Annotated in this window: 69 protein-coding genes; 27 read left to right on the top strand and 42 right to left on the bottom strand. The window is 34.2% G+C overall.

All coding sequences use genetic code 11. The features are described 5' to 3' along the window. Window positions 1-123 precede the first annotated feature (123 nt). Entirely contained in the window at window positions 124-1455 is a 1332-nt protein-coding gene (gene xylA, locus VB776_RS14290; protein ID WP_323697389.1) for a xylose isomerase, read from the bottom strand. A gap of 458 nt (window positions 1456-1913) precedes the next feature. Between xylA and VB776_RS14285 the strand changes: the two genes are divergently transcribed. Together VB776_RS14285 and VB776_RS14280 are read left to right on the top strand one after the other, a co-directional pair. Further along, window positions 1914-2660, top strand: a complete 747-nt coding sequence (locus VB776_RS14285; RefSeq protein WP_323697388.1) for a polyprenol monophosphomannose synthase — start codon at window positions 1914-1916, stop codon at window positions 2658-2660. Between the two features lie 14 nt (window positions 2661-2674). Further along, entirely contained in the window at window positions 2675-3238 is a 564-nt protein-coding gene (locus VB776_RS14280; RefSeq protein WP_323697387.1) for a CopD family protein, read from the top strand. A 53-nt stretch (window positions 3239-3291) separates the two neighbouring features. On the opposite strand, the gene VB776_RS14275 is transcribed toward VB776_RS14280, so the two are convergent. After that, entirely contained in the window at window positions 3292-5034 is a 1743-nt protein-coding gene (locus VB776_RS14275) for a RagB/SusD family nutrient uptake outer membrane protein (protein WP_323697386.1), read from the bottom strand. A 114-nt stretch (window positions 5035-5148) separates the two neighbouring features. Beyond that, the gene (locus VB776_RS14270) at window positions 5149-8421 is read right to left on the bottom strand and encodes a SusC/RagA family TonB-linked outer membrane protein (protein ID WP_323697385.1); all 3273 of its coding nucleotides are present in this window, start codon (window positions 8419-8421) and stop codon (window positions 5149-5151) included. 516 nt (window positions 8422-8937) lie between these two features. Between VB776_RS14270 and uvrC the strand changes: the two genes are divergently transcribed. Next, entirely contained in the window at window positions 8938-10749 is a 1812-nt protein-coding gene (gene uvrC / locus VB776_RS14265) for an excinuclease ABC subunit UvrC (RefSeq protein ID WP_323697384.1), read from the top strand. Window positions 10750-10787: 38 nt separating this feature from the next. On the opposite strand, the gene VB776_RS14260 is transcribed toward uvrC, so the two are convergent. From VB776_RS14260 to VB776_RS14250, 3 genes are all read right to left on the bottom strand, one after another. Next, the gene (locus VB776_RS14260) at window positions 10788-11804 is read right to left on the bottom strand and encodes a GntR family transcriptional regulator (RefSeq protein ID WP_323697383.1); all 1017 of its coding nucleotides are present in this window, start codon (window positions 11802-11804) and stop codon (window positions 10788-10790) included. 59 nt (window positions 11805-11863) lie between these two features. Further along, a complete protein-coding gene (locus tag VB776_RS14255; RefSeq protein WP_323697382.1) occupies window positions 11864-14185 on the bottom strand; it encodes a penicillin-binding protein 1A in 2322 nt (773 codons plus the stop codon). Window positions 14186-14413: 228 nt separating this feature from the next. Then, a complete protein-coding gene (locus tag VB776_RS14250) occupies window positions 14414-14551 on the bottom strand; it encodes a hypothetical protein (RefSeq protein ID WP_323697381.1) in 138 nt (45 codons plus the stop codon). 29 nt (window positions 14552-14580) lie between these two features. On the opposite strand from VB776_RS14250, the gene VB776_RS14245 reads away from it, so the two are divergent. Further along, the gene (locus VB776_RS14245; protein ID WP_323697380.1) at window positions 14581-15495 is read left to right on the top strand and encodes a PfkB family carbohydrate kinase; all 915 of its coding nucleotides are present in this window, start codon (window positions 14581-14583) and stop codon (window positions 15493-15495) included. A 45-nt stretch (window positions 15496-15540) separates the two neighbouring features. Here the strand turns inward: VB776_RS14245 and VB776_RS14240 are convergent, their stop codons facing one another. The 12 genes from VB776_RS14240 to VB776_RS14185 form a co-directional block, all read right to left on the bottom strand. Further along, complete coding sequence (locus VB776_RS14240; RefSeq protein WP_184137209.1) at window positions 15541-15978, bottom strand: CBS domain-containing protein; 438 nt, start codon at window positions 15976-15978, stop codon at window positions 15541-15543. Window positions 15979-16049: 71 nt separating this feature from the next. Further along, window positions 16050-17333 (bottom strand): M16 family metallopeptidase, encoded by a 1284-nt coding sequence (locus VB776_RS14235; RefSeq protein WP_323697379.1) that lies wholly within the window; start codon window positions 17331-17333, stop codon window positions 16050-16052. Between the two features lie 119 nt (window positions 17334-17452). Next, on the bottom strand, window positions 17453-18613 hold the full coding sequence (porV, locus tag VB776_RS14230; protein WP_323697378.1) for a type IX secretion system outer membrane channel protein PorV: 1161 nt from the start codon (window positions 18611-18613) through the stop codon (window positions 17453-17455). 94 nt (window positions 18614-18707) lie between these two features. Continuing rightward, window positions 18708-22124, bottom strand: a complete 3417-nt coding sequence (porU, locus tag VB776_RS14225) for a type IX secretion system sortase PorU (RefSeq protein WP_323697377.1) — start codon at window positions 22122-22124, stop codon at window positions 18708-18710. Window positions 22125-22170: 46 nt separating this feature from the next. Then, window positions 22171-22779, bottom strand: a complete 609-nt coding sequence (locus VB776_RS14220; RefSeq protein ID WP_323697376.1) for a SprT-like domain-containing protein — start codon at window positions 22777-22779, stop codon at window positions 22171-22173. A gap of 108 nt (window positions 22780-22887) precedes the next feature. Beyond that, a complete protein-coding gene (locus tag VB776_RS14215) occupies window positions 22888-23061 on the bottom strand; it encodes a PG1828 family lipoprotein (protein ID WP_184137199.1) in 174 nt (57 codons plus the stop codon). Window positions 23062-23300: 239 nt separating this feature from the next. Then, window positions 23301-23789 (bottom strand): GtrA family protein, encoded by a 489-nt coding sequence (locus tag VB776_RS14210; RefSeq protein ID WP_323697375.1) that lies wholly within the window; start codon window positions 23787-23789, stop codon window positions 23301-23303. 2 nt (window positions 23790-23791) lie between these two features. Continuing rightward, window positions 23792-25207, bottom strand: coding sequence for an NADH-quinone oxidoreductase subunit N (locus VB776_RS14205; protein ID WP_323697374.1), 1416 nt, complete (start codon window positions 25205-25207; stop codon window positions 23792-23794). 71 nt (window positions 25208-25278) lie between these two features. Further along, window positions 25279-26730 carry a complex I subunit 4 family protein gene (locus VB776_RS14200; RefSeq protein ID WP_323697373.1) on the bottom strand — a complete coding sequence of 484 codons (1452 nt, stop codon included), beginning with the start codon at window positions 26728-26730 and terminating at the stop codon, window positions 25279-25281. Between the two features lie 62 nt (window positions 26731-26792). Then, the gene (gene nuoL / locus VB776_RS14195; protein ID WP_323697372.1) at window positions 26793-28694 is read right to left on the bottom strand and encodes an NADH-quinone oxidoreductase subunit L; all 1902 of its coding nucleotides are present in this window, start codon (window positions 28692-28694) and stop codon (window positions 26793-26795) included. Window positions 28695-28749: 55 nt separating this feature from the next. Further along, the gene (gene nuoK / locus VB776_RS14190; RefSeq protein ID WP_184137192.1) at window positions 28750-29079 is read right to left on the bottom strand and encodes an NADH-quinone oxidoreductase subunit NuoK; all 330 of its coding nucleotides are present in this window, start codon (window positions 29077-29079) and stop codon (window positions 28750-28752) included. A 193-nt stretch (window positions 29080-29272) separates the two neighbouring features. Continuing rightward, window positions 29273-30088 (bottom strand): exonuclease domain-containing protein, encoded by an 816-nt coding sequence (locus VB776_RS14185; protein WP_323258640.1) that lies wholly within the window; start codon window positions 30086-30088, stop codon window positions 29273-29275. Window positions 30089-30248: 160 nt separating this feature from the next. Here VB776_RS14185 and VB776_RS14180 point away from each other — a divergent pair, with 160 nt between their 5' ends. The 5 genes from VB776_RS14180 to VB776_RS14160 all read left to right on the top strand — a co-directional run bounded on the left by VB776_RS14180 (window position 30249) and on the right by VB776_RS14160 (window position 35316). Continuing rightward, window positions 30249-31220, top strand: coding sequence for a polyprenyl synthetase family protein (locus VB776_RS14180; protein WP_323697371.1), 972 nt, complete (start codon window positions 30249-30251; stop codon window positions 31218-31220). Window positions 31221-31342: 122 nt separating this feature from the next. After that, complete coding sequence (locus VB776_RS14175; RefSeq protein ID WP_323697370.1) at window positions 31343-31963, top strand: rhomboid family intramembrane serine protease; 621 nt, start codon at window positions 31343-31345, stop codon at window positions 31961-31963. Between the two features lie 178 nt (window positions 31964-32141). After that, a complete protein-coding gene (locus VB776_RS14170) occupies window positions 32142-33293 on the top strand; it encodes a 1-deoxy-D-xylulose-5-phosphate reductoisomerase (protein WP_323697369.1) in 1152 nt (383 codons plus the stop codon). A 76-nt stretch (window positions 33294-33369) separates the two neighbouring features. Continuing rightward, window positions 33370-34758, top strand: coding sequence for an RIP metalloprotease RseP (rseP, locus tag VB776_RS14165; RefSeq protein ID WP_323697368.1), 1389 nt, complete (start codon window positions 33370-33372; stop codon window positions 34756-34758). Then, window positions 34759-35316 carry a DUF6702 family protein gene (locus tag VB776_RS14160; protein ID WP_323697367.1) on the top strand — a complete coding sequence of 186 codons (558 nt, stop codon included), beginning with the start codon at window positions 34759-34761 and terminating at the stop codon, window positions 35314-35316. On the opposite strand, the gene VB776_RS14155 is transcribed toward VB776_RS14160, so the two are convergent. The 5 genes from VB776_RS14155 to VB776_RS14135 form a co-directional block, all read right to left on the bottom strand. After that, window positions 35303-36358, bottom strand: a complete 1056-nt coding sequence (locus VB776_RS14155) for a 5-methylcytosine restriction system specificity protein McrC (protein WP_323697366.1) — start codon at window positions 36356-36358, stop codon at window positions 35303-35305. The two genes, VB776_RS14160 and VB776_RS14155, sit on opposite strands and share 14 nt — an antisense overlap. Window positions 36359-36437: 79 nt before the next feature. After that, the gene (locus tag VB776_RS14150) at window positions 36438-37766 is read right to left on the bottom strand and encodes an AAA family ATPase (protein ID WP_323697365.1); all 1329 of its coding nucleotides are present in this window, start codon (window positions 37764-37766) and stop codon (window positions 36438-36440) included. Window positions 37767-37852: 86 nt separating this feature from the next. Further along, the gene (locus VB776_RS14145; protein ID WP_184135077.1) at window positions 37853-39409 is read right to left on the bottom strand and encodes an Rne/Rng family ribonuclease; all 1557 of its coding nucleotides are present in this window, start codon (window positions 39407-39409) and stop codon (window positions 37853-37855) included. A 727-nt stretch (window positions 39410-40136) separates the two neighbouring features. Beyond that, window positions 40137-40994: a tetratricopeptide repeat protein gene (locus tag VB776_RS14140; protein WP_323697364.1), complete on the bottom strand. Its 858-nt coding sequence runs from the start codon at window positions 40992-40994 to the stop codon at window positions 40137-40139. Window positions 40995-41111: 117 nt separating this feature from the next. Further along, entirely contained in the window at window positions 41112-41396 is a 285-nt protein-coding gene (locus tag VB776_RS14135; protein WP_184135073.1) for an HU family DNA-binding protein, read from the bottom strand. Window positions 41397-41745: 349 nt separating this feature from the next. Here VB776_RS14135 and mutY point away from each other — a divergent pair, with 349 nt between their 5' ends. The 4 genes from mutY (at window position 41746) to VB776_RS14115 (ending at window position 45855) form a co-directional block, all read left to right on the top strand. Next, a complete protein-coding gene (gene mutY / locus VB776_RS14130) occupies window positions 41746-42813 on the top strand; it encodes an A/G-specific adenine glycosylase (RefSeq protein WP_323697363.1) in 1068 nt (355 codons plus the stop codon). Between the two features lie 135 nt (window positions 42814-42948). Then, window positions 42949-43419, top strand: coding sequence for a single-stranded DNA-binding protein (locus tag VB776_RS14125; protein ID WP_323697362.1), 471 nt, complete (start codon window positions 42949-42951; stop codon window positions 43417-43419). A gap of 131 nt (window positions 43420-43550) precedes the next feature. Then, window positions 43551-44930, top strand: coding sequence for a gliding motility-associated protein GldE (gene gldE / locus VB776_RS14120; protein WP_323697361.1), 1380 nt, complete (start codon window positions 43551-43553; stop codon window positions 44928-44930). A gap of 22 nt (window positions 44931-44952) precedes the next feature. Next, window positions 44953-45855: a hypothetical protein gene (locus tag VB776_RS14115; RefSeq protein ID WP_323697360.1), complete on the top strand. Its 903-nt coding sequence runs from the start codon at window positions 44953-44955 to the stop codon at window positions 45853-45855. A 228-nt stretch (window positions 45856-46083) separates the two neighbouring features. Here the strand turns inward: VB776_RS14115 and VB776_RS14110 are convergent, their stop codons facing one another. The 3 genes from VB776_RS14110 to VB776_RS14100 form a co-directional block, all read right to left on the bottom strand. Next, on the bottom strand, window positions 46084-47298 hold the full coding sequence (locus VB776_RS14110; protein WP_323697359.1) for an ATP-grasp domain-containing protein: 1215 nt from the start codon (window positions 47296-47298) through the stop codon (window positions 46084-46086). Between the two features lie 77 nt (window positions 47299-47375). Then, window positions 47376-48833: a leucyl aminopeptidase family protein gene (locus VB776_RS14105; RefSeq protein ID WP_323697358.1), complete on the bottom strand. Its 1458-nt coding sequence runs from the start codon at window positions 48831-48833 to the stop codon at window positions 47376-47378. A gap of 98 nt (window positions 48834-48931) precedes the next feature. Continuing rightward, window positions 48932-49153, bottom strand: a complete 222-nt coding sequence (locus VB776_RS14100) for a DUF2795 domain-containing protein (RefSeq protein WP_092018230.1) — start codon at window positions 49151-49153, stop codon at window positions 48932-48934. A 310-nt stretch (window positions 49154-49463) separates the two neighbouring features. Between VB776_RS14100 and VB776_RS14095 the strand changes: the two genes are divergently transcribed. The 13 genes from VB776_RS14095 to VB776_RS14035 all read left to right on the top strand — a co-directional run bounded on the left by VB776_RS14095 (window position 49464) and on the right by VB776_RS14035 (window position 62524). Further along, window positions 49464-50249, top strand: coding sequence for a copper homeostasis protein CutC (locus tag VB776_RS14095; protein WP_323697357.1), 786 nt, complete (start codon window positions 49464-49466; stop codon window positions 50247-50249). A gap of 205 nt (window positions 50250-50454) precedes the next feature. Continuing rightward, a complete protein-coding gene (locus tag VB776_RS14090; protein WP_323697356.1) occupies window positions 50455-52191 on the top strand; it encodes a tetratricopeptide repeat protein in 1737 nt (578 codons plus the stop codon). A 41-nt stretch (window positions 52192-52232) separates the two neighbouring features. After that, the gene (locus VB776_RS14085; RefSeq protein WP_323697355.1) at window positions 52233-53087 is read left to right on the top strand and encodes a DUF4292 domain-containing protein; all 855 of its coding nucleotides are present in this window, start codon (window positions 52233-52235) and stop codon (window positions 53085-53087) included. 15 nt (window positions 53088-53102) lie between these two features. Then, window positions 53103-54380 (top strand): murein hydrolase activator EnvC family protein, encoded by a 1278-nt coding sequence (locus VB776_RS14080; protein ID WP_323697354.1) that lies wholly within the window; start codon window positions 53103-53105, stop codon window positions 54378-54380. Between the two features lie 264 nt (window positions 54381-54644). Continuing rightward, window positions 54645-55334 (top strand): tetratricopeptide repeat protein, encoded by a 690-nt coding sequence (locus tag VB776_RS14075; RefSeq protein ID WP_323697353.1) that lies wholly within the window; start codon window positions 54645-54647, stop codon window positions 55332-55334. 112 nt (window positions 55335-55446) lie between these two features. Continuing rightward, the gene (ribH, locus tag VB776_RS14070) at window positions 55447-55923 is read left to right on the top strand and encodes a 6,7-dimethyl-8-ribityllumazine synthase (RefSeq protein ID WP_323697352.1); all 477 of its coding nucleotides are present in this window, start codon (window positions 55447-55449) and stop codon (window positions 55921-55923) included. A 69-nt stretch (window positions 55924-55992) separates the two neighbouring features. Next, window positions 55993-56229, top strand: coding sequence for a DUF2281 domain-containing protein (locus tag VB776_RS14065; protein ID WP_323697351.1), 237 nt, complete (start codon window positions 55993-55995; stop codon window positions 56227-56229). A gap of 5 nt (window positions 56230-56234) precedes the next feature. Further along, window positions 56235-56642, top strand: a complete 408-nt coding sequence (locus VB776_RS14060) for a type II toxin-antitoxin system VapC family toxin (protein WP_323697350.1) — start codon at window positions 56235-56237, stop codon at window positions 56640-56642. Window positions 56643-56653: 11 nt separating this feature from the next. Next, entirely contained in the window at window positions 56654-58012 is a 1359-nt protein-coding gene (locus tag VB776_RS14055; protein WP_323697349.1) for an aspartate kinase, read from the top strand. A 161-nt stretch (window positions 58013-58173) separates the two neighbouring features. Beyond that, entirely contained in the window at window positions 58174-59445 is a 1272-nt protein-coding gene (gene serS, locus VB776_RS14050; protein ID WP_323697348.1) for a serine--tRNA ligase, read from the top strand. 110 nt (window positions 59446-59555) lie between these two features. After that, window positions 59556-60275, top strand: coding sequence for a LytR/AlgR family response regulator transcription factor (locus VB776_RS14045; RefSeq protein WP_323697347.1), 720 nt, complete (start codon window positions 59556-59558; stop codon window positions 60273-60275). A 1-nt stretch (window position 60276) separates the two neighbouring features. Next, window positions 60277-61374 carry a sensor histidine kinase gene (locus tag VB776_RS14040; RefSeq protein ID WP_323697346.1) on the top strand — a complete coding sequence of 366 codons (1098 nt, stop codon included), beginning with the start codon at window positions 60277-60279 and terminating at the stop codon, window positions 61372-61374. Between the two features lie 52 nt (window positions 61375-61426). After that, a complete protein-coding gene (locus VB776_RS14035; protein ID WP_323697345.1) occupies window positions 61427-62524 on the top strand; it encodes a sensor histidine kinase in 1098 nt (365 codons plus the stop codon). A 325-nt stretch (window positions 62525-62849) separates the two neighbouring features. Here VB776_RS14035 and VB776_RS14030 read toward each other — a convergent pair whose 3' ends face one another. The 15 genes from VB776_RS14030 to VB776_RS13960 all read right to left on the bottom strand — a co-directional run bounded on the left by VB776_RS14030 (window position 62850) and on the right by VB776_RS13960 (window position 78926). Beyond that, the gene (locus VB776_RS14030; protein ID WP_323697344.1) at window positions 62850-64115 is read right to left on the bottom strand and encodes a DUF4861 domain-containing protein; all 1266 of its coding nucleotides are present in this window, start codon (window positions 64113-64115) and stop codon (window positions 62850-62852) included. A 21-nt stretch (window positions 64116-64136) separates the two neighbouring features. Continuing rightward, window positions 64137-64958: an alpha/beta hydrolase gene (locus VB776_RS14025; protein WP_323697343.1), complete on the bottom strand. Its 822-nt coding sequence runs from the start codon at window positions 64956-64958 to the stop codon at window positions 64137-64139. A gap of 104 nt (window positions 64959-65062) precedes the next feature. Continuing rightward, window positions 65063-65410, bottom strand: coding sequence for an MmcQ/YjbR family DNA-binding protein (locus VB776_RS14020; protein ID WP_323697342.1), 348 nt, complete (start codon window positions 65408-65410; stop codon window positions 65063-65065). Between the two features lie 10 nt (window positions 65411-65420). Continuing rightward, window positions 65421-67697, bottom strand: coding sequence for a heparinase II/III domain-containing protein (locus VB776_RS14015; RefSeq protein WP_323697341.1), 2277 nt, complete (start codon window positions 67695-67697; stop codon window positions 65421-65423). 172 nt (window positions 67698-67869) lie between these two features. Continuing rightward, the gene (fucP, locus tag VB776_RS14010; RefSeq protein WP_323697340.1) at window positions 67870-69093 is read right to left on the bottom strand and encodes an L-fucose:H+ symporter permease; all 1224 of its coding nucleotides are present in this window, start codon (window positions 69091-69093) and stop codon (window positions 67870-67872) included. A 9-nt stretch (window positions 69094-69102) separates the two neighbouring features. Continuing rightward, window positions 69103-69963, bottom strand: coding sequence for an ROK family protein (locus VB776_RS14005; RefSeq protein WP_323697339.1), 861 nt, complete (start codon window positions 69961-69963; stop codon window positions 69103-69105). Window positions 69964-70069: 106 nt separating this feature from the next. Next, window positions 70070-71971, bottom strand: a complete 1902-nt coding sequence (locus tag VB776_RS14000; RefSeq protein WP_323697338.1) for a glycoside hydrolase family 97 protein — start codon at window positions 71969-71971, stop codon at window positions 70070-70072. Window positions 71972-71990: 19 nt separating this feature from the next. Further along, the gene (locus tag VB776_RS13995; protein WP_323697337.1) at window positions 71991-73181 is read right to left on the bottom strand and encodes a glycoside hydrolase family 88 protein; all 1191 of its coding nucleotides are present in this window, start codon (window positions 73179-73181) and stop codon (window positions 71991-71993) included. Between the two features lie 355 nt (window positions 73182-73536). Next, window positions 73537-74562, bottom strand: coding sequence for a LacI family DNA-binding transcriptional regulator (locus VB776_RS13990; RefSeq protein ID WP_323697336.1), 1026 nt, complete (start codon window positions 74560-74562; stop codon window positions 73537-73539). 173 nt (window positions 74563-74735) lie between these two features. Beyond that, window positions 74736-76052: an oligosaccharide flippase family protein gene (locus VB776_RS13985; protein WP_323697334.1), complete on the bottom strand. Its 1317-nt coding sequence runs from the start codon at window positions 76050-76052 to the stop codon at window positions 74736-74738. Window positions 76053-76251: 199 nt separating this feature from the next. Beyond that, entirely contained in the window at window positions 76252-76851 is a 600-nt protein-coding gene (locus tag VB776_RS13980) for an RNA polymerase sigma factor (RefSeq protein WP_323697333.1), read from the bottom strand. A 238-nt stretch (window positions 76852-77089) separates the two neighbouring features. Continuing rightward, a complete protein-coding gene (locus VB776_RS13975) occupies window positions 77090-77536 on the bottom strand; it encodes a hypothetical protein (RefSeq protein ID WP_323697332.1) in 447 nt (148 codons plus the stop codon). Between the two features lie 80 nt (window positions 77537-77616). After that, a complete protein-coding gene (locus tag VB776_RS13970) occupies window positions 77617-78045 on the bottom strand; it encodes a hypothetical protein (protein WP_323697330.1) in 429 nt (142 codons plus the stop codon). Window positions 78046-78065: 20 nt separating this feature from the next. Continuing rightward, window positions 78066-78488, bottom strand: coding sequence for a hypothetical protein (locus VB776_RS13965; protein WP_323697329.1), 423 nt, complete (start codon window positions 78486-78488; stop codon window positions 78066-78068). A gap of 18 nt (window positions 78489-78506) precedes the next feature. Beyond that, window positions 78507-78926, bottom strand: coding sequence for a hypothetical protein (locus VB776_RS13960; RefSeq protein ID WP_323697328.1), 420 nt, complete (start codon window positions 78924-78926; stop codon window positions 78507-78509). A 231-nt stretch (window positions 78927-79157) separates the two neighbouring features. On the opposite strand from VB776_RS13960, the gene ileS reads away from it, so the two are divergent. After that, the gene (gene ileS / locus VB776_RS13955; RefSeq protein WP_323697326.1) at window positions 79158-82556 is read left to right on the top strand and encodes an isoleucine--tRNA ligase; all 3399 of its coding nucleotides are present in this window, start codon (window positions 79158-79160) and stop codon (window positions 82554-82556) included. Window positions 82557-82641: 85 nt separating this feature from the next. Here ileS and VB776_RS13950 read toward each other — a convergent pair whose 3' ends face one another. Continuing rightward, complete coding sequence (locus VB776_RS13950) at window positions 82642-84318, bottom strand: astroprincin family protein (protein WP_323697324.1); 1677 nt, start codon at window positions 84316-84318, stop codon at window positions 82642-82644. Window positions 84319-84542 lie beyond the last annotated feature (224 nt).

Genomic DNA, 84542 nt, shown 5'->3' with positions numbered 1-84542 from the left:
AAAATCAAACAAAATTGTATTTTTTAAATAAAGCACCTCAGATGAAAGCAAAAATCCACCCAGAACATGAGTGGATTTTATCGTAAAGCAATATCGAAAAACAATTTTCAAGGGAAGCCCAGATTAGATAAATTGATTGATGATATTTTCAAACAATTCTTGTTTACCACTAGTCGCTTTAGGCTCTCCTACTTCAAAAGCATAATTTCTTAAATCTTCCAAAGTTAATTTACCAGCTTCGTATTCAGCACCTTTTCCACTATCAAAAGAAGCGTAACGATCTTTACGCAATTTCTTGTAAGAAGATTTTTCCAAAATATTATCAGCTATTACTAATGCACGAGCAAAAGCATCCATTCCACCGATATGTGCTAAGAAAATATCTTCTAAATCTGTTGAATTTCTGCGTGTCTTAGCATCAAAATTGATACCTCCTTGGGTAATACCTCCTGCTTCTAAAATAATTAACATAGACTCTGCTAATTCATTCAAATTAGTAGGAAATTGGTCAGTATCCCATCCGTTTTGATAATCTCCACGGTTGGCATCCATACTTCCTAACATATTGTTATCAGCTGCTACTTGTAATTCATGTTGGAAAGTGTGTCCAGCCAAAGTAGCATGATTTACTTCTAAATTCAGCATAAAGTCATTTTCTAAACCATATTCTTTCAAGAAACCAATTACTGTAGCAGAGTCGAAATCATATTGATGTTTCGTTGGTTCACATGGCTTTGGTTCGATGAAGAATTTACCTGTAAAACCATTTTTACGAGCATAGTCACGAGACATCGTAAGAAATTTACCAAGATGTGCTAACTCACGCTTCATATCAGTATTCAATAAAGTCATGTAACCTTCACGACCACCCCAGAACACATAATTTTCTCCTCCTAAAGCAATTGTTGCATCAATAGCATTTTTCACTTGAGTACCAGCATGAGCTAATACAGAGAAATCAGGGTTTGTTGAAGCCCCATTCATATAACGTGGATTAGAGAATACATTGGCAGTACCCCATAGTAATTTCACGCCACTTGCTGCTTGTTTTTGTTTCGCATAGTCAACAATGGCTTGCATATTACTTTCATATTCTGATAAAGAACTTCCTTCATCAACTAAATCAATATCATGAAAACAATAATATGGCGCACCAATTTTAGTAATGAATTCAAAAGCAGCATCCATTTTATCTTTCGCTCTTCCTACAATTTCATTTTTTGCATCCCATGGAAATACTTTTGTACCTGGACCAAACGGGTCAGCACCAGTTCCACAGAAAGTATGCCAATAAGCAATTGCAAAACGCATTTGCTCTTTCATTGTTTTTCCTCCAATAATACGATTTTCATCATACCATTTGAATGCTAAAGGATTATCTGATTCTTTTCCCTCAAATTGTATTTTACCAATTCCTGCGAAATACTCTTTGTCGCCTAATGTGATGTTTGCCATTGTCTTTGTTATTGATTTGTTTAATTTGTTTAGTCAGTAATTTATGTGTTCTATACTGTTCTATAAATTTAATGCAAAAATACTATTACATCTATGAAACGCAAAAAATGTTTGCTATAATTTGAAATTATTTTTGTTAACGACGATACATTTTCTTAAAACTTGTTAAAAATGATAATAATTGGAATTTAAACACTCCTCATTTAATTCTATTTAGTAGAACGCAATGTAAATTCCAAACAGCAACCAATAAACAAAGTACAATTATACAATTAAATAGTTATATTAAATCAAACTCAAAGGCATGTTTATGAAAAAGTGTCATTATCCTAAAACAGATAAAGTATTGAAAAATATATACTTTAGTCCTTGACCTAATAAGGATGGTAATCTGTAATATGATATAGTTTTTCGTAACTTTGCATTAATATTAAATTTTAACCTTCTAATATTCCATAATGATCTCTCGTCTTGTAATTATACCGACATACAACGAAATTGAAAATATTGAAGCTATTGTCCGTAAAGTAATGAGTTTAGAACCAAGCTTCGATTTACTAATTGTTGATGATGGTTCGCCTGACGGCACGGCAATAAAAGTAAAAGAATTACAAGAAGAATTTGGGCAAAATAGATTGCATTTACAAGAAAGAAAAGGGAAGCTCGGTTTGGGTACAGCTTATATTCATGGATTCAAGTATGCACTTGCCAATAATTATGAGTATATTTTTGAAATGGATGCCGATTTTTCACATAACCCAGAAGACCTTGTTAAACTTTACGACGCCTGCGTAAACGGTGGTTCGGATATGGCAATAGGCTCTCGATATGTGAGTGGTGTAAACGTTGTAAACTGGCCAATGGGAAGAGTTTTAATGTCGTATTTCGCAGGATATTATGTTCGCTTTATCACAGGGATGTCCATTATGGATGTTACAGCTGGGTTTAAATGCTATCATTCAAAAGTACTTAAAACCATCAATTTAGATACCATTAAATTTGTGGGTTATGCTTTTCAAGTAGAGATGAAATTTACTGCTTGGAAATATGGATTTAAAATTGCTGAAATACCAATCATTTTCACAGACAGAACCAAAGGTGTTTCAAAAATGTCTGCTAATATTTTTAAAGAAGCTATTTTAGGAGTCATTGAAATGAAAATTAATAGTTTTTTCAAAAAATATCATCGCAAAGAAATCAACTGAAAATGATATAAGTAATGGAATATAATCATATCAAAGCAATACACATCATTTTTGTAACTAGTTGGTTTGCTGGGCTTTTCTATTTACCTCGATTATTTGTATATCATACTGAAGCCAACGAAAAACCAGAAATTGAAAGGCAAATTTTACAAAAAGAGTACAAACGTATGCAAAAAGTACTTTTTAATGCCATCATGGTTCCTGCAATGTGGTTAACAATCATTTCTGGCACAACAATGATTTACTGGTTATGGTGGGATAGTTTTGTTTCACAAGCTTGGTTACATTTGAAGTTGAGTTTTGTAATAGGTTTAGTTTTTTATCATTTCTATTGTCGGAAAATAATCTTAGAATTACGAAATGATAAATATAGATTCACAGGTTTTCAATTAAGGTTGTTTAATGAAATTGCAACCATCTTTCTTTTTGCTATTGTTTTTCTAGTCGTTTTAAAGAATACCGTTGATTGGATTTGGGGTATTTTAGGATTAATTCTATTTGCTATTATTATTATGTCAGCTGTTAGAATCGTTAAGTCAATCAGGGAAAAAAGGAATAAAGTTGTATCAAAAAAATAAGCGGATGGCAAATTGCCACCCGCTTATTTTTTTGATAATATTCCTACTATAGATTAATATCCAGGATTTTGTTTTAAAATATCTTTTCCTTGAATATCAATTTGTGTTTGTGGAATTGGCATATATTCGCTCTTTCCAGTAGTAAATTTAGCACCAGCAAACATTGTACTTAATACTTTAGCTTCGTTAGCTAGGTAAGCATCTAAAGTACTTTTAGCAATACCCCAACGTACTAAGTCGAAGAAACGGTGACCTTCACCCGATAGCTCTAATTTACGTTCAAAACGAACAGCTGTACGAGCAACGTTTTTATCAGTCCAAGGAGTATCATAAGTTCCGATTACATATTTAGCAGCTGGTGCTCCATTTTTTGTAACCCATGAAGCTTTATTAGCAGCTCTTGTACGAATCATATTTACATACTCTTGCGCTTTTGCTAAAGAACCAACTTCAACTTCTGCTTCGGCAGCCATCAATAAAATATCTGCATAACGAAGAATTGTATAGTTCATTACAGAATAACCTCTTGTCCAACCACTACCATCAGTTAATGTATTTTCTTGAGACTTGTAATAAACATATTTTTTAGTTGAATATGGACCAGAGTAAGGTTGAGAACGAATCCAATCTTTACCTGGGTGCTCTTTCCAATCTAAATATGGAATACCACGACGACCAACCGAGTGATCTAAACGAGGGTCAAGATTTCCTGCATCTGGAGTAAATGCGTCTTTAGATTCAACACCATAATCATTTTTAACTGCATTCGCTGCACTATTGTATGAATTATCTAATAATGGTAAACCATTTGCATCTGTACGGAACGAGTTCACTAAGTCGAAACTTGGTGCAAAGAATCCACAACAGTTACCAGGACCATCAGCACCAGTGTTATATGGGTAGTTCAAAACATCATAAGAGTTTGAGTTCGAAACATCACCAGTATTCATTGAAGTTTGTGTTGCAAAGATTGACTCCTCGTGGTTATCGTTAGCGGCATTGTAAATTTGTGCATAATTAGATACCAAACCGTATTTTTTGCCATTTGTAGTTTTACCATTTGCAATGATTAAATCAAACAAAGCTTTAGCTTCTGCATACTTCTTTTCAAACATATAAGCTTTGGCTAAATAAGAAGCTGCTGCCCATTTATTTGCTCTACCTGCTGCACCTTGTGTTTCAGGTAAATTATCATAAGCAAATTTGAAGTCAGCTTCAATTTTACTCCATAAATCCGCAGCATTTGTCACTTTTTCAATACCTGTTCCATAATCAACAGTTTCGTCAATATAAGGAGCATTATTGAATATCTTTTTCAATTCGAAATAGAAGTGACCTCTAATAAATCTTGCTTCACCGATGATTCTTTTCTTATCAGCATCAGTCAAAGCTGTTGAACCAGTAGCTAATCTAATCGTAGCATTTGCTCTACTGATACCTTCGTATTTAGCATTCCAAGTACCATTAAATTCACCATTAGTAGGGTCAGCCTCATAACGTTGAATTGGGTTAATAGCAGAAAAGTCTCCAGGGTCAGTTCCTTTATTGGCATCACCACCCAAAATACTTCCGAATACCCAGTTATTTGGTCCAGCTAATTGCGTAAACCCTTTACCCAACATCATCGAGTAAGCACCAAGTAAAGTTCCCTCTACACCAGCTGCACTTGATAATTGGGATACTCCTAAAGAGCCTGTTGGTAACACTTCCAAAAAGCTATCTTTGCAGGAGAATGTAATTGAAGCCACAGCAAACGTGGCAATCAAAGACTTCTTAAAATTTATTGTTGTTTTCATTGATTATATCTTTTTATAATTTTACCTGTTATCAGAACAAACAAAACAATATTTAATCTTATAAATAATCAGTTTTGTCATATTCATACACTACAAATTGTAAATTATAATTGTTTAAAAAGTTAAGTTTAAACCTAAGTTAAAACCTCTTGCTACTGGATAGTTACCAACATCAATACCGAAGTTAGTATCAACAGCACCACCCACACCTGGATCAAGACCTGAATAAGAAGTAATTGTGAAAATGTTTGTCACAGAACCACTTACTCTTGCTTTACTAATACCTAATTTAGAAATCAACGATTTTGGAAGCGTGTAACCTACAGAGATGTTAGTCATTCTTAAATAAGAACCATCTTCAACATACCAAGAGTTTTCAGCTCCATTTGTACTGATGTTAGATTCACTTTCCCAAATAGGAGCTTTTGCATTGTTACCTAAAGCTGGAGTCCATGATTCTTTGGCAATAGCACCTTTTCCTGAACCTTGGAATGAACCATAGAATGCAGTGTACCATTTAGACATATTGAAGATTTTGTTACCCAATGAAGTGTATAAGTAAGTAGAGAAATCCCACTGTTTATACTTAACATCTAAAGTAATACCACCTGTATAAACTGGAACTGGATTACCTAAGAACGTTCTATCATCTGGAGTAATTTTTCCATCACCATTAACGTCAACATATTTGAAACGACCAACACCAGCACCTGTCTGAGTAGATTGTTCCGCTTCTTCTTTAGTAGCAAAATAACCTGCTACTTGATATCCAAAGAAAGAAGAAATTGGTTGATCTACAGCATTTCTGATTGGGTTGATACCACGATAAGCAGCGCCACTGAAGAATTTAATTGATTCTGTCAATGAAGTAATTTTGTTACTTAAGAATGAACTGTTCCAAGTAATATCATACTTAATATCTTGCGTAAATTTACCATGATTGATTAACTGAATATCAAGACCTTGGTTTCTCATACTTGCAATGTTCACAGAAGGAGCAGATGCTAATACACCAACAACTCCAGGAATAGGTACTTGATATAATAAATCTTTAGTATCTTTTCTCCAGAAATCAATTACAGCTTCTAGCTTACCATTCAAGAACGTTGCATCAATACCAATGTTAGTGGTTGTACTTGTTTCCCATTTAGCATTGTTGTTACCGATACGAGTTCTGTAATATCCTTCATCAGCACCGTTGTTTGTACCTGAAATTGGATAATACGAATTACCTCTATTAGATCCAAATAATGAGTATTGGTTACTTGGATCTACAGGGTTAGAGTTACCCATTTGTCCCCAACCTCCACGAATTTTTAAATCAGTAATGAATGGTATTTCTTTCATGAAATCTTCACTACTCATACGCCAAGCGGCAGAGAATGCAGGGAACACACCATAACGGTTGTTTGCACCAAATCTTGAAGAACCATCACGACGAACTACAGCAGATAAATAATATTTATCTTGTAAACTATAATCTACTTTAGAAAACAATGAATAGAAATTAACACCACTGAATAAACCAGAGTTTACTTGTGGGTTTTGAACTTTACTCAAGTTTACGTAGTCTAAATCTGTTGAGAATGGGTTTATACCTGAACCTGAAATTTGTCTTCCTTTACCAGTGTTCAAAGCTTCAATACCAGCTAAAGCACTAATTGAATGGCTACCAAATTTCGCCTTATAAGCAGCAGTGTTTGTAAATACCCACGAGAAGTTAAATCCAGAACCTTCGCTGAAACTGTTGTTTCCTTCTGGCTCAGAGTCTCCAAGGTATTTATAACCATAATCTTTGAAATAATAACTATTAAATTGTCCACCAATACTTGTACGTAATGTCAAATTTGCAATAGGATCTACTTCAACGTAAACGTTACCAAAACCATTAGCATTGAAGTTATTGTCGTTGGTATTATTATTTCTTAATTGCCTAACAGGGTTTCTTGGGTTGTTAAAACCACCAGCTTTAGTACTTGCATAATTGCCTAATTCATCATAAACAGGGATGATACTTGGCATACGATATGCAGCCAAAATTGGAGACTCGTCTTGAGCAATACCCAAACCGTTTGTAGCACCAGATTGTCCTAATACTGAACGATAAGTAAATTGTAAGTTTTCACCAATTCTTACTCTTTTACCTAAATCAAATTCTGAGTTAGCTCTGAAACTATATCTTTTGAAACTGTTAGTAATCAAAATACCATCTTGTTGTTGAGCAGAAAGACCGAAGTAATAACGACCATTTTCTGTTCCACCACTTAAACCAAGGCTATGTCTCATTAAAGGAGCAGATCTAGTAATTTCTTTATACCAGTTTGTTCCAGCCATGTTTGGCTTAATCAAAAATACACCATAAGGATCTGCTTGTGCAGCAGCTCTAACAGCAGCGATATCAACCGTACCATAAACACCACTCTGACCATTTGCATATAAATAATTGGGAATAGTAGCTGTTTCACCATTACCATATTGTGGGTGCTTCAAACCATTAGCCCATTCAGTTGGATTAGCAGTACGAGATAGCTTATTAGCAATATTTGTGTTGATTTGTGCAATTTTAGTCCAATCAGCTTCTTCTTGAGGAGTTAAATTTTTAGGAGCACCCGCTGCGTTAGGGTCTGTTACACCATAAACACCATCATAAGTAACTTCCATTTTTCTAGCTTTCTTAGTACCTCTTTTAGTTACGTAAACGATTACACCGTTCGCAGCACGAGCACCATAGATAGAAGCAGCAGCAGCATCTTTCAATACCGTAGTTGACTCAATATCATTTGGAGAAAGGAAATCTGTAGATTGTACTGGAACTCCGTCAACTACATAAAGAGGATCATTAGAACCAGCTGGTCCGATTGAACCAAATCCACGAACACGAATAATTGAACTTGTTCCAGGCTGTCCGTTTGTAATTAATGTAACACCCGCTACACGTCCTTGTAATTGTTGTTCAACGTTACCAGAAGGAACAACTGTTAAATCTTTTGCTTTAACAGTAGCAACAGCAGCAGTTGATTCTTTTTTGTTTGAACTTGAATAACCTGTAACAATTACTTCGTCAAGTGCTGAAACATCTTCTGCTAACTTAACATCTACATTACTTTGCGAGCCAACTTTAACTTCAGTGCTTTTATAGCCAATCGCTGAAATTAACAATACATCCTTACCTGATTTGAGATTAATTGCAAAGCTACCGTTTGCATCTGTTGATACACCTGTTTGTGTGCCTTTTAGAAGAACCGAGACTCCAGGAATTCCCTGACCATCCATGCCAGTAACTTTCCCTGTTACTCGTCTGTCTTGTGCCATTGTTAAGAACGTACTTAGTAAAAATACGCACGACAAAAGCATACCCCTCCATGTAGAGTAAAATTTTGTGTTCATAATAAAATTGGGTTTTTGATTGAAAAAATTAGATTTTTGGTTGAAAATCCTTGTAAATATATGTTTAATTTAATTTCATAACAAACTGATTATTTATATTCTAATATTTTATTTCATTTTTGTTTGAAGTCAATTTTTTATTAATGTATCATTTTGATAATGTTTATTGTATCATTTTGATACTTTTTATAATTTTTGAAATATCAACCAATATTATTTTAACATTTTACAAGTTATTGATAACCAAGCACTTGATTTCATTTATGTCATTTTAGTATTATTGCATTTTTTGATAAAATAATATAAATATATCAAAATTAGCCTTATTGAAACCTTAACGAATAAATAGAATACAACTATAAATTCTATTTAAAAATAAGAAAAATCTATTTCAAGAATATCATACCAACAAAGCCGTACAATATTTATTCTTTAATTATTTTGTAATTTTCTAAGTATAAATTTCCAGAATGGGGTGCATTTTATTTAGTAAATTTGTATTCTAAATAAAACAATATGACTGAGTTTGATTACAAAAGTGCTTTAGCTAAAGTACCCGAACTTCCGGGTGTATATCGATATTTTGATGATGAAGGAACAGTAATTTATGTAGGTAAAGCAAAAAATTTAAAGAATAGAGTAAGTAGTTATTTTGCAAAATCTAACCAACATGATAGAAAAACAAAGCGTTTGGTTAGCCAAATTAGAAATCTTGAATTTACCATTGCCCATACAGAATTTGATGCTCTGCTATTAGAAAATACACTTATCAAGCAATTTCAGCCTAAATTCAACATTTTGCTGAGGGATGATAAAATGTATCCGTTCATCTGCATTACTAATGAGGCTTTCCCAAAAATCATCACCATTAGAAGGGTTGATAAAAAATTAGGTACTTTTTTCGGACCCTTTGCCAATCAGAAAGCCATGTATGCTATTCTGGAAATGTTCAATCAGCTGTATAGTTTCAGAACTTGTAATTTGAATCTTAGTGAAAAAAATATTCAAGACAGAAAATTCAAGGTTTGTCTAGAATATCATATTGGCAATTGTAAAGGTCCTTGCGAAGGGCTTCAAACTGAAAATGATTATTTAAAAGAAATTGACCAAGCCAAAAATATATTGAAAGGTAACATGAGTCTGCCGAAACAATACTTTGAAGAAAGAATGTTGGAAGCAGCCTCTAAACTTGCCTTTGAAGAAGCTCAGGAGTTTAAAGAAAAGTTGACTTACTTAGTCAATTTCCAAAGTAAATCGACGGTTGTAAATCCAAATATTAAAGATGTGGATGTATTCTCAATCGTTTCAGACGAAAATGCTTTTTACTTCAATTTCATGAAAGTATTAAATGGCTTCATCACTCAAACACAATCGTTAGAAGTAAAGAAAAAACTTGATGAAACTGACGAAGATGTTCTGACGATGATGGTTTGGGAAATGCGTGATAAGTATGAAAGCGAAGCCAAAGAAGTAATTACGAACATCCCACTAGCGGTAGATTTAAAGGGTGTTGAAAATAGCATTCCACAAATTGGAGATAAGAAAAAATTGTTGGATATGTCTTTGAAGAATGTATTGTATTTCAAAAAAGAAAAAGCTGACCGACAAGCTTCTGAAGAAAGTGCTGGCGATACCAAAATGAGAATTTTATTGACGCTCAAAAATGATTTACAATTAAAAGCTATTCCTCGTCATATCGAATGCTTCGATAACTCGAACATTCAAGGGACAAACCCTGTTTCGGCGATGGTTTGCTTTAAAAATGGATTGCCTTCGAAAAAAGATTATCGTCATTTTACACCAAAAACAGTAGAAGGACCAAACGATTTTGCAACAATGTACGAAGTTGTAACCAGACGATATACAAGACTCATTGAAGAAGAAGCCGACTTACCAGATTTGATTATCATTGATGGTGGGAAAGGACAACTAAGTGCTTCGGCGGATGCTTTGAAGAATTTAGGATTGTATGGAAAAATCCCAATTATTGGTATTGCTAAACGTTTGGAAGAAATCTATTTCCCTGAAGATAGCATTCCTTTATACATTGATAAAAAATCAGAGTCGTTAAAACTGATTCAACGCCTTCGTGACGAAGCCCATAGATTTGGTATTACAAAACACCGAGACAAACGTTCTAAAAATTTTATTATTAGTCAATTAGAAAGTATTGACGGTATCGGCAAACACACCGCAGAAAAACTATTGAAGCATTTTGGTACGGTCAGTAACATTTATAAAGCTACTCCAGCAGAGTTAGAAAGCCTGTTAGGCAAAGCAAAAGCCTTGAAACTTAAAGAGCAATTAAAAGTAATTAACGACCAATAATATTATTCATTATAGCATGATTCTAAGTAGGAATGATGCTATAATGAACCTCTAACAATCAGCGAACTTGTACTAGCAATCTTTCCTTTCTGACGATTATGCACCATCCTTCCAACCATTTTCCCCATCTGAACAAAGTCATTTGAAATTGTTGTGATGCCATCTTCTGCTAAAATCTCTTTAATCGGCGTATCATCATAAGAAAGTAAACCAATGTCTTCTCCTAATTTCAAATGCTTTTTATGGGTAAAATTTACGAATCTCACCAAGTCATTTTCCAAAAAAAGAATGTACGCATGCCCTTTCTGTAAATTTTCTACATCAAGATTATCAACGATTTCGCCTTTCACCTGATACTCTTCGCAAAACTTATTGAAGCCAATTAAAATACCTTTCGGAGTATATTGAAATTGATTTTTACTGAGGAACAAAGTAAGACTTTCATATTTTCTTAACATTGGTAATGCTTCAGAGAGTCCTTGATAAAAATTTTGTTCAAAATCTTGATACAAAACTGCGTAATCTTCATCCAGTTGTTCAACATCAATATCCAATATCAATAACTTATCTTTCGATATTTGCTTAACAATATCAGAAACATCTTCATTAAAGTGAGGCATGATGATGTAGAAATTGTAATTACCGATATTATTGACAATAACATTTTCAAAAACCTTTAAATCATGATAATGAAAAAATAAATCAATAGAAACGTTTTCGCCCAAAGCCTCTTTCATAGCATGAAAAAGGACTTCTTTGTAGGCGTTCATTGCATCAAAAAGCACAAAAACGTGCATAGAAGCCTGAATATTTGTTGAAGCGATATAATATCCTTTTCCATGTTGAGCCGCCACGATACCTCTTTCTCGAAGCTCTTCATAAGCCCGAATTACAGTCATCCTAGCAACACCCAAAGAAGCCGTAATTTCATTAATGGTAGGAAGCTGATCACCTCTTTTTAAAAGTCCTTGTTGGATTCTCTCAATGATTTCATCTACAATTTGTTGATATTTCGGTTTCTGAGCTTTAGGCTCAATTTGTAATTTATTTTTCATGGTTAGATTAATCGCCAATTAGTTGTGTTTCTTTTATTCAGCCCTCAATTCTTAAAATATTATTTCAAGAATCCTTCCTCCTCTTTTGGCTTAGCCGTTGGAACTTGCACTTGGGTTGAATCTACAGTATAAGTATTACAGCCTAAATCTACTCCATCTGGCTTTTTGAAAGGCTCTTTTTTGAAACCTGCCATTGCCAAAGTTTGGTCTGCATATACTTTATCCATAAAGTTAGCATAAGCTGGCATTGCCATTTTTGCACCTTGCCCCAATGCCAGACTTCTGAAGTGAATACTTCTATCATCGCCACCAACCCAAACACCAGCTACTAAATTCTGAGTAACACCCATAAACCAACCATCAGAATAATTTGAAGTAGTACCTGTTTTAGCACCAATATCATTACCTTGAGCACAGTTATAACGATTTAAACCTTGGGCAGTTCCTCCTGACTCTTGTACAGCCCCTTTCAACATATATGTCATTTTATATGCTAAATCAGCACTAATTACTTGTTTTGTAGTTGTTTCGAAACGTTTCAACTCATTCCCATTTTTATCTTCTATTCTCAGAATGATGATTGGTTCAATCCGATAACCTTGATTTATAAAGGTACTATAAGCTGCTACTTGCTCATAAACGGATACTTCACTAGCTCCCAAACACAGAGCAGGCACTTCCATTAAAGTACTTTGAATTCCTACTCTGTTGGCAAATTCAGCTACTTTTTTGGGGCCTAATAATTTCATTAAACCGGCAGAAACAGAGTTAATTGAAAGTCCCATTGCATGACGAAGCGACATTGAAGCATAAGAATAACTACCCGTTGAGTTTTGTGGTGTCCATTCTCTGCCATCTTCAATCTCAAAAGTTACAGGTTCATCAACTACGTTTCCACATAAATTTACAACATCGTTTTCAAGTGCAGTTGCATAAACAAAAGGCTTAAAAGTAGAGCCTGGCTGACGCTTGCTTTGTTTTACGTGATCAAATTTGAAATATTTAAAATTGATTCCTCCTACCCAAGCTTTAATATGCCCGTCGTTTGGATTCATCGCCATAAAACCACAATTCAAAATTCTTTTATAATAACTCATCGAATCAAGCGGAGACAGTGTTGTATCTCTATCACCTTGCCAAGAAAACACCGTCATCTTTACAGGGGTTTTTAATACTTTCCAAACTGCTTCTTCGTCTCCATCAAATTCTTCCATCAAGGCTTTGTAACGTTGAGTACGTTTCATCGCATCTTTCAAAAAGCCTTTTATTTCTTGCATTTTTTCATTTACCCAAGGATTTCTCCCCTTCCAATGTGCATAAAACAATTTTTGTTGATTTCGCATGTGGTCATCTAAAGACGATTGGGCATAGGCCTGCATTCTTGAATCAATAGAAGTATAAATTTTCAGCCCACTTGTATATAAATTCAACTTATCGTCGTCGTCTCTGGTCGAGTTCAAATCAGCAATAATTTCTTGCAATTGTCTTTTTACTGCTTCACGCAAATAAGGAGCTTGTCCAGTATTTTGATTTTCAACCTTGAACTTAAGTCCTAAAGATTCTTCTTGCAAAGCAAGCATTTCTTCTTCAGATAAATGTTCATACTTATTCATTTGGCTAAGTACTACATTTCTTCTAATCGTACATTTTTCTGGATGACGACGTGGGTCATACAAAGATGGATTTTGTAACATTCCAACTAAAGTAGCGGCTTCTTTAACACTTACATTACCAACATTTTTACCAAAATAGGTTTTGCAGGCAACTCTGATTCCATAAGCATTATTCCCAAACTCTACTTCATTCAAGTACATCTTTAAAATTTCTTGCTTGGTATAGCGACTTTCTAGTCGAATCGCCAAAATCCATTCTTTTGTTTTTGCAATGACGGTTCTTACCAAAGGTATTTTGGCTAATAAACCTTTATAGCTTGGTCCATCTTCTGTTGGATCTAATCTACGAGTATCAAAAAGGTTTTTGGCTAATTGTTGCGAAAGGGTACTTCCTCCACCTGCTTGCCCAAAGTGGGTAATTACCCTGAAAATACTTCTTAAATCAATTCCAGAATGCTGTGTAAAACGAGCATCCTCTGTTGAAATAAGTGCATTGATGATATTAGGAGAAAGTTCTTCATATTCTACAGGAGAACGATTTTCACGGAAGTATTTTTCTAAATCTACGCCATCTTCCGAAATCAAAACAGAAGCAATTTGGCTTTTAGGATTTTCCAGTTCTTGCAAACTTGGCATCCCACCGAAAAGCCATAAAAAATTATATTGAACGGCAATAATGTATAATATAAATGCAATAAAACCAATAATCGACAGTTTCCAAAGTCGAGAAATTACTTGTTTGTATTTGCCAGCTTGAAGTTGAATCATGTGTAATTTTCAATAAGGATTATTAAGAGGACTGTTTAAAAGCAATTAACACTCAAATAAAAGCTCTTCAAAACAGCAAATGCTGTTGTTTCTGAATAAACTATCTTACAAATTTAAAAATTTAATATTGAATTCCCGCAAAGACCTATACTTTAGCCAATCCTTCGCTAGATTCCTGTTTGAGAGAACGTCAGCTATTTTCAAAAATTGTAATCTTAGTAATATCCTTCAGTCGTTTTCCTCAAGATACAAGATTTTAGCAGTTTTACACAAAATATTCAAAAGCATTTCTTGATGTTTTTCTACTTCAGCGTCAATTTTATAAACAAGCCCTGCATTCACACTTGAAAAATCTGTAAATTGCATGATTATTTCAATATTCTAAAATATTCTAAATGAGTTTATTAGCAATTGGTTCGGTAGCTTTTGACGCCCTCGAAACACCCTACGGCAAAACGGACAAAATCATTGGTGGTGCAGGAACATACATTTCTTTGTCTGCTTCTTACTTTAAAATCCCCGTAAATCTTGTAGCCGTTGTTGGCGAAGATTTCCCACAAGAATACATTCAACTTCTTGAAAATAAAGGAATTAATACAAACGGTTTACAAATTAAAAAAGGAGAAAAATCCTTCTTTTGGTCTGGTCGTTATCACAACAATATGAATTCTCGTGATACTTTAGTGACTGAATTGAATGTTTTAGCCACTTTTGACCCTATCATTCCAAACGAATATCAAGACTGTGAATACTTAATGTTGGGAAATTTAACACCAGCAGTGCAAATTACAGTAATTGAACGTTTAGCAAAACGTCCAAAATTAGTTGTAATGGACACCATGAATTTCTGGATGGACATCGCAATGGATGATTTGAAAAAAGTACTTACAATGGTTGATGTACTTTGTATCAATGATGAAGAAGCTCGTCAACTTTCTGGTGATTATTCTCTTAGAACTGCTGCCAAAACGATTATGGCAATGGGTCCCAAAACATTAATCATTAAAAAAGGTGAACACGGAGCTTTACTTTTCCAAGGAGATAAATTATTCTTTTGCCCTGCTTTGGTATTGGAAGAAGTTTTTGACCCAACTGGTGCTGGCGATACTTTTGTAGGTGGTTTTATTGGTTTTTTAGCTAAAACAGACGACATCAGCTTTGAAAATATGAAAAGAGCTATCGTTCATGGTTCGGCAATGGCTTCTTTCTGTGTAGAAAAATTTGGAACTGAGCGTATCGTCAATTTAAGCGACGAAGAACTTACTGCACGAATCAATGAATTCAAAGATTTAGCAGGATTCGACATATAATATTTTCGGATTACTAGATTCAGCGAGTCTAGTAATCCGAAATTTTCACATCCCACCTCCTGATATAAAATTCTGTAAATGGCTAATAGTGGCTTTTTGGTCTTCAATAATATAACGAACTACATCGCCCATCGAAACAATTCCTACAACGTGTTTATCGGCAATTACAGGTAAATAACGAATATGTTTTGCCGACATAATTTCCATACATGTCTCAATAGAATCTTCAAATTTCACAGATGGATATTCAGACTCCATAATTTCAGACACCAGCGTATCATTTGAATGCTTTCCTTTTACGATTACCTTTTGGGCATAATCTCGCTCGGTTAGTATTCCTACAAAATCATCTTGGTTATACACCACAAGCGCTCCAATATTTTTCTGAGACATAATCTCAAGCGCTTCGTAAACAGTTTTAGAAGCATCAATAACGGTAACAGTATTTCCTTTGTGATAAATAAGATTAGATACTCTTTTCATAGTGTGATTTTTGTTTTGTTATAATGCTATAATTTAGCAAAAAAATCCTAAATAAAAAATCAAAAAATGAATTATTTTCCGCCTACAACGATTTCGATAAGCGAATCTGTAACTAAATGTTGATTCGCCGCTTCTAAAACCATTTCAGCATTTATTGCTTGAATATGCTGAATGTAGCAATCATAAAAATCTAAAGGAAGCTCTTCTGATAAAATCACTTTATAGCGATCTAAAATATCAAAAGGAGTATTTAATGAACCGGCAAAAGACCCAATCATATAATTCTTAACTACTTCTAATTCATCATCTTTGATTAATTCTTTTTGAAGAATATCAATTTCTTTATAAATCTCATCGATTGTTTGTTGAGTATTTTCTCTCTTAACATCAGTGCCAATCACAAAGTATCCAGCTTTTGAAAAGGGAGCAATATTAGAAGAAATACCATAAGTAAGACCTTTCTCTTCACGAATATTACTCATCAATCTTGAACCAAAATAACCACCTAATGTCTCATTTAAAACTAGCATTTTGAAGTAATCAGGATGCTTTCGAGTCATCATTCCTTTCCCCATTCTAATCGACGATTGAATAGAATCTTCTTTCTCGATAAGTACAGATTTTTCAAGTATATCATACTCGACTTTATTGAGCGAAATATCTTTTACAATCGACTGAACTTTAGTTTTTCCAAAAAAATCTTCTAACAGACTAACTTCCGTTTCTGTAATTTTTCCAGAAAGAAAAATTCTGGGTTTCTTGCTTAACCAGAAATTTTGATAAAAATCTAGTAACGTATTCCGATTAATAGCTTGAATAGCTTCTTCGTCCAAAGAATTTCCATAAGAATGATTATCGCCAAATACTTTTTTCCTAAACACTTTATTAGCAATGAAAGATGTTTTCCCTGCATTTACTTCAAGTGTTTGTAATTGTATTTTCTTGAATTTTTCTAATTCGTCTTCTGGAAAAACGGCATTCTCTAATATCTCTTTTACCATTGGCAAAAGCGTTAGCAAATACTTCGTCAAACCATAAACTGTAATATTAGCTCTGTCAAGTCCATGACCAAATTCAATAAATGCACCATACTGGTCAAAAAAAGCACTTATTTGCGAAGAAGAATATTTCGTTGTTCCTTCTCCAAGCATTTTAGCCACAAATAATGATACTCCGTTTTGTTTTTCATACCAATTACCTGCATCAAAACTGATTTCTAGTTTAACAACAGGCTGTTCGCCAATACTGATATAATGAACAGGAATGCCATTTGATAGCATTGTACTATCTATTTTAGGAATAGCTACTTGTTTAATTGTCTGAAATGCTGGGCTTTTTACTCTGTCTAAAATCATTGCTTATTACGCTATTACTGCTGGATTTGGATGTCACTGATAATGTTATCTAAAAAAAATGACATCTCGTTTGAGATGCCATTTCACTATTGAAAGATATTTTTAATACGCTACAGAACCTAGTTTGTAGTAGTTGTAGCTACTTTAGGAGCTGCATTAAAGTTTGCGTGTAAGCTCAATCTAAGCGTTTGTGCTAACGGACTTCCACTTGATACAGGAATTAAGTAAGCGAAATCTAAACCGAATTTCTTTTCTAATTTCACACCAAAACCTGCTGTAAAATACTTGCGTCCACCTTTACTGGCATCTTCAAAGAAATAACCACCTCTTAAAGCAAACAAATCATTGTATAAATATTCTGCTCCTAGAGAAACGTTGATTTCTTTTAATTCTTCGCTAAAACCATCCGGAGCATCTCCAAATGAGCCTAAAATTCCACCAATGGCTGTTGAAGGTTGTTCTAATTTACCATTCACTACTTTCGGAGTTGGCACCATTAACTTATTAATATCAGCTGTTAATGTTAATTTGTTATGCTGGTCAATTGTATTCGTTGCGGCAAAACCAGCTTTAAAATTCGTTGGAATAAAGTTTGATTCATTCAAACCATAAGAAACACGACCAGAAATATTTTGAATCATTACACCCCAGTTGTAGTTCCAAGGTTTATCTCTTTTTGAAGTATGAAATAAACCAATATCTGCACCAACTGTTGATTCTGTTTGAACTTGAACTGTACCAGCTGTACCTGATGTAAGTGGAGACAATGCTGAATTAATGTATTTTATGTTTACTCCTAGCCCTAATTTATCAGAAAGTTTACGAGAATAAGAAAGGGAAACTGAATACTCTTTAGAATTAAAATTCCCTAAAGATTGTCCTGTACTATTAGTAGCTTGAAACTCTCCTTGGTCAAAATAATGAACAGATAATCCAATTGCTTGATTCGTTTGGATTTTTTTGTAAAAACTAGCGTTCAAAAGTCCCATATCATTCACTAACTGGCGTAACCACGGAGTGTAAGATACTGAAACAGCCATATCTTTACCAGAAAAAGGAATCTTTCCTGGATTCCAGAAAATGCTGTTAGCATCGCCATCTCCAGGCGAAAGCGCAACACCCGCATCACCCATTGCAGCCGAACGAGAGTCTGGAGTAATTATTAACGATTGGATAACTGGTGATGGTGTACGAGTAGTTTGAGCAAAGACGTTCACAGCGGGCACTGTTAATCCAAACAACAGAGACACTCTTAGAGCGCTGGTAATTTTTTTAATCATTGTCTTTAAGGTTAAAGTTTCTTGGAACGAGGCATATCAAAAGTAGTCAATAAACCTTTTTTTACAAAATTTATCCAAATATTCTTTGCTGGAATTATTTAAGCAAAATAATCTTACCACTTCCACTAGCTTGATAGCCAGTTGTTAGTGACTTTACAAAAATACGATAAAAGTAATTACCAGTTACATTTGAGACAGAATCTTCTACAATATTCCATGAAATTTTATTAAATGGTGAGCTTACACGATAAGCATTCTCGTCTATTTGTTTAATTAAATGCCCAAAAGTATCAAAAATTTCGATAAACACATTCAAATCATCTCCTTCTTGATTATGCTCAAAGCTAAAATTTGCGTTCTCTTTTGCTGGATTCGGAAAGCTAAATACATTTTTTAATCGATTTTGGCTTTCTGAATTGACACTGAATCGTAACGAAGCTTCGTTTGAATTATTATTTGTATCCCAAACTTTTAATTTTATTTGATGTTCGCCAGCTGTCAAACCCTTTATTTGATATTTTACTTGTCCACTTTTATAGTTATCTTTTGATGCGATAAAATACTGATTTACAGCAATATTCAGCGTATCATCTATCGTCAACAGCAATTCATGTCCCAAACCTTCACTGGCAATATTAATGCCATTTTCATCTGAGACATTTGCAATAAAAATAGGACTATCATTCGTAACACCCCCATCCACAAAGGTATTATCATTGAGATAAAGACTGACTTTAGGCGGAGTATTATCTAATGTTAGACTATTATCAGCACCACCAATCAGAGGGTTTAAAGCACCAAGTGCATCTGTTAAACCATCGTTCGTTTGTGCATAAATGTAAATTTTACCTTCTCCCAATTGATAATTAATATCTTTAGGAATCATAAAAGTGCTAGTAAAGTTTCCATTCAAAACACTAACTTCCCCTCTAAATAAAATATTTGTAAAATCTTGATAATTGAACTTCGCTCCTTTATTTCCTTTGGTTAAAATACTCTTTTCTTTATCATAAACAGTAATAATTGCCTTTCCTGTAAAGGTATTTACTTTTGTTTCAGTCTCTAGTTGCCTAATTTCTCCTTCAATCGTTACTTTACTTTGTGCCTTTATTGTATCTGCTAGTACAGTTGCTTTTCCATTTACTTTCAATACTACTGCTTCATATTGTGGATAAGCCAATTTCATGGATGGGTCACCCAGTAAAGAGAAATTCCTATTCAATATTCCTTGAAAACTATTGTTTTTTGTATAAATCATGACATCTCCCAAACGTGGCATTTCACCGTTTTTAGCAGTAAAGACAGATTCATAAAAGGCTTGGTTAATAAAAAAATTGGTGTTTTGATAAACGGGTCTTGTTGTCGTTAATAATGCAATAGCTCCGCCATTTGGATTAAGAATTGATAACTCAGCACCTGAAATCTGATTAGGGTCATCAAAGCGACCAAACTGACAAGTAGCAGTGAGCATCAAAGGCATATTATTAAAATTTGTCCAAGATTCTACATCTTTCAAAGTCAAAATTTGCTCGTCTGTCAGCCCTCCTTCTGCACCATGTCCATTATAATTTACGATTAATGAACCCTGTTGAAAAGCCTGATTAAGGGCAGTATTAGCCGCTGGCGACCTTTGTCCTTCTGGTAAAGAAACAAGCGGGTAAGCATCTAAATAAATTTTATTAGTTTGATATGCTGGGTAAAAAGAATTGACCATTGATGCAAATGCTTCAGCATCTTGTTGATGGATATTCCCATCGCCATCATCAGCCACAAAAGCAACTTTGTTTCGCCATTGCCCAATGGTATTTTTATTCGTTCCGTAATTGATTAGCTTATCCACAATTTGTTTGGCTTCTTCTGCATTTTTAACGGGTAATCTTCCAATACCAATTTCAAGAGTATGATTTCCAGTTTGATTCTCAATCCATTCTCCTTCGTTATCCTCTAAAAAACCAAAATAATCATCGGAAGAATGGCTAAAAATAGGATGTAAAGATTCTCTACTTTCATAAGTTGGAATTAGAATAGCTTTAGTTTCATCGTTAATAACATTCAGCCTTTTTTTATAATCATACGAAGCATCACCGAAAAGCAATAAATACTTTATTTTGTTAGGATTTCTTTGATAAAGATTTCTCATAAAATCTCTGATGGCAGAAATATCTTGTTTCCCCGAAGCATATTCATTATAAATCTCTTCTGGTGAAACCACCAATACTGATAATTTATCATGCTGACGTCTAAAAGCCGCAAGTCTTTCTACTTGATTCGTTAAAATTTCAGAGGCAACAATTACCAAATCAGGTACTTCAACATTGTGTAAATTTTGATTGCTAATCTTTTGGGAGGAAACTGGACTCAGGAATTCTGTCGTATTAAAAATAATATACTCTTTAACACTCTGGCTACTTGCTCCAAAACTAAGCGTTTGAGTTTGCTGTAAAAAAGCTTGACTAAATGGTTGTAAAGGATTGGTAATGTCCCAAATTTTAAAAGTGTTAGATGGCTTTTCTATCACATAATTTACTGAGGGATAATTTAAGCTTTCTAAAGACCGAAAAATGGTCTGCTGATTATATAATTTTAACGTTCTTTGAGATTGTACTCCTAAAAAATTCAAATATCCACTTCCAAAACTTAGCGTTTTTTTATCGAATGTTAGTCCAATTCTCAAGTCGTTAACATTTGTAAAATTGCTTCCATTTATTGTGAAGTTTTTACTAGCCATTGCACCTTTATAATCATATCGGTCTGAACCAATGGCTGAAATTGACAATCTTCCAAGATTTTGTTCATTTGCTTTTAATACAAAATCTGTTTGTCCATAAGCAACAGCAACAGCAGAACAAGTTATATTTACAGAAGAATTCGCTGTAATCCCAGGAAGATTAAAAGTAAATATTTGTTCATTTGTTCCTGAAAATTCTTCCCCAAACCATTCTCTTCCAGATCCTGCAAAAGGGGCTTGCGCTAATATATTTTTTTGGTCTATTTCATGAAAAACGTAATCATCAAATGTGTAAATATTCTTGGCAGCTTCAATACTCGCTTGTTCTTTTATTCGTAAACCTTTATTTTCTGAGAGTCTCAGAAAATAAAAAGTAGTATCAGTATAAATATTGAATTGATGTTTGAAGGAATTGGTCGAGGAATTATAAATTGTTTTATGCGGACTTTGTCCATAAAAAAGAATATAATCTTGTGCATCAAATTTTCCATCTCCTTCGCCTTCAATGTAAATACTATTTTCTATTAAATCAGTAGGACGATTTTCAGCATTACTTTGGGGTAACATTCCACCACCATTTCCAAAAAGTTGAAGATTTTGAGGATTAATTGTTGCTAAGTCGAAGCCATTTTTTTGTAGAAATGTAGCGTCAAGTCGATAAACGCCATTATTGCTGACACCAATTCTTATCCAATTCCCTTTAGCCAGTACAGCATCATTCTGTGCATAGCTGTTGAAAGAAACAATAAAAAGTAGAATGTTATATAGAAATGATTTTTTCAAAATGCCAAGTATTTTTTAATTTTTAAACGTAAGCTTATTTCAAAAATTATACTTTTTTCACCAAGGCAATTGCAGAAACTACATATCGTTTTCCATTTGCTTTATCTGTACAAAGAAAACGAGTTCTACGCAAATCACCTTTCTCGAAATATCTTCCATTCAATTCAAAGACTTCTCCTTTTTGTAAATTTGTCAATATCATCTTATCTCCTTCATCCGCTAATTTGTCAAACTTTCTTAGCTCTTTCACTAAAGGCGAATAACTCTGCGTTGTAGCTGAAGGGTTTTGTAAATATTCTTTTAGAGGAATCAATATTTGAATGGGTAAAGTCGCTTCGTTTAATAATGGTAAAAATACTTCCTTGAAATTCTTTTTCCATTCTTTTCCATGCGGATTGGGCTTGTTGCCAAACTGCTTAAAGGTAACCAAGTGTGCTACTTCGTGAATATAAGTAACCAAAAATGCGTAAGGATTCAAATCGCCATTAACAGTAATTTTATGTCCTTTATCTCTTCTAAAGGAATAATCACCTAATTTGGATTGGCGAGTACGGGTTATCTTGAAGTTGAATTGATACGTTTCCCATAAGCTAAAGCAATATTTAACAGCAGTACTAGGGAAGTATTTTTGAAAAACCTCTAAGTCTTTTTTCATGATGCTAATATACAAGAAAACTTTGTTGACATCTGAGTGAAAACTATTGAGCAATAAAAAAGCCTTAACTAAGTTAAGGCTCTTTTCTTTCCATAAGGAAACTGATAATTACTTAGCAGCAGCAGTATCAGCAGCAGCAGTATCAACTACAGCAGCAGTATCAACTACAGTAGTAGTATCAACAGTTACTGAATCAGTTGTTGTAGTTTCAGCTTTCTTTTCTGAACAAGCAGCTAATGAAATCATACCAGCTACTAAAGCGAATGCAAAAAATTTCTTCATTTCGTTGTGATTGGGGTTTGTTTGATACAAATTTATGTACAACTTTTATTCCATGCAAGGAATTGTAAATAAATTTTAAGTATTTCTTAATAATTGATTAAAAATCTAGTTTTTGCAGTGTTTTTTCGAAGAAAAATACAAATACAACCTTAAAAACTCTTTTATTTTAAGTTGTTTTTATAAATTCAAGAGAAAGATTGACAGTGAAAATTAAAATAAAATATACAAATAATTATATTTTACAAAATTGACCTCTTTAGTCTATCATAAAAACCTGTATCCTTAAAAGTAAACGTTTTATGAAGCGTGTAATTAGACATAAAACTAAAACCATTACCAATTAAATGACAAGTCAATTGATTGACATTGATTACTTTCTTTGAAAAAGGAATCAAATAATGAAAAATCTCGAAATAATGGTTTGAAATCCTGTAGGAAAATGTTGCGAAAAACCATGTTACTCCACCTGAAAAAGTTGCAACGATAAGATACTTTACCATTTCTCGGCGAGTCTGGCTTGTCTTACGAGCATTAAAGGCAAATAGTTTTGTTAAGATAAAGCCTACTACCAAAGAAATAAAGTACGAAGGAGTAATACTTGCTTCGTAACTAATAGTAAACCAAGATTGAAAAAGACTACTACAAACTAGTTGAATGATAACACCAGTACCAGCAACTAAAAAGTAAACAATTAAATCCTTTTTGTTAAGTAATTTTGAATTTGACAAGATTAAAAGATATTTTTAACTAAATCAGGAGCAAGTCCTAATAAAATAGTTAGCGTCGTTGTAAGAATTAAGATAAACTTATAAAGTGGTGATAACTCTATTTTTGCTACTTCTCCCTTTTTCATGTAAGCGGCAATAATTGGCTTAAAGTAATAATAAATACCGACAGTTGACATCAAGATGGCAATCACAAGAATCCATTTGAATAATGATGATGGATTTGAAAAGGCATCACTAAAGACAAAAAACTTTCCAAAGAAACCCGCTGTTAATGGAATCCCAGCAAGGGATAACATCGAAATTGTTAAAGAAAAAGCTAATAAAGGGTTGTTTTTAGATAATCCATTCAAGGCATCAAAACTTTCGTCTGCTTTACCATTTTTAGCTTGTGCTTCCGAAACTACCATTAATACAGCAAAAGCTGTGATTGTAGCAATAGCATAAGCTAATGAATAAAATAAAAGCGAAGAATTAGTTTCTGGTCTTTTCGCTAAAACTGTAATCAACAAATATCCAGCATGAGAAATACTAGAGTAAGCTAACATTCTTTTGAAGCTTTGTTGATAAACCGCAGTGATATTTCCAATGATTAAAGTCGCACAAACAATATACACCAATGGATTTCCCCATAAACCATAAACGGTAGGGAAAGAAATTGACAGAATACGATAAGTTGCCGCCACACCAGCCGTTTTCACAACAGTTGACATAAATGCAGTAAAGATACTTGGTGCTCCATCATAAACATCTGGCGTCCAGAAATGAAAAGGAGCTGCCGAGATTTTAAAGAGTAAACCAACCATTACCAAAACTACACCTGAATATAATAATGGGCCATAAGCACCGCCCATTTGTTCTTTCGCTTTCGCTACTCCTTGAGCAATCCCATGAATATCAAAAGAACCTGTTGCACCATATACCAATGCTACACCAAATAATAAAATTCCAGTAGCAAACGAACCCATTAAAAAGTACTTCAACGCTGCTTCGTTCGAACGTAAACTACGTTTATCTGAACCTGTAAGTACGTACATAGAAACAGAAAGTATTTCTAATCCTACAAAAAGCATAATCAGGTTCTCGAAAGTAACCATCATAATGGCTCCAACAGCAGAAAAAAGTAAAATGGCATAATATTCAGCAGGATGTGAGTGCTCATCATCATCACCAAAACTGCGAGAAATTGCTACCACCAACAATGTTGATAACAGAATAATCGTAACAAAATTGACAGAAAGATTATTGGTTTTTAGCATATTATTGAACCAATAATATTCATGATTCCAGTCTGCAAAATTTAATCCAAGAGCAATAAGGATAAAAACTAGCGTAGCTGGTAACAAGATTTTACGGTTGTTCAAAAACCCTAAAAACAGATTAGAAATCCCGAAGAGTGATAATGCTATAATTGCGTTCATGTTTCAAATTTGAAAACTTGAGAAATTGTGTTTCTGAAAAGTAAAAACTTTGCACAAACCCAACAATCAAATTATTTGATGATTGATAATAATTGGCTAACAGCTGGTTCAGTTAATTTTAAGAAAATATTCGGAGCAATTCCCAAAGCGATTACTAAAAACGAAAGCGGGAATAATACAGCTTTTTCATTGAATGTTAAATCTGCAAAGCCTTCTGTAATTTTAGAAGTAATACCAAACATTGATTTCTGAACCATTCTCAACATATATACCGCACCCAAAATGATGGTTAATCCTGCTACTGCTCCTATCCAAGCGTTGTATTCATAAACTCCTTTCAATAACAAAAATTCTCCTACAAAACCATTTGTAAGCGGTAAAGCCACCGAACCAAGCATTAAAATAATGAAGTAAACAGTAAGGTTTGGAGTAGTTTGAGTAATACCGCCTAAAAGTGATAATTCACGAGACTTTGCTCTTCTTTCAATAATTTCTACGATAAAGAATAAACCTACCACGTTGATACCATGTGCCAACATTTGAATCAATGAACCTTGAATACCTTCTAAATTTCTTGAGAAAATACCTGCTGACATCAATCCAACGTGAGCAAACGATGAATAAGCAATCAATCGTTTCATGTCTTTTTGCTGAATCGCAATCACAGAACCGTAAATAATCCCTATTACCGAAAGAATTATTGCTACAAATCCCCATTGATCTACCCCAAGTGGTACGATTGGCAAAATAAAACGAATCAAACCATAAACCCCCATTTTCAACATGATACCTGATAAAAGCATTGTTCCTGCTGTAGGTGCTTCCACATAAGTATCTGGTTGCCAAGTATGGAATGGGAATAGTGGCATTTTGATGGCAAATGCAATAAAAAATGCACCAAATAAGTAACTCTGAGTTGATAAATCTAAGGCTTTAGCGGCTTCGTAAATTGCATTTATATCAGCTGAATGTGTTCCTGGAGTCAATAAATACAAGTAAACCAATGCCAACAACATAAACAAAGAACCAAAAATGGTATAAACAAAGAACTTAAATGTTACTTTAATACGATTTTCGCCTCCCCAAATAGCTGCAATAAAATAAATTGGAATTAGTGCTGCTTCAAAGAAGAAGTAAAAAAGGAAAACATCTTTTGCTGTAAATACACCCACTAATGCTGCTTGCATAAATAAGATAAGTGCATACAAATTAGAAGCGTTTTTGTAATTATTTCCAAAAGTAGATAGAATAATAAAAGGCACCATCAATGTGGTAAGAAATACCAAAATCAAGCTGATTCCATCAACTCCTACAGAAAATTTTATTCCTGCTGAATGAATCCAATCATAGCTTAAACCAAATTGTGAAGTAGCGTCTGGCACAAATGACTTATACAAGTACGCCCCTAAAGCCAACTCAGCAAAAGCAAAGACTAAGGCAACAGTTTTAGCGGTTTCTCCCTTGATGGCTAATGTAATCAGCCCTGCAATGATGGGAAGAAGAATGAGAGAAAGTGTTAGCATATTTTTTTATCAATCGGATTTGTAATGAGCAAATCTTTCAATGTATTTATATTGTCTTTAATCTATCCCAAAAGGAAACTTTTCAAGCTCCAAACTAATATCGCTGCAATCGATAAAACCATTGCAAAAATATAATAACCCGTTGTTCCATTTTGAAGTAAACGAACTTCACTTGAAAGTGTTTTCACAAGTTTACCAACTCCTTCTACAATTAAATCAATTACAAGGAATTCAATTACGTCTCTGAAGAAATTAGAAAGTGCTGTGATTGGTTTTACAAAAAGAGTATCGTACAATTCGTCGATATAATATTTATTGTAAATTACTTTTTGCAAGCCTGTTTCCTCTCCTTCTGCTACTGGAACGGTTTTCTTCACTACATAAATAAAATATGCAACGCCCGCAGAAAGTAATGCTGCAACGACAGAAACAATCATTAATTTAATTTCAAGAGATTCATCTACGGCAACATGTTCGATTGCTGAATGTTCAAACAATGGTGCCATAAATTCTGCTAAACTAGCATGTCCACCAAAAATATGTGGAAAATTAAAGAATCCACCAATCGCAGAAAGTACTGCAAGAATCATTAATGGAGCTGTCATCGCAATTGGCGATTCGTGCAAATGATGCTTTTGTTTTTCCGTTCCTCTAAATTCTCCGAAGAAAGTAAGGAACAATAAACGAAACATATAGAATGATGTCATTATCGAACCTAAAACACCGAATGCCCACATCAATTTATTGTGTTCGAAAACATGTGCTAGAATTTCATCTTTCGAGAAGAAACCTGCAAATGGAGGAATACCTGAAATGGCAATCGTGGCGATTAAGAAAGTAATGAAAGTAATTGGCAATTTTTTACGAAGTCCGCCCATTGAACGAATATCTTGTTCATCAGACATCGCATGAATTACTGAACCTGCTCCTAAGAATAACAATGCTTTGAAGAAAGCGTGTGTCATTACATGGAAAAATGATGAAGAATAAGCCATTACTCCTAAGCCCATGAACATGTAGCCTAATTGAGAAACCGTAGAGTAAGCCAATACTTTTTTAATATCATTTTGGAAAAGACCAATTGAAGCCGCTAATAAAGCTGTTGCCAAACCTACCCAAGCTACAATATCAAGTGTTTCTGGTGCTAATGAATACATAATATTCGAGCGAATAATCATGTAAATACCTGCCGTAACCATCGTAGCAGCGTGAATCAAAGCTGAAACTGGTGTTGGACCAGCCATTGCATCTGGCAACCAAGTATATAATGGAATTTGGGCTGATTTACCCATTGCTCCAATAAACAGTAGAATCGTAATGTAGAATAAAGTTTTATCGCCAGAAGAATAACCACCTTCAGCAATTCTACTAAATACTTCTGAATATTCTACAGAACCAAAATGATTGATAATTAGAAAAATACCTAACAAAAAGCCCAAGTCACCAATACGGTTCATGATAAAAGCTTTACGAGCGGCATTTCCGTAATTACTATTTTTATTCCAGAAACCAATCAATAAATATGAACATAAACCTACGCCTTCCCAACCAATAAACATCACAACGTAGTTTGAACCCATTACCAATAAAAGCATGAAGAACAAAAACAGGTTTAAGAAAGCAAAAAACTTACCGAAACCTTCGTCGTGGCTCATGTAGCCAATAGAATAAATGTGAATCAAAGTTCCTACACCAGTAATAATCAAAAGCATTAATAATGACAATTGATCTAACTGAAATGACATCGAAATATTCAAAGTATCAACTGTTATCCAGTCGAATAAATGAACAATTTGCGGTTGACCATTAAAGCCTAAAAACAAGGTTAAAGCACAAGCAAAAGATGCAAATGCCGCCGCAGAGCTAATAATGCCAGCTAAAGATTTAGGAACATGACGAAAACCGATTCCATTGATAAGGAAGCCGATTAGGGGAAATAGTGGAATGAGTGTAATTAGAGACATAATTCTAATTTGAAAGTTTTCTAAGTTGAAGATGATAATGTTTTAAATTGGAAGATTACCATTTCAATTTATTCAACAAACCAACATCAATTGTCTGGATATTTCTGTAAATCATCACAATAATGGCTAGCCCTACTGCTACTTCTGCTGCTGCTACTGCCATGATAAAAAACACAAAGATTTGCCCAGCGGGGTCAGCTTTGTAAGAAGAAAATGCAACCAGTAATAAATTTACTGAATTGAGCATTAGTTCAACTGACATGAAGATGATGATTGCATTGCGGCGTGTTAATACGCCAATAATTCCGATACAAAATAATGCTGCACTGAACCAAACATAATAGTTCAAGGGTATTTCTCGGATGACATCAGGTATTTGTTGCATGAGTATTGCGTTTCTGCTTGAGAACTTATTAAAACGAAACTTGTTTTGCTAAATCAAAAAGACCTATTTGTTTATTTACAGACAAAGTAATAATGAAAACTTATCAGCAAAATTAAGGAAAAACTGATAAAAGCATAAAAACATAAGACAAAAGTGTAGGTTTATTCTGACCTGACCTTTGTCTTATGCTAATTTACTTGTTATTGAAAGCCCTAAGCTTTATTTCTGTGAGTTTTCTTTTGGTATCCATCGGGAAATCGCCCTTCATCATCCAATCATAATAAGAAGGTTCTTCTTTTAATACTTGAACAACTGGCTTGCCTGCATGCTTACCAAAATTGATTACTTCGATTCCTTCTTTATTAAATGCCATTCTTTGAGCAAAGTCAACCAATTTAGACGCTGTGATTTCATGCAAAGCATCCATATCATTTTTTACAGGCTCAAATTCTACGCCATTGCTGTCTTTAATTTTCACGCCTTCATAATACTTCACTTGTTCGTTCAGTACTTCTAAAGTAGCAATCGTATCTGCTTCTGCCGAATGGGCATCAATTAATTCTTTCTTGCAATAAAACTTATAGGCCGCCGACAAAGTACGAGGTTCCATCAAATGGAAAATACGTTGTGCATCAATTAATCGACGATTCTTAATATCAAAATCTACTTCGTTTCTTAAAAACTCCTCAACTAAAATAGGAACATCAAAACGATTAGAATTAAAACCTGCCAAGTCGCAACCTTCTAAAAACTGAGCCATCGACTTAGCTATTTGTCTGAAAGTGGGTTCATTGGCAACATCTTCATCATAAATTCCATGCACAAGTGACGATTCGAGTGGAATCGGCATTTCGGGATTTACACGACGGGTTTTTACTGTCACAGTGCCGTCAATATTAGCTTTGGCAATACTGATTTCGACAATGCGATCTTTGACAACATTTACACCTGTCGTTTCTAAATCAAAAACGGCAAGTGGTTTACGGAGTTTGAGCTGATGGTTGAGCATATAATATAGACTAATATAGACCTCGTTTAGAGGTTTTGCAAAGTTAGCCAAAATAAATCTGAAACGAGTGAGACTTTAAATTCTTCTTTCTATTTTTGACAATTCATAACATTTCTAACATGGAGTGCGTTACTCTCAAAGAGAAACTATCAATTATTAAATGAAACTTACACAATTCGTACAAGCTCTCAACGAAGAATTTTCCCAGCAAACTTACGGTGAACATCCCGAAGAATTATATGAACCCATCCGCTATTTAATGTCTTTGGGTGGTAAAAGGATGAGACCATTAATGACTTTAATGGCAACAGCCTTATTTACAGACGATTGGCAAAAAGCAATTAAACCAGCTACAGCGGTAGAAGTTTTCCATAATTTTACTTTAATGCACGATGACATCATGGACAAAGCACCATTGCGTCGTGGCAAACCGACAGTTCATGCCAAATGGAATGATAATACTGCCATTCTTTCGGGCGATGTAATGCTTGTACAAGCTTACGAATTATTGATGTTTGTAGAAGATGCTAAATTTAAAAAAGCTTTAAAAAGATTTAATCGTACTGCCGCAGAAGTTTGCGAAGGACAACAATTGGATATGAATTTCGAAAATCGTGAAAACGTTAGCGAAGAAGAATATCTAGAAATGATTAAATTAAAAACCTCTGTACTCTTGGGCTATGCCTTAGAATTAGGCGGAATTATTGGTGGAGCAAGCGAAAAGTCTTGTGATTTACTTTATAATATTGGCTTAAATATTGGTTTGGGCTTTCAATTAAAAGATGATTTATTAGATGTTTACGGAGATCCTGAGAAATTTGGGAAACAAGTAGGTGGCGATATTATTTCGAATAAAAAAACTTTTATGTTGATAGAAGCTTTGGAAAAAGCCGATGGCGAAACCAAAGTAGCTTTAGATAAATGGCTTTCTTTGAAAGAGTTTGACGCTACCGAAAAAGTAAAAGCCGTAACAGCTATTTATGATTCTTTGGGTATTCGTCAGGTAGCGACAATAAAAATTAATACTTACTTCGATAAAGCTTTTGAAGCATTAGATTCACTAAAAGTTGATGAAGATAGAAAGCTTATGCTACGAACATTTGCTGAAACTTTGATTGATAGAGAGGTTTAACGTAAATTTGTAATGAAAGATACTGGCAGTCGAACCAATTGTTTCGACTGCTTTTGTTTTATAAAATTGAGGATTTGTCATTTCTTTCAAATTCTTTTCCACAGATATTCTAAAAAAATAATATGTCATTAACACTAATCTTAATTGTCCTTACTGTGGCTCTAAGCTTTTATGCTTGGAACAATCCAAATATTATGAATAAATGGATTATGAATCCCTATTCCGTTTATCGCTACAAAGAGTATTTTCGTTTTTTAACTGCTGGTTTTATTCATGCAGATTACGGACATTTACTCTTTAATATGTTAAGTTTATATTTCTTTGGAGACGTATTAGAATTTTATTTCACTCAGGTTTTTGGCGAAAGTACAGGTATTATTTTTTATGCTGTTTTATACTTGGGTGGAATAATTGCTGGAGGTATTCCAGGGTTTATGGATAATAAAAACAATTCTTATTATAATGCCTTAGGTGCATCAGGTGGCGTTTCAGCAGTAGTGTTCTCGGCTATTCTATTCGACCCTCTTTCTAAAATCTATATATACTTTGCTATTGGTATTCCAGGTTTTATTTATGCCATTTTGTATTCGGCGTACTCTTATTATATGTCGAAACGAAATTTAGATAATATTGGGCATGCTGCTCACCTTTATGGAGCTGCTTTTGGTATTGCTTTTACATTACTCTTAAAACCTTCGTTATTTTCGCACTTTATTAGCCAAATTCTGGGTTGGGCTCTTTAATTTTATATCATTAATCCAATCAAATAAAAGACAATTAATCCCATCTAAAATTTCTTACTGATAATTTTAAGAGTAAGTATTGGGAAATAAAATTAGACTTTATCAATAATCTAATTTAAGAATCGTCTGATAATAAGACTCATAGCTTACAGCTAATTGCTCGAGGCTAATATCATTTATGCAAAAAAGGAAAATTGCCATTTTAGGCTCAACTGGTTCAATCGGAACACAAGCCTTAGAAGTAATAAAAGCCAACGAAGACATCTTCGAAGTAGAAGTATTAACAGCCCAAAACAACGCAGATTTATTAATTGAACAAAGTTTAGCGTTCAAGCCCAACTGTGTGGTAATTGGTAATGACGATTTATACGATAAAGTACATTCAGCATTAGATTCGGCAGGAATCAAGGTTTACGCTGGTGCAAAAGCCTTAGAATCTGTGGTACAAATGGATTCTATTGACATAGTTCTTACTTCGATGGTTGGTTACGCAGGTTTATTGCCTACTATCAAAGCCATTGAAGCAGGCAAACATATTGCACTTGCCAATAAAGAAACTTTAGTTGTTGCTGGAGAATTAATCACAAAATTGGCAGCTGAGAAAGGAGTAAACATTTACCCTGTTGACTCTGAACATTCTGCTATTTTTCAATGCTTGGTTGGCGAATTTCATAATCCAATCGAAAAAATAATTTTAACTGCATCAGGCGGTCCTTTCAGAGGGAAAAAACGTGAAGATTTGGAAAAAGTAACCAAAGCACAAGCCTTGAAACACCCAAATTGGGTAATGGGTGCAAAAATCACGATTGATTCTGCCAGTTTGATGAACAAAGGCTTGGAAGTAATTGAAGCAAAATGGTTATTTGGTCTGAAAGCTTCACAAATTGAAGTAATCGTTCATCCGCAATCAATCATTCATTCTTTGGTTCAGTTTGAAGATGGTTCTATGAAAGCACAAATGGGCTTACCTGATATGAAATTGCCTATTCAATTTGCTTTAGGTTTTCCGAACAGAATAAAATCAGATTTTCCACGTTTCGACTTCACAAAATATCCTTCTCTCACATTTGAACAACCTGATACGAAAACATTTCGTAACTTGCAATTAGCTTTCGAAGCAATGGACAAAGGTGGAAATCTTCCTTGTATCATGAATGCAGCGAATGAAATTGCCGTTGAAGCCTTTTTACAAGATAAAATTGGTTTTCTAGAGATGTCTGACCTCATCGAAAATTGTATGAGTAAAGTTGATTTTATTCAAAAGCCAAGTATTGATGATTATATTCAGACAGACCAAGCAACAAGAAGACTAGCCCAAACGCTAGTTTAATATTAATATTTAATCAGTAAAAAAATCTTAGAACACAAATCGTAAAGCTTTAATTTTACGAGATAACACTTAACAAATGGACGGTTTAGTTATGGCAGGACAGTTAATTTTAGGACTGTCAATTTTAGTAAGTTTACATGAATTTGGGCATTATATTACCGCAAAATGGTTTAAAATGCGTGTTGATAAATTCTATCTTTTCTTCGACTTTTTGTTTCCAGTACCTACTGTTTTAAACTTTGCTTTATTCAAAAAGAAAATCGGTGATACAGAATATGGTTTAGGTTGGTTTCCGTTAGGTGGCTATGTTTCGATAGCAGGGATGATTGATGAAACTCAAGATGCCTCTAAATTATCTGCTGTTCCTGAACCTTGGGAATTCCGAGGGAAACCAGCTTGGCAACGTTTAATCGTAATGCTCGGTGGAATTATTGTCAACGTAATTTTAGGAATTGCTATTTACTTCGGTATCAATTATAAAACTGGAAATAATTATATCGCTAAAGACGAATTAAATAAAAACGGTATTTATGCAGGAAGGTTGGCTCAAGAAGTTGGCTTCAGAACTGGCGATAAAGTATTGAAAGTAAACGGTAAAGACTTCAAAGAATATGGCGAAATCGGCGGTGCAATTCTCGACGACAATGTTTCTTATACTGTAGAACGTGCTGGAAAAACTATTGAAGTAGTTATTCCTTCTGACTTCTTGAATAAATTATCGGATGAAAAAGATCAATTTATTCAACCATTATTTCCATTTAAAATCGCCCAAGTAACAGAACCTAAAAAGCCTTCTTTGCTAAGTAAACTTTTTGGAAAATCTGAGCCAGAAGACTTACCTGCCTTTAAAGCAGGTTTAAAATCGGGTGATAAAATAGTGACTATGAATGGACAGCCAGTTGTTTATTATCAATTATTGAAAGATAGTTTAACAAAATATGCTGGCAAAAATGTTGCTTTTGGTATTGAAAGACAAGGAAAAATAGATACCATTAACATGACTGTCAGCCCAATAGGCACGCTAGGTTTTATGACAGAACGTTTAATCAAACTCTCGCATGAAGATTATACCATTGGTCAAGCCTTTGTAATGGGTGCAACTGATGCTTTTGATGTTGTAGTAAAGAATGTTAAAGGTTTCAAAAAGATTTTTGCAGGTGATGTTCGTGCTGATAAAGCTTTGAGTGGACCTTTTGAAATTGCAGCAATGTACGGTGCCCACTGGGACTGGTTAAATTTCTGGTCATTAACAGGTTTACTTTCAATGGCTTTAGCATTTATGAATTTATTGCCAATTCCTGCACTTGACGGTGGTCATGCTTTGTTTTTATTGTATGAAATCATCACTGGTCGCCCGCCATCGGAAAAAGTATTAGAAAGAGCCCAACAAGTTGGTACTGTAATCTTGTTAGCCTTAATGGTTTTTGTGTTAGGAAATGGAGCATTCAAAGCATTTTTTAAATAAATGACGGCTATCAAAAATAACAACATTTTCAAACCTGTCAAGATGAGCAATCTTGGCAGGTTTTTACTTTTAGGAATTATCATTCTTTCAAGTAGTTTCAAGCTAAGTAATAATGCTTTTCACGCATTTCATACTAGCCTTACCGAAATGCGTTACAATGCTAAAAGTAAAGGATTTGAAGTGAGTCTAAGAGTATTTACAGATGATTTGGAAAAAGTGCTTTCGCACGATAATCAGAACAAGAAAATCGTTATCGAAAACAACGATAAAAACGATGCTTTGGTAGAACAGTACGTGAAAAAACACTTTATGTTGGTTAATTCAAAGAATCAACTCAAAGCAATTCAATACATCGGAAAAGAAAAAGAAGGAGATGCCACTTGGATTTACTTAGAATTACCCATAAATGAAGCTATTTCTGGATTAAAATTAAAAAATGATGTACTCATTGATATGTTTGAAGACCAAACTAATATTGTAAATGTCTTTGTAAAGGAAGAAAAGACGTCTTTTATTTTCAATGCAAAAACAAAAATTTTCTCTATCAATTTTGAATGATTTTTGTAGAACGAGTTTCCAACTCGTCATTTTTTCTATCTAATATCAACAGTAAATCTCTTTTTATTTCCGTCCACGGCTGGTTAAGATTCAATGTTTCTACCCTGATTCGATGTTCCTCATAAGTATAAGTGAGGCTCAAACTTTTCTGGACAGTTGGGTACAACAAAATTCCTTCCGCTTGTTGATTAGGTTGATTTTTCAAGTACGCAAACATTTGGTATAAGTTCCGAGAATGTATTTTCTCGGAATCATAAAAATGCTGAAGTGTTTCAGCATAATACTTTGCATCAATAATAATCTTCCGATTTGAAGGCAATTTGATTGAAATATCTGTTTGCATTTTGGGTAAAAACTGCATCTGTTCTCCCGTAAATTGCCAATGTAAATCTTCTCGAAAAACCTTTGCTTCTGGCACTTCTATTTTATAAAAATTACGGATAAATTCTTCAAAAAGTCTAGCCATTTGACGTTCATCTCGCAGGAAATCTTTGAATTTTACTTCACCCGTTTTTTCATGAATGGATAGATTTTGGTACAATAATTCACAAATATTCAATAGGAAAAGATAATAAAAATTATTCCGATGAATCTGAATATTGGAAAAAGTATCGTTTCTAATTTCAATTACATCAATAGCTATTAATTGATACAAAACCGACTGAATATCTCTTTTTAGTTTTCTATCAAGCGTTGGCAGTTTTACAACATTTTGTAACGAAGTTTTTAAGATTTGATTAGGTAAAATATTGACTGAAAGTTCATCAAACTCGCACATTGCCAAACCTTGCTGAAAAAGGTTTTTACGAAATGAATAATTAAAATCTACTCTTCCTTTAATGCCTTGATAGTGGTTTTGTTCAGCAATATACTGTTTTTCCAAGCCACGATTTATCAACACTTTCATTCCTTTTAAAAGTACTTTGGCTAATAAATTAGGCAAATCGGGTACTTCAAGCGTAGAAACATTTATCAACTCTTTTTCCTCCAGCCGATTCCAAGCGTAGCAGAGTAAATAATATATGTTTTCGAGAGGAATCATTTGAGTGTGGAGTTTTGAATGTGGAGTGAGGAGTGTTTTTTATTCTTAATTTCTAAAGCCTACAACTTACAGCCTAAAGTTAAATATCCAGTAATTTCTTCACTTCAGTTTTAACTTTCTCCTCATTATCAAACCAATATTCTTCTAAAAGTGGAGCGATTTCTAGGTTTACAATTCGGCGATACCATTTTCGAGTATCTTCTTCGTTAGCAAAAGTTGAAAAATAACTGTGTCCAATCTGAAAACCTTTTTGCAGGTTTTTATCATTCGAAATCACTTGATTTAGCTGAGTAATTGCTTTACTGAGTCTTTCTGCAAAGCCCATCTCCACTCCTTTTTGAACCAAATACGTGATAAACTTTTGGTTGAAAAGTGGTTCTAGAGTAATAAAAGCAAAACGGCGGCGTAAAGCATAATCAATCATTGCCAAAGAACGATCAGCCGTATTCATCGTGCCAATGATGTACAAATTTTCAGGCACATAAAAAGGCTCAGAATCTTTATCGCCATAAGTTAAAGGCATTTCGTTTACTCTTCCACGCTTGTCAGACTCAATCAGGAGTAATAATTCACCAAAAATTTTACTTAAATTTCCACGGTTTATTTCATCAATAATGAAGAAATGGTCGATGCCAGCATTACGTTGTGCTTGGCGACAAAACTCATAAAATACACCATTTTTTAGTTTAAAACCGCCATCACCATCTGGTCGTAAACCTTGAATAAAATCTTCATAAGAGTATGATTGATGAAACTGAACCATTTTTATCCGAGAATCATCTTGCGTTCCGACCAAAGTATAAGCCAAACGCTTGGCAATAAAAGTTTTACCCACGCCTGGAGGACCTTGAAGTATGATATTTTTCTTGTATTTCAGTGTTTCAAGTATTTCCTCAAACTGCTCTTCGTCCATAAATAAATCGACTAAAGCATCTTTTTTTTCATAAGGAATCAATACATCTTCACTAATCATTGCTTCTTTCTGAGCATCAATCATGGCTTGAATCGCTTCAAATTCATCTTCCGTAATTTTGAATAAACTTCCTTGATTATTCTTTAATACTTCTGAATCTTTAAAAAATTGAATTGACTTTAGCTCAACCCAATCAATGGGTTCAGGAACTTTCTCCTTCATTTTAAAGGAAATAATTTCGCCGAGATAAGGGTCGAAATGAAGTGCTTCTGTAATTTCAAAAATAGCTTTTACTTGTTTTACTGGTGTAGATTCATAACCAATTACCAAGTCACCTTTTTTTACCGCTTCAAAATACTTATAAATTCTACGTTTATGGTCAAATTCATTGTGGGAAGTATATGCCTGTACTTGTTCAAGTTTGAACGAGTCTATCGACCAAATACGTGGATTAACATTTAACCACCAATAATTTCTAGCGTTTTTTTGAGGCATTTCAGAATAATATTTATACAAATATAGGCAAAAAAAACAGCCTGAAATCAAGAAGAAATCAGGCTGTTTTTACAAGTAACGATTGTTTATCCATTTAATTCGATTGGTTCGCTATGGTCGTTCAGAAATTTAAAATCTGTAATTCCAAAGGAAGTATCTTGAATTAAATTCACCCATGTTTTATATTTAAAGAACCACTTCATACGAATTGAAGGGAAACCTTTTGTAAAATATGCGTGTAAAAATGGATGTAATAAAATTGTTGGTTTCTTTTCGTTTTGCTTCTCAAGAATGTGTTCAAGATGATGCTCGATAATATCCGAAATAGCAATACTTGCTGTAATTTTACCTGTTCCGCCACATGTTGGGCAGTTTTCTGCCGTAACTACATTCATCTCAGGACGAACCCGTTGACGAGTAATTTGCATTAAACCAAACTTCGTCAAAGGCAAAATGGTATATTTCGAACGGTCGGTTTTCATTTCTTCTTTCATGATATCCTGAATCAATTTCTTGTTTTCAGGTCTTTTCATATCAATAAAGTCAATGACAATAATTCCGCCCATATCTCGCAGTCTTAACTGGCGAGCAATCTCTTTAGCAGCTTCACGGTTTACACTCAGCGCCGTCGCTTCTTGACCATCCTCATTGTTAGATTTATTACCAGAGTTTACATCAATTACGTGTAAAGCTTCTGTATGTTCCACAATTAAATAACCACCTTGCGGTAAACTTACTGAGCGACCAAACAACATTTTCAGTTGTTTTTCAATCCCTAATTGTTCAAAAACTTTGTTTTTGCCTTGATGAAGTTTCACAATTTTTTCCTTTTCAGGAGCAATATTCGAAACATAATTGCGAGCTTCTTGAAACAATTCGGGTGTATCAACAACAACGCTATCAAAATTTTCATTTAACAAATCACGCAACATTGATGTCGCACGACTCATCTCACCGATTATTTTGTCACGTGGTTTTGCACTTTTCAGTGCTTTCATACCAGCATCCCATTTAGCGATGGATTCACGGAGGTCTTTATCCAATTCCTCTACTTCTTTTCCTTCGGCTACTGTTCTTACAATCACTCCAAAATTCGCAGGCTTAATAGAAGACATCAAACGTTGTAAACGCTGGCGTTCAGCTTTTGCGGTAATTTTTTTGGAGATATTCACCCCATTCGAAAAAGGAACTAAAACTGTGTAACGTCCTGCAATAGAAATATCGCAAGATAAACGAGGACCTTTTGTCGAGATAGGTTCCTTTACAACTTGCACTAAAATCGGCGTATTTTTACTTAATACTTTATCAATTTTATCGTGCTTGTCAATTTCAGGTTCTAGCTTAAAGTTATCTAATCGTCCAGACTGTAATCTTTCAGCGATAACCTCTTTCGTAAATTTGTTGAGGGAGTTGACATTCGGGCCTAAATCATGATAATGCAGAAAGGCATCTTTCTCATAACCGATATCAATAAAGGCAGCGTTCAATCCCGTTACCATCTTCTTGACCGTCCCGAGATAAATATCTCCGACTGAAAAGTGTGGTTCAGACTCCTCTAAGTGGTATTCCACAATACGCTTGTCTTGCAACAAAGCTATGCGGTCACCTTTGGGAGTCGAATTGATAATTAATTCATTACTCACAGGTGATTAAAGCATTTAGAAATGAAAGAGATATGAAGGACGTCGTAGTTAGTGAGTATGCTTTTGAGTTAAGTCTTTAAAATTTAGAAAATTACAGATATGTGCGAGCCTAGAAAAAAAGGAAAAAATCGATTTTTTATTAGGGGAATCATCGTTTGAAAGCGATAATTATTAAATAAAATCTGTCTGTAATTTAATTTTTTAAGTTGACTTTAATGTGGGTGAATATCTTGGTTAAGCAAATGATTTTATAAATAATCTCGTTAAATTTCATTTATTAACAATTAAAACACCAAGTATTAATACTCAGTGAATTTCTTCAAAATCAATACATATCCCCTAGACGTCATGACCAATAATTACATAAAAAACTGAGAATGAAACCTTTATGTAATTAAACTTTTCTTTCAAGCAAACAATCTCACAAAAACAACAAAAACAGGCAAATTCCACAAAGGAGATTCTGCCTGTTTTTTGGGTACCAAGGCGAAAGGAAAAAAGAGTCGTAATAAATATTTACTTTGCCCATTCCTTATTGCCTTAACTACTTCTTCTTATGTCTACTTTTTCTAAGACGCTTCTTTCTTTTGTGCGTTGAGATCTTATGTCTCTTTCTTTTTTTTCCGCAAGGCATGATTATAAAAGGATTTAAATGTTAAAAATATGTTTAATTTTTTTGTATTTCTGATGCTAAAGAAGCTCGAAAAGTAATATTTAAAATGCAATATTACTTTAATTTTGACAGAATTTCATTTGCTGCGGCTTTTTCTTGTGAATCTGTACTATTATTCAGTACTTTTTCAAGAATTTCCTTGGCTTCTTCCTTTCTATCTAGTTCAGCTAAACAATATCCTAAATTCAAAGCCGCTTTTGAATTCGACGGGTTATTCTTTAAAATTTGTTTGAAACGTTCAACCGCTTTTCCAAACTGATTTGAACGAATCGATAAAATACCTAAACTGAACAAAGCTGGTTCATAATCTGGTTCCTTTGCAATTACTTCTCTCAACATCGTAATTCCCTGCATGGGCGTAGAAGTTGAAACGTAAGTCATTGCCATGTTGGTTTTTGCCAACAAGTTTTCAGGATTTTTCGCCAAAACTTTCGTGAAAATCTCTCTGGCCTTTTCCCCTAACACAGTTGTTTTTTCTGCTTGAAGCGAGTAGGTAAATGCTTCGTAATACAAATTACCTGCTTTCATCAAATTCATTTCTGAGGGTTCGATTTTGGCTACTTCCTCGGCATAATAAGCAGCACTGTCGAAGCGTGTGTATTCCACAAATTTAGCGATTAATTCATCCGCTGCCTTCATTTTTACTTTCGCAGTACTCCCATTCAAATAACTCCCCTTCAATTGCGCAATCACACGTTGCTGTTCAACACTCAATGTTGCTCCATGGCTTTCGGCACTCTCTTCCGTTTTCGATGCTGTCGTTTTATCACGATTAGCAGTTGCAGCAGGGACTTCATTTGAAGATTGCTCTAACGTCCTTTTCTCATCGCTAACAACTACTTTGGGTAAACTGTACAAACCGCCAACTAAACCGAAGGCAATTACGATGATAATGATAAAAGACTTTTGCATGATTTCTTAAGTTTTTTAAGCTATTAATTTATCTGTTAAGGTAAATTTAAAACCCAAATCACTGTTAAAGCGCCACCCACGGATAACAAAGAATTTGAACAGACAACTAAACTTAATCTATTTTGCGTTTGACTTAACCTGTTCTACAAAAGTTTTTGCAGGTTTGAAACTAGGAATAAAGTGTTCTGGAATCTCAATTGAAGTATTCTTAGAGATATTACGAGCAATTTTGTGTGCTCTTTTCTTGTTTACAAAACTTCCGAAACCTCTTACATAAATTGGTTCACCATTCGCAAGGTTGTCTTTAACTACCGAAAAGAAAGACTCAATTGCACTTGATACATCTGCTTTGTCGATACCAGTCTTGTCTGAAATTTCTGCGATTACGTCTGCTTTAGTCACTTTTTGAAAATTTTAGGATTAATAAAAAATATGTTAAACAAATAATGATTGGTTGCATTTCAGCATTGAAAATAACGGTAGAGTTCACCTTGAATTTAGTGATGAAATCATTACTTTCGTAACCCCTTGATTATTAAGGGTCACAAAGGTACGGCTTTGGTTTGAATTATGAAAGAAACAAAAAAATATTATCCGAACTTTTTTTTCGTAATTGCTTAATTTTGAACCGTTTGCCAAAACTGAAAACCGTTCTCGAATATCAATTTTCAAGTGATTTTCTTGAAAAAGCAACAAAATCACTCATTTTAAGTACAAATCTCTATTTGTGAACAAACAAACTACTCATCCCTTGAAAAACGATTTTTTCTCAAAAAAAATTACGAATTGGTATCTTCAAAACAAAAGAGATTTACCTTGGCGAAACACTCATAACCCATATTACATCTGGTTATCCGAAATTATTCTTCAACAAACCAGGGTGGCGCAAGGCATGCCTTATTATTATAAGTTTATGGAAGCCTTCCCTACTGTACAAGATTTAGCCAATGCTGATGAAAACGAAGTACTCAGGCTTTGGCAAGGTTTGGGTTATTATTCCAGAGCAAGGAATTTGCACAAAACCGCCAAAATGGTTGTGGAAGATTATAAGGGCATATTTCCAGAAAAGTATTCGGAATTATTAAAATTAAAGGGAATCGGTACTTATACTGCGGCGGCGATTGCCTCTTTCGCTTTTGGTGAAAAAGTAGCTGTTTTAGATGGTAATGTTTATAGAGTACTTTCAAGAGTATTTGGCGAAGTGACTGATATTTCTGGGAAAGATGCCAAAAAAGTATTTACACAATTGGCTGAAAGTGTATTACCAGCAAGTGATTCGGCAACGCACAACCAAGCCATTATGGAATTCGGAGCGATGCAGTGTACTCCTGCTTCGCCAAATTGCATGTTTTGTCCACTGGCGATGGAATGTATTGCCAACGCTACAGGACAAGTATCCTTATTACCCATAAAAACTAAAAAGGTAAAAGTAAAAGAACGTTTTTTTTATTACTTTATCATCGAACAAAATGGTAATTTTGCCATGCGTAAAAGATTAGGAAGAGATGTTTGGGAAGGGATGTATGATTTTTATCTGAAAGAAATTGAGGAAAATATTCAAGATTTATCGTATCTTGCTATGGAAGACACTTTCTTGTCTGAATTAATAAAAAATTCCTTAATCAAAAGAGAATCAAGCATATACACTCATATACTTACTCATCAGCGCATACAAACAAAATTTTGGCATTTAGAAGTAGATAATCATTTTCTCTTACATTTGCCGCAAGAACTTGAATGGTACAACCTCAATGAAGTTGATGATTTACCTAAATCAACCTTGGTAAATAATTACTTAAAAGAGTACGTATTTGAATAAAAAATAGATTTTTAGAATGAACTTTTTTTACTTGGTAAAAGCTAAATCTTAGTATTAGCCCTTGGTATAAATTGGTAAGTTGTAAGTTTTTCATTAAATTCACATAGGTTCTCAAACTTTTAAAAACAAACAAAAATGGCTGGCGTAAACAAAGTAATTCTTTTAGGAAGATTGGGATCTGACCCAGAAGTAAGATCCCTACCGAGTGGCTCAAAAGTGACAACTTTTAGCATTGCAACCTCTGAGGCATACAATAACAAGGATGGTCAAAGAGTAGAACAAACAGAATGGCATAGAATTGAACTTTGGGACAATTTGGCTAACATCGCTGAACAATATCTTCATAAGGGAGATTCCGTGTATGTAGAAGGCAAAATTCGTACAGAGGAATATACAGATAAAGATAATATTGTTAGAAAGGCTGTTAAAATTAGAGGTACTTCAATGACCTTGGTTGGCGGTAGAGCAAGTAATGAAGGAAGTGCAGAAGGTGGTTCGGCAATGCCAGCGCAACAGCAACGTCCAGCACCAGTAAAAACGGCAGCACCAGTGCCTGAATTCAATAACAATGCTGGTGGTGACGACAGTGATGACTTACCATTTTAAATTATAAGTTATTTGGTGATTAGAGATTGGTAATTAATATTTTTCATTCAACACTATCAAAAAGATAGCCTGAAAACACTTAATTACCAATCATTCAAATTTAATCACTAGCAACTAAAACCCATTATATTTTGGAAACCCGATTATCCGACGAACCTCACCCGATTTTGGTGCTTTTAGCCCAAGTTGAAAGCACCTCTTCTTATAGCGTTTATGGAATCAATGCCTTGATTCTATTAGGCTTATTAATTTTATCAGCTTTATTAGCTGGCTCTGAAGTTGCATTCTTTTCATTATCTGCCGAAGAACGTGCTGCTTGCCGTGATAGCGACAGTGGAACAGAAAGAAAAATCTCTAAATTACTAGACAAACCACAGTTGCTTCTTGCTACTTTATTGATTTCCATCAATTTAGTAAACATTACCTTTATTACCATTTCTACTTATGTAACCGAACAAGTAGTCGGAGAAGAACAAAAGGAAGGATTGGTAGCAACATTAGTCCTTTTAGTAGGTGTTACATTTATTATTACATTTTTTGGAGAACTCATTCCCAAAGTATGGGCGCAACAAAACAACCTTCGTTTTGCTAAAATCACCGCTCCATTATTAGAAATTGCTACTATCGTTTTTCAACCCCTTTCTTCACTTTTATTAGGAATCAGTAATATAATCGAAAAAAGAGTTGAAAGAAAAGGTTACACAATTACTGCCGACGAGCTAAATCATGCCCTAGAAATTACCACGGGCAAAGACACATCAGAACAAGAAAAAGACATTTTAAAGGGCATTGTAAACTTTGGAAGTACTTCCGCAAAAAGTGTAATGCGTTCAAGAAGAGATATTACCGCTTTTGATATAGCTTTTGATTTCCATGAATTAATGGATAAAATCAATAAATCTGGTTATTCGAGAGTACCCGTTTACAAAGAAACCATTGATAAAATTGAAGGTATTTTGTACATCAAAGACCTTTTGCCTCATCTTGAAAAAGACGAACATTTTAAATGGCAAGATTTGTTACATCAAACTTTTTTCATTCCTGAAAGTAAAAAAATTGATGATTTACTGTACGATTTTCAAGAGAAAAGAGTTCACATGGCAGTTGTCGTGAATGAATATGGAGAAACCGAAGGAATCGTGACAATGGAGGATATTATCGAAGAAATTGTAGGTGATATTCATGATGAATCGGATGTGGAAGATTTAGGTTATGTTAAACTTAGCGATGGTTCTTTTGAATTTGAAGGAAAAGTTTCTTTAAATGATGTATGCCGTGCTTTAGGGCTTGATAACGATTATTTTGATAAAGCCAGAGAAGACAGCGAATCGCTTGCGGGACTTTTAATTGAACTTTTCACGAGATTACCACATGCTGGCGAAGAAATTGAATACGAAAAATATAAATTCAGAATTTCTTCTGTCGATACTCGTAGAATCAAAAAAGTAAAAGTAACACCCAAAATAGAGGAAGAAGTCAATACCAATACGCCACCAAAGGAAAGTGAATAGGCTTTTCAACATCAATCTCAATATGAAAAAGCTTCTTATTCTACTTTTAATGGCTTTGTTTTCTTGTGAAAAAAAGCCCAATCCAACACCAAGCCTTAGTGATGATTTCGACAATCCAACAGATGCAGGTTTACTCGAAAATAAAGCAATCGACGAAGCTTCTGGGTTAATTGCTAGTCAGAAAAATAAAGATTATCTCTGGACACATAACGACAGCGGTGACGAAAACAGGATTTTTTTGATTGATAAAAATGGAAAAGGCTTATTTCAGTTCCATTTAGAAGGTACGATAAATCGTGATTGGGAAGCAATGGCAATCGCTACTTTTCCAGAAGGTTCATACTTATACATTGGCGAAATTGGCGACAATAATGCTCAATATGAAGATTATGCCATTTATCGTGTAGCCGAACCAACAATTACAGGAAGTACCCAAGCAGTGAATACTTTAAGTAATGTTCAAAAAATTACTTTTAAATATCCTGACGGAGCTAAAGATGCAGAGTGCATGCTGATTGACCAACAAAGTAAGGATATTTATATTTTGAGTAAACGAGAAAAAAATCAGCGACTTTACAGACTTGCTTATCCACAGTCTTTTACCCAAACGATGACGGCTGAATTTGTGGAAGAAGTATCATTTTCATTAGGAACGAATCAAGCATTTTATATTACTGATGGAAGTATTTCTTCGGATAATCAGGAAATACTCATCAAAAATTATCTGCAAGTTTTTCACTGGCGACGCCAAAGTAACGAGAGTATTCCTACAGCGTTGAAGCGTGCTGCAAGCGTGTTACCTTATGTTGCAGAACCACAAGGAGAAGGCATTTGCTTTAGTAGCGATGGCTCAAGCTTTTATACTATTAGCGAAGAAAGCGACAATAAAATTCCAGTGCATTTGTATCAAAGTAAAAGAAAATAAACATGAGTCATCCCTAATTTTCTTTTGGAATAGGGAATTTATGAGTTTTGGAGATTATTCTCGTCCTTACTTTTTGTCTTGATACAAAAAGTAACAAAAAAATCAAGAATTCCTAAACTCGCTCCGCTCAAACAGTAGGAATTCGTTGTCTATCAATCATAAAAAAGTGGTCAAAATTAGTCTTGACCACTTTTTTATGATTTTAAAATTCGAGATAACTCATGTTTTCTAATGTGCTGGTCTATTGGGAACAGGAGCCGAAGCATGAAAATTTTGATAAATTTTTTGAGCGAAATCATCTAAAATCTCAATCACTCTTTCACGACTTTCAGATTTAACAACCATTCCAATATGATATTCTTCATTCATTCGCCAACAAATTTCTGGCACATCAAAATCGGCTAAATTTGGGTATTGTTGTCTAGTTAAAGAAATAATAATGCCTGAGTAAAGATTTTCAAAAGTTGGCAAAACATACTCTTCATTTTTCGCAACAGCCGTTTCTATATTTGCCCATTCTCTCCACAAATTAATTCCAGAAGAAGCTTCAACCATTTCAGCTAAATTTGCCCCTCCTACTCTGGATGCCGTTTCTAAAAAAATTATTTCGCCCGTTTCATGGTCTTTGATGAATTCAGAATGTGTGGCAGAGTAATTCATGCCAAAAGCTTTCATTACTTGTGCATTTACTTCTTGAAGTTCAACATCAAGAGCAGAACCGATAGGAACTGTCACAGAGCGAAAAATGCCACCGCCATGTGCTACTTCCATCGGTGTTGATAAATATTGACTTGAGCGAGAAAATATAAATTCACCATTTAATGAAAGTGAATCAACATGAAAAACATCGCCCGGTTTAAATTGTTCTACCAAATATTCGTGTCGGCGGTCACCCAAATAATGAACTACTTCCCACAATTGCCCCGAATTATATACTTTCCGAATACCCGTTGCGGAAGCTTCCGAACGAGGTTTAACAACACAAGGATATTGTACTTTTTGGGTAAATTCAAAGATGTCATTATCGTTAAACAAGCTGGAAAACATTGGTACTTTTATTCCAGCTTCTTGAGCTTTCATTCGCATTGCCAATTTATCTCTAAAATGTCTCCCTGTAGTTTGCCCCATTCCCGGAATTCGAAAATGTTCACGAAGATGAGCTGCTTTTTCAACATCAAAATCATCCAAAGCTACAATTCTATCAACTTTCCTTGAACGCATCATATAGGCTAAACCTAAAATAATTTCATTCATATCAATAGAACCATCCGCTTTTTCTTCTACATAAAATATTTCATCAATAAATTCTCTTACCCAAGGTTTATACTCTAGCTTTTTATTGGTCAGTAAATACACCTTATTTCCTGCTTGCTTGCAGGCTCTCAAAAACTCATTCCCTTTAAAATAAGTTGAAATACAAAGAAAAGAAAGCGTTGAAGACATAGTTTTTTAGGATTTAAATAGATTTCGGAATTAACTAAAATTAATAAAATCTAAGGATTAAGCCAAGAAACCATGCACTATATTTTCATTAAAAAATCAACCAACAACCTTACTCCAAAAGCCGTCCCAGCTCTTTGTGACGCAAAATCTGTATCGCCAAAGGCTGTTCCTGCAATATCCAAATGAGCCCAATTGGGGTGGTTATCTGTAAATACTTCTAAAAATTTTGCCGCAGAAATAGCACCAGCCATTGGTTTGCCAGAGTAATTACGCACATCAGCAATATCCGACGAAATATCTTCTTTATAGACATCCCACAAAGGTAAACGCCAAAGTCGTTCACCAGTTTGGTTTGCAGCTTCGGTTAAAGTATCAGCCAATTCATCATTATTGGTAAACATTCCTGCGGCATGATAGCCCAAAGTAGCCACACAACTTCCTGTTAAAGTGGCTAAATCAATGATGGTATCAACCTTGAAATTGCGAGTCAAGTAACTTAATCCATCAGCTAAAATCAACCTTCCTTCAGCATCAGTATCAATAATTTCTATCGTTTTTCCTGAATAAGAATTAATTACATCACTTGGCTTGAATGATTTTCCATCTACAGCATTTTCGCAAGCAGGCACAATTCCAACTAAATGTACAGGCAATTCAAGTTTTGCGGCTAATTCAATCGCACCAAAAACAGCGGCAGCTCCGCCCATATCCGACTTCATCAAGTGCATGTTCGTAGAAGATTTTATCGAAATACCACCCGTATCAAAAGTTACTCCTTTACCAACCAAGCCAACAGTTTGTTTAGCTTTGGGCGAACGATATTCCATAATAATCAACATCGGAGCATGTTCGCTACCTTGTCCAACAGCCAAAAGTGCATTCAATTTCTGGCTATTCAACTGTTGTTTTTCCAAAACTTTTACCGAATAATTGTACTTTTCGCCAGAAGCCACAGCCCATTTTGCTAAAGTATGTGGAGATTTTTTGTTTGCTGGAGCATTCATCAAATCAAAAATCTGCATTTGGGTTTCGGCAATGGCTTTTCCTTTTTCAATGAAAGCTACTGCATTTTCCGATTCAGCAAGAATATTCAAAGCACCATCATTTCCCAAAAGTGGAATACTTGCTTTTTCATCAGTTTTATACAAACGTAAATCATAAGTACCCAAAAAACATCCGTTTACGATAAACTCAATCCAAGTTTCAGGAAGCTTTCGTGCATCAATCGTTATTTCGTTCGGTAATTTGCTTTTGTGTTGATGAATCAAAGTTCTGAAAGCACGAATAACTTCTGAAGAATTAGCTTTTTTGCCCAAACCCAACAAAATAACTTTTTGGTTCTGAGACGAATAGAATGAATGTATTTCCTTCAAATCCGCCTTAAAATCAGCTTGAAGTAAAAGAGCATCAACTCCAAACATTTCAGCAATTTGTGCTAATTCATCCAGTATTTCTTCGGATTGAAGTATTGGCAAAATAATCGCTTTATGGTCTGGTTGGAATTGAGCAACGAGTTTAACTTTAATATTATTCATGTTAATATTCAGTTATGAATGGTGAAATGAAATTAGGTATCAACAAAAAGTGCCACCCTCAACAGGTGGCACTTCGTGATACATTTTAATATCCAATGCTAATATTCATCTTCGTTAAAGAAGAAATCATCTTTAGTAGGATAATCTGGCCAGATTTCTTCGATGCTTTCATAAGGTTGACCGTCGTCTTCCAATTCTTGCAAATTTTCAACTACTTCAAGTGGCGATCCAGTACGGATAGCGAAATCGATTAGTTCATCTTTCGTGGCAGGCCATGGAGCATCTTCTAGGTAGGATGCTAATTCAAGTGTCCAGTACATATTATATGAATTTGATTACAATTAATTACTAATTTCAAAAAATAAAATCCTGAAAATAAGATACTTACCAGCTTACTTTTTAGCATTTTTCATTCCCTTTTTTCTCAGGATTGCAAAAGTATGCGTTTTTTATTTACGAAAAACTTTTTTCTGGAAAATCTTGTGTTGAATTAACTAAATTTATTTGAAAAAAGTACACTTAAAGCTATAATTATTTACAATTTTGTACCCAAAATCATTTATTATCCTGAAATTCAACAAAATACTTAATCTTGATTTAAGAGATTAAATAAACATTAAATTTATTACCATGAAGTACCACAACCTTACTTTATCTAAAAAACCACTTGTAGAAGTATGCGCTTATTCTTTTGAATCGTGTGTAGCAGCCGAAAAAGCCCAAGCCAACAGAATAGAACTTTGTAGTTCAATGTTTGAAGGCGGCACTACTCCATCGGCTGGTTTAGTGAAAATGGTTACACAAAAAGTAAACATAGAAGTACACGCTATGATTCGCCCACGTGGTGGAGATTTTTGCTACAGTGACGAAGAAATTGAAGTAATGAAAGCCGATATTCTTTCAATGAAAACACTCGGTTGTGCTGGCATCGTCTTAGGAATTTTACAAACAGACGGCAAAGTAAATATTCAACAAACCGCTGAATTAGTAAAACTAGCAGCACCTTTGCAAGTAACTTTCCACAGAGCCATTGATATGACCCCCAATTATGCAGAAGCATTAGAAGCCATTATTGAAGCGGGTTGTTCTAGAATTTTAACTTCTGGACAAAAAAATGTTGCCATCGACGGCATCGAAGAAATTACTAATTTAGTTAAACAAGCCAATGGCAGAATCCAAATTATGGTGGGAAGTGGCGTAAACTTAAAAAATGCTCTAACAATAGCCCAAACTGGCGTTGATGCCATTCATTTAACAGGAAAATCAACCAGAGATTCTGCCATGATTTACCGAAAAGAAGGTATTGTCATGGGCGGTTTGCCAGCAGTACCAGAATATGAAATCGCTTATTCGGATAGTCAAAAAATACAAGCAGTTGTACAATTACTTGACCAAGCTTTTCAGCCAAAAGAATAAAGAATCCTCAATTTATATTTCTTGAAAAAACAAAAAGAAGTATTTCTTTTCGATATACCTAATGATAAATATATTCGTTTTAGGCTTGATACAATATTATTCAACAACGGATAAACAGATTTTACTTAACTTTGAAGAAATAAAATCGCTGATATAGCCAAAAAAAATTATCAGTATTTTATTTCTTCAATATGCTACATATTTAATGATGAATTTCAATCTTCGATATATTACTTCTTTGCTCGTTACTTTTTTAGTAATTGCGCAGCTTTCGTATGCTCAAAAACGTGAATCTTCAAAGAAAAAAGAAGAAACATCACAGGCACAATTGCTTGAAGCCGAATCGTTTTTTACGGAAGGAATGAAATTTTATATGATGGAAGATTATGACAAAGCTATTGAAGCTTACGAAAAAGCTTTGGCCATCGTTCCCGATAATAGTGGTATTTTATATGCTATGTCGAACAATTATTTAAAATTAAAAGACGAAAGCAAAGCCATTATCTATGCAGAAAAAGCTTTTCAGCAAAATGCAGAGAACGAAACTTATGGAGAATTGTTGGCAGATTTGTATGTTAGAAAACAAAAGTATAGTGATGCAGCCAAAATTTACCAAAGTTTAATTGCGTTGAATCCTTCAAAATCTGAATTTTATGTAGCACAAGCTGCTGTTTATATTTTTGACAGTCGTTTAGACGAAGCGATAAAATCGTATAATCGTGCAGAGAAAATCATTGGTATCAACGAAGAAATTACTCGCCAAAAACAAATGGTTTTGGTAAAAATGGGCAAGGTAGAAGAAGCCATCAAAGAAGGTGAAAAACTCATTGCTTCAGACCCCGAAGAAATTGATTATAACATCGACCAAGCAGAATTGTTGATGTCGAACAAACGCAACGACCAAGCAATTCCATATCTTGAGAAAATATTAACAATGAATCCTGAAAATGCACAGGCACATATTATGCTGGCACAATTGTATCAGGAAAAAGGGGAAATTGAAAAATGTAATCGTGAATTAGCATTAGCTTTTGCAGATGCTAGCCTTGATGTTACGACGAAAGCTCGTATTTTGATTGGTTATATGAACACGGCGAAAGATGAAAAATCAAAAGAAACTGCGTTCAATTTAGTAAAAATCTTGGTGAAGACCAATCCCCAAGATCCAAAATCCCATGCGATTTATGGCGATTTACTTTTCCAAAAAGGTGATGAAAAATCAGCAAGAGATGAATATGTGAAAGCGGCAAGATTAGATAAATCTATCAACGAAGTGTGGGGAAACATCATCAATATTGATTTTAAATTAAGACAAATCGACAGTGCCATCGTTCACAGCGAAGAAGCGATTGAAGTATTTCCGAACCAAGCCGCATTTTGGTATTTGAATGGCTCGGCATATTATCAAAAAAGAAACCATAACAAAGCCGCAGAATCATTAGAAGAAGCTAGACGGCTCACGCCTGAAGGTTCAGAGTTGGTTCAACACATCAACGCACTTTTGGGCGATACTTATAATAGTTTAAGTAAGTATCAAAAATCTGATGAAGCCTACGAAGCTGCTCTAAAAGTTGACCCAAATAATGACCACGTGTTGAATAATTATACTTATTTTCTATCCTTGAGAAAAGAAAAAATGGAATTAGCAGCAGAAATGGGTGCTAGACTTGTGGAAAAACATCCCGAAAATGGTACTTATCTGGATACTTATGCCTGGGTACTTTATGTAATGAAAGATTACAACAAAGCTCGTATTTATTTAGAAAGAGCCATAGTTCAAAATAAAAGTAATAGTGGCACGATTATAGAACATTATGGAGATGTCCTTTTTCAATTAGGCGAAAAAGAAAAAGCGGTAGAACAATGGAAAAAAGCAAAAACCATTGGTTCAACCAGTACTTTAATCGATAAAAAAATTGCAGAAATGAAATTAATAGAATAAAGATTTTAATCATCAAGCTATTAATTACATAATCTTAAAATATGAAACATTACTCATTAATTCTTTTAGCGTTTACATTTTTTATTGCTTCTTGTAAACGTCAGCATATCAGTAAAACTTCCGATACTCAAATCATAGATTCGCTAAAATTAGCAGAATCTAAACCTGCCAATGATTCGCTCGTTACACAACCTGTAATTACGCCAGAAGTTGTAGCTACAGAAACGACAGACGAAGAGAAAGTAAAAGTTGATGAAATTGACTTCAAGTATTTAAAGGCAAAAGCAAAGGTTTCGTACAAATCGGCAAAAGATAATCAAAGTTTTACTGTTGATATCAGAATGCGTAAAGACAGTTTAATTTGGATGAATGTTTCGGCATTTGGCATTACTGTAGCTACGGCACTTTTCAACGATAGTTTGGTAAAACTGTACGATAAATATCATGGCGAATACAAGGAATATTCCTATTCGAGCTTTGCAGAAAAATTCAATTTCAATGTAAATTATGATATTCTTCAAGCTTTGGTGGTGGGAAATCGACCTTTCAAAAAGAATAAATCAAGAGTAACTCGTAGCAATGAGTACTACTTATTGAAACAACAAGAAAACAAAGTATTGATTGATAATTACATTGGTGAAAATAAAAAGCTAAAAAAAATCCTACTTACTCAGGAAGATACAAGTAATAAATTAACTTTAGACTTTGATGACTTCACAACCTTAAATCAATTTTTGTTTCCACAGTCAAGTTTAATTACTTTAGATTATCAATCGAAAGAAGATCAAAAAATGTATCAAACCCTTGTAAACATTAAACATACCAAGGTTGAATTATTAGATACTCCGTTGGAATTTCCTTTCAGAGTACCTGAAAAACTATTAAATAAAAATTAATCTTTTATCAAAAAGTTGAATTTACATATCAAGCAACATCAAGCAGCCCTGAAATTCGTTTCAGGACTGCTTCTTGTTTTGTTGTATTTCGTTCCGAACTTATCGACTGCTCAGGATAAAAAGAAAAAATTAGAAGCGGCAAAGCGAGAGAACTTGCAAAAAATTCAGGAAATCAATAAAATCATTGAAAAGACTGAACAAAAAAAAGAAGCAAGCGTAGGCAAACTCAACGCATTAGGCGAAAGAATTGATAAGCAAGCCAAACAAATTGACATTATTTCTGAGAATCAACAATTACTTCAAAACGAAGCCGAAGAGCTAAAAAAAGCAACAGGAGAACTTTCTGGCAACCTTGAAAAGCTGAAAGCAGAATATGCCAAAATGGTTTTTACCGCCGCAAAAACCAGTAATAAAGTAAATAAGCTTAGTTTTTTATTTTCTTCAAGTAATTTTAATCAATTAATTCGTCGTTATAAATATCTTCAACAATACTCTTCCGCTCGTGAAAAACAAGCACTTTTAATTCAACAAGTACGCTCTGAATTATTGACAGAACAAGTAAAGATTTTACAAAAAAAACAAGAGCAAGATGCTGTTTTGCGTGAAAAAATCACAGAAACACAAAACCTACAAGTATTGAAAGGCAAACAAACAGAAGTTGTAACAGAATTAAGCCAGAAAGAGAAAAAATTAAGAGCCCAACTAGAAGCCAATAAAAAAGTAGTAGAACGTTTGGAAGCAATGATAGCCAAAATTGTAGAACGTGAAATTAAACGTTCGCAAGAGCGTGAATTATTGGCAAATAAGCGTAGTCAAAATAACAAAAAAGTTACTTCAAACAGACAAGCCATTGCCATGAATGTTGAAGAAACAAGATTGGCAAGTTCCTTTTCAGCCTTGCGTGGCAGAATGCCTTGGCCAGTTAATTCTGGTTTTATTGCTAGTCGTTTTGGTGTGCATAATCATCCAGTTTTAAAAGGAGTAAAAACCAACAATAATGGTATTGATATTCAGACAAGTGCAGGAAATGATGTAAGAGTAGTTTATGATGGTGTAGTGCAATCAGTGGTTTCAATTCCTGGTACTTATATGGTAGTTGCTATTCAGCATGGCGACTATTTTACCATTTACAGTAAACTTTCAAATGTTTCGGTAAGAAACGGACAAAGAGTACAAGCTGGACAAAAAGTTGGAGAAGTAGCTTCGGATACAGACGGAACTTCTGAATTAAATTTTCAAGTTTGGAAAACATTCGACAAACAAAACCCAGAAAATTGGCTTCGACAAAAATAGTTTTCAACACCACAACTCAATGGAATGATAGCGTTTTCGTGAAAAACTTAGGCAAATAATTCATTAATTCCCATTATTTTAGTTAGTTTTGAAATTAGCCTTGAAAAGATTAAACAAAAACCTTTAAAGTTCCAAGAGATTTCCTAATTTTGCAATCCGATTTTGAAGCTAGTAAAAAATGATTAGTTATTTGCTTTGTAAACTCATTATCAATCCATTATACAAAGACAAATAACCAACAACAAATAAAGATAAAAACCAACAATGACAAAGAAAGACGAAAAAACACCCCTCGAGTTTTTGGAAAGTGCAGAAGGATTGAAAACTGAGTTAGGAAACGATCTTGATAAAGTACAACACGTTGTAGATAGCAATAAAGGATTATTTGCAGGTGTTGCTGGTGTATTAGTCGTAGTAGTATTAGGTTACTTTGGCTATAAATATTATGAAACTACTCAAGATGAGGAAGGCCAAGCAAAATTATTCAATGCAGTTTATCAATTTGAAGCAGATTCAAATAAAGTAGCCGCTAAAGAATTAACGAAAGTAGCAGAAGATTTCGGTGGAAATGCTGGAAACTTAGCAAGCTTTTATGCAGGTGTTGCTAACTTGAAAGAAGGTAAATACGATGCAGCAATTGAGCAATTAAAATCTTTCAGTAGTTCAGATTTATTGGTTCAAGCTCGTGCTTATTCTTTAATCGGAGATGCTTATACAGAGAAAAAAGCATACAGCGATGCTATTGATTATTACAAAAAAGCAGCTGAATACAAAGCTAATAAATTCTTTACGCCTACTTATTTAATGAAGTTGGCTGCTGCTTACGAAGCAAACAAAGAAGAAAAAGAAGCGTTGGCTGTTTATACAGAAATCGTAGAAAAATATGCAGAGTCATCTGAATCCATCAACGCTAAGAAATATAAAGCGGTGTTAGAAGGCTCTGTCTCTGAATAAGAAAATCAATCAATATATTGATACAGAAGGGATAAGAGCATAAAGTTCTTATCCCTTTTTTTGTACAATTTGTCCATAAGCTAAAGCTTATAGCCTAAAGCCCGTATAAATCATGTCTTCAGCACATAAAAATTTAAGTATTTTCTCCACTGAAAATTTACCAGATGTAAGCAACAAGAAATTTGCAATGGTAGTAGCAGAGTGGAACGAAGAAGTAACAAATGCACTAGCGGCAGGAGCGCACAAAACACTTTTAGCCTACGGAGCAAAAGAAGAAAATATTATCCGAGTAAACGTTCCGGGTAGTTATGAATTGACATTTGCCGCACAAAAGATGGCTCAAAAATCAGACATTGATGCAGTAATTTGTATCGGTTGCGTAATTCAAGGAGAAACAAAGCATAATGATTATATCAATAATGCTGTAGCTCAAGGACTTACCACAGTTAGTTTAAAATACGACAAACCTGTTATCTTTGGTGTACTTACTCCAAATACAGAACAACAAGCCCTCGACCGTGCAGGAGGAATCCACGGAAATAAAGGTGACGAAGCGGCTATTACAGCGGTGAAAATGTTGGGGTTTTAGAGAAGAGAAGGAAAAGATAAAGGAATATTAAATTGTCAGAGGAATTTAGCACATTTTAACAATAACGTTATGCTACAAGCCATCGAATTTCCGACCATTCTTACGGATAATCATCATATTGATATTCCGAGTAATCTTCGTTCACAGCTCAAAGCAAATCAATCTGTTAGAGTGATTGTTTTGGTAGACGAAACGCCATTACCTACAAAAAAGAAAGAAAGAAAACTTGGTATTTTGAAGGGAAAGCTATCAATCCCTGATGATTTTGATGAGCCTTTGGATGATTTAAAAGAATATATGTATTAATTACTATGAAAACATATCTAATTGATACGCATATTTTTATTTGGGCAATTTTAGAGAATCCTAAACTTTCTGAAAAAATAGTGATGCTTCTTAAAGATACTGACAATCAAATATTTGTCTCACAAGTAAGTCTTTTTGAAATTGCCATTAAACAACGTTTGAATAAACTACCCAATTTCGATATTTCAATCAATGAACTTGTAGAAAAAATTGAGTTGGTAGATTTTAAAATTTTACCAATTAAGAACGAACATATTAATACTTATAATACTATTGAACTGGTAGCTGACCATAGAGACCCTTTTGATAGATTACTCATAGCAACAGTTTTTCAAGAAGGAATCACATTAATTTCAGCCGACGAAAAATTTAAATACTATCAATCTCAAATACAAATCATTGATAATCATTAATTAACAATACAATGCAAGTATGGAAATTTGGGGGAACTTCCGTTGGGAAGCCCGAGCGAATGCACTCAATTAAAAATTTGATTACTGAAGATGGTAATCGTAAAATTGTCGTTTTGTCTGCCCTTTCGGGTACTACAAACGCTTTGATTTCTATTGGAGAATCCCTAAAAGCTAATAATGATGCAGAAGCAACTCAGAAAATCAATGAGTTGTATGCTCACTACGAATCTTTTATCAAGGAGCTTTATAGTACAGAAGCTGGCTACGCAGAAGGAAAAGCAATTATTGAAAAGGAGTTTTCTTTCATTCGTTCTTTAGTAAATATCAAACTATTTTCAGTAAAACAAGAAAAGGAAATTGTAGCAGAAGGAGAATTACTTTCTACGCAAATGTTTGAAGCTTACTTGCGTGAAGAAGGTGTTAGTGCTGCATTATTGCCTGCTTTAGACTTTATGTTGATAGATGCAGACAATGAGCCAGTTTTGAAATTTACAGAGGAGAAATTAGGATCAATTCTTGGACAGTTAACAGATAAACAAATCTTTATTACACAAGGATTTATTTGTAGAAACCCTCGTGGCGAAGTAGATAACTTAAAACGTGGTGGTTCTGATTATACAGCGTCATTGATTGGCGGTGCAATCGTTGCTGAAGAAGTACAAATCTGGACAGACATCGACGGAATGCACAACAACGACCCACGTATTGTGAAGAAAACGTTCCCAATCCGTGAGTTGACTTTTGAAGAAGCAGCAGAATTAGCATATTTCGGTGCAAAAATTTTACATCCAAGTACTATTACTCCTGCCAAAATGAAAGGCGTTCCTGTACGTTTGAAAAACACCATGGAACCAGCCGCTTATGGTACTTTAATTGCCGACAAAACATCTGACCGTGAAATTAAAGCTATTGCAGCCAAAGATAATTTGACAGCAATCTACATTCACTCAACCAGAATGTTGAATGCTTACGGTTTCTTGCGTAGAGTATTTGAAGTATTTGAAAAATACAAAACGCCAGTAGATATGATTACAACATCGGAAGTATCCGTTTCTGTAACCATTGATAACGACGAACATTTAGAAGAAATCATGGCAGAATTACGTCAATTTGCTGATTTAGAAGAATGCGATAAAGACCAGACTATCGTTTGTATCGTTGGAAATTTCTCTGCCGACAAAGAAGGTATTGCCTTAAAAGTATTAGAAGCTATGAAAAACATTCCAATCAGAATGATTTGCTATGGTGCTTCCGAGCATAATATTACTTTATTGATTCATGGCAAAAACAAAGCTGCGGCTTTGAATGCTTTGAACGAACGTTGCTTTTTGTATGAAGATGCGATGAAAGATATTTTCTCCGCTCCTTAATCATAACAACATCGCTTGATAGCCGTGTTGTGAAACCTGTTTCCAGCACGGCTATTTTTTTTATATTTGTGGGAACAAAAAGAATAAAACTTTTCCCTCAAGATTAATCACATCAATTCAGAAGATTTAAAAAATATTCAGAAAGTACTTGACTAAAAAATATGTTACAAATACAACAAATTAAAGAAAACAAAGCCACTACTATTGAAGGCTTACAACGCAAATACTTCAAAGATGCAGAAGAAATCGTTGAGAAAGTATTAGCATTGGACGAGAAACGTCGTGAAACACAAGTTGAGTTAGATACTACTTTAGCCAAATCGAATGCCTTAGCCAAAGAGATTGGTGGTTTGATGAAAGCTGGTAAAAAAGAAGAAGCCGAAGTGGCTAAAGCCGAAACGAGTACTTTGAAAACTCGTTCTAAAGAATTAGAAGAAGTATTGAGAAATATAGAAACTGAACTTTATGAAGTATTAGTCACATTACCAAACTTGCCTCATAGCAGTGTCCCAGCAGGAAAAACACCAGAGGAAAATGAGGTTGTTTTAGAGAATGGCGTGATTCCTACTTTACCCGAAAACGCTCAACCGCATTGGGATTTAATAAAAAAATATGACATCATAGATTTTGAATTAGGCAATAAAATTACGGGGGCTGGATTTCCTGTTTATAAAGGAAAAGGGGCAAGAATCCAACGTGCTTTGATTAACTTTTTCTTAGACGAAGCTATTAATGCAGGTTATACCGAAATTCAACCTCCTATTTTAATCAATAAAGAATCTGGTTTTGGAACGGGACAATTGCCTGATAAAGATGGACAAATGTACCACGCTACCGAAGATGATTTATTTTTGATTCCAACGGCAGAAGTACCCATCACGAACATGTATCGTGATGTAATTTTACAGGAAACTGATTTACCAATTAAAAATGCTGGTTATACGCCTTGTTTCCGCCGTGAAGCTGGTTCTTGGGGAGCTCATGTACGTGGTTTGAATCGTTTACATCAGTTCGATAAAATTGAGATTGTCCGTATCGAAAAGCCTGAGAATTCTTACGCAGCTTTAGAGGAAATGTCATTACACGTACAAAGTATTCTTCAAAAATTAGAATTGCCTTACAGAGTATTACGCTTGTGTGGCGGTGATATGAGTTTCACTTCTGCCCTTACTTATGACATGGAAGTTTGGTCAGCCGCTCAAGGTCGTTGGTTGGAAGTAAGTTCTGTTTCAAATTTTGAGACTTATCAAGCCAATCGTTTAAAATTAAGAATGAAAACCGAAGGTAAATCTCAGTTATTACATACGCTGAATGGCTCTGCTTTGGCTTTGCCACGTATTTTAGCAGCCATTCTTGAGAACAATCAAACTGAAACAGGTATCAAAATTCCAAAAGTACTCGTTCCATATTGTGGTTTTGAAGAGATTGCTTAACAAAACACTTTTCGCATTATCTTTTCTAGTCATGATTATTGACGATAAATCATGACTAGAAATCTTTAACATAAGCCCTTACCTTAATTAATCTACTTGAACCTAAACGTATGAAAACCCTCCGTTGCATTGTTCTTGAAGATGAAGAACCTGCCCAAAACCTCATTAGAAATTATTTATCACGAATTTTGTCGATAGAATTACTTCAAGTGTTTGATAACGCCATTGAAGCCTCCAATTTTTTAACTCATCAAGCTGTTGATTTAATCATTACTGATATTTCAATGCCTCATTTATCTGGGCTAGATTTCATCAGGATGCTCTCACCAAGTCCACACGTAATCATCATGACAGCCCATGCAGATTATGCTTTAGAAAGCTATGATTTAGATGTAATTGATTATCTCAAAAAGCCAATCTCATTCGATAGATTTAAAAAATCTGTAGAAAAAGTTCAACGGTTGTACTATTCTTCAAACAATGAAGAAAGCCATACTTCTTCAGAAACTATGGTGTATGTAAAAGAAGGTAGTAAGATGATAAAAGTAAATTTCAATGAAATTATTTATGTTGAAGGGTTAAGAGATTATATCAAAATCATTACTGATGCAGACCGCCCAATTGTCACACACATTACCATGAAAAAGATGGTGGAAATTCTTCCTCCCCAAAGTTTTATGAGAGTACACAAATCTTATATCATCGCTATCGACAAAATATCTGCCATTGATGGAAGTAACAGTTTGATAGAACTCAAAAACAATGTAATGATTCCGATGGGTCAAAATTATAAAGAAACACTAATGAGTAAGATTAAGCCTATTAATTAACATGGAAAAAATTGCTGAGTTATTTTTAAAAATATATCCTATTGAAGGGGTATCTGTTAAGAGAAGAGTTTTATTGCATTGTGTTTTTTGGTCAATGATGTTTGTGGGTTTATGGCAAATACTAGGAGTCCCTTTAGCTGGAACAAGTTACAATTTCATTACAACTTCTTACTTCGTAATTCTTGATGTAATATTTTTCTACACAATAACTTATGTAACCATTCCATGGTGGACGATTCATTATATACATAAATATCTTGCCACAATTTTATGTATAATTACTTTAATATTAAGCTTATTTGTTATTTTTTACATTAGAGTTCAATTTACTTTTGATTATAATTTACTTGAAGGTGGCAAAATTGATACCAGTTTTTTAAAAAAATTTTATAATAACTATAGGTATTTTTTCGAATCTGGCTACATTTTTTCAGGTATTATAGAAATATTTCTTACCGCCCTGCCTGCCTTTTTTATCAAACTAATTCGTTCTCTAGTTAAAAATATCTCAGAAAAAAAACAAATAGAAATTGATTATTTAAGGTCTCAAATTAATCCTCACTTTTTAACCAATACGCTCAATAATATTTATAGTCTTTCTGTAACGGATGATAAACGGAATAGTGATGCCATTTTATCATTATCTAGTTTGTTAGATTATGTACTTTATGAATCTAATCAACCAACTATCAGTTTAGAAAAGGAAGTGAATTTCCTGTCTAATTTTATTGAATTAGAAAAAATGAGGAATACTAAAAGACTACAAGTAAACTTTGAAATAGAAGGTGATATTCATGGAAATATTCCGCCAATGATTCTTATTACTTTTGTGGAAAATGCTTTCAAACACAGTATTGGAGACTTGTACTCAAACTGCTTTATCAAAATACTTCTTAAAGTTGAAAATGATAGGCTATACTTTGAAGTAGAAAACAGCAAATCAAATTTAACTACCAATAATCAAAGAAAAACATTTGGTGGTATTGGCTTAGCTAATGTAAAAAAACGATTGACAAATCTTTTTCCTAATACACATTCTCTTCATATAGAAAATCAAGAGCATCTATTCATAGCTAAACTAAAATTAGCATTAACGTAAAGGTTATACAAGTCCCAATGATGAATAAGCAAGATTAAATCTATCAATTTACATGGAAAAAGTTGCTGAGTTATTTTTAAAAATATATCCTCTTGAAGGTGTATCAGCTAAAAAAAGAGTTTTACTGCATTGTACTTTTTGGTTAATGATGTTTGTCGCTTTATGGAAGAGCTTTATGATTCCTTTAACCAGTATAGGTTATAATTTCATTTCTATATCCTATTTAGTTTCTCTTGATATAATATATTTCTACACAATAATTTATATAATCATTCCACTATGGACAAATTATTACGAGCATAAATTTGTTACAACTATTCTACTTATAATTTTCTTAATCTTATGTTTTTTTGCTATTTTTTTCATTAGAATTCAATTGATTTTTGATTATAACCTAGTAGATAGTAATAAAGTAGACTTTAGATATTTGAAAAAAGTTTATACTAATTACTCATATTTTTTAAAATCTGCTTACGTTTTCATAGGTATTCTAGAAATCTTTCTAACTGCATTGCCTGCATTCTTTATCAAACTAACTCGCTCTCTAGTTAAAAGCATTTCTGAAAAAAAGCAAGTTGAAATTGACTATTTAAGGTCTCAAATCAACCCTCACTTTTTAACCAATACACTTAATAATATTTACAGTCTTTCTGTTACTGATGACAAACGGAATAGTGATGCCATTCTATCCTTGTCTAGTTTGTTAGATTATGTACTCTATGAGTCTAATCAACCAACTATCAGCTTAGAAAAGGAAGTGAGTTTCTTATCCAACTTTATTGAGTTAGAAAAAATGAGAAATACGAAAAGACTGCAAGTAAACTTTGAAATAGATGGCAATATTCATGGAAATATTCCGCCAATGATTCTTATTACTTTTGTGGAAAATGCCTTCAAACACTGCATTGGAGATTTGTACTCAAACAGCTTTATCAAAATACTTCTTAAAGTTGAAGATAATAAGCTATACTTTGAAGTAGAAAATAGCAAATCAAACTTAACTAACAATAATCAAAGAAAAACCTTCGGGGGTATTGGCTTAGCTAATGTAAAAAAACGATTGGCTACGTTATACTCAAATAACCATTCTCTTGAAATTCATGACAAAAAGGATACTTATGTTATTATTTTAAGGTTGGGATTAATGTAGAATTCTAAAACTATTTCGTCGAAAAATAAACATGGTTTGTCGATTAAGTAATCTACACATTTCATTTGTTTACAAATTTGTTAAGAATTAGTTTCTACTCATACATCTTAACTCTTTTAACACCTTTCATTGAAACAATTAAATAACCTTTACACGCTATAAAATATTCAAGACATACATAATCTTTTTATTATGTAACAAGATATTAACTAGTCATTCATCATTTTCAATTGAGCTTGGCTTGTACACCTATTAAAAAATTAGCTTTAATGCCATTGGTATTAAAGCTAATTTTTTATGTGTGAAACAATTCAAATACTATCATTTACTCCATTTCCTGCTTTAGAAATGTCTCAAAACCTTCTTTTGTTTTAAAAAAATCTTCACTTTTTTCCCATCCTGCATAAAATCTAAAAGAAGTCTTTCCATTTATCAATTTCAAATTGACAGTATAAGTATTTAAAATAGCAGCTCCTTCATTGGGCGTTTGTCCGAACGACACTAAGTTACTTTTAGGTACTAAAATCGCCATACCTAAATTATCATGATTCTCACTTTGCTGGTCAAACGTATAAAGCCCAAGCATTTTATTGGAAGCAAGTTCATAAGATTTTTTGCTATGTAAATTCACAATTCCAGTCGTTAAAATTGCACCTTTCGGTGCATTTTTCAACGACACTTTACTTTCATAAAAATACTGTCCGCCCCAAATACTTATTTCATCTTCAATTTGTATTGGTGCTAAGTTTTTAGCAATCTTCCAATTTTTATATTTCAGTCTAAAAACAGCCCTAATTGGTCCATTCGCAACTTTTTCATACTGTACCTCTTCAAAATTGTTATCTCCTAATCTTACCAAAGTATCTTTTCCAGAAGCATTTTTGAAGGTCAAAGCCAAAGCTCCAGCTCCTAACGATTTCCCAACTTTTAGTACATCCATTCCCCAATCTGCTTGGTTATGGTAATTGACAGCAGGATTTACTCCTACTTCATCCAAAACCATCTGAGTAGTAGTTTTACCCCAAATATCTTTGGCATTACGAGTATCAAAGTAAACCCTAAAACCAACTTTATCATTCTCCCAAGCGGGACCTTCAGTTAAAAATGGAGGTAAAGGTTGTTTTGAAAAATCGGTAACTGGCTGTGTTCCTTTTACAATATCTTTCTCTAAAATATCACCGAAAGTATCATCCGCATTTTTTCTACGATGACGCACATTTGCTCTCACAACCGCCTTGATTGCCGCTGGTATATCAGCTACTGAAATCTTAAACACTTTAGTTTGTTTTGCTGAAAAAGATTGTAATAATACAATTTCATCCCATTTACCATCAGCATTCATATCGTCGTACTGAGCAAGAATTGGTTGCTTGGTTTCAGAAGTAAAAACTACATATTTTGATGTTGGAATTTTACCAAGCTTTTTTTCTAAGAAAGCTCTTTTCAAGACAATCAATTCATCTTTTTTCTCTCTTGATAATTCATTCTTGAAAGTAACAACACCGCTTTTTTGTGCATAACACATTGTTGATAAACTCAAAAGACCAAAGCTTAGCAGCGTTTTTACTTTGCATGATGACAAATGTTTCATATTAAAATATTGATATTAAAATTATTTCGATTTTGCGAAGTAATTATTCATGAATAACAATTGATATTGAATAGCATTATACCAATATGGCCAGTTATGACCACCCGGTCTGGTGAGATAATCGTGAGGAATATTTCTGTATAATAATTGTTCATGAAGGTTTTCATTTACTTTATAGAAAAAATCTTCAGTGCCACAATCAATAATCAAAGCCAGTGAATTGGGCGTAAGTAAATGAAGTAAGTTAATTACGGTATTCTTTTCCCAACGCTCAGGTTGTTCCGAATATTTCCCAAGGCGTTTTGTCATATCCCAATTATTTGGGAAAGGGCGAATATCCACGCCTCCGCTCATACTTCCAGCCGTACCAAATACATCTTGATGTTTCAGAGCAAGATACAAGGCACCATGTCCACCCATACTTAAACCTGTGATTCCTCTTCCTTTGCGGTCTTTGATGGTTTTGTAATTATCATCTACCCATTTTACCAATTCGGTTGATACGTAGGTTTCATATTGATAACTTGGGTCAATGGGACTATCCCAATACCAGCTTGAAAAACCACCGTCTGGACAAACAATAATCATATTGTACTGGTCAACTGCTTTTTCAAAACCTTTGGCTTTAGTTAACCAACCAGCATAATTATCGCTATAACCATGCAAAAGATAGACAACTGGTAAAGCTTTGTGGCTTTTATAATTATCTGGCACAATTACGACAGCCTTGATATTTTTTTGCATGGCCGCACTGTAAGTAACAACAGTGTCCACAACAGCAGCAGAACAAATTAGGTTAAAAAAGAGTAAAAAGGTTAATAATGTATTTCGTAGGATTCTCATTTTGCTAAATTGTTTAAATAAATTTTCGATTAACAAAAGTGAAAAAAATAGCTTGATTTTGCAGTATTTTAATCAAAATAATAGCTAATTTTCGATAGCAAAACTTATTCTTCTGTTTTCAAAAAAGCCTTTTTAGGCAATTTTGCTTTTACTAATTCATAAGATTTTTTGAGGAAATCGTTCCATTCTTTATCCGTCAATATATCGAAACTCAATACTTGTACCCATTTGAATTTTGCTCCGCCGTAAGGCGCTGGAACAACACCTTCTCTATCACAAAATTCCTCAAATAAATCATCTGCTACTTTGAAGTTTACTTTATCTAAATTCTTGGTATTTGATGAACAAAAAACTTTACCCATCACCATGAAACAGAGTTGGTCTCCGTATTTTATACCTTCTGAAGTATGTTGAAAAGACAAACAGATTTCTCGAATTTTCTCAATATTCATGACTTTGTTTTTATTTTTCTAGCCTAATTTTCAATTGACCATTTGTATAATCAATCGTACTTACTTGCTTATTAACAATCACAGTTTCTGGCTTTTTATCAAGACTAAAAGTAGCATTAATAATTGGCTGACCACTAACGTTTATATTAAACGTTTTATCTTGTTTTTTTGCTATAAAAAATAATTTAGAAAGAGAGCTGTAAAGCGTTTTGTTTTCTTTCCGTAAAAAGCTTCCGTAACCAATAAAGTAATCACTTATTTCATTAGGCTTATTTTCTGGATAAGTAATACTTGTCAAATAAGCGTCTGTTGTAAATCCATTAAAGGTTTTGATACTATTTAAGTGCATCAATCGTCCGTCAGCTTGTAGATTCAAATATACATCGGTTATTTTTCCATTTTGTTTGATACGTACTCCAATCATCTCATCTCCTTTCAAACGCTCTATTTCTGGAATATTTTTATCGTTTACCGAATCTTTTAAAATGATAGCCGTAATAAATTTTGTTTGCCGCATTGGTTCTGGCGAAGCAATACTATAATATTTCTCTTGTTCTTTTACATTATCTTCTTTCGGAGCAAGTATTTCAGACAGAATCATTTTCTCTGGAAAATCATGATTAAATCCTGTTTCAACTAATGTTTCTGGAAATAATGGACGTACTAATACAGAAGCATTTTTGTTGATGATACTGATGTCGCCACGCTCTTTTTTAGATTCTCCTTCTGGATGCAAAAGCCATTCAAATTTACCAGCTTCATAAGCTTTCACATCATCAATCACTAGAATTACTTTGCCTAGCCACAAAAAATGACGAAAATTTCTAGCATAAACACTTGATGTTGGGCCTGTACCATTCGCCATTACATACTTAATATCTCCTGCATCAAGCAATTCGCTCATCTCACCACGTAATGGCGAACCGCCGTATTGTTGTTCTTTCGGTTGATATTTTCCATTGAAAGTAAGTACATTATGAGCAGGGCTTTGAAAAAAATACTCTGGATATTCCTTTGTGCCATAACTACTATTTCCAGCATCTTTAATCACAGCTTCTCCTTTATGAAAAAGTATAAATGAATTAGCATCTGCGTGCGAGTGATTCCAAGTATGCCCCGACTTTATGCCTAACATCGTAGCATTTTTCTCCCAAGAAGCCCGCATGGTAGTCCAGTCCATATCTTCAAAAATTTCGGACGTAGGTAAATTTGGTAAAGCAGGAGCTTTACTCATCTCTGGATGATACATTATTCCCAAAGGCGCATTTTTAAACAAGCCTTCTCGATGTTGGAAATTTTCTATTTGATTCAAATACCATAAAGCATTTGGATTTTGATAACCCAATGCCCAAAGTAATTTCACAGGGCGTTCGCCTACTATATTTTTATGGCTATCTCCAAAGTTTAATGAATACAACATTCCTTCACGTGGATAAGCAACGTGCATAAAGAAATTAGGAATGTTTTTCAATAGTGAAATTTCGGGTTGTTTTACTTTGGGAAGTACATTCTGGTGAGCTAAACGAAAAAACAAGTATTCAGACACTCCGAAAGCAGCATAATTTACACTTTCGTACATTCCGCCTTTGGCATCCCACGTTTTTGGTTTTGACTGTAATTGGTCACCTGAAAAACTAAACCATTCTTTTGATGCTTGATTCATTTCCTCAATCCAAGCATTTACTTCTGGGGCATCGTCTTTAACAGCTAATGAAGCTACTCCTGCCATATACACGCAGGCAGTCCACCAGTTATGCCCCATAGAGTTTAAACTATGAATACGGTTTTCGGGCAAAAGCCATTCGTTGACGGCAGGGCGAATGCCCATTCGCATTACACCATCAACGATTGTCTTTCGTTCGTCTTTGGTTAGTTCGTTATAAATACCTTCTAAACCCATCGCTACATTCCAACAGTTTTCAGCCGTCTTTAAATCTGAAGACCAAGCAGGTTGGCGTTTTAGCATTTCTGGGTTCGACCACGTAGTACGAGTACACAAATCCAATAGAAGGGATTTTGTTTTATCTGCATATTTTTTTTCACCTGTTACCAAATAGGCTAACGATAAGTAATCAATTTTACCGTAATCCTTTTTTGTCAACAATACATTTGCCTCTGAAAGTACATCATTCCAATTATTCTTAAACTCCTCCTCTTTGGCTATCCTTTGCTTTAGTAAATCAACTCTGTCTTTTGTGAAATACAGATTCTGATGTTTTTGGGCAAAAGTTGTTATTGAAAAATAACAAAAAAAAGTAATAAGGACGAATAGCTGTTTTACTTTCATTGGTTTTATGCTCTTAATAATTGTTTTGATGTTTTTTCTCTGGTAATAAAAAGCCATTTGGGCTTGGAGGCAAAATGCCCTGTTTCAGCTTGAAAGGCTTCTCTTACTTCTTTAATCATTGTTGTATCATTTTCATCTTTTTGCAGAAATATGAAATCACTCACCACAAACGCTACTTCACTTTATACATTTTAAAGGCAAATAAAAAGATAATGACATAACATAAAATCGGCAAATAATAAGCATGAGCCACATTTTGGTTAGCGACTAAACCCATTAATAACGGGAAGAAAGCCCCACCAACAACTCCCATTGAAATAAATGAAGATGCTTGTTGTGTATGTTTTCCTAAACTTTTAAGTCCTAAACTAAAAATGGTTGGGAATATGATGCTGAAAAAGAAATTAATAAACATCAGAGCAATGTATGAAGTCCAGCCCCAAGCTTGAGCCACAATTAAACACGAAATAATACTGCCTAATGAGAAGAATGATAACAAAATATTTGGCTGAATAAATTTCATTAAATAAGTACCCACAAAACGACCCAATGCCATCATTGCCATGAAGATAATCATATAATTACCAGCAGTTGCATCGGTAAAGCCCATTACTTCATGACCATAATTAATAAAGTAAGACCAAGTACCAGCTTGAGCTCCTACATTAAAAAATTGTGCAATTACTGCCCATACAAAATGACGATTCTGCCATAAAGTTTTTTCAGAAGTATTAAATGATGGATTTTTAACATCGTCTTCAAGTATCTCGTGAGCATCAGTAAAGGCAGGAACTTTTACAAAAGAGAAAGCGATAGCAATACAAGCGATTACAGAACCAATGGCTGTATAAAGGGTTTTAACGGAATCTAAATCGTTGGAATGTTCAGCATTTCCACTCAATAAAAAATAAGAACCAATAGCTGGACCAATAATGGTACCAACAGCATTAAACGACTGCGAAAAGTTAATTCGTTGATCGCTAGTTTGCTGATTTCCTAAGGATGCCACAAAAGGATGAGCAACGGTTTCGAGCGTTGCCATACCACAACCCAAAATAAATAGTGCTAGACGAAACATGGTAAACGACGTAGCATTGGCAGCAGGAACAAACAAAAAAGTACCAATCGCAAAAAGCGATAAACCAAAGAGTACTCCATTTTTGTAACCAAACTTTTTCATGAATATTCCCGCTGGAATACTCATCACAGCATAAGCGCCAAAAACAGAAAGCTGAATTAATCCAGATTGAGATTTAGAAACATTCAATACATTCTGAAAATGCTTATTCAATACATCACTCATTGAATGGGCAATGCCCCAAAGCATAAAAAGTGAAGTAACAAAAACGAAAGTAACGAGGTATTGCTTTTCGGTTAGTTTTATCTTTTGAGTCATTATTGAAATTTATTTTAATTGTTTTTTCCATAGACCAACCGCACCCATTAAAGCCGCTTGTTCGTTCAGAGAAGATTTGATAAGCTGTATTTTAGGTGTATTTCTTGCTAACATTTTTTCTACTGCTGGAAAAAATAAAGATGAAGCTCCTACGATATTTCCACCCACTATAATTAATTCTGGATTGAAAATTTTAGTAAAATCATCAACAAATAAGCATACATTTTGGGCAAACTCTGTGAATACTTCTTGCGAGGCTTCATCGCTTTCAAAATTTTCTACTAATTGCTTGGCTCCATCAACGGTTTTACCTGTTAATTCATGATAACGTTTTACAAACCAACGGGTAGAAATATAGTCTTCGGCAACACCTTCTAGTAATTGATGGTTAATTCCCATTGCCATGTCTTTGGCATCTCCATCATTGTATATTGATGTTCCTAAGCCTGTTCCCATCGTTATTCCAATCGCTTTTTCATAATGTTGACCCGCCCCAAAAAGCATTTCTCCTTCTAAAAATGCTTCAGAGTCATTTCTAAAACTGATGTTTTTAGTAAGTATAGAAAGTCGTTCAGAAAGCTCATTTCTGATATTTAAGCCATATAAACTTTCGTATTTATTAACATTCTTCATCAAGCATATTCCATTTTCATAATCAAATGGTCCGGGCATGGCTATACCCAAATAATAGGTTTTTGCTTGATTGCTAGTTTCGACAATTGCGTTTACCCAAGCTGTTAAGATTTCTTCTGACGAAGCATGAGGATTTATCTTACTTCTTACAATTGATGAAGTAATGATTTTCCCCTCTTTAATATTTACTTGTGCTGCTGTGATGTGCGAGCCTCCGATATCAACTCCGATGTACATACGTTTAAAAATTCATATGAAAAACAATTAAGGTTTGTTTTAACGACAAACCCTAAAAGTGTTTTTTAGAAAGGTTTTATAATAATGCTATTAATGTTTCATGATGTTATTTTTGTGGTGTAAGCCAAATTGCTTGCCCTCCAGATGGTAAAAGTTTAGCATCCAATACGGTAGAGCTATCTACTGTAATGCGTTGGATACCGACTTTTGTTGTACTTGTTAAAGTACTGTCATCGGCATAAATATTGGCGGTATATTTAATGCCCTCAGGTAAAAAATCTAGTTTTATTTTTAAGTTTCTTCCTTCGTTACTCGTTAATGTACCCACAAACCAATCCTTTCCACTTCTTCTAGCAGTGGTGATATATTTTGATATTTCTCCTTGAATTACTCTTGTTTCATCCCAAGTCGTCGGAATTTTATTCCAAAATTCTAACTCTGGTTCATCATTACTAGCTTTTGGTTGGTCGTACCAAAACAAGGTTTGTAATGGGCTATAATATACTGCTGCCATTGCTAATTGATGAGCATGAGTAGTTTTGATACGCTTATCGAAATAACAAATCGTATAATCTGCTGCACCGCCAATGTATCTTGTAAAAGGTAATGTTACGTTGTGTGTTGCATCTGGCATTTCTTCGTTTCCTCTTACTCCTTCGGCTGTCATTAAGTTTGGATAAGTACGCATTTCTCCAGTCGGACGCCAGTCGTCATGAACGTTCACCATTAACTGATTATCAGCACATTTTTTAATAGCCTCCTCTACCCAAGTAGTCCAGCGATGGCTACCAGTTTGCACAAAACCAAATTTAACTCCTTTGATTCCCCATTTTTTATACAATGGAAAAATCTCATCTGCTTGTTTATACAACGATTGCAAGTTTACATACAGCCAAATTCCTACACCACGTTCTTTGCCATAAGCCACTATTTCAGCCATATCCATTTTCGCTTTTACTTGCGTAGCATCAGTATCCCAAGTAAGGGCGGGACCATACCACTTCCAGTCGAAAAGCACATATTGTAGATTTCTTTTTACGGCAAAATCAATCGCTGCTTTAGCACCTTCGGTAGTAAGAGTCATCTCACGAATTATTTTACCCGGCTTTATCCAATCGGTATTGGCTATCTTATTAGGCGTATTCAAATTCAGGATAATGTCGTTATTCTCAATCAATTTACCTTCGGTTTCTGCCACCATAATTACACGCCAAGGCGTACCAAAATACGTAATACCATCTACCCCACCGTATAATGCTGTTTGAATGGTATTCTTTTTTGTTTTACTGATGATGAATTTAGCTCTGGCATAATCTACCATTTGAGCCTCCGCTAAACAAGCCCACAAACCATTACTTAACCGCAAAGGCATTGGTCTTTCACCAGCATCTACCCAATTTTCTAGCGGTAATTCGGCATATTTCCCTTGTGCCCATTGCGTATAAAATGCAGTTGTTCCTTTAGGTAAAGTAAATTCAGTATTCTCCGCCGTGATTTGATAATAAGATCCTTTAGGATTTTCTGGAAAATAATAACGAATTGCCACGCCAGCATCGTAAACTCTTACTTGAATTTCAAGTGTATAATCGGCATTACTTGCCTTTTTAAAAGCTATATTGGTGGCTTCATAATGATCTCTAATCAACGAACGCTCGCCATAAAGTGGCTTCCATGTAGTATCTTTTTGAATCTTTTTTATGCCCACAAACTGTAAATCTTCACACCATTTTTCAGTTTTATCAACTTTCAAAGCCATCGCTAATTCTGAAAGGTGATTATCCAACTGAATATCCAATTCAGATTCTAATACTACAGCTTTATTTTTATAGTTTATAGTATAAAAAATGGCTTTCTTTCCATTTTCATCAATCTTCTGATAAACAGTACAAAGGATATTTTTATCGGGTGAAGTAATCGTTGTTTTTGTACTATCAATTAAGCCTTTTTGAGCCAACAAAATATTAGTACAAACCAAGGTAAAAAGTATCGTTAAAATCTTTTTCATCATTATTCAGAATAAAGGGTATTTATTTATTTTGATTCATTTTCTTATATCGCAACAAAGCTTCGATGTAATAATAGTCGGCATAAATGATTGAAGCATCTATTTCTCCACCGATTGGCATATTTCCTGTCGAATGCAATAAAAAAGCATTATTCACTGTGCCACTTTGATAGTTTGTCGTTGATAGACTTTCAAGCATTTTCTTTGCTTTTGAATAATAAAACGCAGCCTTCTTTTTATCTTTTACCAAAGTAGAAAGTTCTAATAAAGCAGAAGCAGTAACAGCAGCCGCAGAAGCATCACGAGGAGCGTTAGGAATATCAGACACATTAAAATCCCAAAAAGGAATTAGGCTTTCGTCAGGTAAGTTTTTTAAATACACGTCAGTCACTTTCTGAGCAAAATCTAAAAATTTAGTATTCTTTGTTTCACGATAACACATTGTAAAACCGTAAATAGCCCACGATTGCCCTCTTGCCCACATGGTATTGTCAGCGTAGCCTTGGTGAGTAATTCCTTTGATTTTTTTTCCCGTCAAGGTATCATACAAAACCACATGATATGAAGTATAATCGTCCCTAAAATGATTTTTCATCGTCGTCAAAGCATGTCTTTCGGCAATTTTATAGAGATTTTTATTTCCTCCATTTTTAGATGCCCAGAACAATAGTTCTAGGTTAATCATATTATCAATAATAGTATTATGCGCACCAAATTTCTGTACTTCTCTTGGCCAAGAAAGTATCGTCCCAACTTTTGGATTGTATAAAGTTGCCAACACATTGGCAGTATTGAGTATTACTTTTTTATAAGAGGGATTTTTCGTGAGTCTGTAACCGTTGCCATAACTACAAAAAATTTGAAAGCCCAAATCGTGGTCGTAAGCTACTTTTTGTTCGGATAATGGGAATAATTGCTTGTCGAATCTCTCGGCTTGAGTTTTGAAAAACGGGTTCTTAGTTCCTTCATACAAGTACCATAAAGCACCCGACCAAAAGCCGCTACACCAATCTTGGTAATCAACCAATCGCCAATCTTTTGTATTCTTATTGATACTTCTTGGAATATTCAATTGTCCATCCGTTGGCAAAGTACTGATGGTTTTACTTGCTTGTTTAGCACAATAATCAATATTTTGCTGAACAGAAAACTGTGCTTTTGCCTGTAAGCCTAAAGTGCTAAGAAGTATTGATAATATGATTACTTTTTTCATTGATTTATAATTAACATGCCCTATTTTCAATAATAATGACGCTTGATTTCGGTTAGAATAGTGGTTTTTTACTTCTTATCATATAGAAGTTTAATGAAAGGTGTATCGAAATTAGATTTGCTTAAATGATTAAGCAAATCTAATTTAAAAAAAATATATCACAAAACATTTCTATAGTTATATTTATTGAAGACTGACAACTCAGGTTAAAGAGAAAAAAGGTACTTTTTGAAGAGTATATTTGAGTGGTTTTATAGACAAGCGAGATTTAGTCCCATATTTATTACTTTTTAGCAATAATAACGCTCGAAAATTAGTAAAAAAGCAAAAAGAAGAAATACATTAGGTTAATCAGTTAAGCAACTTCTTCTTTCGACGAAGAGTCTCTCAAAATAATAGAAGCAGGCATAATATATTGTTTAGCATCATACTTGTCGGAATTCTCCATGTGAACAAGTAATGTATTAATCAATTGCTTTGACATTTCACTAATGGGCTGGGCGATGGCAGAAATAGAAGGTTGGTGAATTCTAAATAAATCGTTATCATCAAATACCATGATACCGATGTCTTTTCCAATTTTAATTCTTTTTCGATTTAGCAATTCTATTCCACTGATTGCCAAATAGTTGGTTGCAAAAAAAATAGCATCTACTGATGGATTCTCTATTAAAAATTGTCCAATTTCCTCTGTTATATTGTTTACTTTGGCAGAAGAGTATTCAAATTTTTTAACAATTGAAGGAATACGTTTTTCATAAACAGCTTTTTCATAGCCCAATAAACGGTCAATCATTTGTGCTTGTGAAGAGTCAAGCGTAATTAAAGCTATATTTTTATAATCGTTTGAAATCAGGTGTTTTACAGCTTTGTAGGCACTATCAAAGTTGTCCATTCCCACATAACTAACATCAATATCAGTACAATTTCTATCAAATAATACTACAGGCAAACCGCTATTAATCAGTTGAGTAATGTCGCTTTCTATTCCTTCTGTTGGCGTAATGATATAACCATCTACATTTCTTTCTCTGAAGGTATTGATGAGTTCTTTGGCTTTTACAGGGTTATTTTTGGTGCTGCTATAGATAATTTTATAACCATTTTCATAAGCGATGTTCTCTATATTTCCAGCCACACTTGCAAAAAATGGATCGGCAATGTCTTCAACAATTAATCCAATTACATTGGTTTTGCCAGTTCTTAAGCTTTTAGCAAGGTGATTGGGCTTAAAATTGTTTTCTTCAACATAGGCTAATACTCTTTTGGTGAGTTCCTCACTAATGCGTTTTTCTTTGGCTTTGCCATTAAGGATATATGAAACAGTTGCAGTAGAAATTTTTAACGTTTCGGCAACAGCCTTAATAGACATCTTTTTCATCGTAACTATAATTAAATTGATTGCTTATAAAATTGGATAAATATAAGACAAGTTAAACGATTATTTTGATTTATCGAGAAGATATTACCGATTAATCAGGGGAAAGTAGATTTACACGAAAAGCTCAACGTGAAATTATTAGAATATTCATCACACTTCTTCATTTCTATACATCAATTTTCCGCTGATTTATTCCCGAAAAGATTAAAATTTTTGATTAAATAACGGAATGATTTAGCAGAGAAGTTATCAAAGACAATGACAGTCAATCCTTTATACCTCAACACAAAATACCCAGCAACCAGGATAAATGCCTCCACAGAAACGTATGCCAACACTGAAGCGTAATATTGAAGCAGATTAATAAAAATAAGATTGATAGCAACACTGACAATACCTGCAATCAGCGTAATATTCAGAATGTATCTATCTAATTTCAAACTTAACATGGTATGTGCTTGAAATAAACTCAAACTGGATAAAATTGGAATGATACACAAGTATTGAAATACACCAATTGAGTCCACAAATTTCTCACCGAAAATAAAGGAAACAATAAATGGCGCTACTACGTAAAGAAAAACAGTCCCCAAAACTGTTATGAAAAATACTACAGGAATAATATTCTGGACTAGTTCTAAACCTTTTTGCAGATTAGCATTCATTTTGTTCGCAATCTCAGGGAAAATTGATTGCGATATCGGGTTAATACAAACAGTAACAACAATAGTAATAAGCCTAACTGCAGCAGAGTAAATCCCGACACTCCTATCGTCTAAGAGAAAACCTATTAAAAAAACATTCGTTGTAGTATATAAATTAACAACTATTGTAGAGACAAAATAGAAACGCTCTTCAATCAATAATTCAATAATTCGTTGAATCTTAATGAAGTAAAAGCTAATGTTATAGCGTTTCATAGCAAGATAAAATGCCCATAAACCCGCCAATATTTGTCCTAAACTTGTCAGAATGTTAAACCAATAAAATGACTCAACATTGTTCACAACAAAGAAAATAGCGATTGAGGAAACTAATTTAAAACACAAAGCAATAAGCGCTGCTGTCTGGATTTCTTGAATACCATGAAAAAACCAAGTAGGAAAAAACACCCAACCCAAACAAAAACTAAAAGAGTAAAAATGAAGAGCAAACTCAGAACGAAGTGTTGGAATGGATAAAGTACAAATAAGAAATACAACCGTACTAATAACAAACAAAAAAATCTTGGTTGAAATAATTTCGTTAAACGTTTCAACCAATTCTTTGGGCTTATCCTTAACTACTGAAATACGCTTTGTACCAGTAATATCAAAGCCGTAATTAATTAACAGCAAGAAGTAATTGATGTAAGATTGAGAAAAGTTTACTTTACCTGTATAAATAGGACCAATAGCCCTAAAAACATAGGGAATAACAACTAAAGGCAATACATAACTAACTAATTGAAGGAGTAGTAAACCTCTAATATTCCTTAATACAACATTCATTTTTATAAATTTGACAATATAATAGCGGTCTTGTGGAGAATTGCACCATCAAAGGTAAGCAAAACAACGATAAACACTTACCATCTTACAATAGATTTATCATACCTATAGTCCTTCCTTGCTATATATTGTTACAAACTTAGTATAAAATATTATGATTGAAGAGAAGTCATAATATTACTTGCGTAATTGATAAAGCCTAAAACATTTTTTTCCAGTGGTTAGGGAATAAAGCTCTTAAAGTTATCAGTGCCTTCTGAAGATGATTAGATACTGATTGATTATTAATATTCATCAAATTAGCAATATCGGTATTACTTACTCCTTGGTAAAACTTCAAGAAAAGTACTTCTCTTTGGCGTTTAGGCAATAATTCTATCGCCTTTCTCATCCTTTGTTCGTTTTGTGAATATCGTTCATATTCAATTAAGCTACTTTCTATAGTTTGCTCATCTGTAAGCTCTTCTTCACTATCAAAATTATCGTAGAGTACATTCCATTGGTTTTTTCGCAATTGCGAAATCAAATTATTTCGAGTAGCACGAATCAAGTAAATCGTCATTACATTGATTTCCCCAATTACATTACGTTTTTCCCAAAGGTATAAAAACAAGTCCTGAATCACATCCTTGACCAATTCTCTATCTTTAGTGAGGTTTAATCCATAGTTAAACAGTGTTCTATAATGGCTCTCACAAAGTTGGGCGTATGCTTCCCTGCTACCTAACCTAGCTTGATTCCATAATTCGAGATAAAAATCATTCGATTTTGATAACGTTTCTAGCTGCTTATTTTCCATGGTTGCTTAATTGATTAAGCAAATATAATAATAAAAACATTAAATAAAACAATTTTATGATTTTTTAGTCAATAATTTACATCCTCCTCTGCCAACTTGCTTTACCTTGAACTAAAAGGCTTAATAATACTTATTACCTACCCCAATGGCAAAAAAAACCTCTGCAAGATTTACTTACAGAGGCAAAAACAATTTTAATACTTGTTATGAGGTTAAACAATGTTTCGTAAACCAATTATTATTTGGCTTTGACGAATTTGCTAACATTAAAGCAACTTTCTAATACAAGCGTGTCACTTTCTATTTTTTGAACCGTCCAACCATCGCAAGCAATAGCGATGCAAGCAACATCGGGACATGGATTAAAATCAGAGAAAATAATTTTACTGTCCTTGAAAGTATATTTATTTCCTACCCAACCACAGCAATCCGCTCCTGGTTTTCCATCACTTAGAAACTTACCATCCGCAGTAAATTCTATCGTCGGCAAAGCAACCAAAGTATTGATTGTTTCCCATTTAGCATCTACTGATTTACCTTTTTGGATATAAGTAGGATTCCATTTTCCGACCAATTTATCAGCAGAAACTTTTGCTCCATTTTCCTTTGATGGATTTACTTCCTCTACAGATTGGCAAGAACTAACCATCAAAAGTAGTCCTGCACATAATGTTAATAATTTCATGTTATTTCAAAGTTTAAATTTTATAAATTGTTTTTAGTAAAGACGTAGAAATTATTTTGAAGGTTGGAATACATTGAATTTTATTTTACTCGAACAAATTGGTTTCTAGTAAAGCATTGTTGAATTATTAAGGTATCATTGGTAGGTTTCGAAAACTCCCAATAATTAATTCCACAGTAATAACAGTAAACGTTTGAACAGTCTGGGTATTCTGTAAAAGTTATTTTATTCCCAGAGACAGCATACCTATTACCTGCAAAGCAACATTCAGCAGCGGGTTTCCCATCTCTAAGAAACTTTCCGTTATTAGTAAATTCCCAGATAGAAGGTTTTGCGGCAGCAAAAGTTGGATTAACTCGCCAAGTACTCCAAGTGCTATCTTGGCTCATAGACTGAGTAAAACCAGTAGCAACCCATTTTCCTACCAGACCATTAGGAGCAATTTCTTCTTTTGATTTACAAGAAAGCAAAACAAAAAAAGAAATAAGTGAGAGACAAAGTGTTTTCATAATTTCAAAGATTTAAACATTTATTTTACTCGAACAAATTGATTTCTAGTTGTGCATTGTTCTATCACCAAAGTATCGTTTTTTAAATATTCAATTTTCCAAGGACTACAAATAAAAGCACAATCAACCAATGGACAATGATCTGAAAATGTAATTAGGTTATCATCAAGTTGGTACTTATTACCCGCAAAACAGCATTCTCCTCCCGCTTTCCCATCTCTCAAAAAATCCCCTCCTTTTGTAAATTCCCAAACAGAAGGTTTTACGGCAGCAAAAGTTTGAGGAACATACCAATCACTCCAAGTACCGTCAGCATTTTTAGATTGCATCTGTCCCGTCGCAACCCATTTCCCAACCAAACTATTGGGGTTTATTTCTTCTTTTGATTTACAAGAAAGTAAAATCGAAAAAAGAAAAGGTATTATTAGAAAATGCTTTTTCATGTTCTTTAAGGTTATTTTTTACTTAGTTCTATAAAATTCCCTTCTCAAAGAATTTTCTTCCAGTACTAAAGTGTCTTTACGATTTGTTTCAAAAATGTACCCTTCAGGAACACAGGTTGGCGACTTACAAGCACTTGATGCATTCAAAAATGAAATCTTATTGTCGGTGACTTTGTATTTTACACCATTAATACAGCAATCATTGTGGTAGCTTGAACCCGTCAAATAGAAACGATTATCATTTGTAAATTTACAGCCCGGCATTGCTGTAATATTAATCATATCATACCATTCACCTAAAGTGCCATCTTTTCCCCTATTTTGATACCTATATGTTGGAGACCACTCTCCTACTAAAGCTTTAGGGCCAACATCTTCTGAATTACAGCCAATCAAACTAAAAAAACAGAATATTGTCAATGCAAGAGTTTTTTTCATGGGTTCATTTGTTGGCTTTTAAACGATTGTTTTTTAAAACAGAATGCCCAACTCAACAAAGACACCATTCTTCTCCAAAACGTTGGAATCCTGAAAAATCTTTTCTTCCTACTTAATCCTTCCAAAAGCCAGTCATTTATTGTACTTTTGCAGGAATTTTCGCCTCCTATTTATAAAAACATCTCAACAGATAATTTTTCCGATAACGAAATAAACGAATTATAGTCCATAATGAATTTTAAAGAATATAAAAACCTCGACTACGGTCAGGTTGCAGACGAAATCCTTAAATTTTGGCAAGACGAAAAGATTTTTGAAAAATCTATCGAAACCCGTGAGGGCAATCCAACTTTTACTTTTTACGAAGGCCCGCCTTCTGCCAATGGTACTCCCGGTATTCACCACGTGATGGCTCGTGCGATTAAGGATATTTTCTGTCGTTATCAAACTTTAAAAGGCAAGCAGGTAAAACGTAAAGGTGGTTGGGACACTCACGGATTGCCCGTAGAATTACAAGTAGAAAAAGAATTAGGCATTACCAAAGACGATATTGGTAATCTGAAATCTCCAAAATATGTTTCGGTAGAAGAGTACAACAAAAAGTGTCGTGAAACTGTAATGAAATTCACTGACCAATGGAATGACTTGACCGAAAAAATGGGTTACTGGGTGGATTTGGATAATCCATACATTACCTATGAAAACGATTATATCGAATCGGTTTGGCATTTGTTGAAAACCCTTTACGAAAAAGGTTTACTTTACAAAGGCTATACCATTCAACCTTATTCGCCAGCGGCAGGTACTGGGCTTTCTTCTCACGAATTGAACCAGCCGGGTTGTTATCGTGAAGTAAAAGATACTTCGCTGACGGCTCAGTTTAAAGTAAAATTGACAGGTAAATCTGGATTTTTATTTGATGCTGCCAATAGCGACAATGTTTATATTTTAGCTTGGACGACTACACCTTGGACTTTGCCAGCCAACTCAGCTTTGACCGTTGGAAAAAACATTGAATACTCTTTGATTAAATCGTTCAATCCATATACTTACGAGCCTGTAAATGTAGTTTTGGCGAAAGATTTAGTTGGAAAATATTTCAACGAAAAAGGAAAAGATGGCGATTTTTCAACTTATAACGATGGAGATAAAATCATTCCTTGGAAAGAAGTTTTTAGTTTCAAAGGCAATTTCTTAGAAGGCATCGAGTACGAACAACTAATGCCATACATTCAGCCAGAAAGTGCTGCTTTCCGTGTAATTATCGGAGATTTCGTAACAACCGAAGACGGTACTGGTGTGGTTCATACTTCACCAACTTTTGGTGCGGACGACTTTAGAGTAGCACAACAAAGTGGTATTCCTTCGATTTTTGTGAAAGATGAAAACGGAAAAGATGTACCAATCGTCAATCGTCAAGGTCGTTTTGTGGCTGAAATTACTGATTATGCCAACGAACCCGTAAAAGAAGCGTATTTATCAGAAGCAGAAAAAGAAGAACAACGCATCAAACAAGGAAGAGACAAGTATTTGTCAGTTGACGAACGCATTGCGATTCAATTAAAAACTGAAAATAAAGCCTTCAATGTTCAGAAATTCGATCACCCTTATCCACACTGTTGGAGAACCGATAAACCCGTTTTATATTATCCTTTGGACTCTTGGTTTATCCGTACTACGGCAGTAAAAGATAAAATGATTGCCTTGAACAACACGATAAACTGGAAACCTGAATCAACAGGTACTGGTCGTTTTGGAAACTGGTTGGAAAACTTGGTTGACTGGAACTTGTCACGTTCAAGATATTGGGGAACTCCGTTACCAATTTGGCGTTCGGAAGATAGCGAAGAAGTATGTATCGGTTCTTTGAAAGAATTAGAAAATAGCATTACTCACGCTTTAAAAGATGATGTGTTATCTGCTGAGCAACGTGCTGCCAATGAGAAATTTTTGAATTTGTTGAAAGAAGGAAATGAAGATTTACACCGTCCGTTTGTGGATGAAGTATATTTAATTTCAGCTTCGGGCAAAGTGATGACTCGTGAAACAGACTTAATCGACGTTTGGTTTGATTCTGGAGCAATGCCTTATGCACAATGGCATTATCCATTCGAGAATAAAGATATTTTTGATGAAGCGTATCCAGCCGATTTTATCTCGGAAGGTGTTGACCAAACTCGTGGTTGGTTCTTTACTTTGCACGCTATTTCGGCAATGATTTCTGATTCAGTTGCTTTCAAAAATGTAGTTTCAACAGGTTTGGTTTTAGACAAAAACGGCAACAAAATGTCTAAACGCTTAGGCAACGCCGTTGACCCATTTGAAACTTTGAAGAAGTACGGAGCAGACCCAACTCGTTGGTACATGATTACCAACGCACAGCCGTGGGATAACCTTAAATTTGACTTAGCAGGAATTACCGAAGTACGTAACAAATTCTTCGGAACGCTTACAAATACTTATAATTTCTTTGCTTTGTATGCCAATTTAGATGGCTACACGCCAACGGGCAAGCTTGACAAAACGATTGCGACAGAATTAGATCAATGGATTTTATCAAAACTACAAACCTTGATAAAAGAAGTGGACGAGTCTTATAATACTTATGAGCCAACTAAAGCAGGACGTGCCATCCAAGAATTTGTGGGCGACCATCTTTCAAACTGGTATGTGCGTTTGGGCAGAAGACGTTTCTGGAAAGGCGAAGTAACGGCAGACAAACAATCGGCTTATGAAACTTTAGCTTACTGTTTGAAAACTATTGCTCAATTGATGTCGCCAATTGCACCTTTTTATGGCGATTGGTTGTACAAAAACCTAACAGATACAAGTACAGAAGGCGTTCAGTCGGTTCACTTAACCAACTTCCCTAAAGCAGACGAAGCATGGATTAATACAGATTTAGAAACTTCAATGGATTTGGCACAAAGAATTTGTTCTTTGATTCACTCATTGAGAAAAACCAATCGTATTAAAGTACGTCAACCATTATCGAAAATCTTGATTCCGATTTTGAGCGAACAAACTCGTGAACAAATTCGCCATGTGGACGAACTTATCAAGACAGAAGTAAACATCAAAGCTGTAGAATACTTGAACGATGCTTCGGGCGTATTGTCGAAAAAAGTAAAACCAAACTTTAAGGCATTAGGACCAAAATTCGGAAAAGAAATGAAAGCCGTTGCCGCAGTAATTACTGCCATGACAGCCGACGATTTGAAAGCTTTAGAAGAAAACAAAACGATTGCTCTTGAGAATTTCACAATTGCTTTAGAAGATGTTGAAATCCAAACAGAAGATTTACCGGGCTACTTAACGGCATCAGATGCAGGTATTACTGTTGCTTTAGACATCAACATTACGCCAGAGTTGAAACAAGAAGGTATCGCTCGTGATTTTGTGAATCGTATCCAAAACTTACGTAAAGATTCAGGCTTTGAAGTAACTGATAAAATCAGCATTCAATTATTAGATTCGGATGCAGAAGTAACCGCAGGCGTTGTAGCTTTCAAAGACTTCATCAGTCAAGAAGTACAAGCACTCTCGTTGGAAGTAGTCAGCGAATTAGCCGACGGACAAGCAATAGAATTTGAAGAATTGACTTTAACTGTTAAAGTATCAGTACTGTAATTCGGATTTCCAATCCGAGAAAAACAAAGGGAAGCTTTCATAAAACATGAAGGCTTCCCTTTATTTATTAAATCACCCCAATCTATTATTCACAATCATTAACGGTATAGTTTGCTAAAACACTTACTCTATCGGTAGTGGCATTGTAGCTTGTGGTTCCTTTTATACCTATACCTCCATTAGCAACGATATTAGATGAATTCTTTCCAAAAGTAACATTCCCCCAATAACTTTCTCCATCATAATAAGTATAAAAGTAATATTCTCTTCCTTCTCTCAAGGTAATACTACCTTTACCACTTGTTGCATAAGTCCATGCCCAAACACCATTCATAGAATCATAAAAATCAATATAAGTTGATGGTTTAATATTTAGGCTCTTGTTACTACATTTTACAGTAAAATCTATATCTATGTTTAGATAAGCAGGCGGACTTGGCACTGACAACGTTATTGGTATTGAAGTAGCTGTACAAGGACTAAAAGCTTCAGTTCTACCTAAGAATCTATGCCCCTCTCTACTATATACATCTACTTGTAATCTAAAATCTCCGGGTGCATTACTCACATTATATAATCCATTATTGATATTTCCATTTACAACATCAAAATCATACAATTCTTTATAGTAGCTTCTGGCACCAGAATTAGAGACTAAATACACCATTCCAAAATAATCATAACTATTCGCATAATTACTTACATTAGAAGTAACTCTAAAAGACAAATTTGAATTATTATTACTACAAGCACCATAGAACCAATCTAAATTCCAATAAGATAAGTGTGCAGCTTTAAAAGTTGCTGTCAATTTACCATCAGCTCCTTTTGTTACAATTGCTTCTCCTTCTTGTTTCCAAGCACCAGTCTCGCTATCATAGCTCCAAGTAGGAATTTTATCACCTTCATGAACTTTCTGACCTGTTTCAGGATTTTCCAACGCTGCACTTACTCCTACTGCCACTTCAATTGGCTTCGAAAAACTTGTTACTTTTTTCCCATCTGCTTCCATATCTACGGCTACAAAACCACCAGTAATAAACGCACCATCTGAAGAAGTACCATTTTGCATTGTTACATTTTCGGCATCAAAACCTCCTGGAAAACTTACCAGAGCTTCCTCCGTTTCTGTTCCATATTGTACTACTTGTGTTTCCACTGTTTTGGCGTTAATTACATTACCAGACTCATCTTTTACTACTGTCCCAGGTTCAATCGTAATCTTTGCTATTTCTGGCTTTTCGGCAGTAGCAGGAACTGTAATCGTTTCACCGGTTGTGAGTGACATTACATCTGTAGCGACTGCTGTTCCATGTGGAGGAGTTGCCACATTTGTCATAGGAACTTCAAATTCTAACGCATCATCAGGGCTAGTGATTACAATAGTTTTACTTGTAGAAACATAACCTTCCCCAGAAACCGCAACTGTAAATTCAATAGGACTTGCCAGAGATGGATTAACATTCTTGTTAAGCACCAATGGCAGTACATTCCCAATTACAGTATAATCTCTCCCTCCTGTATTATCTAGTACTAAGTCTTTCCCAGGCCCTGCAATAGTTACCTTTAAACCACTTGGTGCTTTTGTTGCATCGGCATTACCATCTACAAACCTCAATAATACGGGTGATTTATAAATGTCTGTATTCACCGTTAATTCTACATCTTCGAATGGATTGATTTTCTGACAAGCGAAGACCACAAAAAGTCCAAAGACTGTATAAAGTATGGGACGAAAATAATTGCTGTATTTTAGTTTCATGATTTCTTATCTTTTAGGATTAAAGTTATTTTACTTGTTTACACGGATTGCTAATCTAACATTCAGCATTGGCCAATAACGCCAGTCATTCATGTTAGCTTGTACTTTGGCTTCTTGTTCATTTATGCTACTTAGGCATTCTGTGCCTGTTAATGAGACCGTATGAATGGTAATGAATATTCAAGAATACTAATGTATTTAATTCATTAATCAAAACATTACAA

The sequence above is a fragment of the Arcicella gelida genome, from assembly GCF_034931025.1.
Lineage (GTDB): Bacteria > Bacteroidota > Bacteroidia > Cytophagales > Spirosomataceae > Arcicella > Arcicella gelida.
Note: the sequence above shows the minus strand (reverse complement) of the source record. Positions and strands in the feature narration are given on the sequence as shown.

Excerpts from the sequence above, each read along its gene's own strand:
- xylA (WP_323697389.1), bottom strand. The coding sequence starts at position 1,455 with ATGGCAAACATCACATTAGGCGACAAAGAGTATTTCGCAGGAATTGGT.
- VB776_RS14285 (WP_323697388.1), top strand. The coding sequence starts at position 1,914 with ATGATCTCTCGTCTTGTAATTATACCGACATACAACGAAATTGAAAAT.
- VB776_RS14280 (WP_323697387.1), top strand. The coding sequence starts at position 2,675 with ATGGAATATAATCATATCAAAGCAATACACATCATTTTTGTAACTAGT.
- VB776_RS14275 (WP_323697386.1), bottom strand. The coding sequence starts at position 5,034 with ATGAAAACAACAATAAATTTTAAGAAGTCTTTGATTGCCACGTTTGCT.
- VB776_RS14270 (WP_323697385.1), bottom strand. The coding sequence starts at position 8,421 with ATGAACACAAAATTTTACTCTACATGGAGGGGTATGCTTTTGTCGTGC.
- uvrC (WP_323697384.1), top strand. The coding sequence starts at position 8,938 with ATGACTGAGTTTGATTACAAAAGTGCTTTAGCTAAAGTACCCGAACTT.
- VB776_RS14260 (WP_323697383.1), bottom strand. The coding sequence starts at position 11,804 with ATGAAAAATAAATTACAAATTGAGCCTAAAGCTCAGAAACCGAAATAT.
- VB776_RS14255 (WP_323697382.1), bottom strand. The coding sequence starts at position 14,185 with ATGATTCAACTTCAAGCTGGCAAATACAAACAAGTAATTTCTCGACTT.
- VB776_RS14250 (WP_323697381.1), bottom strand. The coding sequence starts at position 14,551 with ATGCAATTTACAGATTTTTCAAGTGTGAATGCAGGGCTTGTTTATAAA.
- VB776_RS14245 (WP_323697380.1), top strand. The coding sequence starts at position 14,581 with ATGAGTTTATTAGCAATTGGTTCGGTAGCTTTTGACGCCCTCGAAACA.
- VB776_RS14240 (WP_184137209.1), bottom strand. The coding sequence starts at position 15,978 with ATGAAAAGAGTATCTAATCTTATTTATCACAAAGGAAATACTGTTACC.
- VB776_RS14235 (WP_323697379.1), bottom strand. The coding sequence starts at position 17,333 with ATGATTTTAGACAGAGTAAAAAGCCCAGCATTTCAGACAATTAAACAA.
- porV (WP_323697378.1), bottom strand. The coding sequence starts at position 18,613 with ATGATTAAAAAAATTACCAGCGCTCTAAGAGTGTCTCTGTTGTTTGGA.
- VB776_RS14220 (WP_323697376.1), bottom strand. The coding sequence starts at position 22,779 with ATGAAAAAAGACTTAGAGGTTTTTCAAAAATACTTCCCTAGTACTGCT.
- VB776_RS14215 (WP_184137199.1), bottom strand. The coding sequence starts at position 23,061 with ATGAAGAAATTTTTTGCATTCGCTTTAGTAGCTGGTATGATTTCATTA.
- VB776_RS14205 (WP_323697374.1), bottom strand. The coding sequence starts at position 25,207 with ATGAACGCAATTATAGCATTATCACTCTTCGGGATTTCTAATCTGTTT.
- VB776_RS14200 (WP_323697373.1), bottom strand. The coding sequence starts at position 26,730 with ATGCTAACACTTTCTCTCATTCTTCTTCCCATCATTGCAGGGCTGATT.
- nuoL (WP_323697372.1), bottom strand. The coding sequence starts at position 28,694 with ATGTCTCTAATTACACTCATTCCACTATTTCCCCTAATCGGCTTCCTT.
- nuoK (WP_184137192.1), bottom strand. The coding sequence starts at position 29,079 with ATGCAACAAATACCTGATGTCATCCGAGAAATACCCTTGAACTATTAT.
- VB776_RS14185 (WP_323258640.1), bottom strand. The coding sequence starts at position 30,088 with ATGCTCAACCATCAGCTCAAACTCCGTAAACCACTTGCCGTTTTTGAT.
- VB776_RS14180 (WP_323697371.1), top strand. The coding sequence starts at position 30,249 with ATGAAACTTACACAATTCGTACAAGCTCTCAACGAAGAATTTTCCCAG.
- VB776_RS14175 (WP_323697370.1), top strand. The coding sequence starts at position 31,343 with ATGTCATTAACACTAATCTTAATTGTCCTTACTGTGGCTCTAAGCTTT.
- VB776_RS14170 (WP_323697369.1), top strand. The coding sequence starts at position 32,142 with ATGCAAAAAAGGAAAATTGCCATTTTAGGCTCAACTGGTTCAATCGGA.
- rseP (WP_323697368.1), top strand. The coding sequence starts at position 33,370 with ATGGACGGTTTAGTTATGGCAGGACAGTTAATTTTAGGACTGTCAATT.
- VB776_RS14160 (WP_323697367.1), top strand. The coding sequence starts at position 34,759 with ATGACGGCTATCAAAAATAACAACATTTTCAAACCTGTCAAGATGAGC.
- VB776_RS14155 (WP_323697366.1), bottom strand. The coding sequence starts at position 36,358 with ATGATTCCTCTCGAAAACATATATTATTTACTCTGCTACGCTTGGAAT.
- VB776_RS14150 (WP_323697365.1), bottom strand. The coding sequence starts at position 37,766 with ATGCCTCAAAAAAACGCTAGAAATTATTGGTGGTTAAATGTTAATCCA.
- VB776_RS14140 (WP_323697364.1), bottom strand. The coding sequence starts at position 40,994 with ATGCAAAAGTCTTTTATCATTATCATCGTAATTGCCTTCGGTTTAGTT.
- VB776_RS14125 (WP_323697362.1), top strand. The coding sequence starts at position 42,949 with ATGGCTGGCGTAAACAAAGTAATTCTTTTAGGAAGATTGGGATCTGAC.
- VB776_RS14115 (WP_323697360.1), top strand. The coding sequence starts at position 44,953 with ATGAAAAAGCTTCTTATTCTACTTTTAATGGCTTTGTTTTCTTGTGAA.
- VB776_RS14110 (WP_323697359.1), bottom strand. The coding sequence starts at position 47,298 with ATGTCTTCAACGCTTTCTTTTCTTTGTATTTCAACTTATTTTAAAGGG.
- VB776_RS14105 (WP_323697358.1), bottom strand. The coding sequence starts at position 48,833 with ATGAATAATATTAAAGTTAAACTCGTTGCTCAATTCCAACCAGACCAT.
- VB776_RS14100 (WP_092018230.1), bottom strand. The coding sequence starts at position 49,153 with ATGTACTGGACACTTGAATTAGCATCCTACCTAGAAGATGCTCCATGG.
- VB776_RS14095 (WP_323697357.1), top strand. The coding sequence starts at position 49,464 with ATGAAGTACCACAACCTTACTTTATCTAAAAAACCACTTGTAGAAGTA.
- VB776_RS14090 (WP_323697356.1), top strand. The coding sequence starts at position 50,455 with ATGATGAATTTCAATCTTCGATATATTACTTCTTTGCTCGTTACTTTT.
- VB776_RS14085 (WP_323697355.1), top strand. The coding sequence starts at position 52,233 with ATGAAACATTACTCATTAATTCTTTTAGCGTTTACATTTTTTATTGCT.
- VB776_RS14075 (WP_323697353.1), top strand. The coding sequence starts at position 54,645 with ATGACAAAGAAAGACGAAAAAACACCCCTCGAGTTTTTGGAAAGTGCA.
- ribH (WP_323697352.1), top strand. The coding sequence starts at position 55,447 with ATGTCTTCAGCACATAAAAATTTAAGTATTTTCTCCACTGAAAATTTA.
- VB776_RS14065 (WP_323697351.1), top strand. The coding sequence starts at position 55,993 with ATGCTACAAGCCATCGAATTTCCGACCATTCTTACGGATAATCATCAT.
- VB776_RS14060 (WP_323697350.1), top strand. The coding sequence starts at position 56,235 with ATGAAAACATATCTAATTGATACGCATATTTTTATTTGGGCAATTTTA.
- VB776_RS14055 (WP_323697349.1), top strand. The coding sequence starts at position 56,654 with ATGCAAGTATGGAAATTTGGGGGAACTTCCGTTGGGAAGCCCGAGCGA.
- serS (WP_323697348.1), top strand. The coding sequence starts at position 58,174 with ATGTTACAAATACAACAAATTAAAGAAAACAAAGCCACTACTATTGAA.
- VB776_RS14045 (WP_323697347.1), top strand. The coding sequence starts at position 59,556 with ATGAAAACCCTCCGTTGCATTGTTCTTGAAGATGAAGAACCTGCCCAA.
- VB776_RS14040 (WP_323697346.1), top strand. The coding sequence starts at position 60,277 with ATGGAAAAAATTGCTGAGTTATTTTTAAAAATATATCCTATTGAAGGG.
- VB776_RS14035 (WP_323697345.1), top strand. The coding sequence starts at position 61,427 with ATGGAAAAAGTTGCTGAGTTATTTTTAAAAATATATCCTCTTGAAGGT.
- VB776_RS14030 (WP_323697344.1), bottom strand. The coding sequence starts at position 64,115 with ATGAAACATTTGTCATCATGCAAAGTAAAAACGCTGCTAAGCTTTGGT.
- VB776_RS14025 (WP_323697343.1), bottom strand. The coding sequence starts at position 64,958 with ATGAGAATCCTACGAAATACATTATTAACCTTTTTACTCTTTTTTAAC.
- VB776_RS14020 (WP_323697342.1), bottom strand. The coding sequence starts at position 65,410 with ATGAATATTGAGAAAATTCGAGAAATCTGTTTGTCTTTTCAACATACT.
- VB776_RS14015 (WP_323697341.1), bottom strand. The coding sequence starts at position 67,697 with ATGAAAGTAAAACAGCTATTCGTCCTTATTACTTTTTTTTGTTATTTT.
- fucP (WP_323697340.1), bottom strand. The coding sequence starts at position 69,093 with ATGACTCAAAAGATAAAACTAACCGAAAAGCAATACCTCGTTACTTTC.
- VB776_RS14005 (WP_323697339.1), bottom strand. The coding sequence starts at position 69,963 with ATGTACATCGGAGTTGATATCGGAGGCTCGCACATCACAGCAGCACAA.
- VB776_RS14000 (WP_323697338.1), bottom strand. The coding sequence starts at position 71,971 with ATGATGAAAAAGATTTTAACGATACTTTTTACCTTGGTTTGTACTAAT.
- VB776_RS13995 (WP_323697337.1), bottom strand. The coding sequence starts at position 73,181 with ATGAAAAAAGTAATCATATTATCAATACTTCTTAGCACTTTAGGCTTA.
- VB776_RS13990 (WP_323697336.1), bottom strand. The coding sequence starts at position 74,562 with ATGAAAAAGATGTCTATTAAGGCTGTTGCCGAAACGTTAAAAATTTCT.
- VB776_RS13985 (WP_323697334.1), bottom strand. The coding sequence starts at position 76,052 with ATGAATGTTGTATTAAGGAATATTAGAGGTTTACTACTCCTTCAATTA.
- VB776_RS13980 (WP_323697333.1), bottom strand. The coding sequence starts at position 76,851 with ATGGAAAATAAGCAGCTAGAAACGTTATCAAAATCGAATGATTTTTAT.
- VB776_RS13975 (WP_323697332.1), bottom strand. The coding sequence starts at position 77,536 with ATGAAATTATTAACATTATGTGCAGGACTACTTTTGATGGTTAGTTCT.
- VB776_RS13970 (WP_323697330.1), bottom strand. The coding sequence starts at position 78,045 with ATGAAAACACTTTGTCTCTCACTTATTTCTTTTTTTGTTTTGCTTTCT.
- VB776_RS13965 (WP_323697329.1), bottom strand. The coding sequence starts at position 78,488 with ATGAAAAAGCATTTTCTAATAATACCTTTTCTTTTTTCGATTTTACTT.
- VB776_RS13960 (WP_323697328.1), bottom strand. The coding sequence starts at position 78,926 with ATGAAAAAAACTCTTGCATTGACAATATTCTGTTTTTTTAGTTTGATT.
- ileS (WP_323697326.1), top strand. The coding sequence starts at position 79,158 with ATGAATTTTAAAGAATATAAAAACCTCGACTACGGTCAGGTTGCAGAC.
- VB776_RS13950 (WP_323697324.1), bottom strand. The coding sequence starts at position 84,318 with ATGAAACTAAAATACAGCAATTATTTTCGTCCCATACTTTATACAGTC.